Annotated in this window: 117 protein-coding genes, 3 tRNA genes and 1 pseudogene (1 of these 121 only partly in view); 76 read left to right on the top strand and 45 right to left on the bottom strand. The window is 57.9% G+C overall.

Features of this window, described 5'->3' with window-relative positions; genetic code table 11:
- Positions 1–69 precede the first annotated feature (69 nt).
- A complete protein-coding gene (locus MHX53_RS07210) occupies positions 70–987 on the bottom strand; it encodes a hypothetical protein (protein WP_239271782.1) in 918 nt (305 codons plus the stop codon).
- Between the two features lie 775 nt (positions 988–1762).
- Between MHX53_RS07210 and MHX53_RS07215 the strand changes: the two genes are divergently transcribed.
- Positions 1763–2275, top strand: coding sequence for a hypothetical protein (locus MHX53_RS07215; RefSeq protein ID WP_239271784.1), 513 nt, complete (start codon positions 1763–1765; stop codon positions 2273–2275).
- Here MHX53_RS07215 and dapD read toward each other — a convergent pair.
- Positions 2192–3124 (bottom strand): 2,3,4,5-tetrahydropyridine-2,6-dicarboxylate N-succinyltransferase, encoded by a 933-nt coding sequence (gene dapD / locus MHX53_RS07220; RefSeq protein ID WP_239271786.1) that lies wholly within the window; start codon positions 3122–3124, stop codon positions 2192–2194. The two genes, MHX53_RS07215 and dapD, sit on opposite strands and share 84 nt — an antisense overlap.
- A 51-nt stretch (positions 3125–3175) precedes the next feature.
- Here dapD and dapE point away from each other — a divergent pair, with 51 nt between their 5' ends.
- The 5 genes from dapE to MHX53_RS07245 all read left to right on the top strand — a co-directional run bounded on the left by dapE (position 3176) and on the right by MHX53_RS07245 (position 6787).
- The gene (gene dapE / locus MHX53_RS07225) at positions 3176–4267 is read left to right on the top strand and encodes a succinyl-diaminopimelate desuccinylase (protein ID WP_239271788.1); all 1092 of its coding nucleotides are present in this window, start codon (positions 3176–3178) and stop codon (positions 4265–4267) included.
- Positions 4264–5010: a TIGR00730 family Rossman fold protein gene (locus tag MHX53_RS07230; protein WP_239271790.1), complete on the top strand. Its 747-nt coding sequence runs from the start codon at positions 4264–4266 to the stop codon at positions 5008–5010. Before dapE ends, MHX53_RS07230 begins: the two co-directional genes overlap by 4 nt.
- A gap of 2 nt (positions 5011–5012) precedes the next feature.
- A complete protein-coding gene (locus MHX53_RS07235) occupies positions 5013–5369 on the top strand; it encodes a hypothetical protein (protein ID WP_239271792.1) in 357 nt (118 codons plus the stop codon).
- Complete coding sequence (locus MHX53_RS07240) at positions 5366–6532, top strand: hypothetical protein (protein ID WP_239271794.1); 1167 nt, start codon at positions 5366–5368, stop codon at positions 6530–6532. Before MHX53_RS07235 ends, MHX53_RS07240 begins: the two co-directional genes overlap by 4 nt.
- Before the next feature lie 84 nt (positions 6533–6616).
- Positions 6617–6787 (top strand): DUF3117 domain-containing protein, encoded by a 171-nt coding sequence (locus MHX53_RS07245; RefSeq protein WP_239271796.1) that lies wholly within the window; start codon positions 6617–6619, stop codon positions 6785–6787.
- A 59-nt stretch (positions 6788–6846) separates the two neighbouring features.
- Here MHX53_RS07245 and MHX53_RS07250 read toward each other — a convergent pair whose 3' ends face one another.
- Positions 6847–7479, bottom strand: a complete 633-nt coding sequence (locus tag MHX53_RS07250) for a class I SAM-dependent methyltransferase (RefSeq protein WP_239271798.1) — start codon at positions 7477–7479, stop codon at positions 6847–6849.
- A 53-nt stretch (positions 7480–7532) separates the two neighbouring features.
- Here MHX53_RS07250 and MHX53_RS07255 point away from each other — a divergent pair, with 53 nt between their 5' ends.
- On the top strand, positions 7533–7913 hold the full coding sequence (locus tag MHX53_RS07255; protein WP_239271800.1) for a twin-arginine translocase TatA/TatE family subunit: 381 nt from the start codon (positions 7533–7535) through the stop codon (positions 7911–7913).
- Here MHX53_RS07255 and MHX53_RS07260 read toward each other — a convergent pair.
- Entirely contained in the window at positions 7910–8986 is a 1077-nt protein-coding gene (locus tag MHX53_RS07260) for an Mrp/NBP35 family ATP-binding protein (RefSeq protein ID WP_239272067.1), read from the bottom strand. The genes MHX53_RS07255 and MHX53_RS07260 overlap by 4 nt on opposite strands.
- Before the next feature lie 105 nt (positions 8987–9091).
- Here MHX53_RS07260 and MHX53_RS07265 point away from each other — a divergent pair, with 105 nt between their 5' ends.
- Positions 9092–9553 (top strand): general stress protein, encoded by a 462-nt coding sequence (locus tag MHX53_RS07265; RefSeq protein WP_239271802.1) that lies wholly within the window; start codon positions 9092–9094, stop codon positions 9551–9553.
- Here the strand turns inward: MHX53_RS07265 and MHX53_RS07270 are convergent.
- Positions 9539–10603: a P1 family peptidase gene (locus tag MHX53_RS07270; RefSeq protein WP_239271804.1), complete on the bottom strand. Its 1065-nt coding sequence runs from the start codon at positions 10601–10603 to the stop codon at positions 9539–9541. The genes MHX53_RS07265 and MHX53_RS07270 overlap by 15 nt on opposite strands.
- A complete protein-coding gene (locus tag MHX53_RS07275; RefSeq protein ID WP_102237721.1) occupies positions 10587–12110 on the bottom strand; it encodes an aminopeptidase P family protein in 1524 nt (507 codons plus the stop codon). Before MHX53_RS07275 ends, MHX53_RS07270 begins: the two co-directional genes overlap by 17 nt.
- A gap of 60 nt (positions 12111–12170) precedes the next feature.
- Between MHX53_RS07275 and MHX53_RS07280 the strand changes: the two genes are divergently transcribed.
- Positions 12171–13010 carry a PHP domain-containing protein gene (locus tag MHX53_RS07280; RefSeq protein WP_239271806.1) on the top strand — a complete coding sequence of 280 codons (840 nt, stop codon included), beginning with the start codon at positions 12171–12173 and terminating at the stop codon, positions 13008–13010.
- Between the two features lie 17 nt (positions 13011–13027).
- Here MHX53_RS07280 and MHX53_RS07285 read toward each other — a convergent pair whose 3' ends face one another.
- The gene (locus tag MHX53_RS07285) at positions 13028–14428 is read right to left on the bottom strand and encodes a DEAD/DEAH box helicase (RefSeq protein ID WP_293847816.1); all 1401 of its coding nucleotides are present in this window, start codon (positions 14426–14428) and stop codon (positions 13028–13030) included.
- 44 nt (positions 14429–14472) lie between these two features.
- On the opposite strand from MHX53_RS07285, the gene MHX53_RS07290 reads away from it, so the two are divergent.
- Entirely contained in the window at positions 14473–15084 is a 612-nt protein-coding gene (locus MHX53_RS07290) for a ferritin-like fold-containing protein (RefSeq protein WP_239271810.1), read from the top strand.
- A gap of 89 nt (positions 15085–15173) precedes the next feature.
- Here the strand turns inward: MHX53_RS07290 and MHX53_RS07295 are convergent, their stop codons facing one another.
- A complete protein-coding gene (locus tag MHX53_RS07295) occupies positions 15174–15398 on the bottom strand; it encodes a DUF3107 domain-containing protein (RefSeq protein ID WP_239271850.1) in 225 nt (74 codons plus the stop codon).
- A 25-nt stretch (positions 15399–15423) separates the two neighbouring features.
- Complete coding sequence (locus tag MHX53_RS07300) at positions 15424–16059, bottom strand: TetR/AcrR family transcriptional regulator (protein ID WP_239271851.1); 636 nt, start codon at positions 16057–16059, stop codon at positions 15424–15426.
- Between the two features lie 61 nt (positions 16060–16120).
- On the opposite strand from MHX53_RS07300, the gene MHX53_RS07305 reads away from it, so the two are divergent.
- Both MHX53_RS07305 and MHX53_RS07310 read left to right on the top strand, forming a co-directional pair.
- Positions 16121–19246: a UrvD/REP family ATP-dependent DNA helicase gene (locus MHX53_RS07305; protein WP_239271852.1), complete on the top strand. Its 3126-nt coding sequence runs from the start codon at positions 16121–16123 to the stop codon at positions 19244–19246.
- Entirely contained in the window at positions 19243–22554 is a 3312-nt protein-coding gene (locus MHX53_RS07310) for an ATP-dependent DNA helicase (RefSeq protein ID WP_239271853.1), read from the top strand. Before MHX53_RS07305 ends, MHX53_RS07310 begins: the two co-directional genes overlap by 4 nt.
- A gap of 14 nt (positions 22555–22568) precedes the next feature.
- Here MHX53_RS07310 and MHX53_RS07315 read toward each other — a convergent pair whose 3' ends face one another.
- On the bottom strand, positions 22569–23711 hold the full coding sequence (locus MHX53_RS07315; protein ID WP_239271855.1) for a phosphotransferase: 1143 nt from the start codon (positions 23709–23711) through the stop codon (positions 22569–22571).
- Positions 23712–23826: 115 nt separating this feature from the next.
- Between MHX53_RS07315 and nudC the strand changes: the two genes are divergently transcribed.
- Together nudC and MHX53_RS07325 are read left to right on the top strand one after the other, a co-directional pair.
- Positions 23827–24807 carry an NAD(+) diphosphatase gene (nudC, locus tag MHX53_RS07320; protein WP_102237729.1) on the top strand — a complete coding sequence of 327 codons (981 nt, stop codon included), beginning with the start codon at positions 23827–23829 and terminating at the stop codon, positions 24805–24807.
- Positions 24804–26840, top strand: a complete 2037-nt coding sequence (locus MHX53_RS07325) for an ATP-dependent DNA helicase UvrD2 (protein ID WP_102237730.1) — start codon at positions 24804–24806, stop codon at positions 26838–26840. The genes nudC and MHX53_RS07325 overlap by 4 nt, the downstream gene beginning before the upstream one ends.
- Here the strand turns inward: MHX53_RS07325 and MHX53_RS07330 are convergent.
- Positions 26792–27697 carry a hypothetical protein gene (locus MHX53_RS07330; RefSeq protein ID WP_102237731.1) on the bottom strand — a complete coding sequence of 302 codons (906 nt, stop codon included), beginning with the start codon at positions 27695–27697 and terminating at the stop codon, positions 26792–26794. The genes MHX53_RS07325 and MHX53_RS07330 overlap by 49 nt on opposite strands.
- Before the next feature lie 518 nt (positions 27698–28215).
- Here MHX53_RS07330 and MHX53_RS07335 point away from each other — a divergent pair.
- Positions 28216–28764, top strand: a complete 549-nt coding sequence (locus tag MHX53_RS07335) for a M48 family metallopeptidase (protein WP_102237732.1) — start codon at positions 28216–28218, stop codon at positions 28762–28764.
- On the opposite strand, the gene MHX53_RS07340 is transcribed toward MHX53_RS07335, so the two are convergent.
- Both MHX53_RS07340 and MHX53_RS07345 read right to left on the bottom strand, forming a co-directional pair.
- The gene (locus MHX53_RS07340; protein WP_239271857.1) at positions 28730–29281 is read right to left on the bottom strand and encodes an NUDIX domain-containing protein; all 552 of its coding nucleotides are present in this window, start codon (positions 29279–29281) and stop codon (positions 28730–28732) included. The genes MHX53_RS07335 and MHX53_RS07340 overlap by 35 nt on opposite strands.
- Positions 29278–30588 carry a zinc-dependent metalloprotease gene (locus tag MHX53_RS07345; protein WP_239271859.1) on the bottom strand — a complete coding sequence of 437 codons (1311 nt, stop codon included), beginning with the start codon at positions 30586–30588 and terminating at the stop codon, positions 29278–29280. The genes MHX53_RS07340 and MHX53_RS07345 overlap by 4 nt, the downstream gene beginning before the upstream one ends.
- 179 nt (positions 30589–30767) lie before the next feature.
- Here MHX53_RS07345 and MHX53_RS11800 point away from each other — a divergent pair, with 179 nt between their 5' ends.
- The 5 genes from MHX53_RS11800 to MHX53_RS07370 all read left to right on the top strand — a co-directional run bounded on the left by MHX53_RS11800 (position 30768) and on the right by MHX53_RS07370 (position 37086).
- Positions 30768–31844, top strand: a complete 1077-nt coding sequence (locus tag MHX53_RS11800) for a S16 family serine protease (RefSeq protein WP_239271861.1) — start codon at positions 30768–30770, stop codon at positions 31842–31844.
- Positions 31845–31856: 12 nt separating this feature from the next.
- Positions 31857–34793, top strand: coding sequence for a UPF0182 family protein (locus tag MHX53_RS07355; protein WP_239271863.1), 2937 nt, complete (start codon positions 31857–31859; stop codon positions 34791–34793).
- A 75-nt stretch (positions 34794–34868) separates the two neighbouring features.
- Positions 34869–34945 (top strand) — tRNA-Met (locus MHX53_RS07360).
- A gap of 521 nt (positions 34946–35466) precedes the next feature.
- Positions 35467–35916 (top strand): GNAT family N-acetyltransferase, encoded by a 450-nt coding sequence (locus MHX53_RS07365; RefSeq protein ID WP_239271865.1) that lies wholly within the window; start codon positions 35467–35469, stop codon positions 35914–35916.
- 36 nt (positions 35917–35952) lie between these two features.
- On the top strand, positions 35953–37086 hold the full coding sequence (locus MHX53_RS07370) for an aminotransferase class V-fold PLP-dependent enzyme (protein WP_239271867.1): 1134 nt from the start codon (positions 35953–35955) through the stop codon (positions 37084–37086).
- 73 nt (positions 37087–37159) lie between these two features.
- Here the strand turns inward: MHX53_RS07370 and MHX53_RS07375 are convergent, their stop codons facing one another.
- The 5 genes from MHX53_RS07375 to MHX53_RS07395 are packed head-to-tail and all read right to left on the bottom strand — an operon-like array spanning position 37160 to position 41977.
- Complete coding sequence (locus MHX53_RS07375; RefSeq protein ID WP_239271869.1) at positions 37160–38386, bottom strand: aminotransferase class I/II-fold pyridoxal phosphate-dependent enzyme; 1227 nt, start codon at positions 38384–38386, stop codon at positions 37160–37162.
- A complete protein-coding gene (gene hisN, locus MHX53_RS07380) occupies positions 38383–39156 on the bottom strand; it encodes a histidinol-phosphatase (protein ID WP_239271871.1) in 774 nt (257 codons plus the stop codon). The genes MHX53_RS07375 and hisN overlap by 4 nt, the downstream gene beginning before the upstream one ends.
- 51 nt (positions 39157–39207) lie before the next feature.
- A complete protein-coding gene (gene rsgA, locus MHX53_RS07385; RefSeq protein WP_239271873.1) occupies positions 39208–40224 on the bottom strand; it encodes a ribosome small subunit-dependent GTPase A in 1017 nt (338 codons plus the stop codon).
- Positions 40221–41498, bottom strand: a complete 1278-nt coding sequence (gene aroA, locus MHX53_RS07390; protein WP_239271875.1) for a 3-phosphoshikimate 1-carboxyvinyltransferase — start codon at positions 41496–41498, stop codon at positions 40221–40223. The genes rsgA and aroA overlap by 4 nt, the downstream gene beginning before the upstream one ends.
- Positions 41499–41503: 5 nt before the next feature.
- Positions 41504–41977, bottom strand: a complete 474-nt coding sequence (locus tag MHX53_RS07395; RefSeq protein ID WP_102238325.1) for a DoxX family membrane protein — start codon at positions 41975–41977, stop codon at positions 41504–41506.
- A gap of 163 nt (positions 41978–42140) precedes the next feature.
- Here MHX53_RS07395 and MHX53_RS07400 point away from each other — a divergent pair, with 163 nt between their 5' ends.
- Both MHX53_RS07400 and rsrA read left to right on the top strand, forming a co-directional pair.
- The gene (locus tag MHX53_RS07400) at positions 42141–42770 is read left to right on the top strand and encodes a sigma-70 family RNA polymerase sigma factor (RefSeq protein WP_102237743.1); all 630 of its coding nucleotides are present in this window, start codon (positions 42141–42143) and stop codon (positions 42768–42770) included.
- Entirely contained in the window at positions 42767–43042 is a 276-nt protein-coding gene (rsrA, locus tag MHX53_RS07405; RefSeq protein ID WP_239271877.1) for a mycothiol system anti-sigma-R factor, read from the top strand. The genes MHX53_RS07400 and rsrA overlap by 4 nt, the downstream gene beginning before the upstream one ends.
- 223 nt (positions 43043–43265) lie before the next feature.
- On the opposite strand, the gene MHX53_RS07410 is transcribed toward rsrA, so the two are convergent.
- Together MHX53_RS07410 and MHX53_RS07415 are read right to left on the bottom strand one after the other, a co-directional pair.
- Entirely contained in the window at positions 43266–43874 is a 609-nt protein-coding gene (locus tag MHX53_RS07410; protein ID WP_239271879.1) for a GDSL-type esterase/lipase family protein, read from the bottom strand.
- The gene (locus MHX53_RS07415) at positions 43875–47603 is read right to left on the bottom strand and encodes a multifunctional oxoglutarate decarboxylase/oxoglutarate dehydrogenase thiamine pyrophosphate-binding subunit/dihydrolipoyllysine-residue succinyltransferase subunit (protein WP_239271881.1); all 3729 of its coding nucleotides are present in this window, start codon (positions 47601–47603) and stop codon (positions 43875–43877) included.
- A gap of 110 nt (positions 47604–47713) precedes the next feature.
- On the opposite strand from MHX53_RS07415, the gene MHX53_RS07420 reads away from it, so the two are divergent.
- The 6 genes from MHX53_RS07420 (at position 47714) to MHX53_RS07445 (ending at position 53298) form a co-directional block, all read left to right on the top strand.
- A complete protein-coding gene (locus tag MHX53_RS07420) occupies positions 47714–49159 on the top strand; it encodes a GuaB1 family IMP dehydrogenase-related protein (RefSeq protein WP_239271883.1) in 1446 nt (481 codons plus the stop codon).
- A gap of 107 nt (positions 49160–49266) precedes the next feature.
- Positions 49267–50574 carry a hemolysin family protein gene (locus MHX53_RS07425; RefSeq protein WP_239271885.1) on the top strand — a complete coding sequence of 436 codons (1308 nt, stop codon included), beginning with the start codon at positions 49267–49269 and terminating at the stop codon, positions 50572–50574.
- Complete coding sequence (locus MHX53_RS07430) at positions 50571–51629, top strand: hemolysin family protein (RefSeq protein ID WP_239271887.1); 1059 nt, start codon at positions 50571–50573, stop codon at positions 51627–51629. The genes MHX53_RS07425 and MHX53_RS07430 overlap by 4 nt, the downstream gene beginning before the upstream one ends.
- 200 nt (positions 51630–51829) lie before the next feature.
- Positions 51830–52729, top strand: a complete 900-nt coding sequence (locus MHX53_RS07435; protein ID WP_204514487.1) for a M15 family metallopeptidase — start codon at positions 51830–51832, stop codon at positions 52727–52729.
- 33 nt (positions 52730–52762) lie between these two features.
- Positions 52763–53128 carry a hypothetical protein gene (locus tag MHX53_RS07440; RefSeq protein WP_239271889.1) on the top strand — a complete coding sequence of 122 codons (366 nt, stop codon included), beginning with the start codon at positions 52763–52765 and terminating at the stop codon, positions 53126–53128.
- Positions 53129–53222: 94 nt separating this feature from the next.
- Positions 53223–53298, top strand: a tRNA-Arg gene (locus tag MHX53_RS07445).
- A gap of 78 nt (positions 53299–53376) precedes the next feature.
- On the opposite strand, the gene MHX53_RS07450 is transcribed toward MHX53_RS07445, so the two are convergent.
- Positions 53377–53673, bottom strand: a complete 297-nt coding sequence (locus MHX53_RS07450; protein ID WP_239271891.1) for a hypothetical protein — start codon at positions 53671–53673, stop codon at positions 53377–53379.
- 361 nt (positions 53674–54034) lie between these two features.
- Between MHX53_RS07450 and MHX53_RS07455 the strand changes: the two genes are divergently transcribed.
- The 5 genes from MHX53_RS07455 to MHX53_RS07475 all read left to right on the top strand — a co-directional run bounded on the left by MHX53_RS07455 (position 54035) and on the right by MHX53_RS07475 (position 56720).
- Positions 54035–54580: an antirestriction protein ArdA gene (locus MHX53_RS07455; RefSeq protein ID WP_239271892.1), complete on the top strand. Its 546-nt coding sequence runs from the start codon at positions 54035–54037 to the stop codon at positions 54578–54580.
- An 82-nt stretch (positions 54581–54662) separates the two neighbouring features.
- A complete protein-coding gene (locus tag MHX53_RS07460; protein WP_239271893.1) occupies positions 54663–55001 on the top strand; it encodes a hypothetical protein in 339 nt (112 codons plus the stop codon).
- A 90-nt stretch (positions 55002–55091) separates the two neighbouring features.
- A complete protein-coding gene (locus MHX53_RS07465; protein WP_239271894.1) occupies positions 55092–55532 on the top strand; it encodes a hypothetical protein in 441 nt (146 codons plus the stop codon).
- Positions 55469–55945 (top strand): hypothetical protein, encoded by a 477-nt coding sequence (locus MHX53_RS07470; protein WP_239271895.1) that lies wholly within the window; start codon positions 55469–55471, stop codon positions 55943–55945. Before MHX53_RS07465 ends, MHX53_RS07470 begins: the two co-directional genes overlap by 64 nt.
- A 199-nt stretch (positions 55946–56144) precedes the next feature.
- Entirely contained in the window at positions 56145–56720 is a 576-nt protein-coding gene (locus tag MHX53_RS07475; protein WP_239271896.1) for a recombinase family protein, read from the top strand.
- 78 nt (positions 56721–56798) lie between these two features.
- Here the strand turns inward: MHX53_RS07475 and MHX53_RS07480 are convergent, their stop codons facing one another.
- Both MHX53_RS07480 and MHX53_RS07485 read right to left on the bottom strand, forming a co-directional pair.
- A complete protein-coding gene (locus MHX53_RS07480; protein WP_239271897.1) occupies positions 56799–56999 on the bottom strand; it encodes a hypothetical protein in 201 nt (66 codons plus the stop codon).
- A gap of 328 nt (positions 57000–57327) precedes the next feature.
- Positions 57328–57711: a metalloregulator ArsR/SmtB family transcription factor gene (locus MHX53_RS07485; protein WP_239271899.1), complete on the bottom strand. Its 384-nt coding sequence runs from the start codon at positions 57709–57711 to the stop codon at positions 57328–57330.
- 92 nt (positions 57712–57803) lie between these two features.
- Here MHX53_RS07485 and arsM point away from each other — a divergent pair, with 92 nt between their 5' ends.
- The 8 genes from arsM to MHX53_RS07525 all read left to right on the top strand — a co-directional run bounded on the left by arsM (position 57804) and on the right by MHX53_RS07525 (position 63107).
- A complete protein-coding gene (arsM, locus tag MHX53_RS07490) occupies positions 57804–58637 on the top strand; it encodes an arsenite methyltransferase (protein ID WP_239271901.1) in 834 nt (277 codons plus the stop codon).
- 38 nt (positions 58638–58675) lie between these two features.
- Entirely contained in the window at positions 58676–59794 is a 1119-nt protein-coding gene (gene arsB / locus MHX53_RS07495) for an ACR3 family arsenite efflux transporter (protein WP_239271903.1), read from the top strand.
- On the top strand, positions 59791–60216 hold the full coding sequence (locus MHX53_RS07500; protein WP_239271905.1) for an arsenate reductase ArsC: 426 nt from the start codon (positions 59791–59793) through the stop codon (positions 60214–60216). Before arsB ends, MHX53_RS07500 begins: the two co-directional genes overlap by 4 nt.
- Complete coding sequence (locus MHX53_RS07505) at positions 60209–61279, top strand: ArsO family NAD(P)H-dependent flavin-containing monooxygenase (RefSeq protein WP_081046163.1); 1071 nt, start codon at positions 60209–60211, stop codon at positions 61277–61279. The genes MHX53_RS07500 and MHX53_RS07505 overlap by 8 nt, the downstream gene beginning before the upstream one ends.
- Positions 61280–61326: 47 nt before the next feature.
- The gene (locus MHX53_RS07510; protein ID WP_239271907.1) at positions 61327–61722 is read left to right on the top strand and encodes a metalloregulator ArsR/SmtB family transcription factor; all 396 of its coding nucleotides are present in this window, start codon (positions 61327–61329) and stop codon (positions 61720–61722) included.
- A complete protein-coding gene (locus tag MHX53_RS07515; protein ID WP_239271909.1) occupies positions 61712–62590 on the top strand; it encodes a permease in 879 nt (292 codons plus the stop codon). The genes MHX53_RS07510 and MHX53_RS07515 overlap by 11 nt, the downstream gene beginning before the upstream one ends.
- A gap of 45 nt (positions 62591–62635) precedes the next feature.
- Complete coding sequence (locus MHX53_RS07520; RefSeq protein WP_239271911.1) at positions 62636–62803, top strand: hypothetical protein; 168 nt, start codon at positions 62636–62638, stop codon at positions 62801–62803.
- A 142-nt stretch (positions 62804–62945) separates the two neighbouring features.
- Positions 62946–63107 (top strand): hypothetical protein, encoded by a 162-nt coding sequence (locus MHX53_RS07525; protein ID WP_239271913.1) that lies wholly within the window; start codon positions 62946–62948, stop codon positions 63105–63107.
- 101 nt (positions 63108–63208) lie between these two features.
- Here MHX53_RS07525 and MHX53_RS07530 read toward each other — a convergent pair whose 3' ends face one another.
- The 16 genes and pseudogenes from MHX53_RS07530 to phnG form a co-directional block, all read right to left on the bottom strand.
- Positions 63209–63349 carry a hypothetical protein gene (locus MHX53_RS07530; protein ID WP_239271915.1) on the bottom strand — a complete coding sequence of 47 codons (141 nt, stop codon included), beginning with the start codon at positions 63347–63349 and terminating at the stop codon, positions 63209–63211.
- 11 nt (positions 63350–63360) lie between these two features.
- Positions 63361–64458 carry a relaxase/mobilization nuclease domain-containing protein gene (locus MHX53_RS07535; RefSeq protein WP_239271917.1) on the bottom strand — a complete coding sequence of 366 codons (1098 nt, stop codon included), beginning with the start codon at positions 64456–64458 and terminating at the stop codon, positions 63361–63363.
- A 60-nt stretch (positions 64459–64518) separates the two neighbouring features.
- Positions 64519–64680 (bottom strand): annotated as a pseudogene (locus MHX53_RS07540) (IS481 family transposase); the annotation flags it as partial.
- Between the two features lie 237 nt (positions 64681–64917).
- On the bottom strand, positions 64918–65709 hold the full coding sequence (locus MHX53_RS07545) for a hypothetical protein (RefSeq protein WP_239271919.1): 792 nt from the start codon (positions 65707–65709) through the stop codon (positions 64918–64920).
- 103 nt (positions 65710–65812) lie between these two features.
- Complete coding sequence (gene phnE / locus MHX53_RS07550) at positions 65813–67528, bottom strand: phosphonate ABC transporter, permease protein PhnE (protein ID WP_239271921.1); 1716 nt, start codon at positions 67526–67528, stop codon at positions 65813–65815.
- Positions 67529–67544: 16 nt separating this feature from the next.
- A complete protein-coding gene (phnC, locus tag MHX53_RS07555; protein WP_293850245.1) occupies positions 67545–68369 on the bottom strand; it encodes a phosphonate ABC transporter ATP-binding protein in 825 nt (274 codons plus the stop codon).
- A 103-nt stretch (positions 68370–68472) separates the two neighbouring features.
- The gene (locus MHX53_RS07560) at positions 68473–69417 is read right to left on the bottom strand and encodes a phosphate/phosphite/phosphonate ABC transporter substrate-binding protein (protein ID WP_239271923.1); all 945 of its coding nucleotides are present in this window, start codon (positions 69415–69417) and stop codon (positions 68473–68475) included.
- 78 nt (positions 69418–69495) lie between these two features.
- Positions 69496–70074 (bottom strand): AAA family ATPase, encoded by a 579-nt coding sequence (locus MHX53_RS07565; RefSeq protein WP_239271925.1) that lies wholly within the window; start codon positions 70072–70074, stop codon positions 69496–69498.
- 2 nt (positions 70075–70076) lie between these two features.
- A complete protein-coding gene (locus MHX53_RS07570; protein ID WP_239271927.1) occupies positions 70077–71258 on the bottom strand; it encodes an alpha-D-ribose 1-methylphosphonate 5-triphosphate diphosphatase in 1182 nt (393 codons plus the stop codon).
- A gap of 5 nt (positions 71259–71263) precedes the next feature.
- Positions 71264–71965, bottom strand: a complete 702-nt coding sequence (locus MHX53_RS07575; protein ID WP_239271929.1) for a DUF1045 domain-containing protein — start codon at positions 71963–71965, stop codon at positions 71264–71266.
- Positions 71965–72684 (bottom strand): phosphonate C-P lyase system protein PhnL, encoded by a 720-nt coding sequence (gene phnL / locus MHX53_RS07580; RefSeq protein ID WP_239271931.1) that lies wholly within the window; start codon positions 72682–72684, stop codon positions 71965–71967. Before phnL ends, MHX53_RS07575 begins: the two co-directional genes overlap by 1 nt.
- Before the next feature lie 8 nt (positions 72685–72692).
- A complete protein-coding gene (phnK, locus tag MHX53_RS07585; protein WP_239271933.1) occupies positions 72693–73496 on the bottom strand; it encodes a phosphonate C-P lyase system protein PhnK in 804 nt (267 codons plus the stop codon).
- A gap of 1 nt (position 73497) precedes the next feature.
- On the bottom strand, positions 73498–74376 hold the full coding sequence (locus MHX53_RS07590; RefSeq protein ID WP_239271935.1) for an alpha-D-ribose 1-methylphosphonate 5-phosphate C-P-lyase PhnJ: 879 nt from the start codon (positions 74374–74376) through the stop codon (positions 73498–73500).
- Positions 74369–75475 (bottom strand): carbon-phosphorus lyase complex subunit PhnI, encoded by a 1107-nt coding sequence (locus MHX53_RS07595; protein WP_239271937.1) that lies wholly within the window; start codon positions 75473–75475, stop codon positions 74369–74371. Before MHX53_RS07595 ends, MHX53_RS07590 begins: the two co-directional genes overlap by 8 nt.
- A complete protein-coding gene (gene phnH, locus MHX53_RS07600) occupies positions 75475–76104 on the bottom strand; it encodes a phosphonate C-P lyase system protein PhnH (protein WP_239271939.1) in 630 nt (209 codons plus the stop codon). The genes MHX53_RS07595 and phnH overlap by 1 nt, the downstream gene beginning before the upstream one ends.
- Positions 76105–76109: 5 nt before the next feature.
- Entirely contained in the window at positions 76110–76598 is a 489-nt protein-coding gene (gene phnG / locus MHX53_RS07605; RefSeq protein ID WP_239271941.1) for a phosphonate C-P lyase system protein PhnG, read from the bottom strand.
- A 171-nt stretch (positions 76599–76769) separates the two neighbouring features.
- On the opposite strand from phnG, the gene phnF reads away from it, so the two are divergent.
- The 6 genes from phnF (at position 76770) to MHX53_RS07635 (ending at position 80077) form a co-directional block, all read left to right on the top strand.
- Positions 76770–77510 (top strand): phosphonate metabolism transcriptional regulator PhnF, encoded by a 741-nt coding sequence (phnF, locus tag MHX53_RS07610; protein ID WP_239271943.1) that lies wholly within the window; start codon positions 76770–76772, stop codon positions 77508–77510.
- Positions 77511–77593: 83 nt separating this feature from the next.
- Positions 77594–77965 (top strand): hypothetical protein, encoded by a 372-nt coding sequence (locus tag MHX53_RS07615; protein WP_239271945.1) that lies wholly within the window; start codon positions 77594–77596, stop codon positions 77963–77965.
- Positions 77966–78045: 80 nt separating this feature from the next.
- Entirely contained in the window at positions 78046–78441 is a 396-nt protein-coding gene (locus MHX53_RS07620) for an FAD-dependent oxidoreductase (RefSeq protein ID WP_239271947.1), read from the top strand.
- A 39-nt stretch (positions 78442–78480) separates the two neighbouring features.
- Complete coding sequence (locus tag MHX53_RS07625) at positions 78481–78744, top strand: hypothetical protein (protein WP_239271949.1); 264 nt, start codon at positions 78481–78483, stop codon at positions 78742–78744.
- A 5-nt stretch (positions 78745–78749) separates the two neighbouring features.
- On the top strand, positions 78750–79445 hold the full coding sequence (locus tag MHX53_RS07630; RefSeq protein WP_239271951.1) for a sodium/glutamate symporter: 696 nt from the start codon (positions 78750–78752) through the stop codon (positions 79443–79445).
- Positions 79433–80077: a hypothetical protein gene (locus MHX53_RS07635; protein WP_239271953.1), complete on the top strand. Its 645-nt coding sequence runs from the start codon at positions 79433–79435 to the stop codon at positions 80075–80077. The genes MHX53_RS07630 and MHX53_RS07635 overlap by 13 nt, the downstream gene beginning before the upstream one ends.
- Positions 80078–80153: 76 nt before the next feature.
- Here the strand turns inward: MHX53_RS07635 and MHX53_RS07640 are convergent, their stop codons facing one another.
- Positions 80154–80417 carry a S1 family peptidase gene (locus MHX53_RS07640; protein WP_239271955.1) on the bottom strand — a complete coding sequence of 88 codons (264 nt, stop codon included), beginning with the start codon at positions 80415–80417 and terminating at the stop codon, positions 80154–80156.
- A 479-nt stretch (positions 80418–80896) separates the two neighbouring features.
- On the opposite strand from MHX53_RS07640, the gene argS reads away from it, so the two are divergent.
- From argS to murA, 21 genes are all read left to right on the top strand, one after another.
- The gene (argS, locus tag MHX53_RS07645) at positions 80897–82537 is read left to right on the top strand and encodes an arginine--tRNA ligase (RefSeq protein ID WP_239271957.1); all 1641 of its coding nucleotides are present in this window, start codon (positions 80897–80899) and stop codon (positions 82535–82537) included.
- Complete coding sequence (gene lysA / locus MHX53_RS07650) at positions 82537–83976, top strand: diaminopimelate decarboxylase (RefSeq protein WP_239271959.1); 1440 nt, start codon at positions 82537–82539, stop codon at positions 83974–83976. The genes argS and lysA overlap by 1 nt, the downstream gene beginning before the upstream one ends.
- On the top strand, positions 83973–85268 hold the full coding sequence (locus MHX53_RS07655; RefSeq protein WP_239271961.1) for a homoserine dehydrogenase: 1296 nt from the start codon (positions 83973–83975) through the stop codon (positions 85266–85268). Before lysA ends, MHX53_RS07655 begins: the two co-directional genes overlap by 4 nt.
- Before the next feature lie 12 nt (positions 85269–85280).
- The gene (gene thrC / locus MHX53_RS07660) at positions 85281–86354 is read left to right on the top strand and encodes a threonine synthase (protein WP_239271963.1); all 1074 of its coding nucleotides are present in this window, start codon (positions 85281–85283) and stop codon (positions 86352–86354) included.
- A 1-nt stretch (position 86355) separates the two neighbouring features.
- Positions 86356–87279, top strand: coding sequence for a homoserine kinase (gene thrB / locus MHX53_RS07665; RefSeq protein ID WP_239271965.1), 924 nt, complete (start codon positions 86356–86358; stop codon positions 87277–87279).
- Between the two features lie 262 nt (positions 87280–87541).
- On the top strand, positions 87542–89377 hold the full coding sequence (rho, locus tag MHX53_RS07670; protein WP_239271967.1) for a transcription termination factor Rho: 1836 nt from the start codon (positions 87542–87544) through the stop codon (positions 89375–89377).
- The gene (gene prfA / locus MHX53_RS07675) at positions 89377–90456 is read left to right on the top strand and encodes a peptide chain release factor 1 (RefSeq protein ID WP_204514479.1); all 1080 of its coding nucleotides are present in this window, start codon (positions 89377–89379) and stop codon (positions 90454–90456) included. The genes rho and prfA overlap by 1 nt, the downstream gene beginning before the upstream one ends.
- Positions 90416–91351: a peptide chain release factor N(5)-glutamine methyltransferase gene (prmC, locus tag MHX53_RS07680; RefSeq protein ID WP_239271968.1), complete on the top strand. Its 936-nt coding sequence runs from the start codon at positions 90416–90418 to the stop codon at positions 91349–91351. The genes prfA and prmC overlap by 41 nt, the downstream gene beginning before the upstream one ends.
- Complete coding sequence (locus MHX53_RS07685; RefSeq protein ID WP_180965250.1) at positions 91329–91991, top strand: L-threonylcarbamoyladenylate synthase; 663 nt, start codon at positions 91329–91331, stop codon at positions 91989–91991. Before prmC ends, MHX53_RS07685 begins: the two co-directional genes overlap by 23 nt.
- Before the next feature lie 3 nt (positions 91992–91994).
- The gene (locus tag MHX53_RS07690) at positions 91995–93104 is read left to right on the top strand and encodes an MraY family glycosyltransferase (protein WP_239271969.1); all 1110 of its coding nucleotides are present in this window, start codon (positions 91995–91997) and stop codon (positions 93102–93104) included.
- Complete coding sequence (locus MHX53_RS07695; RefSeq protein WP_239271970.1) at positions 93101–93535, top strand: hypothetical protein; 435 nt, start codon at positions 93101–93103, stop codon at positions 93533–93535. Before MHX53_RS07690 ends, MHX53_RS07695 begins: the two co-directional genes overlap by 4 nt.
- A gap of 214 nt (positions 93536–93749) precedes the next feature.
- Positions 93750–94553: a F0F1 ATP synthase subunit A gene (gene atpB, locus MHX53_RS07700; protein ID WP_239271972.1), complete on the top strand. Its 804-nt coding sequence runs from the start codon at positions 93750–93752 to the stop codon at positions 94551–94553.
- 87 nt (positions 94554–94640) lie between these two features.
- Entirely contained in the window at positions 94641–94874 is a 234-nt protein-coding gene (atpE, locus tag MHX53_RS07705; RefSeq protein WP_102237779.1) for an ATP synthase F0 subunit C, read from the top strand.
- Between the two features lie 21 nt (positions 94875–94895).
- Entirely contained in the window at positions 94896–95450 is a 555-nt protein-coding gene (locus MHX53_RS07710) for a F0F1 ATP synthase subunit B (RefSeq protein ID WP_239271974.1), read from the top strand.
- Positions 95450–96256: a F0F1 ATP synthase subunit delta gene (locus MHX53_RS07715; protein ID WP_102237781.1), complete on the top strand. Its 807-nt coding sequence runs from the start codon at positions 95450–95452 to the stop codon at positions 96254–96256. Before MHX53_RS07710 ends, MHX53_RS07715 begins: the two co-directional genes overlap by 1 nt.
- A gap of 76 nt (positions 96257–96332) precedes the next feature.
- A complete protein-coding gene (gene atpA, locus MHX53_RS07720) occupies positions 96333–97967 on the top strand; it encodes a F0F1 ATP synthase subunit alpha (protein WP_239271976.1) in 1635 nt (544 codons plus the stop codon).
- A 31-nt stretch (positions 97968–97998) separates the two neighbouring features.
- Positions 97999–98934, top strand: coding sequence for a F0F1 ATP synthase subunit gamma (locus tag MHX53_RS07725; RefSeq protein ID WP_239271978.1), 936 nt, complete (start codon positions 97999–98001; stop codon positions 98932–98934).
- A 28-nt stretch (positions 98935–98962) separates the two neighbouring features.
- Complete coding sequence (gene atpD, locus MHX53_RS07730) at positions 98963–100414, top strand: F0F1 ATP synthase subunit beta (RefSeq protein ID WP_102237784.1); 1452 nt, start codon at positions 98963–98965, stop codon at positions 100412–100414.
- A 3-nt stretch (positions 100415–100417) separates the two neighbouring features.
- Positions 100418–100675 carry a F0F1 ATP synthase subunit epsilon gene (locus MHX53_RS07735; protein WP_102237785.1) on the top strand — a complete coding sequence of 86 codons (258 nt, stop codon included), beginning with the start codon at positions 100418–100420 and terminating at the stop codon, positions 100673–100675.
- Between the two features lie 21 nt (positions 100676–100696).
- Positions 100697–101164 carry a DUF2550 domain-containing protein gene (locus MHX53_RS07740; protein ID WP_102237786.1) on the top strand — a complete coding sequence of 156 codons (468 nt, stop codon included), beginning with the start codon at positions 100697–100699 and terminating at the stop codon, positions 101162–101164.
- Entirely contained in the window at positions 101164–102441 is a 1278-nt protein-coding gene (gene murA, locus MHX53_RS07745) for a UDP-N-acetylglucosamine 1-carboxyvinyltransferase (RefSeq protein WP_102237787.1), read from the top strand. The genes MHX53_RS07740 and murA overlap by 1 nt, the downstream gene beginning before the upstream one ends.
- 20 nt (positions 102442–102461) lie before the next feature.
- Here murA and nucS read toward each other — a convergent pair whose 3' ends face one another.
- Positions 102462–103157, bottom strand: coding sequence for an endonuclease NucS (nucS, locus tag MHX53_RS07750; RefSeq protein WP_239271980.1), 696 nt, complete (start codon positions 103155–103157; stop codon positions 102462–102464).
- Positions 103158–103536: 379 nt separating this feature from the next.
- On the bottom strand, positions 103537–105069 hold the full coding sequence (locus MHX53_RS07755; protein WP_239271982.1) for a cell division protein: 1533 nt from the start codon (positions 105067–105069) through the stop codon (positions 103537–103539).
- A gap of 189 nt (positions 105070–105258) precedes the next feature.
- Between MHX53_RS07755 and MHX53_RS07760 the strand changes: the two genes are divergently transcribed.
- Positions 105259–106437 (top strand): acetyl-CoA C-acetyltransferase, encoded by a 1179-nt coding sequence (locus tag MHX53_RS07760; protein ID WP_239271984.1) that lies wholly within the window; start codon positions 105259–105261, stop codon positions 106435–106437.
- On the top strand, positions 106437–106748 hold the full coding sequence (locus MHX53_RS07765; protein WP_204514466.1) for a thiamine-binding protein: 312 nt from the start codon (positions 106437–106439) through the stop codon (positions 106746–106748). The genes MHX53_RS07760 and MHX53_RS07765 overlap by 1 nt, the downstream gene beginning before the upstream one ends.
- A 77-nt stretch (positions 106749–106825) precedes the next feature.
- Here MHX53_RS07765 and MHX53_RS07770 read toward each other — a convergent pair whose 3' ends face one another.
- From MHX53_RS07770 to MHX53_RS07780, 3 genes are all read right to left on the bottom strand, one after another.
- The gene (locus MHX53_RS07770) at positions 106826–108280 is read right to left on the bottom strand and encodes an RNB domain-containing ribonuclease (RefSeq protein WP_239271986.1); all 1455 of its coding nucleotides are present in this window, start codon (positions 108278–108280) and stop codon (positions 106826–106828) included.
- A gap of 24 nt (positions 108281–108304) precedes the next feature.
- A tRNA-Arg gene (locus MHX53_RS07775) sits at positions 108305–108377 on the bottom strand.
- A 19-nt stretch (positions 108378–108396) separates the two neighbouring features.
- On the bottom strand, positions 108397–108567 hold the full coding sequence (locus tag MHX53_RS07780; protein ID WP_180965254.1) for a hypothetical protein: 171 nt from the start codon (positions 108565–108567) through the stop codon (positions 108397–108399).
- Between the two features lie 105 nt (positions 108568–108672).
- On the opposite strand from MHX53_RS07780, the gene fabG reads away from it, so the two are divergent.
- The 6 genes from fabG to ettA form a co-directional block, all read left to right on the top strand.
- Positions 108673–109437, top strand: a complete 765-nt coding sequence (gene fabG / locus MHX53_RS07785) for a 3-oxoacyl-ACP reductase FabG (protein ID WP_239271988.1) — start codon at positions 108673–108675, stop codon at positions 109435–109437.
- Between the two features lie 149 nt (positions 109438–109586).
- Positions 109587–111293 (top strand): GTPase domain-containing protein, encoded by a 1707-nt coding sequence (locus MHX53_RS07790; RefSeq protein ID WP_239271990.1) that lies wholly within the window; start codon positions 109587–109589, stop codon positions 111291–111293.
- Positions 111290–112864, top strand: a complete 1575-nt coding sequence (locus MHX53_RS07795; protein WP_239271992.1) for a GTPase — start codon at positions 111290–111292, stop codon at positions 112862–112864. Before MHX53_RS07790 ends, MHX53_RS07795 begins: the two co-directional genes overlap by 4 nt.
- Before the next feature lie 142 nt (positions 112865–113006).
- Positions 113007–113516 (top strand): single-stranded DNA-binding protein, encoded by a 510-nt coding sequence (locus MHX53_RS07800; protein WP_239271994.1) that lies wholly within the window; start codon positions 113007–113009, stop codon positions 113514–113516.
- Positions 113517–113573: 57 nt separating this feature from the next.
- Positions 113574–114308, top strand: a complete 735-nt coding sequence (locus tag MHX53_RS07805) for a hypothetical protein (protein WP_239271996.1) — start codon at positions 113574–113576, stop codon at positions 114306–114308.
- A gap of 40 nt (positions 114309–114348) precedes the next feature.
- On the top strand, positions 114349–114633 hold the 5' portion of the coding sequence (gene ettA, locus MHX53_RS07810) for an energy-dependent translational throttle protein EttA (protein WP_239271998.1). 1398 nt of this gene lie beyond the right edge of the window; 285 of the gene's 1683 nt are visible here — the first part of the coding sequence; it begins with the start codon at positions 114349–114351; its stop codon lies beyond the right edge, outside the window.

Raw genomic sequence — 114633 nt, forward strand, 5'->3', positions numbered from 1 at the left:
CAGAAGCCTTCAACTGCTCAACAAGCTCAGCAGCAGACTCAGAATTCCCACGTGTATCAGTCACAGTCACTATGATGTCCTTTCATCACTAACCCTGTACACAAACCATTTGACACCCCCCCCGTTGTTGTCGGTAATAAACAGGGCTTTTTGTTCATCGGTCAACGTGGCAGTAAAGGGTTCTATGTGGTTCGACAGGATCGCTCTGGCAGTCCCGCGTACACGCTGATAAAACGCTTCCATCTCCAACACCGGCCCAGTCAGGCTCAACGTGGCTGTCCCGTTATCGTTGACCCAGTAGGACACTGACCGGTTACGCCTAGCCGTTTCACTACGGCTTTCTGGGGTAGTGAGCATGGCAAGCACTTCAGCCACGTGCCGTTTAAAGGTTTTCCATGACACGTCTACACGCTTACTGGTGAGCATTTCATCAAACACCGGGATACACACCCCAGCACGACCAACCCTGCCAACGGTGTACAACACCCTGTCGAACCCGATCACGCCCTGCTTCGCTAACGACCAGAGTTTGGGCATGAGCACCACAGCCGTCATGATCTTCCGCACCAGGGTCACCACCTGGGCACGCGTACAATCCAAAACCTTCGCCAACACCCCTTCAGTCGGGGCAGGCAACTCATCCGGTACACGTTCCACACTGCCCACTGTGGCCACTTCACCCGAAGGCAGGGCCACACACGCCACCACATCATCCACACCAACAGAAGTCTGAACACCAGAGCTTTGCCCTGCTTCCCCGCTAGTGACCAGTGGTCCAGTTCCGGGGTTGGAGGTAAACACTGCGTGTAGACCATGAGTGAAGTCATCCAACGGCGTCACGTGGGCGCTAATCAACGCAACGACTGCTTCTGCTTGTTTCACCCGGGCTTCATCCATGAGTCGTGTGGTGGTTTTGACTGTTTCGAATAGTTCAACAGCCGGCCCGTCGTACATGTCGTTGTGCTGGTCGTGGATTGTTGTGGTCACGCGGTTTCACCTCCTTCACATACCCCTATTCTATTTGTGTTCGAATGTAAGAGTCAAGGGTTTTGTTCGTTTTGTTTCGATTTATGTTCGAACGAGTGTTCAGTCAAAGAAGCCACACGCGTTCAGTTGGGTACCCAAAGGCATCCAGCTGAAGACACCACAAACGCTCAGTTATGGAAACGACAAGCACTCAGTTGTGGGGACGAACGGCGGTGAGCTGCGGAGATGGCAAACGCTCAGGTATGGGCACGGCGAACGCTCGACTGCGGGCGCGAAAAGCACTCAGTGAAACGCATTCAGCTGTTGAGATGCCAACGAAGCTCGTTGGGGACGTTAGCTCGAAGCTCGCTAGTGAGAGTCACGGCCCCGACTACTGCTTTAGGGGGAGTGAGGCAGGCTAGTTCGAACTTCTAGCCGTTCGCACCACACCAGAAGAAACCGCGCAAACCGAGCATGACGGCGCAAAGCGAACGAAACTGCGCAATATAACGCGCGTTTCGCTCGCTTTGCGCCTTCTGCTCATGAAAGATGAACCAAGAACGCAAGCCCCCGTCAACGAGCCCCTGTCAGTGAGCTCCCGTCAACGAGGCGCCCCGGCCGCGAGAAACCCCCAGCAACCCGGCCACCCAGCAACCCAGCACCCTGCAACCCACCCGCCGCACATAGCGTGACCTAACCCGTGTGGCTGAACAAGCACACATCTAACACCTTCTGACACTCCAGAAGTGAGAGCGTAAAAACAACGAACTCTTCACGAAGCGGAGTACAAACAAAAATGAAAACATCCAAGTGGGTTGCAATCGGCTGTCTGCTCGTATCCATCGCAGCCGGAATAATTGCATGCACGTTTCATCTAGCAGTCTGGACGGGACCGCAAGGCACCCCACTGCGTCTGCTTGACGACATCAACGCGCTTACGGTCCTGATCCTTATCGCCCTCTTTGTTCTCCCTGCTATCGGGACCCTCGTAGCGCTCACCTATAAAAAGCCCCTTATTCCAGCCATTCTCGCTGCAGCAAGCACTCTGCTCTTGCTAGTAGTCACACTTACTTTGGCAGAGGTGGTGACCAACGGAATCTTGATGTGGGACGGCCAAACACCCGACGGCACACCAATCGGTGGCATGGAAACAACACGGCCAGCTACAGGGTACTTCGCGCTGGTGTGCGCGAGTATCCTCCAGCTGGCCGCGACTGTGTTCTTCTTAGTGCAGGTCAGGGTTGAGAGAAACTCCCGAGGTGCGAGGAAGGGCCTCGACGACACCGGACTCGGAGTTTCGGCGCAGTAGCATATCGCTCTGTCCAGACAGCTCCGACGCCTTGACGACGGTTCCGTCCTCCAGAGTGACGCGGGTACCAGCAGTCACGTACAAGCCGGCTTCGACAACACAGTTGTCGCCAAGCGAGATCCCAATACCTGCGTTAGCACCCAAAAGACACTTGGTACCAATTGTGATCTTGGACTTTCCGCCACCGGACAGGGTTCCCATGATGGAAGCCCCACCACCGATATCAGACCCATCGCCCACGACGACGCCCTGCGAAATGCGTCCCTCAACCATCGCAGCACCCAGAGTGCCCGCGTTGAAGTTGATGAAACCTTCGTGCATGACAGTCGTTCCGGGGGAGAGGTACGCGCCCATACGCACACGGTCGGCGTCGGCGATGCGCACACCAGACGGCACCACAAAGTCGGTCATACGAGGGAACTTGTCGATCCCATACACCGCAACCGGTCCAGTTGCCTGCAAACGCACCCGCGTAGCCTCGAAATTCTCAGGCGAGCAGGCACCTCGGGACGTCCACACAACGTTCTCCAACTGCCCGAAAATGCCATCCACATTCACCGCATTAGGGCGAACCAGCCGGTGCGACAGCGCGTGCAGACGCAAGTACGCGTCCTCGGCGCCTTGCGGAGCCTCATCCACCGCAACGGTGAGGGTCACGATCTCGGAAGACACACCTCGGACGGGGTCCGTTCCAGTCAAAGGACTCAAGTCCAAATCTTGAACGGCAACCTCCGCGGCGCTCTGGGCTTTTTCTTCCGTGTCTTCAAGCACGGGAGCCGGGTACCACACAGCAAGCGTCGTGTCCTGATACTTGGTCGCCACACCTGTGGCAGAAATATACGAACTCATAACACCAACCTTAACGGTCACGCGAAAGTCAGGCAGGTAGGCTTAACAAACATGACTGATGTTTCACGGCTCATCCCACACCTGGCAGACCCAGTAGCCCTGACGCGCGAACTCATTGACATCGAATCCGTGTCGGGCAACGAAAAACCAATCGCCGATTCTGTTTACGCGGCTGTCGAACGCATCAGCGACACAGGTGTTGAACTAGAGCTCCTGCGCGACGGAGATACGATCGTCGCTCGCACACACCAGAACCTGGGGCAGCGGATCGTCATCGCCGGACACCTGGACACCGTACCCATTGAAAACAACGTGCCGTCCACCCAAAGTGACGACATCATCTACGGTCGCGGGGCCTGCGACATGAAGTCAGGCGTCGCTATGCAACTGTGCGTGGCCGCCGCTCTCCGCCAGCCCGCGTACGACATCACCTGGGTGTTTTATGACCACGAAGAAGTCGACGCCTCACTCAACGGGCTGGGGCGGGTCGCGCGCAATCACCCAGACTGGGTCCACGGCGACTTCGCCATCCTGGGCGAACCGTCAAACGCCGGAATCGAAGGCGGCTGCAACGGTACCATCCGTGTGGAAGTGCGCTCCACAGGTGTGCGCGCCCACTCAGCGCGCGCGTTCGTGGGAGTCAACGCGATCCACGGGATCGCCCCAGCGCTGGCTCAACTCGCCGACTTCGAAGCGCCCACCATCACCGTGGACGGGCTGGACTACCGCGAGTCCCTCTCGGCTGTGGGCATCACCGGTGGTGTCGCGACCAACGTCATTCCCGAGGAATGTGTTCTCACCGTCAACTACCGCTTCGCACCGTCGAAAACTGTGGACGACGCGGAACAGTTCCTGCGTCACTTCTTCGACGGTTACGACGTCACCGTCACAGACGTGTCGCCGGGCGCACGCCCCGGTCTGAACCAGGACATGGCCGCTGAGTTCGTGAAGACCGTCGGGCAAGAGCCCAAACCCAAACTGGGCTGGACCGATGTTGCGCGCTTTTCGGAACTGGGCATTCCAGCCGTGAACTACGGCCCCGGCGACCCGCTGTACGCTCACCGTGCCGACGAACAGGTGCCGGTTTCCGATATCATCACGGCTGTTGAGAAACTCCACGCATTTCTTGAGGCTGACTCGTGACCGACCAGAATGTTTACCGCAAAGGGCCCATGTACTTCAAAGGGCGCCACGTCCCAACCACCACAACAGATCAGCGACTCCTGGCTCCGCAATCCGAGGTGTCATGGCTCCACGAAGACCCATGGCGCGTGCTCCGCATCCAAGCGGAGTTCGTCGAAGGTTTTAGCTCATTAGCCGAGCTGGGTCCGGCTATCTCGCTGTTTGGGTCCGCCCGCCTGCGTGAGGGCACGCCGGAGTATCAGTGCGCACGCGACGTGGCCGCCGGAATTGCGGAGGCCGGGTACGCGGTCATCACGGGTGGCGGCCCCGGACTCATGGAGGCCGGTAACCGTGGGGCGACCGAGGTGGGAGGCACCTCGGTGGGGCTGGGTATTGAGTTGCCGTTCGAGCAGGGCATGAACCAGTACGTGGAAATCGGCATGAACTTCCGGTATTTCTTTGTCCGCAAGACCGTGTTCTTGAAGTACTCGCACGGCTTTGTGGTACTTCCCGGTGGGTTCGGAACGCTCGATGAGCTGTTTGAAGCCCTCACCATGGTGCAGACCAAGAAAATGTTGGCCTTCCCGATCGTGCTCGTGGGCAAGTCGTACTGGTCGGGGCTCATCGAGTGGATCCGTGAACAGCTGCTGGCGAACCAAACGATTTCCGCCAACGACCTCGATTACGTGACGGTGGTGGACACTGCTGAAGAAGCCGTCGCCGCGGTGACGAGCGGGATTGGCCCGCACTCAAAGGTGAACTAATCATGTGGATACTTCTGGGAATCATCGCCGCGCTTGCCGTGCTAGCCGTAGCTGTCGCAGGTTCAACGGGACTGTTCGACTCACCCATGACCCAGAACACCGACCAGCTGTCGGAGCTTGATGAAACGGATGACAACCCCCGTTTCGCCCCCGCGATGTTCGGGTACAGCCGTAACGACGTCGACGCCTATGTCACGCGGCTGCAGGACCGTATTCGTGACCTCGAAGGGGAGTCCGGGGCAGCCGGCGAGCCCAGCACCTCGGGTGAGCCAGAGGAGTCGAAGAAAGGTTCCGCCGAGGTGTCAACGAGTTCTCGCGCAACGTCCGCCAGCGTGAAGAAAGCGGCCCGTGACAAGTGACACGTGACGCTGTGGCCACCCGCCTGATGCGAACCCCCGTGTGGGTTCAGGCGCTTGTCGTCTATGCCTTGTCGAGGCTGCTCACGCTCACGATTGTGGCCAGCGCGGCACAACACCAAGGCGAAACTCCGTGGAATGGCCCCGACGGGCCCAGCGTCATCGAGTACCTCAACTTCTGGGACGCTGGCTGGTACGAACGGATATGGAAAGACGGGTACCCGACCCCACTCCCGCTTAGAGAAGACGGCTCCGTGGCACAAAACGCATGGGCGTTCTATCCGCTGTACCCCTGGCTGGTAGGCGCCTTGAGCTCTATAACCGGACTGGAGTTTAAGACTCTGGCGGTCATCACCTCGGTGGTGTGCGCGGGGGCCGCATCCGTGGTCATTCTGTACCTGTTCCGGAAGTTCGCTGACCCTGCTCAAGCGCTCACTGGGCTCGCATTCTTCCTGGCGTTCCCCGCGACCGCAACTCTCATGGCAGGCTATGCGGAAGCCATGGCGATTCTCTTCCTTGCCACGGCCCTGTGGCTCATCGCCCAGCGGCGTTATCTGCTGGCCATTCCTGCGGTTGTGCTCATGGACGTGACACGGCCCATCGGTGTGGGTTTTTCCTTCTTTATGCTTATCCACCTGCTGTGGCGCTGGCTGGGCTCGGAACCGTACCCAAAACGTGAAGTCGTCACGTCGTGGACCCTGGGTGTGCTCGGCTGCGTAGCCGCCCTGCTACACCCTGCGTTCGCGTGGTGGAAAACTGGCCAGTTTGACGCGTACACATCGACGGAATCCGCCTGGACCGGTCACTCTGACCTGTTCGTGCAGTGGATTGATCGGGCGGACCGCATGGCCGGGCCCCTGGGCATCGTCCTGTTCCTAGCGCTGCTTGCCGTGGCCGGAGTGATCCTGTTTACCTCACCCGGAAAAGCGATGGGGCACGAGAACCGCCAGTTCGTCCTGGGCTACTCCGTGTACCTCTTGCTGTTTTTCACACCTCAGACGTCGACGTTTAGGCTTCTGCTTCCGCTGTTCCCACTGGCTCTCGTGATTGCGCGGCCATCGTCGTGGACTCTGCGGTGGGTCGTTGTAGTGGCGTCGGCGCTCTTGCAAATCTGGTGGGTGACCGCGCTGTGGAGCTTAGGTGGCTCGTTCAATTCGCCGCCGTAAAAGCGCGTTCGTGACATCGTGTATGCACAAGCATGCCCGATGGTGGATAATTAAAAGCACAACACGTGATTGAAAGGATTCTTCATGGCAGCTCAGAAGCCACGCACCGGTGACGGCCCCCTCGAAGTGACGAAAGAAGGCCGTGGCCTGGTTCTCCGTCTCCCCATTGAAGGTGGCGGACGTCTGGTCATTGAGGTCAGTCAGGAAGAAGCACAGGATCTGGCTCAAACCTTGAATGAAGCTCTCGGGCAGTAACCGTCAGGCTTGTACGGGCAGAATTTCCCGCGGTTCTCCGCGGGATTTTTTGTGCCCGCTCAGTCCGCACGGATGAGCGCCAACAATCCTGCGTCCACAGGTAACAGGACACGTTCGGTGTCGGGCACCTCGGACACGTACGTGAGCATCCTGCGGGTCGCCGAGGTCGTCGCTGAGCGGTCTGCAGGGTTGGCTACCGCGCCGGCGGCCATCGCGTTGTTGACCACGATCACCCCACCTGCGCGGAGTTTGCTTAGCGCCATAGGAAAGATCTCGAGGTGGTTTACCGGGTCGGTGTCCAAGAACACCAAGTCATAGGACTTTTCAGCCAAGCGGGAGAGCACGTTCTGCGACTGTCCCGTGATCATTCGGGCGCGGTGCCGGGAAATCCCGGCCACGTCGAAAAGTTCAGGAACAACTGCTTGCCGTTGCGGGTCGGTGTCGATCGTGGTGAGGACTCCGCCGGGCGGCATCGCGGAAAGAATAGTGACCGCTGAAACTCCCGTTCCCGTTCCCACATCAATGGCCGAGGCGGGCCTGGCTAGCCGTGTGAGCATCGACAGAACGTGAGTGGACGTGGCTCCCAGCGGAGCACAGTGAAACTCGGAAGCGAGCGAGCGTGCCGCGTCGATTACTGCGTCACTTTGGTGAAAACGATCCGCAAACTGTGCAGCGGCTGGCAGATTGCGCACGCATCCCTCCTGTTCTTTTCCGGATAAGTCTAACGGTAGATAGAATGGACGGCATGTTTGGCATCAACGGAACAGAGATGATCATCTTGATCATCCTGGCCCTTGTGGTTGTAGGGCCGTCGCGGATGCCAGAGTACGCAAAAAAGCTCGGCGAATTCGCCAAGACGTTCCGTCGCAAAGCCATGGATGCGCGCCGTGCGGTTCGCGAAGACTTCGGCGACGAATTCGACGTGGACTGGCAGAAGCTCGACCCGCGTCAGTATGACCCCCGGCGAATTGTCCGTGAAGCGTTGGCTGAAGAAGATGGGCAACCGACTCAAAAGGAAACGCCCACCCAGACCGCAGTGGGTATCAGCCCAGTCGAGCGTTACATGGAACAAGCCAAGAAACGCGACCGCACCAAACCGGCCCCCTTCGACACTGAAGCCACTTAAGACGGGGTGACACCCAAGGAACGGCCGGAAAGACCTCGGGAGCGGTGGGACAGCTCATGTGCCATCTGGCTGAACACTTTCGACGCGGCCGATTCCGGGTGCGCAATGACTGCGGGCGTTCCGTCGTCGCCACCTTCGCGTACCGGAGGGTCCAGCGGCACCTGACCCAGAACGCGCACCGGGTAGTCCAATGTGTCCGTGAGGTTTTGTGCGACGTCCTCGCCGCCTCCTGAACCAAAGACGTCGAAGGCTGAACCGTCGGGCATGGTCATGTATGACATGTTTTCAATCACGCCAGCTACTTTTTGAGACGTCTGCACGGCGATCGAACCGGCGCGCTGCGCCACCTGCGCTGCAGCATGCTGAGGCGTGGTGACCACGAGGAGTTCGGACTGGGGGAGGAGCTGGGCCACCGAGATCGCAATGTCCCCAGTGCCGGGTGGCAGGTCAAGGAACAGGACGTCCAGGTCACCCCAGTGGACATCGGTGAGGAACTGTTCCAGCGCGCGGTGTAGCATGGGTCCACGCCACACGATCGCCTGATTACCGCCAATGAACATGCCAATACTCATGACCTTTACCCCGTGTGCAACGCGGGGCAGAATCATGTCGTCAACGCGGGTGGGTTGCCCGGTGATCCCAAACATGCCAGGAATCGAAAAGCCGTAAATGTCAGCGTCGATCACACCGACTTTGAGGCCCTGTTTCGCCATGGATGCGGCCAAGTTAGCAGTCACGGACGATTTGCCCACGCCACCTTTCCCAGACGCAACGGCGTAAATGCGCGTCAGACTGTCCTTAAACGGGTTGGAACGCTTGAGCTTGTTGCGAAGTTCGGCACGCTGTTCGGGGGTCATCGTACCCAAGTGGACCGTCACCTCGGCGACCCCTTCGACTGCCAAAACCGCTTCTTCAGTATCACGGGTAATCGTGTCTTTAAGCGGGCATCCGGCAATCGTGAGAAGAACGGTCACCTCAACGTGACCGGCGTCGACAGTGATATCGTCCACCATCCCCAGCGTGACGATATCGACGCGCAGTTCGGGATCTATGACGGTACTCAGGGCCTTCATCACCGCATCGCGGTCAACCACATCAATCTCCTCATAGGTCTTTTCAACTGTATCGCCTGGCTACGGGTGATTTAATCTGCTCAGCAGAACCACCATAATGGGGGTATGAGCATGCAACGTAACGCGATGCCCACGGGCGAAGTACTAGGTACCTATCGTAGCCGCGAAGAAACCCAGGCCACGATCTCGTATCTTGCTGAAAACGGCTTTAACGTGCGTGCGCTGTCGATCGTGGGATCAGATGTCCGGATCGTCGAAACCGTTATGGGAATCACCTCATGGGCACAAGCCGCCGGACGTGGTGCGATCACCGGTGCGTGGCTAGGTCTGCTTTTCGGCTTGCTCATGTCGTTCTTTTCAGGTGAAGACTCGCTCAGCTCTGGTGCCCTGTTGCCCGGTGTCATTATCGGTATTGGACTGGGAATGCTGTGGGGAATCGTGAGTCGCGCAATCATGGGGCGCAAGAACAAGGTCATCGCCCGCCCACAAGTCGTGGCAAACGAATTTCAACTGCTCTGCGACCCCATGAAAGCAAACGAAGCACGGGCGCTCTTAAGCAAACGCTAGTCTGGCCGACTCCCACGCGGACACCGTGTCAGGCGCGAACTGACGCACCGCGGGGATAGCCATTGGACCCCACTCTTCTTGCGCATCCGCACTCAACACCGCGTCAATACACGCCAACGCCATCGCATCGGCCGCAGCGGCACCCAACCATGTCAAAGCAGGTGACGTGTAGTCGTTGAGTGCCGAAGCGTCCGCGTTAGCTGCAGGCACGGAAGCGGCGAAAATAGTGTCACCATCAAACAACGTGTGCGACGGGTAGATCGCACGTGACAGCCCCGCATGCGCACTGGCGGCGACACGTGTGACTTGCGCATCCGTCAAAGGCGCGTCCGTGACCAGACACGCAATCGTGGTGTTGGTGTCTGAAACGTTGAGTGCCTGTGCGCGCTCGATCTGCTCACCAAGCGCCTCCGCTGGGACGGGTGGAACCTCAATGCCATAACCCGCCAAAACCCCAGCGACGTAGAGCTGGCCACGGGAGTCAAAAATCGACCCCATGGGGTTGGCTGTCACAACGGCTGTCACCCGCCACCCCTCAGAGGTGGACACGGACGCAACGCCGGTGCCGCCTCGGGCGAATCCCCGGCCGGTCCACGCACCCACACCGGCACCTACCGAACCGCGGCACGCCCCGTCACTGCCGTGCGCCGCCTGCGTGGCTGCCGCGCCAGTGTCCGCGTCAGGGGCCTGGGAAGCACCTCGGCCGAGGTCGAAAACAGCGGCCGCAGGAACGATAGGCACGCGGATCCCGGGGAGGGGCTCACAGCCAATGGAGGAGGTGGCAAGTGTGTCTTGGACACCTCGGGCCGCGCTGAGCCCCAACGCAGAACCGCCGGTGAGAACCACAGCGTCAGCCCCATAGCCCAAGGTGCCGGGCGCCAAAATGTTCGTTTCGTGCGTGGCCGGGCCACCACCTCGGGAATCAACACCCACCGTGGACCCGGGTGGCAACAGCAACACCGAGGTTCCTGACAGACCACCAGGAACCTCCGCGCACCCCATCCGCACGCCAGCGGGCAGGGTGAGCGAAAAGTCAGCCGCGAGCCCCACGGATCCACTCCTCGATTTCAGCGCGCGTACGTGGGAAGTTCGCTGAGAGGTTCTCGACACCGACTTCTGTCACCAGAATGTCGTCCTCAATGCGCACACCAATTCCGCGGAACTCTTCAGGGACCAACAAATCTTCATTCTTGAAGTACAAACCGGGTTCAATCGTAAACACCATGCCCGGTTCCAGGTGCGCGTCAGTGTACATTTCCGCGCGCGCCTGGGCGCAGTCGTGCACGTCGAGACCCAAGTGGTGGCTAGTCCCGTGAACCATCCAACGGCGGTGCTGCTGACCCTCCGGGCTCAACGCCTCCTCAGCCGAAACCGGCAACAGGCCGAACTCTTCGAGCTTGTGGGCAATGACGTACATGGCAGCGTCGTGGACCTCAGAGAACTTCACCGGGTGCTGGGCGTGCTCGCCAGCTTTAGCGAACGCAGCCTCACACGCTTCAAGGACAGCGTCATAAATCTTGGCCTGAACCTCGGTGAACGTTCCATTAGCTGGCAACGTGCGAGTGATGTCAGCTGTGTACAGCGTGTCCACTTCAGCGCCCGCGTCCACGAGCACCAGGTCGCCGTCACGCACCTGGCCGGTGTTCTTGATCCAGTGAAGCGTACACGCGTGGTTGCCGGACGCAGCGATCGTGTCGTAGCCGACCCCGTTGCCGTCGGTGCGGGCAGCCAGCTCGAACGCCGTTTCGATCACACGTTCACCGCGCTCATGTTCGATAGCCCGGGGGAGGGACTTCACGACATGGTCGAAACCGTCGCGGGTCACGTCGACAGCGTGGCGAATCTGGCCGATCTCGAATTCGTCCTTGATGAGGCGCATTTCCGAAAGCGTCTGAGCCAGCTCGTCGTCACCGGCCGCGGACACGTCAGAGTCGGCGCCAACTTGTGCCCTGGCCTGGTCGATCTGCGCATCGACTGTCGTGTCCGCGCCACGGACCACACGCACCGAGATCGCGCCCAAGTCCTTGGTGAACGCATCGGATGCAACTGCGATGTTGTCACACGCAATACCGGTTTTAGTTGCCATGGTTTCAAGGTCCTCGCGTGGACCCACCCAGAACTCGCCGTAACGGGAATCTGCGAAGAACTCCTCCGTGTCTGCGCCAGCGCGGGGACGGAAGTAGAACGTAACGTCGTGACCGGTCTCCGTAGGTTCAAAAACCAGAACAGAGTCGGGTTCGGAATCCATTTCCAGACCGGTCATGTGGACGAACGCGGAGTGCGCGCGGAATTGGTAGTCAGTGTCGTTGGAACGAACCTTCAAACCACCTGCTGGAATTACCAGGCGCTCGCCTGGGAAAGCCTGCGACAGGGCCTCACGCCGTTCACGTGCGAACGGGGCAACCTCCATGGGCTGTGCCGGCATGGGCGTGCGGTCCCATCCGCTTGCAACAAAATCGCGGAACGCCTTGGTCGCTGGCCTACGCGAACGGTTATTGACGCGGTCTGCCAATGGTTGGTCGTTAGATGCGGTCGAAGAAGCGGTATCTTTTGTCATACAGCCAGTCTATGCACTAAGTCCACGCCGTTGGTCTCACATGGGCACTAGACTTTGAGCATGATCGATCTGCACACTCACTCCGCTTTTTCCGACGGCACGCAGACACCCCAGGAGTTGCTTGCCCACGCATCTGCGAGTGGTGTGACGACGATAGGACTCACCGACCACGACACGGTCGCCGGATGGGACGAAGCGACGGACGCCGCGCGGACGAATGGCGTTCACTTGGTGCGTGGCATGGAAGTGTCGTGTCGCTACGAAGGTGTGAGCGTACACATGCTCAGCTACCTGCACAATCCCCAGGGCGCTCGCCTGACAGCTGAGACGGAAAAGATTCGCGCGGCCCGAGTCACCCGGACACGCAAGATCGTTGACCTGTTGAGTGCCGATTTCCCTATCACCTGGGAGCACGTGTCCCAACATGTGGGGGAGGGTGCGACTGTTGGTCGTCCACATATCGCTGACGCCCTGGTCCATCAGGGGATTGCTGGGGATCGTTCTGAAGCCTTCGCCACGCTCCTGCACCGCGACAGCCCCTACTACGTGTCCATGCCGGTGATTTCACCTATTGACGCCATCGACATGATCCATGAAGCCGGAGGTGTTGCAGTATTTGCGCACCCGGCAGCCAGTGCGCGAGGCAAAGTCGTTCCTGACTCAGGTATGCGCGCCATCATCGAAGCGGGGCTCGACGGCCTAGAAATCGACCACCGTGACAACCCTCTAGCTGAGCGCGAAAAGTTGCGTCAACGTGCGCAAGACCATGGGCTGATTGTTACCGGCTCTAGCGACTACCACGGAGCAGGAAAACCAAACAAGCTGGCCGAAAACACCACCAGTCCACACATGCTCGAGCGCATCGTAGAACGCGCGTACGGAGTAGATCTGGTGGTGTAAAGGCGGCGCTTGTGCGCTTAGTCGTCCGCTTTGGTCGCCTGGGCGTGGTCAGTCTGGGTGCGCTGGGTGGGCTTGCCACCTCGGGTCCGGCGCCGAGGTCGTTTCTGGGCGCGCGGTTTCCGCTTGGGAGCGCTGCCCCGCCCCGGACGGTCCTTAGCAGGCGATTGAGAGTTGGAACCCTTTTCGTCCGCGTCCTTGGCGCGTGGCATGCGACCCTTTGTGCCCTTGGCAATGTTGAGGTCGCTGAACAGGTGAGGTGACGTCGAATACGTTTCCACCGGGTCGTCGAAGTCAAGGCCCAGCGTGCGGTTGATGAGCTTCCACTTTGCGACGTCTTCCCAGTCGATGAGGGTGACGGCAATACCGGTGTTACCAGCGCGCCCCGTACGTCCGATCCGGTGAACGTACGTCTTGTCATCTTCTGGGCACTGGTAGTTGATAACGTGCGTGACGTCGTCGATGTCGATTCCGCGCGCAGCGACGTCGGTTGCGACGAGCACGTCGGTGGTGCCGTCACGGAACCGTTTGAGCGCCTTTTCGCGCAGGTGCTGGTTGAGGTCTCCGTGCAGCGCCTGTGCCTGGAAACCGCGGTCCTTGAGTTCGTCGGCCAGGCGGTCGGCGGTGCGCTTGGTGCGGGCGAAGATAATGGTGCGTCCGCGTCCGTCGGCCCGCAAGATACGTCCTACCAGCTCGGTCTTGTCCATGGAGTGGGCGCGGTAGACGTGCTGTTTGGTATTGACCGAGGTCGTTGAAGTGTCGGACGCCTGCGTGGCACGGATGTGGGTGGGTTGCGACATGTAACGACGTGCAAGTGCAATCACCTGACCGGGCATGGTCGCTGAAAACAGTATGGTCTGACGTCGAGCGGGGAGGGCAGCCACGATCTTTTCGACATCGGGGAGGAAGCCCAGGTCCAGCATCTCGTCGGCCTCGTCAAAGACCGCGGTAGAAATCTGCGAAAAGTTGAGTACTCGACGCCCATACAGATCCAGGAGACGTCCGGGAGTACCTACAGCGACATCGGCACCTTCTTTGAGAGCACGAATCTGCGGTTCAAAATCCTTACCACCGTAAATGGTGACAATCGATGGCGAGAAGGTCCGCGAAGCAACGCGCAGGTCATCAGCAACCTGGTGTGCCAGCTCACGGGTAGGGACAACGACCAGGGCCCGCGGCGCACGACCCTGTTCACGGGACTGGTCGCTCAAAACGCGCTGCAAAAGCGGAATACCAAAGCCCAGCGTCTTTCCAGTTCCGGTTTTCGCCTGACCAATAATGTCAGCGCCAGTCAGCGCCACGGGAAGGGTCAAGGCTTGGATGGGGAACGGGTGCGTAATGCCGGCGTTCGTCAGCGATTCGACGATAGGCGACTCAACACCCAGGTCAGCAAAGGTTTCTTGTGTCACAAAAGTCCTCATTGTCATGTGTGCCAGGGGATTTACTGTGCGGTTAGGCTAGGGGCATGCACAACGACGCCCCGACCGCGATCCTGGCCACTCTGGCTCTATATGAACTGTCCGTCTTCCAAAGCACCGCAACGGATGCGCAGTTCGCTCCTCACGTGCGAGACACAGTCGAGCTTTCTCGCGTGAGCGGTTACGCGCTCAACCACTTCGAAGCGCTCGTGGAACGCATCGGACAGGTAGGTGGCGATGCTCTGGCACTCATGGAAGAGAGGGCGCCGTCTTTAACTGCATTCAACGAACGCACGCAACCAAAGGATTGGCACGAGAGTCTCATGAAGTCCTACGTCCACGACGGACTGTTGAGGGACTATGCGAAAAGCTCTCATCTGGCACTCGATGCGGACAGTAAAAACGTCATCACCGCCGTTTTAGATGATACACGTCGCGAAGAACTGTTGCGCGAACGCCTGGGGGAGCTCATCAGCGATCAGGAGATTTTGGGTTCGCGCCTAGCCCTGTGGGGTCGCAAATTGGTGGTTGAGACGGGTAAGCGCCTCACGGACATCGTAGAACTCACAACTGACCGTCAACACCTGGATGCGAAGGCCTGGCAGAGTGCCCTCACGGGGCACTCACGCCGCATGAGCGCAATCGGTTTGGTGGCGTGACCTGACTGGGTGCCTGAACCGGTGGTTGACGTTGTGGCCAGTTCTTGCCAGTGAGTTTGAGCCTGTGCCTTCTAGTTGTCTAGCGCGGTCTAGCCGATTCCGAATCCCACACGGTGAGCCGTTTCTGAACCGGCTTCGATGTACGCAAGGGCCTGAGCGGGAACCAGGACGGTGCGGTTCTTCGAGTCCTTGAGCGTAAGCACAGTCCCCTGCGCAATAGCCTCGTTCACCTGCGCGGTGATGTCTTCGACGCTGGAGTCAACATCGACAGTGAGTTCACGGTTGGACTGGCGAATTCCGATCTTAATTTCCATGTGAGTTAGTGTAACCGGAATGGATTTAGGATGAGCGCTCGCCTGGGGCCGGCTCAGGTGTCAGCGCAAACTGTGCTTTTTCGACACCCGTCAAACCTTCGAAAGCCATTTTGGCGGTGAGGCGAGCGACTTCTTCGATGTCTACGTCGTCATAGTCGATGCACACCTGAGAGGCTTGTTCGGCCATGCCTGCAATCGCGCGACCCATGACATACGCCTGGATTTCGCCTAAATTGTTTCGCTCTTGAATAGAATCCGCGATGATCTCAACGTAGGTGTCCACAGCGCGGCTCCAGCGAGTCCGCGCATCGCTGAGTTCACTGCTGTTGCGCGACATGATGATGAAGGCATCACGGTTTTCTTTGACGAACTCAAAGTAGCCGTAAAACGTCTGGTGAACGCGGTCTTCACGGCTATCCACCGTCTCCAACGTTGTGGTGAGGCGGTGAGCCAGCTCTTCGATCGACTTGTCCATGATCGTGGTGAACAGGTCGTGCTTGGACTCGAAGTGCTGGTAAAGAATGGGCTTCGACACTCCCGCCTCGAGTGCGATGTTGTCCATCGACGTCGCGTGATAGCCCTGACGAGCGAAAACCTCAGTCGCAACACTTAGGACTTGGTTTCGGCGTTGCGCGCGGGGCATGCGTTTTTGGGAGGTCATACGCGCAAGTTTAGTTGACGCATGTGCCAACTGTGTCAGTGCCTCGTGTTGGAATGGTTACATGAAGGAATTTTTGAGCCTACGCACTGCGACTGACGCTGTCGTCGAGGGTCTGAGCCGTGGAGATTCCATAGGAGTTGTGGGAGTTCCAGGGTCAGGTAAAAGCACCGTGGTGAAGGACAGTTTCGCGCGTTTGGCAGAAAGTAGGAACGCCGACTCCGTGCTTGTGCTCACTCCCAACCGTGAACACGCAGACGGTTTGCGAGATGAGCTGAAGTCTCCTGTCCGCTCATCCGCAACTGCACGTTCGGTTCACTCGTATGCTTTTGGAATCGTCGCTGCGCACACGGCTACAACCACGGGAGTCCCGGCGTTGTTCATTTCAGGTGCAGATCAGGATGTGCGTTTAACTGAGCAGCTCCAAGGGTACTTTGACGGAACAGTCGCAGAGCCTACGTGGACCACGTCGATGACCACTGAACTCGCACACACCGATGTGTTTCGAACCCAGTTGCGTGACTCGATTTCGGAGATCATGGGCCACGACTTCTCCTATGACCACATCATTGAGCTCGCCCGCACTCACAACCGGCCCGAATGGGAAGTGCTCTCCTTTATAGGGCGCGAGTACGAAGAGCTTCTCACCTTTTGGGGAGACGGTGCGGTAGACACCTCGGCGGTGTTTACCAAGGCAAAGCACATTGTCGAAGAATCGAGCGTCGTCCCGGGAAGTACGTGGGATTTTGCGCCAGAGATACTTCCGGCATGGATCTTGTGCGACAGTGTCCAGGACTTTCCGGACTCAGCCTTAGGATTCCTGCGCGCCTTGTACCAACGCGGCGTGTGTTTCGCACTCACCTGTTCACCGGATTCGGCCACCCAGAGTTTCCGTGGTGCCAGCGGCGACGTTTTTGCAGGGCGTCATCAGCTCGGAGTCCACACGGACATAGTTTTAGACCCACGCGACTCCAACATTCGCGGAGCAGGGGCCATTACCCGCACGGTTGATTCGCTCATGCGTAGCTCAGCCGATCCCGTCCATGCGCTGGGATACATGGCACCTCAGGGAAGCGCGGATGGATCGTCCCAGGTGTTTACGTGTGAGTGTTCGTCGGGGTCGAACGCCGCGCGAAAGATCGCCGCGATGATTTACGACCGTCACCAAGACGGTGTGCCGTTTGCCGACATTGCGGTTGTGACGCGTCGCGCCTCCTCGGCTGCGCAGCTGAGCGAAGAATTGGCCGCATCTGGAATTCCTGTGCGGACACCCGCCCGTGCTTTGGGCAGCGATCCGGCCACGCTACCGCTTCTTCAAGTCTTAAGCTTGAGCCCTGATTCTGCAGACTGGCCCCAGGTCGCAACTGCCTGTGTGACTGGTGCATATGGGGGACTAGACGCACTCACCCTTCGCTCGTTGCAGCGTGAACTCGCCCAGCTTTCCGGCTTGGAAGGTCCGCTCGAGACTCTCATGGAGTGGGCACTGGAAACAACACAAGAACTCCCAGCTCCGGTTGAACGCGCCAAGCGCATGGTGGAAGCGGCAAAGAAATCAGCAGACGAACTAGCGCAGTACGCCGTGTGGGAAGTGTGGAATGCAGCAGGGGTTGCCCATGAGTGGCAGGAAAAAGCTCTACACAACCCCTCCGGCCATCATTCTGCCTACCTCGATTCCGTGATCCGGTTGCTAGCGTTAGCTGACAAGCTCAACGAAGGCGCAACGGGGCAGGTGAAAGGGCGTGACTTTGCAATGAAAGTCATGTCGCAGAAATTTGCGCAAGACTCCTTGGCGCACACGGCGCTCAACGACATCGTCACGGTCACGACACCCGCAGGCGTTGCCCACACCAGTTTCGACACGGTGATCGTGACTGACGTACAAGAAGGCGTGTGGCCAAATCCCAATGTTCGCGGAACTATCTTCAAGACCCCACAGTTGATACGGGCACTCAAAGACCCTGCGTCGCAGGAAGAACTGTCTGCGGACAACTTTTCACAACACGACTTCCTCGTCAGGCGTCGCGAAACCATTCGCGACGAAGGCAAGCTGTTTATCGCTGCTCTCAGCCGTGCGCGCACTCAAGCTGTGGTGGTTGCGATCAACGGGCATGGTGAGCTCCCCAGTCCTCTCTTTACAGCTATTCAAGGCATGGAGTGGACGTCCCAATATTGGGCAGAGAAACCAGATGTATTGCCCAGCACGTTGAGCGAAATCGCAGGTTACGCCCGCTTGCAGGTGAACCAGGCGCTTGAAGAGGGCGACGAAGACGCCGCACGACCATGGGCGCAGTTACTTCAAGCCCTGCACGGCTGCGGGGTGGGGGCAGCAGACCCCAACACGTGGTGGCTCAGCCCCAGTTCTGAGCTTCCGGCGCTTCCAGCTCACGAGCCGGTGCGCATTTCTCCGTCACAAGTAGAAACGTACGCCCAGTGTCCGCTCAAGTGGTTCTTTAACCAGAACTCGTCGCAGACCATCGACACGTACCCGCAGGCGTTCGGTAATCTCATCCACGAAATCGCACAGACGTACCCACACGGGGGACTTGCCGACATGCTGAATCTCTTCGATGAGAAGTTTCAGGAGTTCAGCTTCGATTCCGAATGGGAACGCCAACGCGAATATGCCGATGGATGCGCCACGGTTGAGAACCTGAACGAGTACCTCAAGAAACGTGAGGATAAAGGGTTTGTGGCGGCCGAGGTCGTTGTCAGGTCTGACCTCGATGTGCCGTTAGGGTCGGCGCGGGTGAGCGGGCGGATTGACCGTTTGGAAAAAACCCCGGACGGGGCCGCGTACATCGTCGACTTTAAAACTGGTAAGACAGTTCCTTCTAAAAACAGTGTTCAAGAGAATCCACAACTTGCAACGTACCAAGTTGCGATCGAATCAGGCTCAGCTACTTTCATCGATGACGGCAAGCCCATTCGAGGCATTACCCAAAGCGCAGGCGGTGAACTGGTCTACCCGCGCAAATCGGCAGGCAAAGGCAAAACTCCTTCGAATGTGCGTGAACAGAAGTCCATACGGGGTACCGACGTGTATGACACAACCGTCGAAACGATTGAGAACTTGGTTCGTTCAGCACGCACACACACGTTTGCCGCAACACCGTCGGATGAAGCGTGTCGCACATGTGCGTTTACTCAGTCCTGCCCAGCATTTGCACTGGGCGAAAGTGAGGAATCATGAAATACACTGCCGCGGATCTTGCACAGATTCTGGATTTACCCAGCCCTACCGAAGAACAACGCAGAATCATTGAGTCTGACCTCACGCCGGGAATTACCATCGCGGGGGCCGGGTCAGGCAAAACCACGGTGGTGTCTCAACGCGTGCTCTACCTGGTTGCAAATGGACTCGTGGAACCCCAACAAATTATTGGGCTCACGTTTACGAATAAAGCAGCCGGTGAGATGAGCGAAAAAATTTCGTCTCACTTCGCCAAGTTCCGCTCCAAGAACACAAACACTGCGCCAAGCACCGAGATGCCTACCATTCAGACGTACAACTCTTTTGCATCTGGTTTGACAAGTGAGTACGGAGCCACGATTGGGGTCGAACCGGATACCCAAGTCCTTGACGATGCCAGTGCTATTGAACTAGCAGATCAGGTCGTTGCAACCGCTCACCCAGACTTCATTCCGCCTGGAAAATCGCGGTCGAGCCTGGTCAAGGAACTCATCCACCTTTCCGGCCAAGCCAATGAGCATTTGTGCTCGCCTGAAGACATCATCACGTATCTGAACCGGTGTCTCTACGCATTCCTTAATAGTGAGTTTATTGACGACTGCATAGCGACAATAAAGAACAAGCGAAGCATCGGTGCACAAGAGAAAGAAGACTACAGCAGTTTCTTACGGGAACTAACAGCCTCCTACCTTGACGCGCCTGGCCAGCTCTGGCCAGAAGATGTCACAGAACAAGTTTTCACTCTCCTTGAGACCCTCGGGATCTGTCCTGCAATTGCTGATGTGCGGAACAAGAAACGACTCGCGCACCTTCTGGGCGCGTTCGCTGCGCTAAAGAAAGAGAAGCGCGCAATGCAATTCTCTGATCAAGTGTCGTTTGCATATCAAGCAATGAAGGCTGACCCAAACATCGTTCACAGCGAACGTGCTAAATGGAAAGTGGTGTTTCTTGATGAGTACCAGGACACCTCCGACAGCCAGGTCAAAATGTTGAAGACCCTGTTCGCTGGCCTTCCCATTACCGCTGTGGGCGACCCGCGCCAGTCAATCTATGCATGGCGTGGAGCATCCGAACTGAATATCGAAGGGTTCCCGCGCGACTTCGCGAGCCCTGGGCACGATACTGCGTCATACACAATGACCACCAGCTTTAGAAACTCGCAGCGAGTTCTCTCCGTTGCCAACGCGGTCGCAGGGCGGCTTCCAGAAGACTCAGAAGACACACGTCTTAAACCCATCACAGTAAACAACGAAGTCACGTCACCTCTGGGGAACATTGAAGTGAGCGTGACACAAGGGAAAGCTCACCCCACGTATGTGAGCGACCAACTGGAAAACCTGGTCGAATGGATGCGCGATCGCGAGGGTCACCGTGCCGTTCTGGTCCGCAAACGCATGCACTTTGCCCCGGTGGCTCAGGCCCTGACCGCTGCAGGATTCGATGTGCAGGTTGTGGGCGACGGTGGTGGAATGGACGATCCGTTTGTCGCCGATATCGTTGCTATCCTCAACGTCGCTTCTGATCCTCACGCTGTGGAACACCTGATGCGTCTTCTAACGGGACGAGTCTGCACATTAGGCGCCCACGACCTCCGGACATTCAACTCACTTGTAAAGAACGCAAACGCTGAAGCCCCGGCGACTCCACTGACAGCGATCGAATGCGTCGACAGCTTTGCTAACCGTGAGTATGCGGAACTATCAGAGGCAGCCAATGTGAGGTTGCGTAGCTTGGCACACAAGCTCCGCGATGTACGCAAGAACCATGGGGGAGTCATCCACATGATTCGCACGATCATCCGAGTTTTCGACATGTCCTATGAGCTAGCGTCACTGCCAACGGAACGAGCTGATTCGCACCGAGCAAACATCGATACATTCGTCTCGGCGGTATCCAGCTACGTCGCACGCAATCCCATGGCTAGCATGACTGCAGTCCTGGCTTGGCTTGAACTGGCGAACGAACACGACGCCATATCGTCGCCACCCGAGTCACTGGATCCATCAGCCGTGACCATCATGACGGTGCATGCCTCAAAAGGTTTGGAGTTCGACGCGGTGGCACTTCCGTTCCTCACAACGGGAGACCTGCCTACTAAGCCTCGGAGCTACAGGGCATGGCTTGCCCTGGGTGAACTTCCATATCCATTGCGTGGTGATGCCACGAAACTTCCACGCCTGGATTTAGCGCAGAGGGCACACACTTCAGTGTCGGATATGAAGAACCTGTTCGACGAAACTGAAGCAGACAAAGAAGACATTGAAGATTTTGTCGACGCTTCGAACGTCGGACACTCCGAGCTACCGCTGAGAGACCAGATTGCGCTTTATCACCGGCGGCAAGAAAGGCGTTTGGCATACGTAGCAGTTACACGCGCAAAACAACAACTGTGGTTGGGCGCGAGCTACTGGGGACACCGGAAGTCGGCTAATCAGCTTTCGCCCTTCTTGACTGAAGCGATTACTGTGCTCAACCAAGCAGGAGCAAGAATCGAGATCCCTGAATGCGATGCGGAAGCTCCGGAGAACACTCCAGTTGAAGTGCAATGGCCGGCCGTGATCTCTGAAACGGAGCACAAGAAGCAGAGTCGCACACGTGATTTTGTTCGCCAGCAGGTGCCACTGGACCTCAGCGCCACGCCGGACTCCGGCGATGAGGGTTTCCACCGGGTTGTCGCCCGTGTTCAGAAGATCATGAGCGACGCAAGACCACAACCACCTCGGACTCCACAGCGCATGTCCACCACCGACGTAGTAAAGTACCGTGCTGACGCAGACGCGTATATGCGTGAAATCCAGCGTCCAATGCCTCAAGAGCCCAGTGAATACGCGGCGCTGGGAACCGCTTTTCACGCATGGGTCGAACAGCACTATGGGCAGTCGGCCCTGACCGACATTCACGAAGCCCACATGCGGAAAGCTCTTCCACAGCGTGTGCGGAAACGATTCGACTCACTCGTTTCCACATTTGAAGGGTCGAACTATGCCAACCGGGTGCCGCACGCAGTTGAGTTGCCGTTTGAGCTGGAGCTGGGCGGGCGCAAGGTGCCCGGCAAGATCGACGCTGTCTTTAAGGACGGCGATCGCGTCACGGTCGTCGACTGGAAAACGGGCAAGAAACCTTCAGAAGAGATTCTTGACACCATGGCCACGCAGCTCGCGATCTACGTTCAAGCGGTACAGAAGTTACCGGAATACGCAGGTTGCGAGGTGGGTGCAGAGTTTTACTTTGTAGGAAGCGACGAGACATTCGCGCCAGATACTCTACCCAGTCTCGACATCGAGGGAATTCTCGACCAAGCACCGTAAACGCTGAAGGGTCCCTACGTGTCGATCCGGTTGGTGGGGATAGAGTCCTCGTCGTCAGGGTCGGCCGTGGGATCGACAGCGGGACGATCCGCCGGGCCCACCGACGGAACAACCGTGGGAGCGTCCGTGGAAATGTCGGTGGTGGCAACGTTTTCGGCACTGTCGCTGTCGGTGCCACTGACAGCGACTCCCGCACTTGCGGGGCGGAACTCATCTTCGTCAGCAGGGCGGTGGGTCACCTCGTCAGGGGCAACGACCTCGGCGAAATCCCGTAACATTTGCGCAGCCTCATCCACGCTTTGCGCGTCACCGCTGTCGATTGCAGTCAAAAGAAGCTCCACCATGACAAATTCGTTCATCAGGTCGATGCGCTGACGCAGACCGGGGTCGTCGACTTCCCGGTGCGTGGCGTAGTGCTCGAGGAACTCTTCAAAACTGTTGGGGGACAGGAGCGCGCCCGCAGCCGCGAGGTCGACGGCCGGGTCGCCCACGCGAAGGCGGTGAACATCGGTGAGGGCGACGATCTGCGCGCCGTCGCAACGAAGAGCGTCTACGTCGATTGCGTCGTGGACGGGGGCGGGAAGGAAGTGCCACGCCGAGGCGGTCTCCAGCACCCGCTCCCACCTTTCCAAGAGCGGGGTAGGTACCTTGCGAGTGCTTGCCGCACGGTCAAGGTTGTCCAACAGCTGTTCGCGAGTCTCCTGTGGTTCCTTCGCTACCAGCCCTGAGTCGGCAACTGCGCCAGCATCGCAACTGTGCAAAATGGCCAGGGTGCGCGCGAGCGACTCGATGAGCGAGGGTTGCTCGACAAAGTCTTGGGTCGACACGGGAATGCCGGGCAGCGGGTCCGCGACGACCAGAGTGGTGCGGGTATCTGTGAGCTCACCGGCGGAAAAAGACTGCGAAACAACGGTGCGTGGAACCGTAAACGGAGCGTCTTTGGGCAGAACCGATCGCAAAACTGCCGAAGCGACATCGCTGGCACCTGCGTCTACGGCCTGCTTTTCATCCCACAGGGACACTGTGTACGAGGTGTCACCTTGCGACATCAGCAATCGGGGTCCTCGCGGATCATCCAGAGGCATCCACTTGTCTGGAGTGAACTGCTCGAGGATCGAATGGGCCGCTGCAATCATGCGAAGGTATACCGTATCCACTCTTCCAATGTACCCGCACCTGCGAGCGATCACGCTGTGCCGAAAAGGTGTGTCAGACCCTTTCGCTAGGGTTGATCACAACAGGTACCACACCGTGGATTGAAAGGGGCGCACAATGAAGAACTCGTACACGATCACGCCTGCGAGTCTCGCGCGCTCCGATGTGTGGAGGAACCACCGTGCGCGTGGTGCAGATGGTTCGCTGACCGAGGTGCTGGCCCGGTCTCGTACCCGCATCGTGTGTTCGCACCGCGGTTATCTGCTGGTGTCCGCGGGTGGTCTCCACCGGTTCTCGGCCGCTGACGTCGAGCAGCTCGCCATGACGGGAACCCGGATCTACCTGGGAGAAACGGGTGCGGGCGACGTCGTCGGAATTGAAATTGACGATGAAACGAAGACCCGTATCGACGACCACCTCAACCGGCCGGGGGCGTCCGCTGAGGACTACTTGGACGCGCCGGCCCAGAGCATTCATGTAACGGACCCGGTGTGGTTTGACTTAAGGACCATCGCATTGGACCTTTCGGAAACAGATACCGGATTGGCCACGGCCCTCGTCGCGGTGGGTAACTGGCACCGTACCCACACTCACTCACCGCGTAATGGGAAGCCAACGACGACCTCGGCGGGGGGATGGGTACGCACCGACACCAGCACGGGCAGTGAACACTTTCCCCGGACCGACCCTGCCGTCATCATGGCGGTCATTCACACTGACCACGACGGGACCGAACGGATCTTGCTTGGCAACAATGTCATGTGGCCAAAAGGGCGGTACTCACTGCTCGCGGGATTTGTCGAACCAGGCGAAACGCTTGAAGCGGCAGTGGTAAGGGAGGTCCGTGAGGAAGCGGGTGTGATCTGTGAAGACCCAGTGTATGTGGGGTCGCAACCGTGGCCGTTTCCATGTTCGCTGATGTTGGGGTTCTTTGCCCGCGCACAGTCCCGTGACGCGTGCGCTGACTTTGATGAAATGCGGACAGTGCGCTGGTTTACTCGCGATGAGCTGCAACGGGAGATCGAAGCGGGGGCAATCTCTGTCCCCGGGCAGGTGTCGATTGCGGGGCAAATGCTGGAGAGGTGGATGAGTGCGTGAGCGAACTACTCGATAACCTCGACCCGGAACAGCGTGAAGTCGTTACCCACGAAGGTGGACCGCTCGTTGTGCTCGCTGGAGCTGGAACGGGTAAGACGCGCGCTATTACGCACCGGATTGCCTACGGTGCCCACACTGGGCAATTGCCGGCTCAGCATGTTCTTGCGCTGACGTTTACCGCGAAAGCGGCGGGTGAGATGCGTTCCCGGCTCCGTGGATTGGGTGTTCCTCAGGTACAAGCGCGCACGTTTCACTCTGCGGCGCTCAGACAGTTGCGGTACTTTTGGTCGGAATTCGCGCAAGGGCCGTTTCCTGAACTCATGGACGGCAAGTTTGGTCCGTTACGAAGGATCCTGTCAGAGCTTGGCATTGAGCCTGAACGCGAGACGATTCGCGACGTCGCCGCGGAGCTGGAGTATGCGGCCGTGAACCTTGTAGGTATAGACGACTATCCGCAGTTCGCACAGTCGCGTGAACTTCCGCCCGGGATCGATACCACGGCTATGGTCGCGATCATGCGCGCCTACGCCGACCACAAAACCACCAATCGGCTCATCGACTATCAAGATGTGCTGTTGATCCTTTCCGGTGTCATGGCGAGCACACCCCACATCGCGGCAAAGATTCACCAGCAGTACCGGCACTTCGTCGTAGACGAATTCCAAGACGTTTCGCCTATCCAGTACGAACTGTTGAAAAACTGGTTAGGAGAACGTGACAGTCTGTGCGTCGTAGGTGACCCGGCACAGACCATCTACACGTTCGCTGGAGCTCGAGACAGTTACTTGATGAACCTAGGCAACGTGTTGCCGCAAGCCCGGACTATTTCGCTAGTGCGTAACTACCGGTCCACACCGCCCATCGTTGAGGCAGCGAACAAGGTACTTGCCCACACGGGCAGGAACCGTATGGTTCTTCAGCCACAACGTAGCGGGGGAGTCGCACCCACGTTCCACGAATACCCCGACGACGCTTCCGAAGCCACAGGCGTCGCACAGCGTATTGCGGCACAGATCAGCAGTGGGGTACCCGCAAGCGATATCGCGATTCTCTTCAGAACCAACGGCCAAAGCCCCGCTTTTGAACACGCCCTCGATGAACACGGAATCCACTATTTAGTCCGTGGTGGCGAGCAGTTTTTTGCGCGACCCGAAATCCGTCAGGCCGGAGCGCTCTTACGAGCAAACATGTCGCAAGGAAAAACTGGTCAGCTCGATACGGTTGTCGCTGATCTGTTAACGACGTTGGGTTGGCAAGAAGTGGGCCCGCGCGTCCACGGTGCAGTGCGTGCGCGGTGGGAGTCACTCAACGCCTTAGTGAACCTAGCCAAACAGATGCAACAGGACAGCGACATGCCGGTTCCGCTCAGTGAGTTTGTTGCTGAGCTTGAGCAACGAGCCGAGGCTCAGCACGCGCCCAGCGTGCAAGGCGTCACCTTGGCCAGTGTCCACGCGGCAAAAGGTCTGGAGTGGCCACACGTTTATCTTGTGGGAATGTCAGAAGGACTCATGCCTATTTCGTATGCGTCAACGCCTTTGGCGGTGGCTGAAGAACGGCGACTGTTCTACGTGGCAGTGACGCGAGCACAAGACACGCTGACTGTGAGCTGGTCTCAAGCCCGTCAGGCAAGTGCGCAGTCAACCAGGAAGCCGTCTCGGTTCATCGGCGAAATGCGGGGCCATACTCCTACTCAACGTGAACGACGGCAGCAAGCCCGAGCGTCGTCGACCCGTGCATGCGGCTGTGGAAATGCGCTCGTGAGTGCGCAAGAGCGGCGAAACAGAGTGTGTCACGAATGTAGTCAGGCCGTTGACGAAAACATGGTGAATACGCTCAAGGAATGGCGTACGCAGACGGCTCGGGAACTCGACGTACCTGCATACATGGTGCTCACCACGGCAACGTTGATGTCGATTGCTCAGGCACGCCCACAATCGCTCGATGAATTGGGGCAAGTATCTGGGATTGGCCCGGTGAAGCTGGGTCAGTTTGGAGACGACATACTCGAAGCCGTGAGGTCTTCGAGCACTTGAGCCACACGGCAGTCGCACGCGGTGTGAAACTGGGCAACCGACGTAGACACGTCGCCTGCCAAATCCACACGGTGTGTGTGCGGGATCGTGAAATCTTGTAGCACATACTCACGAAGCACACGTGCGCACGTGACAAGCGACGACCATGCAAGTAACGGATCTACCCGGCGGGCAGAAGGTGCTTGCTCGCGTAAACCACGCCATCCGGTCATCCAGTCGTCGTCGACATCGATGATGTAATGCGTCAGGCACGTAATGCACGGAGTGAGACTGGGGCAGACCACGTGAGTGACAGTGGCCTGCTCCTGCTGTACACAGACGCTCACATGTTGCGTCCCTGAGTCGTGTAATGAGCGGGCTCCCATGAGATCCGGAACCCACACCGACGTAAGAACCACAATCGACCCGTCTCGCACCTTCGCCTGGAGTAAAGATGTGGCAGATGTGACGTTGAACCCACACGCAGACAGAAGCTTGGAAAGTTCAGGCGCCAACGGTCCTACGCACACGACTTTCTGCTTCTTCAGCGCCACCATAAACTCGCTGGGGTTCGCTCGGCGTGAGTGTGCAACGGCATCGACCTGATACGTGACGGGAGTGGTGTGTAACTGTACACGGGGAACCAAAGCTTGGGACTCTTCTAACAAGTTCAACAGTGACGCTGTTCGTTCATGGGTGAGACCCACATGCGATGCTTTGTCGGCTAAAACTTCCGGTGATATCCCCATTTTGATGAGCTCGATAAGCTCCCGGTCAGCCGTGCTCAAACCATCAATGAGCACAGGATCGTCAATGCCGATTTGTAAACATGAGGACGACCGCCACACCAGTGGCACCGATCTGTTGAACATCAACATTCGTCTCACCTCCTCTTTCAGCGTATGGAGGGGCAGAGGCGAAAAGAAGTGGCTTATGAAAAATGTGGATAACTTGTTGATATTTTTTCCAAACATGCGAACGAGGAGACGTTCAGACTGGGTTTTCCACAGGGAAATTCCCAGGCGAACAGTCTCCTCGTCCGTTGAGTCTCGCAGCCGCGCGCGGACTTCATAGACCTTCCCCTTGCCATGAAGTCCGGGTTTTCCGCGAGTCTGAGATAAAAACCTAAACCTTTCTTTGCCCGTGATCAATTTCGTTATCCACAGATCGTGTGGAATTTTCAAATACAGCTGTGTACGCATGTGCATTATCTGTGGACAACAGTGTGTGCAAAAGAAAAATCCTGTGCCTTCAACGTATGGCCAGCGGCATATAAATCCCCGCTTATCAGCCGAAACGCGCCGTGAAAACCTACTTTCCACACTCGCTCAACTATGTGGATGAAAAAACTTTTGAGCGTCGGCGTGTTGAATGCCATCTGCTACAACTAGTTGCTATGAAGAACAGCTTCACTGCCCAAGATGTAGCGCGCATGATCGAGTCAGGTGAACTGCACGTTAAGCACTCGGCACGTCGCAAGAAAACCGTGACGCTCAAACGAAGTGGCGGACGGTGGGAACTGGCGGCGCCCATGCACTATGACGTGCGCATGGACCTCGCGCAGATCGCCCAGCTCTTAACGCGCCTGAGTGCAAAAAGTGGCACAGAGGCGTCTGATGAGGACCTCCTCGCGCGTGCCCGAACCCTCAACTCCGCATACTTCAAGGACGACATCGAGCCACAGTCGGTGAAATGGGTCGAAAACCAGAACTCCCGCTGGGCCTCGTGCTCAGCGGTATCGAACTCCATTCGCGTGTCCCACAGGCTTCAAGCCGTGCCCGACTGGGTGCTCGACGCGGTGCTGGTCCACGAGCTCGCGCACTTACGCGAAAGCGACCACGGGCCACGCTTCCGTGAGCTCACGGAGCGGTATCCGCGATCGCGCGATGCAGATATCTTCCTCGAAGGCTTCAGCCGAGGTATTGACTACGAGTCGCCTCAATGAGGCCTGGAAGGCGCTGAGGCAGGTCATCGACGATTGTGTCAGGCAGGTCGTCGACGGGGAACCACTTCACGTCCAGCGACTCATCTGAAACCTGGGTGTGGGCGTCCGGGCTCAACACCGCCCCATACACAACGTCGTGATGTGTGGCGCAGGCGCCAAACGCCCCGGGCAGATCATGGGAGTGGACGTCAACGGGCTGAGGTGACAACCAAGGAAAGTCCTGCACACCGGACTCTTCACGTGCTTCGCGCAGTGCTGCATCGCGCACGGTGGCATCCCCTGGTTCCACATGGCCACCGAACTGCACCCAGAACCGTCCTTTTGCGTGATGGGTCAGGAGCACGCGCGTGAAGTCGGGGGAGAAGACCACGCAACTTGCCGTCACGTGAGCGGGTCCGCCGGAACGGTCCAGCGGGCGGGAGTTGCTGGACACGAATTCGGTGACGGACATCGCCGAGGTGGTTACCACCTCGGCGAGGGTGCGCACCGTGTGCGCGATGCGCGGGTCAGCCGTCACGATTCTTCTTCGAGGAGCCGACGCAGGGCTTCGTCCATGTCGTCCTCGGTTTGTGCCTGCTCTGAGTGGCGCTCGGAGTAGCCCAGTGGGTCGTCGAGGTCGGCGTTCGTGGGCAGCGCGTCAGGGTGAGAGAACACGGCGTCTCGTGCTTGCGCGCCTTCCGAGGACTCAAGGTACGTGAACAGAGCCGCAGCGTCGCGCAGTCGCGTAGGAGTAAGGTCAAGGCCAATCAGCTGGCTCAACGCGTTCTCTGAGTCGGATGTCATGGTGGTACGGCGCCTGAGTGCCTCACGGATTTCGTCGCGCTGTTCCAGGGCTTCGCACGCGTTGTACGCCACGACATCGGCCCACCCGGCGACCGTGGACACAATGCGGGTGAGCGACTCTTTCGCCTGCTCGCCTTCCTCGGTGGAGACCGGCTTGAACATGCCGTTGCGAAGCTCTTCGGTGGCTTCGTGCATGTTCTGTGGGTTGATGTTGCCCATCATGTCGTGGATGTTGGAGGAATCGACTTCGACGTTCGACGCGTACTTGGCAAACGCGGTCCGGATGTGGCCGGCCAACCACGGAGTTGAGGCAAACAGTGCACGCTTGGCTAGCTCCACACATGCCACAAAAATGCGCAACTGCGTGTGATCGAGGTCGAGCTCTGCCGAGGCTCCAGATATGTTGGATTCGATCAGTGCTGGAGCGTCAAGAATGGGCAGATTGTAATCCGTGCCTGTGAGAACGCTTCCGGACAGCGTGCCCAGGGCCTCGCCAATCTGTGCCCCAAAGAGCGACGCTGACATGTTCGTCATCATCGACGACATTGACGACATGAATGGGCGCATTTCTTCAGGAATCTGGTCGGACATCGATTCGGTGAACGTGCGTGACATGTTCGCCTGAATAGGTTGGGCGATTTCCACCCATCCTTCGACCGACTGCGTAGCCCAATCCTTGCGTGTCAGGCTCTGAGCTTCGTTAGTCGTGGTGAACTCGGTGACCCGTTCGAGCCACAGTTCAGCCAAACGGAACGCGTCGTGGGTAGCGCGCGAGACTTCGTCTGTCACGCTGGGGTCCGGGGTGGGAACCTTGCTGGCTGCAGTCTGCCGTGCGACATCGCCGGCGCCGCCCGACTGGCCCATGAGTCCCTGAATCTGGCCGAGGATAGACGACAGCATGTTTCCGTCGATCGGAATTCCCCCTGCAGGGAACTGACCCTGGGCGCCTCCCTGAGCACCGCCTGCGCCAAACAGCATGCCGAACAGGTTGTTCAGTGGGTCATCGCCCGATGAATCTTTGTCGCGATCCTTGTCGCTCATCGTTTCTCCCTTAGTTTGCTTGTTTAAAAGCGTAACGATCGAACTTGAAAAAGCCTTCCATGCTGAAGGCGCGTTCGACCGTTTTTCGTTGTGAGCGAACGTACAGCCGGCGCTCTTCGATGTCTAGAGTTTCCTGCGAATCGGCTAGACTAGTTGTGCTTTAACGAAAGGAACGTTGCGTGACTACGAGTGCCCAGGCAAAAACGCCTAAAAAGCGACTTCACGTAACAACTCTTTCCACTCTCGTGACGTACGGGCTCGTTATCATCGCGGCCCTCATTCCTGTCCCGTACTTGGTTGAAATGCCCGGCCCGGTTTTCAACACGCTGGGTGAGCATGAAGGGACCGAGGTCGTTACTATCTCGGGCGCGAAAACTTACCCCACCTCGGGCACCTTGGATATGCTCACCGTCGCCGTGGCCGGTGGTCCCGGCAGGCAGGTATACCCATCGCAAGCCCTGTGGTCGGTCGTAAAGAAGAAGGACACGGTCGTTCCCAGCGAGGCCTACTACCCGCTGACCACAACGCGCGACCAAGTCACGCAGGAAAACAACGCTCAGATGGCAAGCTCGCAAGACTATGCGGTGGCGGCCGCTCTGAACCACCTCGGCAAGAAATACGAAACACAACTGGGTGTGGGAAGCGTGGCGCAAGGCGCGGCAGTTGAAGGGGCTGTGGAACCTGGCGACATTATTACTGCGCTCAACGGTGAGAAGATTTCGGGCAGCGCTGAAGACATCGCCCGTATGCAGGACACGGTTGCCATGGGTGACCCAGTTGAACTGGACATCCAGCGCGGCGGCAAGAAGCTTCACGAAAAGATCACGCCTAAGGACACGACCGACGGGCCCAAGCTGGGCGTGGTTCTGGCTCCGAAATATGACTTTCCCATCGAGGTGAAGTTCAACCTTGAAGACGTGGGCGGACCCAGCGCTGGGTTGGTGTTTGCTCTGACCATCATCGACAAGCTGGAACCCGGCGACATGACGAATGGGAAACGCATCGCGGGTACCGGCCAGATCACCGAAGACGGAACGGTGCGCCCGATTGGTGGAGCCAGGCAGAAAGTCGTGGCAGCCAACGAAGCGGGAAACGATTACTTTTTGAGCCCAGCGGACAACTGTGCTGAAGCAGCTAAGGCCGCGAAGGGGCTCGACATGAAAGTGATTCGCGTCGACACACTAGATACGGCAGTCGACGCCATTGACGCGATCACACACGATGACATCGGCACAGTCACCATGTGCTCTGGTTAGCGAGGAGAACGGTTGAGTACACCAAGCCAAAAAACGAAGAAGCCTTCACCGCTTTTGCTCACTCTTGGAGCAGTAGCTGTACTTCTGGTTTTGTTCGTGGTGTTCGCGCAAGTTTTCACCGAAGCCCTGTGGTTCCAGCAACTTGGATTCCTGCAGGTCTTCACCACGGAGTGGATCGCTAAGATCATTCTCTTTTTTGTTGGTGTGATCATCATGGGAGGAGCCATTTGGTTCCCGTTGATGCTTGCGCACAAGAAACGCCCGGTGTACGCCCCAACGTCTCCGCGCCAAGAGAACCTTGACAGGTACAGGGAAGCAATCGAGCCGCTGCGCCGGGTGGTCACGATCGTGGTTCCAGCCGTTATTGGTGTCATGGGTGGAGTAGCGCTGTCAGCTGCGTGGCAACAGGCCCTTCTTTTTGTCAACGCGAGTGAGTTTGGGCAAAAAGATCCTCAGTTCAACATGGACCTGGGCTTCTACGTGTTCCACTTCCCGTTGCTCCGCACGGTCGCAGACTACGTTGCCATGGCATTGTTGCTGTCCCTCATCGCAGCCGTTATCGCGCACTACCTCATGGGAGGAATCCGCCCAGGCGACGACTCCAAACTGACCGTGTCGAAAACAGCGCGCTACCACCTCGCGATTTCAGCTGGTCTGCTCATCCTGGTGCAGGGTGTTCGCATGTTCCTCCAGCGGTACTCCGTCCTGACATCGACGGGCGGTCTGATGACGGGTGCGTCGTACAAAGACGTGAACATTACGCTTCCGGCGATGTTGATCGTAGCGATCGCAGCAGTCGTGGTTGCGGTGATCATGGCGGCTAACGCGTTCCGAAACGTGTGGAAACTGTCGATCGTGTCTGTTCTGATGTTGCTGATTCTGGGCGCGGTGTCGATCATTGCGCTTCCCGCAACGGTGCAGCAGTTGCAGGTGCAACCGTCAGAACAGAGCTTGGAAAAGGAATACCTTCAGCGCAATATCGACGCCACACGTCACGCATATGGGATCGATGATGTGGAAGTGATTCCGTACTCACCGTCCACCGATGGTAAATCGGGTGCTTTGCGTGAGGACGCTCAAACAGCGGCGTCGATTCGTCTGTTGGACCCGAATCTGGTGTCGGATACCTTCCGTCAGATCCAGCAGCAACGCCCGTTCTATTCGTTCCCTGAACAGCTCGACGTTGACCGCTACAACATCAACGATGAAATGCAGGACACGGTGATCGCGGTCCGTGAACTCAACCCTGCGTCGCAAGCCGATTCGTCGTGGCTGAACCAGGCCGTTGTCTATACACACGGCTTTGGTGTAGTTGCCGCATACGGTAACCGTCAGGGTGGCGATGGACAGCCCGCGTTCTTGGAAGCGAACATTCCACCTACCGGTGAGCTGGGGGAGTACGAACCACGTATTTACTTTGGTGAGCGGTCACCTCGGTACTCGATTGTCGGTGCCCCTGAAGGTGCAGACCCACGCGAAATTGACTACCCCGCTGACAACGAAGACGGTGGCGCCCAGGTGTACAACACCTTCAAGGGTGACGGCGGGCCCAGTGTGGGCAACTTCTTTAACCGCTTGCTGTTTGCCATTAAGTTCCAAGACGAACAGATTGTTCTGTCGGATGCGCTGAACTCGGAGTCACAGATTCTGTTTAACCGCTCGCCTCGTGAGCGTGCGCAAAAGGCTGCGCCATTCTTGCAGATCGACGGTGACCCGTACCCCGCGGTTGTCGACGGCCGTGTGCAGTGGATTATGGATGGGTACACCACGTCCAAGGAATACCCATACTCCACGCCACAGGTACTGCAGGACGCAACGCAGGACTCGAACACGCAGCGTTCAGGCACTACGGCGGCCTTGCCTCCGCAGCAGGTGAACTACATCCGTAACTCGGTGAAGGTCACTGTTGACGCGTATGACGGATCAGTCAACCTGTACAAGTGGGATGACGAAGATCCAGTGCTGAAAACATGGTCCAAGATCTTCCCTGACATGGTGAAGCCAATGTCAGAGATGAGCGGGGATCTCATGAGCCACGTGCGGTACCCAGAAGACATGTTTAAGGTGCAGCGTTCCTTGCTGACGCGCTACCACGTAGACGATGCCAACTCGTTCTACACGGGGCAGGACTTCTGGACAACACCAACCGACCCCACGGTGAATCAAGAGTCGCGTCTGATGCAGCCGCCGTTCTACTTGACGTTGCAGATGCCGAATCAGGACGCGCCAGCGTTCTCACTGACGTCGTCCTTCATTCCACGACCCACTGAGGGTCAGACGCGTAACAACCTGACTGGGTTCTTGGCTGCTAATGCGGACGCGGGTAATGAGAAGGGTGTTAAGCACGACGACTATGGAAAGCTGCGTCTGCTTCAGCTTCCGCGTAACACGACGTTCCCTGGTCCAGGTCAGGCACAGAACAACTTCAACACTGAGCCCAATGTTCAGTCGAGTTTGAACCTTCTGCGCCAAGGTGAGTCAAAGGTGCAGAACGGTAACTTGCTGACACTGCCGGTTGCGGGTGGTCTGTTGTACATCCAGCCGGTGTATGTGCGTTCGGCTGGTGAAACTTCGTACCCAGTGCTCCAGCGTGTGTTGGTGGCGTTCGGTGAACAGATCGGATTCGCGCCGACTCTTGACGAAGCTCTTGACCAGGTATTCGGGGGAGACTCCGGTGCGCGTGCTGGTGACGCGGACTCTTCTGGTGAAGCCAGCGAAGGTGAGAAGGGTGGTGCCGACGCCGGCGAAGAGAAGGGTAAGCCTGCGCGCGAACCAAACCTTCAGAAGGCACTTGAGGACGCCCGTAACGCCATGAAGGAAGCTGACCAGGCCCTCAAGGACGGTGACTGGAAGAAGTACGGTGAAGCGCAAGAACGTTTGCGTAAGGCGCTCGACGAAGCCGGAAAACTCCAAGACCAGCAGGCTGGTGGTGGCCAGGGTGAAGGCTAGTGATCGTCGAGTGGCGAGGATCACGTGCTGTTTGTTTGGTGGTTACGCGTTCTTAACGTATAGTTGTATGTGCGCCGCGGGGTGGAGCAGCTAGGTAGCTCGCCGGGCTCATAACCCGGAGGTCGGAGGTTCGAATCCTTCCCCCGCCACCAAGTCAAAGCCCGCTTTACGAGATCTGGTAAAGCGGGCTTTGCGTGCCCCTGCGAAGAGCTGTGACTAGTGTCGTCTGTGATCCCGCAGAACGATTAGAGCGCCACAGATAACTAACGGGACCAAAGCTACGGCACTGATAACAAATGCGGCGGAGTTGGCCCCACTGCTAAATGCGACCGCCGTGATAGTTACCCACAGGATCAAGAAAGAAGTTAGAACAGCCCATATGCTTACTCGCGATGGCGCTTTTGGGCTTTCATGAGTAGATTCTCCTTTGATTTCTCTCATAATGCGACGATACTCCTCCAGTATTCGATGGTGCAACCATGCGTGAACCACCTCGGTGCGTGTGTACGTTGGTGAATGCAGTGTGTTTAGATCTGAGTACCGTGCATTGCTGTTCCTGCCTCGCCGTGCAGGAAGTAATCACGTTAAGCTTCGGGAGCTCAACGAAGACTCAAGACGCACACATCGAGAATCCCTGGGGGTTAGAATGGCTCAAACCCACTCCATAGTCCGCATGACACCGGATGATTGGTCCCGCGTGCGTGCAATTCGCCTCGCATCGCTCAAAGACGCCCCCGCTGCGTTTAGCGGACCATACGAGCGAGAATCTCAGGTAGACGAAGCAAAATGGCGGGAACGTCTCGAAACGCTCACCATCTTCATGTGTGTAAAGCAGGGCCACGACATCGGGTTCGCAACGTTTGCGGTCAGAGACGGTCACGCCGACCTCGGCGGCACATGGGTACACCCTGCGCACCGTGGCCACGGTGCCGTAGACGCACTAACGAACGCGGTCTTCACAGAAGCCCAGCGCGCGGGATACACGGAAATCCAACTTCGAGTTTTTGAAGAAAACCAGCGGGCAATTGGCGCATACCTCCGGTCAGGCTTCCGCATGACCGGCGAAATCGACCGCCTGCCCGACGGTCGTGAAGCCGCGTACATGGTCCGGAAGTTCGCCTAAATTCCTTTACTGAAATAAACGACTATTGTGAATGTCATGACTGCTAATGAACTGCCTCGCCCAGACGTCGACCCCGGTGGCCTTCTCGAATACTCGGTGGTATTTACCGACCGGTCGCTAAACCACATGTCCAAACGTTTTGTGAACGTCATGCAGGAAACCCTGCAGATCCTGCGTTCCACGTACAACGCTCACACGGCGACTGTGGTACCTGGCGGTGGTTCATATGCCATGGAATCCGTCGCCCGCCAGTTTGCCAACGACAAAAACGTTCTGGTTGTGCGCAACGGGCTCTTTTCCTACCGCTGGTCACAAATCTTTGACGCCGGCAAGATCCCTGCGGGTCATGATGTTCTCAAAGCCCAGCACGTGGGCAACCACCAGTTCGCGCCAGCACCCATCGACCAGGTAGTAGCTCACATCAAGGACAACAAACCAGACCTGGTATTCGCACCCCACGTGGAAACCGCCGCAGGTATGGTCCTGCCTGATGACTACGTGCGTGCCCTGGCCGATGCAACGCACAGCGTAGGCGGATTGTTTGTCCTCGACTGCGTGGCCTCCGGTCCGCTGTGGGTCAACATGGAAGAAGCTGGCGTAGACATCCTGGTCAGCGCACCCCAAAAAGGTTGGAGTGGCTCACCAGCATGCGGATACGTGATGTTCTCAGAAACCGCACGCGAACGCCTCGACTCCACGGAAACCTCTAGCTTCTCACTGGATCTGAAGAAGTGGACCAACATCTGTGACGGCTATGTCACCGGAGCACACGGCTACCACGCCACCATGCCCACCGACACCATCCAGCACAACCTGGGCCTCATGAAAGAAGCCCTCGATACCGGACTTGACGTTCTACGCGAACGCCAGAACGACCTCGGGACGCGGATCCGTGAAGCACTTACCGAACGCGGTTTCACTTCCGTTGCCGCGCCTGGCTTTGAATCCCCAACGGTCGTTGTCGTCAACACTGAACGTGACGACATCGTGCCTGCTTTTGCACGCGCTGGTGTTCAGGTCGCCGGGGGAGTGCCATTCCAGGTGGACGAACCAGCAGACATGAAGACGTTCCGCATTGGGCTGTTCGGTCTAGATAAGTGGGCCGACGTCGACACGGCGGTAGAACGCTTCACCACAGCACTCGACGCTGTGTTTGCAGAAAACCAGTAACCACAACGAAAGCGGGGGGGCGGCGCTGGCTTCAACCGGGGTTATACCCCCAACCAGGGCCAGCCTCGGCAACCTACTTCAACGCGTCCATGTTCTGCGCGAGGCGGTCAATCCGAGTGGCCACTTCGCGCATTTCGTCTTCCGTTTTACAAAACGACAGACGAAGCGCGTGTGCCAAACGCTTGGCCACCGGGGAACCGGCCCGGCATAAACGGTTCACCGGAATGCCCGTGAACCCAAACTCGGTGGTGAGAAGCTCATTCAACGCGTGCGAATCATGCGCGGTGACCTCAGCAAAATCCACCACAGTGAAATAACCGGCAGCCGGAAGATTGAACGTAATCCCGGGCACGCGCTCCAAAGAATCCATGAGCACATCCCGGCACCTCTTCAATGCGTCACGGTTCTGCTCAGCGAAATCCTCATGCTCGTTGAGCGCTTGGGCAATTGCTGGCTGAAGCGGGGTGCCTGACGTGTATGAAAAGAACTGCTTAAGCGCCTGAATCTGCTGACGAACCTGCGGGTGCGCCACGAGCCAGCCGATCTTCCACCCAGTCACATTGAACGTTTTACCGGCAGACGACACCGTGACAATCCGGTGCGAATCCGGGAACAGCGCCGCGACTGACACGTGCTCAGCTGGGTCAAACACCAGGTATTCGTACACCTCGTCGGTAATGAGCCACGCGTCTGCGTCCTCGCACGCCTGAAAGATCCGGACTACGTCGTCCCGGCCCAACACCATTCCCGTGGGATTGTGTGGCGTGTTAAGCAAGACCGCGTCGGCAGAGCTCACCGTAGCCTCAAACGCGTCCCAGTCCGGCTGCCACACCCCGTTGTCAAAGACCAGCGGGACGGTCACCAACCGTGCCCCCGCCATTTCAGTGGCCGCCGCGTAAGAGTCGTAGAACGGTTCAAAGGTCAGTAAGACTCCGCCCTCGGGCACCAGGGCCATAATCGCCGAGGTGAGAGCCTCCGTGGCTCCCACTGTCACCAATACATGGTCCCGGGTGACAGCGTGGTTGTACCGGCGGAAACGCTGAGCCACGATTGCGTCGAGCAGTTGCGGCACCCCGGTTGGCGGTGCGTACTGGTTCATGCCGGCTCGCATGAAGTGCGAAACAGCGTCGATGAGGAAATCAGGGGTAGGGCTCGAAGGTGCCCCTTGCCCCACATTGATCGCACCGTGCTGTGTGGCTAACGCGCTCATTTCACCAAACACGGTGCCACGGATATTGCCGCTGGCGTCCACAAGACCCGCCGCTTCACTCACCCGGTAGGGAAGTGCCTGTTCGTTCACGAAAGCAACTCCAGTGCGCTACTGTGTACGAGCCCATTGGAGGCGAGCGCATTGCCGTCGAACGGGCCGTTTGTGCCGTTAAGGCTGGTGAACGTGCCACCGGCTTCGGTCACGATGGGAACCAGTGCGCCCATGTCGTAGATTTCGAGTTCCGGTTCAGCTGCGATGTCCACCGCGCCTTCGGCGACCAACATATACGACCAGAAATCACCGTAAGCGCGTGTTCGCCACACTGTGTCACACAGTTCAAGAAGGGCCTCACGTTTACCGAGGTCCTTCCACCCGCCCAAGGACGCATATGAAAATGACGCGTCTTCAAGGCTCGACACTTGCGAGACGTGAATCTGCACGGGGGCTGGGTCGTGTGCCATGGTGGTCCACGCGCCTTCGCCCTTACTGGCCCACCACCGGCGGTTCATCGCAGGGGCGCTCACGACCCCGAGCAGGGGAGTTTCACCGTCGTAAAGCGAAATCAAGGTCGCGTAAACGGGCACGCCACGCACGTAGTTTTTTGTCCCGTCGATGGGGTCAATGATCCACTGCCTGGTGCCCGACCCAGTGGTGGGTTCGAACTCTTCTCCCACAATCGCGTCCTCAGGTGCGTGCAGTGAGAGCAACTCACGGAGTTTCTCTTCAACCGCGCGGTCCACCGTGGTTACCGGCGTCATGTCAGGTTTGGTTTCCACCGTGAAGTCGCGCTTATAAAACGAGTCAAGCGTCAGGTGATCAGCCGCGTCGGCAAGAGCGATCGCTAGATCTAGGTCTTTCACGGTTCCTCCACGTGGTGCAGTGGCTCCATCCCGGGCCAGTCCTGTGATACCTCAGTACTGCGGTGTAGATGCCAGGTTTGTCAGTAGCCGCCTGAGCGAGTTGAGACGGTCAGGGCCGGCGACCCCAGCTTTACCATTTGTAACCCATGCGTCGAGCGCGCAACCGGGGGAGTCCTCAGTGTGAGAACAGCCGCGGGGACATTCGGCGGTCGCCGGGACCAGTTCTTCGAACGCGCTGAGAACGGTTTCCGGCGTCACGTGTGCGAGCCCAAAACTCCGCACACCAGGCGTATCAATGAGCCAACCCCCGTCAGGAAGTTCGACACCCAGCGCCGATGAGGACGTATGTCGCCCCCGCCCAGTCACCTCGTTCACCGAGCCGGTTGCGCGACTTACTTGTGGGATCAGCGCGTTCATCAACGTGGACTTGCCCACCCCAGAGTGTCCCACCAGCACGCTGACGTGACCGTCCAAAAGCCCACGCAACTGCTTAACGCGCGGATGCCCCTGATCGTCGAACCCACACTCAATAATCTGCACACCACTGTGCGCAAACCGCTCCCGCAACGCATCAGCCGGCTTCAAATCGAGTTTCGTAATAGCCAAAATCGGCGTGATTCCAGCGTCAAACGCGGCAATGAGCGTGCGGTCGATGAGCCCCTCGGACGGATCCGGGTCCGCAGTCGCCGTCACGATCACCAGTTGGTCGGCGTTGGCCACTAGGACTCGCTCGGTGGGGTCGGTGTCGTCGGCGGTACGTCGCAAAACAGTAGAGCGGGGCTCAATGTCCACAATTCGCGCTAAGGTTCCTTCCGTTCCCGAGGTGTCACCCACCACCCGTACCCGGTCACCGGGGACTATGGGCCGGCGTCGGAGATGCGAGGCTCGCACTCCCGTCAAGCGGGTGCCATCGGGCAAGGCAAGCCGGTAACGACCTCGGTCAACAGAAAACACAAACCCAACCAGGGCGTCCGAATAATCTGGGCGGTCCTTTGTGCGTGGCCTGGATCCACGCCGGTTGGGGCGCGGCCGGTAGTCCTCTTCTGTGAAGTGAGAGTACCGACTCACGCGTTCACCACACGTTCGAACATGTCAGTGAATTGGGGCAGGGTCTTCGCCACAGTGTCGGGATCCTCAATCGTGACATCCTGAGTCAGCCCTACCAGTGCTCCTGCCATGACCATGCGGTGGTCGGCGTAACTGTTCCATGTACATCCCGTGGATACCGGCGAGCTGATAGTGAGGTAGTCCGCGCCTTCTTCAACCTGAGCTCCGGCCTTGGCGAGTTCGGTAGCTAGGGCTGTGAGGCGGTCGGTTTCGTGCCCGCGCAGGTGCCCGATTCCACGCAGGTGCGACGTGCCGCGCGCATGTGCAGCGATGGCTGCGACCACGGGGGTAAGTTCACCCACCTGGGAAAGGTCAAGATCAACCGGCTTTACTGTGCCGGTACCTGTGACCGTGAGGCCCGCTGGAGTCAGTTCGGCTGTTCCGCCAAACGCGCGCGCAATGTCCACGAACGCGTGTCCGGCCTGGTCAGTGTGTGTGGGCCAGTGCGGAACCGTGACAGAACCGCCGGCAATGAGTGGCACGCCCAGGAACGTCGACGCATTCGACAGGTCTGGTTCGACCGTGACATCGATCGCGTGAACAGGGCCGGGCTTGACCGCCCACGTTGTGGGGTCCGGCTGTGTGACCTCTACGCCGTACTGCTTGAGCGTGGCGATGGTCATGTCAATGTGCGGTTTGGAAGGGACAGTCTCGCCGAGGTGTTTCACCGTAAGTCCTAGCGGGAACCTTGCCGCGGAAAGCAACAGCCCGGAAACGAACTGGGAAGACTGGGACGCGTCAATCGTGACGGTATGGCCCACGTGCTCACCGGTCGCAATAGAAAACGGAAGGTAACCGTTTTCGGATTCCACCTTGGCACCCAGATCGGAGAGCGCGTCGAGGATCGTCTGCATGGGGCGCACGCGCGCTTGAGGATCGCCATCAAAATGAGCGCGGGCACCCGTTGCCAACGCAACCGGAGGTACAAAACGCATGACGGTACCTGCAAGACCGCAGTCGATAGCCACCTCGGCGCCATTCGTATCAGAGCACATGATGGGGTCAACGCTCATGTCGTTGCCATGAGGTGTGAACGTCGCTCCCAGCGCGTCAAGCGCGCGCATCATGAGTTCGGTGTCACGCGAAACCAGCGGTGAGCGCACAATCGACGGAGCATCAGCAAGGGCCGCAAGCACAAAGTAACGGTTCGTCAGCGACTTGGACCCAGGTACATCGCAGGTGGCCCGCACCGGTGCAGTTGCACGCGGAACGGGCCAGTGAGTGCGGTTTACCACCGCTATCAGTTAGGGGAAACTGCGTCGACAGCCTTCGCCGAGGTGCGTTCGACTTCGCGCCACAGGTCTTCCGCCGCGTGCTGTGCGCGCCATGCGAGACCAGGCTTACCTGCGGTGTCGACCGATGCGAGGAGCGCACCGCCAAGGATCGCGGTCTTTGCCAATAGGCCGTCGGTGGAACGAGTTTCTTTGTTCAACTGCTGGCCTACGACCTCAAGCAGGTACGTGGTGACCAGAATGCTCGAGGACAGGCGAGGCATCTTGCCAATAGCGAGAAGAGAACCTGCGGTCACCTGTGCGACTCCAGTCGCGCGAGCAATGAGCGCGGGGTCAATCTCGACGTCGAACTTTTTCTTTGCCATCTTCGAAATGGGCTCAACGGAACTTGCGGCAACGTCAGGATTCTTGACGCGGACGACTCCGTTAGCGATGTATGCGGAAGCCAGCATTGGGCGAGCAATCAACCTTACAAGTGACACAGAAACAACCTTTCCGATTGGATTCGCTAGTTTCAGCATAGCGCGGGGAATAACCGAGGTGGCAAAACGGTTGTAACTGACACGCACAGAGCGTCGGACAACCCCAAGCGGGGAGTACCCAAGCGAGGTGAAAGTGACGGCGACGTTAGTAGACTGGGAGCTGATGGAGAAAAATACTGCAACCGCTCCCAGCGACCACGACATAGATCTGAGTACAGAGACAGAAGACGAACGTCGTGCGCGTTTTGAAAACGAAGCACTCGAATACGTCAACCAGCTGTACGCGGCCGCTTTGCGCATGACGCGCAACCCAGCAGATGCTGAAGATCTAGTGCAGGAAGCGTATCTCAAGGCGTATGCCGCGTTTCATCAGTACCAGCCGGGAACAAATCTCAAGGCATGGCTCTACCGCATTCTGACGAATACCTTCATCAATTCGTATCGCAAGAAACAGCGCCAGCCACAAGAAACGGGTGGCGACACAATCGAAGACTGGCAGATTGCCCGTGCCGCCAACCACACGTCGTCCGACGGAAAATCAGCGGAGATCGAAGCACTTGAGCGGATCCCAGACTCTGACATCAAAAAAGCTTTGCAAGCACTTCCCGACGACTTCCGCATGGTCGTGTACTACGCAGACGTCGAAGGTCTCCCATACAAGGAGATCTCGCAAATTATGGACACACCCATGGGAACCGTGATGTCGCGCCTGCACCGAGGTCGTCGCCAGTTGCGGGAAATGTTGGCTGACTACGCTGCCGAACGAGGATTTGGAGAGGGGGCAAGTTCATGACAGACGGAAAGTCCTGGTCGCAAAGCAGGCTAGAGTCACTCGAACGGATCTACGCGTTTCTCGATGGTGAGGCGAATGACGATGCGATTCGTGCCATTGAAGAACACCTACAGTGTTGTCCCGAATGCGAACACGAATACAAGATCGAGGCACTCATGAAAGAGCTTGTGCGTCGCTCATGTTGCCACGACCAAGCACCACAGGGGCTTGTCGAACGGATTCGTGCGCGTATCACCGTTGAACACACGCACATCACGTACTACCGCGAGTGACCAGCGAACGCGCTTAGACAAAAAGAAGCGGGGCAGGTGATCACCTGCCCCGCTTCTTTTGCTTATGCGTTTGGACGCTTGCCGTGGTTCGCCTTGTTGCGCTTACGGTCGCGACGCTTGCGTGCACGCTTGCTCATCTATCTCTCCTTTAACTAGACCACCCTATTTTTCCATAGTGGGCACACCACTTCAACAGTGCAGGGTGGAGGGTCGGTTGTGTGGGCTAGCCTTCCATCACGTTTTGTACACCCAGCCAGTCGTACCAGCCGCGGTTGAGGACAAGCCAGGCGATGAGACCGTAACCTTCTTGCGCCGGTAGCTCGCGTGAACTGGACGCAAGATCGCGTTGCCACACGGGGTGGGACTTCAATGGCGAAAAACAGTCCACGTACGGAACTGCGCGGCGATGCGCGACATCAGCGAAACCCGCCGACAACTGCGCAACCTTTTCATTCCGGCTCTCACTGCGGCCAGGGGTGGGACCTACGACGAACGTCGACACCTCGGCGGCAAGAGCTTCATCTAGCACATTGGCAAGATTCAAGCGCGACCGGGCCGTCGACAGCCCTGCATCCACATCACGTGACCCAGGGGCTAAGACCAAACGATTGATCCCGCTGTCGCTAAATCGAAGCTGAGCCTCAGCAAACGCACGCTGGGCGAAAGCGCCCGTGTCTTCTTGCGGAACTGACAGCGTGTAGAACTCCGCATTGGCCAAGGACGGGTGCGTGCGCACAGCGACGCGTCCGGCCCATCCTAGACTCCGAGCATCGCCGTGGCCGGCGACAAGTTCGTCACCGGCCACGACAATAGTAGTTTTCTTCAGTGTCACTTACTCGAAAACCCGTTCGATGACTTCAGCCTGTTCAACGTCGTGTTGCTTCTTCAGACCAGTTGCAGGCGATGCAGATGCGCTACGGCACACAACGTCGACCTTGCGGTCTGGCAGCAGCTGCGAGAACTTGTAGTGCATGAACGGCCATGCTCCCTGGTTCTCAGGCTCTTCCTGAGCCCACACCAGCTGAGTGTCTTCAGGGTACATACCCAGCACCTCGTTGAGCGTGTCAACCTCAAGTGGGTACAGCTGTTCGACGCGGACCAGAGCAGTGGTGTTGTCGTCCAGCTTCTGGCGCTGTGCCAGCAGATCCCAGTACAGCTTTCCAGCGACCAGCACGACGCGCTTGACGTTCTTCGCATCGACCGAGGTGTCCGGAATCATTGGTTCGAAGCTTCCAGAGGTGAACTGCTCAACATCGGTGGCTGCAGCCTTGAGGCGCAACATCGACTTAGGTGTGAACACAACAAGCGGACGCTTGACCTCCGCGTGTGCGTGGCGACGCAACAGGTGGAAGTAGGACGCACCGTTTGATGGGTAGGCCACCGTCATGTTGGCTTCAGCGCACAGCTGCAAGTAGCGCTCAATGCGGGCCGACGAGTGGTCAGGTCCCTGGCCTTCGAAACCGTGGGGGAGCAGCAGGACAATACCCGAGTTTTGTCCCCACTTCTGTTCGGAGCTTGAAACGAACTCGTCAATGACCGACTGCGCACCCTGCGCAAAGTCACCGAACTGTCCTTCCCACAGGACCAGAGCATCAGTGCGTTCCACAGCGTATCCGTATTCGAAGCCCATGGCTGCGTATTCGGACAGGAGCGAGTTGAACACCCAGAACTTGGCCTGGTTGTCGGTGAGGTTAGCCAGCGGGGTCCACTCGTTGTCGTTTTCGTGGTCGATAAGAACCGACTGACGCTGGGTAAAGGTTCCGCGACGGGAGTCCTGACCAGCCAAACGAACCGGAACATCTTCCATGAGCAACGAACCGAATGCCAGCAGTTCTGCAAAGCCCCAGTCGATGCCACCCGAACGTGACATTTCCTTGCGCTTCTCCAGCAGGCTACGCAGCTTCTTGTGAACGTTGAAGCCTTCAGGAATTTCAGTGTGAACGTCACCGATGCGTTCAATCACTGACGCTGGAACAGCGGTGTCGAACTTGGAGTCGGATTCGAGGTCGTCTGGGCGTTCCCACGGTTTGGTGACGCCGAGGTTCTCGGAGCTTTCCTTCTCTGCGTCCTTGGTCTCGGCGAACGCTGCCTCGAGCTTGTTCTGGTAGTCCTTAACGACCTCGGCGGCTTCTTCCTTGGAGATGCAGCCACGACCCACCAGCGAGTCGGTGTAAAGCTTACGTACCGACATCTTCTTTTCGATGAGCGAGTACATGACTGGCTGCGTCATCGATGGGTCGTCACCTTCGTTGTGACCGCGGCGACGGTAGCACACGAGGTCGATCACGATGTCGCGGTTGAATTCCTGACGGTAGTCGAACGCGAGCTGTGCTGCGTGGTAAACCGCTTCAGGGTCATCACCGTTGACGTGGATGACAGGTGCCGAAATCGCCTTGGCAACGTCGGTGCAGTAGTACGACGAACGCGACGAAGCTGGGGGCGTGGTGAATCCAACCTGGTTGTTGATAACCACGTGGATGGTTCCGCCCGTGGTGTATCCGCGGAGTTCGGACAGGTTGAGGGTTTCGTACACAACACCCTGACCTGCAAACGCGGCGTCACCGTGAACCAGCACAGGCAGGATCGAGAAGTCCTGAGTGTCACCAGAGGCCACGTCCTGCTTAGCGCGGGTTATTCCTTCAAGAACCGGGTTGACGGTCTCGAGGTGGCTTGGGTTAGCGGCAACCGACACCTTGGTGGTGTTGCCGTCTGGCGAGGTGAAGGAACCTTCCATACCGAGGTGGTACTTCACGTCACCGGAGCCCTGGAAGGAGTCAGGTGACTGGGTTCCGTCGAATTCGCGGAAGATCTGCGTGTAGCTCTTACCAGCGATGTTGGTCAGCACGTTCAGACGACCACGGTGGGCCATACCGATCGTGACTTCTTGCATGCCGGAGTCGGCTGCACGGTTCAGAACTTCGTCAAGTAGCACGATGGTGGATTCTCCACCTTCGAGCGAGAAGCGCTTCTGACCGATGTACTTGGTTTGCAGGAACGTTTCGAACGCTTCTGAAGCGTTGAGGCGACCCAGAATGTGTCCCTGCTCAGCGCGGCTGAGTTCCTGCAATGGAACTTCGAGCCTCGATTGGAACCAGCGACGCTGTTCGGGGTCAGCGATGTGCATGTATTCGTAACCGGTGGTACGGCAGTACGAGTCACGCAGGATACCCAGAATGTCACGTAGACGCAGCTGCGAACCGTCGCCCAGACCGCCAGTGGAGAACTTGCGTTCGAGGTCCCACAGGGTCAGGCCGTGGTTGTTGATGTCGAGGTCTGGGTGGCTGCGCTGGCGGTACACCAGTGGGTCGGTGTTTGCCATGAGGTGACCGCGGGTCCGGTAAGCGTCGATGAGTTCGATGACGCGTGAAGCCTTCGATACATCGTCCTGGTCGCCCGTGTGAACGTCAGGCTGCCAGCGAACTGGTTCGTAAGGCAGGCGCAGTGACTCGAATACTTCGTCGTAGAAGCCGTCGGCTCCCAAGAGGTATTCATGAACGAGCTTGAGGAACTCACCGGAACCAGCACCCTGGATGACACGGTGGTCGTAGGTGGAGGTGAGGTGCATGACCTTGGAAACACCCAAACGGTCGATGGTTTCTTGGCTCGCACCCTGGAACTCTGCTGGGTACGTCATTGCACCAACACCAATGATGCAACCCTGTCCCTTGGTCAGACGTGGGACCGAGTGAACGGTTCCAATTCCGCCTGGGTTGGTCAGCGAAATCGTGGTGCCGGCGAAATCGTCGGCGGTGAGCTTGCCCGAACGTGCACGGTTCACCAGGTCGTCATATGCGTCGACGAACTGCTTGAACGTCAGAGTTTCAGCCTTCTTGACGTTTGGCACCAGGAGGGAGCGAGTGCCGTCCTTCTTAGGAATGTCAATGGCCAGACCAAAGTTCACGTGCGCTGGCTGCACCATGACTGGCTTGCCGTCACGGATTTCGTAGTACACGTTCTGGCTTGGGAAAGCCTTGAGTGCACGGATAACTGCGAATCCGATGAGGTGAGTGAACGACACCTTTCCACCGCGTGTGCGGCGCAGGTGGGAGTTGATGACAATACGGTTGTCAATGAGTGCCTTGGCAGGAAGCGAACGTACCGAGGTGGCGGTAGGCACTTCGAGGGAGGCGTCCATGTTTTCCGCGATGAGCTTAGCTGGCCCGCGCAGTTTGGTGACAACGTCCTCGGCGGTGTCGTCGCTGGCCTTAGGCGCTGACTGGGTGGGGGAGGACTTCTTCTGAGAAGCAACCTTCGATTCGGCCTTGGTAGTTTCAGCTTCGTTGACCGATGGTTCAACGCCCTTGGTTTTCGCTTCGGCCTTCGGCTTTGACTCCGAGTCGGCGTTCTTGTCGGCCTTCTTGTCTGCAGAGGTCTGAGAAGCCGGCTTCGAGGTGGAATTCGTGGAGCTTTTCACCGGTGCGCCCTCGTACTTCTCAAAGAAGGGCCACCATTCCTTGTCAACTGAGTTTTTATCGTTCTTGTACTTTTCGTACAGTTCTTCAACCAACCATTCGTTGGAACCAAAATCCCCAGCGAGATCAGTAGGTGTTGTTTCGGACACGGCGCGAATCGCCCTCTTCCTCAACTCGTAGCAATGTTCAATCAGAGCAATTTTAAGCCTACACGGCAAACCTCTTTGTTGTTTGAGGATACCTTGTAGACAATGGTCACATGCGCTTCATTTCTGAACCCGAGTCTCACGACTTAACATACTCCGACGTTTTTATGGTGCCGAACCGCTCGGCTGTCGCGTCTCGGTTCGATGTTGACTTACGTTCAGTAGATGGAACAGGTACAACAATCCCGGTTATCGCTTCGAACATGACGGCCGTTTCGGGGCGTCGAATGGCAGAAACTCTCGCACGTCGTGGTGGCATGGCAATTCTTCCTCAGGACATCCCGGTTCCAGTCATGGCGCAGACGATCGAGTGGGTCAAAGATCGCCATCCAGTTGTTGAGACTCCGCTGAAACTTTCTGTGACTGACACGGTGTTGCAGGCAATCCACCTCATGCCCAGGCGCGTTCACGGTTGTGCGGTGTTACTTGAGGATGGCAAGTTCGCAGGAATCGTGTCGCAGGAAAGTCTCCAAGGGGTTGACCAGTTCACCTCGCTCGCGGACGTCATGGAACAGCCCCAGGTGACGTTTGATATTTCGGAGTTCGACGACGCGACCAACCGTCGTGCGCTCTTTGACAAGCTTGTTGATGCAAGATTGGACTACGCTCCGGTGCTTTCGGGTGCCGAGGTCGTTGGTTGCGTGACGCGCGCGTCAATTCTGCGGTCCACCATCTATTCGCCTGCCGTAGACGCGGACGGAAGGTTGCGCTTAGGTGCGGCGTTGGGTGTCAACGGCGACGTTGTCGCTCGCGCGCAAGCGCTCGCTGAGGCCGGCGCCGATGTGCTCGTCCTGGACACGGCGCACGGGCATCAAGAAAAAATGATCGAGGCATTGCAAGCCGTTAAGGCTTTGGACTTAGGGCTTCCACTAGTCGCTGGAAACGTGGTGACCGGTAACGGTGCGAGGGACCTTATTGAAGCTGGGGCCGACATCGTGAAGGTGGGTGTTGGACCGGGAGCCATGTGTACGACCCGCATGATGACAGCAGTGGGGCGCCCACAGTTCTCTGCCGTGCTGGAATGCGCTCAGGTTGCCACCGAACTGGGAAAGCATGTGTGGGCCGACGGTGGCGTGAAGTACCCACGCGACGTGGCCCTGGCCCTGGCCGCTGGTGCGAGCCAGGTCATGATTGGTTCGTGGTTCGCTGGCACTCACGAAAGCCCAGGCGACATGCTTGTAGACGAAAAGGGACAGCGTTATAAGGAAAGCTTTGGGATGGCGTCAGCGCGAGCAGTTGCCAACCGCACTCGTGATGAGTCGCCGTTTGACCGTGCGCGCAAAGCCCTGTTTGAAGAAGGCATCTCTTCCGGGCGCATGTTCGTGGACCCGCAGAGCCCTGGGGTCGAAGACCTGATTGACTCGATCACGTCGGGTGTGCGCTCTTCGTGTACGTACGCTGGCGCGCGCACGCTTACTGAGTTTGCTGAACGCGCAGTCGTGGGCATCCAGTCAGCGGCGGGATACGACGAGGGCCGGCCCCGCTTACAGAGCTGGTAAACTCTGAGGTTATGACGAGTGACAGTCTCGGCCGGCGTGAGGCCGGCATCCCAGTATTTAGGCGTATCGCCCAGTTTTCCTTTCTCCAACCCGGATCTGTGCAGTAAATGGAGTGGCTCTATCTTGCCTTAGCGCTCCTCCTGATCGCAGGCACAGGAGTTTTTGTTGCTGCTGAGTTTTCGCTTCTGACGCTTGACAAACACACAGTTGAAGAAGCGGTCCGTAACGGTGAACCCGGGTCGAAGTACTTAGAAAAAGGTCTCCACCACCTATCGACACAGCTTTCTGCTGCGCAAGTGGGGATCACCATTACGACTCTGCTCACGGGTTATCTCATGCAGCCGTCGCTCGGTGCGCTCCTGATTCCATTAGTGGAACAGTTGGGTGCTAGCGAAACCGTCTCGCGTGCTGTGTCCTTGGTCGTTGCGCTTATCGTCTCGACATTTTTGTCCATGGTTGTGGGCGAGCTTGTTCCGAAGAACCTCGCAATTTCTGCGCCAACGAAAGCCGGAAGTGTTGCGGTTCCTCTGCAGTACATGTTTTCCGTGGTATTCCGCCCGGTCATTGCGCTCCTCAACGGAACCGCCAACAAAGCCCTCGTAGCCATGGGAATCGAACCGCAAGAAGAAAGCTCCGCGGGCCGGTCGGCAGATGAGCTGACAAGCCTCGTCCGACACTCGGCAGACGAAGGAACCATGGACGTTCAAACTGCCGACCTCTTGGCCCGTACCCTCAGTATTTCTGAGCGGACAGCGGAAGACGTCATGACACCTCGGACGCGGATGGCCACAGTGGAACGGGACACCACAGCGGCCGAGATCACTGAACTGTCCCGCCAGACCGGTTACTCCCGATTCCCCGTGGTGGGGGACTCGCGGGATGACATCGTGGGGGTCGTACACGTCAAGCAGGCCGTTGCGGTTCCGCTGGCCAACCGTGAGGATGCATACGCAGCGGGGCTGATGACGGACGTCTCCGAGGTGCCCGAAACCATGCCTGTCGACCACCTTCTGGTGGTGTTGCGCAGTCGCGGTAACCAGATGGTGCTAGTGATCGATGAGTACGGTGGAACGGCTGGCGTAGCGACGCTTGAAGATGTCGTTGAAGAGCTTGTGGGTGAGGTGGTCGACGAACACGACCGTTTGAGCGTGCAGGTACGGCCCGCTCGCGATGGGACATGGCTGGTTCCCGGGAGTTTGCGTCCTGACAAGGTGACCGAGGCGTCAGGGATTGAGATTCCCGAAGACGTGGACTACGAAACAATGGCTGGTTTTGTCATGTTTGCTTTAGGCAAGATCCCAGACGTAGGGGATTCGGTGCGCGTGAAAGATGCTTCACTGGTGGTTGAACGGATGCACGGTCACCGGATCGAACGCCTCCGGTTGGTTCCCGATTACCTGGGAGGTGTCGCGTGAACGACTGGATGGGTCTGATCTGGCTGGTATTCCTCTTAGGTGGCAATGCGTTCTTCGTTGCAGCGGAGTTCGCTGTCGTGTCAGCTAAGCGTGCTCAGATTGAACCACTGGCTGAAGAAGGTCGTAAATCGGCCAAAACCACGCTGTACGCTATGGAGCACGTGTCTGCGATGCTGGCGATCTGTCAGTTGGGGATTACGGTGTGCTCCCTGCTTATCGGTAACATTTCGGAACCGGCGATCCACCACCTGCTTGCAGGGCCGTTGCACTATCTGTCGATCCCGGCAGAGGCCTCGGGGGTCATTAGTTTTGTGCTTGCGCTGGGGATCGTGACGTACCTCCACGTGGTGGTTGGCGAAATGATTCCTAAGAACATTGCCTTGGCGACCTCACGCACGGCTGCGCTGTTACTCGCACCACCGCTAGTGTTCTTGGCCAAGATCTTTGGTTTTGTGATTCGCCCTCTGAACTGGTTTGCCAACTTCTTGTTGCGGTTGGTGGGTGTGACGCCACGTAACGACGTGAACGCCGCGTATACGGTCGAAGAAGTGCAACAGATTGTTGCCGAGTCGAAGCGTGAGGGATTACTCAACGACGAAACCGACCTGTTGAAGGGTGCGCTCGAGTTTTCCGACAAGACTGTAGGCGACGTCATGGTGGCTCTGAGCTCCGTCGTGACGATCGATGCCGATGTCACTCCCGAATACATTGAGCACTTAGTGGGACGCACGGGGTATTCGCGTTACATCCTCATCGACAGTGACGGAAGGCCCGACAGTTACATCCACGTTAAGGATGTGCTGTACGCAGATACTCCAGAGACCTACACGGAACCAGTTCCATCCAAGCGATTCCGTTCCATGGTGACTGTTGCTGTTACAGACGAGATTGAAGAAGCACTCGCCACCATGCAACACGCAGGCCACCACGTGGGTCGTGTGGTCGATGGGCAAGGAAAGGTCGTCGGCGTGCTGTTCTTGGAGGACGTACTGGAGGAGTTGGTGGGTGAAGTACATGACGCGATGCAACGAAATCAGCCTCGAGCGACGCGCTAAATTGCAATGTGTAACACGCGTGTCGAATGTGTAAACGTTCGGATTTCGGTCCTGACCTGCATTTTTGAATGAATCTGTGAGGTGTGGCACAATAACTGAAGCTTGAATGTCACAAAGTTATGACTTATCGTTACATTTCGTTACTATGTTGTGACATGGGCGGAACGCCACATGTGTAGTCAAGACGTGAGGAGAAGTTGGTGGAAAACGAAACCACGCAACCTGCTGTACGGCGACGGGATCTTCGCCGGGCACGCAAAGCGCAGTCTCGCAAGTTCCCCACCTTTGCCAAACTCACTTCTCGTTCCGCTACGCCTCAAACCACCTCGGCGGCCCCAGCAGTGCGCGGGTCGAACGGTGCAGCTTTGCGAGCACTGCGTCGCAAGCGCAACGTGACTCTTTCCGCAGTTGGAACTTTTGCAGTTGCAGGTGCAGCCATGACCGCAACGCTCCTTTCAGGTGTAGGTGCGAGCTCCACCGGCGAGGTATCCACAGACGTTTCCGCAAGCTCGCGTGCAGCGTCAAGCGAAAGCGTTTCTGGTGGATCGAACGGTGAAAAAGACGTTTTGGCCGGACAGAACGGTGCGGTCGGCGGTGTTAAAGCCGACGCAAAGGGAGATCCACACGCATCCTCGCTGTCGGTGAAGCGCACGGCTCTGCCTGGCTGTGAAGGTAAGGTTCCAGAAGGCGAAGCGTCTAACGGGCAGTTGCCGGAAGAGTGGTTGTGCAACTTGGGTATCGGTGACCACAAGTTGCGTCAGGATGCCGCTGTTGCGTTTGCAAAGATGAACGCAGCCTACAAGGCTGAAACTGGAAAAGACTTCGAACTCACTGACACATACCGCACTCTGGATTCACAGGTGAGCGTTGCGGGTCGCAAGCCAGGTTTGGCGGCTAAGCCGGGAACGTCCCTCCACGGTATGGGTCTGGCAATCGACTTTGGTGGCGGTGCTGCACAAGCGAGTGGACCGTTGTACGATTGGCTGGTAAAGCACGGTCACGAATACGGCTGGGAAAACCCAGACTGGGCTAAGTCGTCGAAGTACGAACCATGGCACTGGGAATATGTGCCTGGGCGTAAGGACGTTAAAGGCTACTGAGCTGAATCGTTCGGTTTAACGAGGGGCGTAACAGTGAAAGATTTTGTCGTCGAAACGCTTGAGAAGCACGCAAATACGGACGCGTACGAACCTGTTGAACCTGGTATCTACCGAAACCTGTCTCAGGATGACTATTCTGTTGCCCTGACTTTCACTACGGAGGAAGGTGAGGACCAGTACCCGCTCGAAGACCTGCTTGACAAGTTCTTCGTACACGTATCTGACTTCATCACTGACCCTGAGAAGCTTGAAGAAGCTGGAAACCGCATTACGCTTGAGTTCAGCGGTGACCTTGATGACGTGCAGAAAGTTGCGCAATTGGTGGGCAAAACCGTGCGTAATGAGGAAGCTGAGGTCGACGGTAACGCAGTTGTGCGTCTGGTGATTGACGACGCATAAGCACAATTTGTGGCGGGGTAGGGGCATTGCGCGGTTCCAAGCGTGTATGACCCTCCGTGTCTGAACCTCCAGTGGTACACTTGTCGAGGTTCCCGCCCGCGTAGCTCAGTGGATAGAGCGTCTGCCTCCGGAGCAGAAGGTCGTAGGTTCGAATCCTGTCGCGGGCACCATGTGATCAGTCGGGACATAGTTGACATTGTCAGTCGCGACATGGTTGACACTTTACGCCGCAGGGTTAGAGCGTTGTTCTAGCTTTGTGGCGTTTGTGTTTGGGTGGGGTGGGTGTTCTTGATCAGGTTGGGTTGGTAACGACGGCCTGTGTCGATGTTGTGTTCGGCGATGATTTCTCCGGTTTCTGTGTTGGTTGTTAGTGCGTGGTTGCCGGTGATGACGGTGAGTGTGCCTGTGCCTGTGTGGGCGCGGCCGATGCCGAGGTATTTCATTTGTCCGGCGAATCGAAGTGTGATGCGGGCTGCTTGGCTAACGCTCATGTGTTGTTCGGTCACGGCTTTAACGATGGCGAGGTTGGGGTTGTTGTAGCTCATGGCTCATTGTCGCTGGCTGGATGTGTCAACGATGTCGCGACTGATGTGTCAACTATCACCACTGGTGCGGGAGTGGGGTGGAAGTGTCAACGATGTCCTGACTGATGTGTCAACTGTCTTGGACAAAACCGCTGGGTGTTGGTGTCAACTATGTCCTGACGCAGGACACTGTCGCGGGCACCAGATACGGCTCCTGGTCAGCGGAAACGCCGATCAGGGGCCTTCTTCACGCCTGCATAGAGTGGGCATGTACGCACTGAGGTACGCAATACGCGACACGTCGCGCCCGCCACGCGAGGCGTGGCCGGGAGACCTCCTGAGGAGTAGGTGATCAGCCTGCTCGTGAACGAAGAAGACTGGCATGACCACAAGCGCCCGCATCATCCGCCACACCGAGCCCCGCGCGTGGCTTGGCTGCCTCACGTGTTATTCGGAAGCCGATCTCGTCGGCAGGTGGTACGACGCCGAGGACTGCGACGAGGTCACCCCTGCCCAGCTGCACGGTCACGCGACCGACCACGAGGAACTCTGGGTGATGGACCACGAGGGCATCCCTGTCGCCGGCGAGATGGACCCCATGACCGCGGCCCAGTGGGGCCGCGTCCTCACCTCGGTGCCGGAGCACCAGCAGGAGGCCCTCTTCGCCTGGGTTCGCTCCGGCAGCTACCTCGCCGAGGGCGAGGGCGGTTTCCCGTCGCTCGAGGCGTTCGAGGACCGCTACGAGGGCGAGTGGTGCTCATGGCGCGAGTACGCCGACCACATGCTCGAGGAGGGCGGCCTGCTCGAGGGCGTCTCCGACAAGGTCCGCCGCTACATCGACTACGACCAGTGGGCGCGTGACCTGCTGATGGACTACACGGTCGAGGACGCCGAGGACGGCGGCGTCATCGTCTTCCGCAACCTCTGAGCTATAGGCGCGTATACTGCACTGTCACGTAAGCGCGCCTATAGCATGTCTGACAGATTCCTTCCTCCCATAGGAGCCCACCATGCGACGCCACCTGATTACCGCCACCACGCTCGCCATCGCCGCCACCGCCCTGCTCACCGGCTGCAGCGGCAACAACCTCGAGGGCACCTACCTCGACGCCAAGGAGGGGCGCTACATGTTGATCCTCGGCGAGGACGGCACCTGCGGCCACCAGGAGCGGACCAACCCGCAGGCCGAGATCGACGCCGACTGCTCTTGGAGTCGCAACGGCGACGAGCTGACCTTCGTCGGCCTGATGAGCTACAACGTCTACGGCACGGTCAACGACGACGGCTCGATCACCATCCCGCACCAGAACCACGTCACCTCGAAGCTGCTACAGAAGCAGGAGAGCTGAGCGCGATCACGAGACCCCCGGGGAGCATCCGCTCCTCGGGGGTTCTTTTTCTTGACCTCCGTGAATGCGACGGCCAGAGGATAATGAAGCATGCGCATCAAAGACTTCTTCGAGGAGCCAACGGAGACTGGCAACCCCTGGGACTCATCGGAGCCGGTTCTCAACGCCGGCCTGATCACCCAGCTCGCACAGGGCACCGCCCACGACCCGAACCCACTGGAGACAGCGCTCGAGCTCACCAGGCTCGTCCGAGCAGAGTACGAGTCCTACGGCACCGAGAAGTCGCACCTGCGGACCGACGAGGACGAGGCGAGGGCCGCGCTCAAGGCGCTCCGCATGCTCCTCAAACGGCGGGGCATCGTCTTCGACCCCCATGGCGTGACTTCTCCGAGTTCCAGAGCCACTGGACGGCTGAAGGTGCCCGGGGTAGCGGTAGCTGGCAAGCCCGCCGCGACATCATCGAGAAGGTGTTTCGGCCGATCCAAAACCAGCTTGAGGAGGCCGAAGCGCGGCAGTTCCTTGGCGAACTGACCGAAGGCATCTCGCCGCACGGCGATCTCGGCTGGACCGATGTCGACGATCACATCTCACAGCTACGGCAGCGCTTCAGGTCAGCCTCCACGCCTGTCGACTACAAGGACGTGGGCAACCGTTGTGTCGATGTCCTCGCGGCGCTCAGCGCCCACGTCTACGACCCTGAGGCGCACTGCCCACCGGGACTCTCAGAGCCTCCGGTCGACAAGACCGACATCCGCATCGGCGCGCACATCGACCACCGTCTGCCCGGCAAGTCCAATGAGGAGCTGCGGGGGCTGACCAAGAAGGCATCGGCTCTCGCCCACAAGCTGAAGCACTCGCCGAAGGCCGACCGGACCACGACCGGCATCACCGCGGATGCCGTGATTCTGTTGGCGAACATCTTGCGTCGACTCGAGGACGGCTGAGGGCCTCCACTCAGACCATGGCGCCCGTCGATCCTCCTGCGTCGGATCACCGGGCATTGGGAGGTGTGGTCACCTACCAGCTGAGTACCTGTCCAGCTAGGTGTACCCGTTGAACACGGGGCGGGTCCCTGCCTACGCGCTGTTCACCTGGGTCCCATGTTGATAAGATGGACACATCTGCACAGGGGGTCTAGACGATATGAACACCACAGGCAAGCTCGTCGGCTACGCGCGGGTCAGCTCAGCCGACCAGAACCTCGACCGGCAGCTCGAGGTGCTCAGCCGGGCCGACAAGATCTTCACGGAGAAGATCTCCGGCAGCAGCCGGGAGCGGCCCGAGCTGACCCGGATGCTCGAGTACGTCCGCGAGGGCGACACCGTGCTCGTCAAGAGCCCCGACCGCCTCGCCCGGTCGACCACCGACCTGCTCGCCCTCGTCGAGCAGCTGCGCGCCAAGGACGTCCAGATCGAGTTCATCGACAATCCTGCGCTGAACACCGATACGCCGCAGGGGGAGTTCATGCTCACCGTGCTGGCAGCGATGGCACAGCTCGAGAGGGCGACCATCCGGGAGCGCCAGGCCGAGGGCATCGCCATCGCCAAGAAGAAGGGCGTGTACGCCCGCACCAAGCGCCTGACCCCCGAGCAGATCACCGAGGCCCGCGAGCGGGTCGAGGCGGGTGTCGCCCATGCTCGGGTGGCCAGGGAGCTGAGCGTGTCCCGCACGACCCTGTACGCCGCCCTGAACGGCTCCGGGGCCTACGCGACCACCTGAGCCCCCCACGACACACAGAAGCGCCCCGGACATCTCGTCCGGGGCGCTTGCCGTGTGGGAGGTAACGGAGTGCGGGTCTCACGCAGACTGCCTCCAGTCGCTGTCGTCCTCAGGGACCTCAGGGATGAACCCGGCCTCGTCGGCCGGCGACGACTTCATGCCCTCGTCCCGGCGCACATGCTCGACATCGCGGTCGCTCTTGTCCTTCGTGACCTTCACGCCCGTCTTGGAGCCGACCCCCTTGATGAGGTTGCTGATGAGCGTCGGGGCGACGATCACCGAGGCGACGAGCGCCGAGATGCCGCCTGCGATCCAGACGTTCTGGAAGATCCCCCATCGCCTGCGTCAGCAGCAGCCGCACGACCATGAAGCCGACCGTGTACAGCACGGCCATGAGCGCGAGCCGCCAGATGGGCGAGCGGGCCCGGAACGCCTGGAACTCCCGCCATGCCGTGCGCAGCGCACCCTTCGTCTCGCGGGAGTCGGGGCCGTCATCCTCCGGCAGCACCAGCAGCGCTGCCTTGAGCATGGGGCCGACGAACCGGAACCCTCGCGGGAGCATCGTGGCACCGCTACGCCGCCCTGCGCCGCTGAACCCCGAATCTCCTCAGCAGGAGCCCGCGGGAGTGTCAGTGCTCAGTGTCTGCGGGTCGAGCGCGGCCGAGAGCATCCCCAGGATCTCGGGAACGACCGCGTAGTAGGCCCACTTGCCACGCTGCTCACGCGTGACCAGGCCGGCGTCGACGAGCTGCTTCATGTGATGCGAGACCGTGGGCTGGGAGAGGCCGACAGGCTCGGTCAGATCGCACACACACGCCTCCCCGCCGGACTGCGCAGCCATCATCGACAACAGCCGCACACGGGTCGGATCACCGAGCGCCTTGAACATCCGTGCCAACTGCTGCGCATCCTCGACCGCGAGCACCCCACCCGTGACGGGGGCGCAACATCCTCCCGTGTCGGTCGCGACCAGCGGCAGTGAGATCGGCATGCCCTCGACCCTACGCCATGCATTGACAAATGTCGATGTATCGATGAACATCAATATGTAGTAGGGGCACCCCGCGGGAAATGGAGCACGCAATGAGCGAGAACGAGAACACCGAGCTGCGCGAACAAGTCCGCGCCCGCTACGCCCAGGCCGCGACCGCGGTCACCACCGGCACCCGCAACGCTGACCTCCTGGTCGAAGAGACGTCTGTCTCTTCGTGCTGTTCCAGCACCTCCGCTACAGAGGGATCGAATGAGGCGGCCGACGACTCGTGCTGCGCTCCGACCAAGCGGAGCTTCGGCGCGGGTCTCTACGACGAGGCGACCGCCGCCGGACTCCCATTGGAGGCGGTCGAGGCCAGCTTGGGCTGTGGCAATCCCACGGCGGTCGCTGAGCTGCACGAGGGTGAGACGGTGCTCGACCTCGGCTCCGGTGGCGGCATCGATGTGCTGCTCTCCGCACGCCGTGTGGGACCGACCGGGTTCGCCTACGGCGTGGACATGACCGACGAAATGCTCGCCCTGGCCGAGAAGAACAAGATCGAGGCCGGGGCGGAGAACGTCGAGTTCCTCAAGGGCACCATCGAGGACATACCGCTTTCGGACGGGTCGGTGGAAGTGGTGATCTCCAACTGCGTCATCAATCTCTCCACCGACAAGCCCGCCGTCCTTGCTGAGATGTTCCGCGTCCTCGCGCCGGGTGGCCGTATCGGGCTCTCCGATGTCGTCGCCGAAGACCGCCTCACCCCCGAAGAGCGTGCTGACCGCGGTTCCTACGTTGGGTGCATCGCCGGAGCCCTGTCGAAGACCGAGTACCTCGACGGCCTCGCCAAGGCGGGGTTCAAGGGTGCGAGCGTGGAGTTCACGCACGAGGCCGCGGACGGGATGCACGCCGCGATCATCCGCGCCACTAAGCCTACGAACTAACCGCATACCCCGAGCTAACGAGGAGACTGAGCAGCACGATGCCCGCACCCCCGAACACCACGAGCACGAACACCCCAGCGCCTGCGCCTGCGGCGAGGCGGCAGTTGTCGACGTTGGATAAGTGGCTGCCGGTCTGGATCGGGCTGGCTATGATCGCAGGCCTCCTCCTGGGCCGCTTCATCCCCGCCCTGGCTGACGTGCTCACGAGGATGGAGGTCGCGGGCATCTCGGTGCCGATCGGACTGGGCCTGCTGGTGATGATGTACCCGGTGCTCGCGAAAGTCCGCTACGACAAGATCGCCGCCGTCACCGGCGACAAGAAACTCCTGGTGTCCTCGCTGGTGCTGAACTGGCTGCTCGGCCCCGCGGTCATGTTCGCCCTCGCCTGGCTGTTCTTGCCCGATCTACCGGAGTACCGCACCGGCCTCATCATCGTCGGCCTGGCCCGTTGCATCGCGATGGTCGTGATCTGGAACGACCTCGCCTGCGGTGACCGCGAAGCCACCGCCGTGCTGGTGGCGATCAACTCGATCTTCCAGGTCATCGCGTTCTCGTTCCTCGGCTGGTTCTACCTCACGACCCTCCCCGGCTGGCTCGGCCTCGACACCCAGGGTCTGGACGTCTCGGTCGGGCAGATCGCCCTCAACGTGCTCGTCTTCCTCGGCGTACCGCTGGTCGCGGGGTTCGCGACCCGCTGGATCGGTGAGAAACGCAAGGGCCGCGCCTGGTACGAGGAGAAGTTCATCCCGCGCGTCGGGCCGTGGGCGCTCTACGGGCTGCTGTTCACGATCGTGCTGCTCTTCGCCCTCCAAGGCGAAGCCATCACGCATAATCCCCTCGATGTCGCGAGGATCGCGTTGCCGTTGCTTGTCTACTTCGCGTTCATGTGGTTCGCAGGCCTCCTGCTCGGCAAGGGCATCGGCCTCGGCTACGCCCGATCCACCACGCTGGCGTTCACCGCGGCGGGCAACAACTTCGAGCTCGCCATCGCCGTCGCCATCGGCACCTTCGGCGCAACCAGTGGGCAGGCCCTGGCCGGGGTGGTCGGCCCGTTAATCGAGGTGCCTGTCCTCGTCGCTCTCGTCTACGTCTCCCTGTGGGCTGCACGCCGCTGGTTCCGCACCGACCCCTACCAGAACGAAGCGAGCCCCCGATGACCACCGATACCACTCCGACGGTGTTGTTTGTCTGCGTCCACAACGCCGGGCGCTCCCAGATGGCCGCCGCCTTCCTAACCCACCACGCCGCGGGCCGCATCGCGGTCCGCTCCGCTGGGTCGGAGCCCACCCACCAGCTCAACCTGGCCGTGGTCGAGGCCATGCGCGAGGTCGGCATCGACATCACGGCCGAGCGTCCGAAGCTGCTGACCCCCGACGCGGTGCAGACCGCTGATGTGGTCATCACGATGGGGTGCGGCGATACCTGCCCGTTTCTCCCCGGCAAGCGCTACGAGGACTGGCAGCTCGACGACCCCGCAGGGCTTGGGCTCCAGGAAGTGCGCACTATCCGGAACGAGATCGAGACCCGCGTCCGCATCCTCATCGCCGAACTGCTCGGTCCTCAGGAGACCGATGAGTGAGCATGCCGACGTCGTTGTGATCGGCGGTGGCCAAGCGGGCCTGGCCGCCGGCTACTATCTGCGCCGGGCGGGGCTGAACTTCGTGATCCTCGACCGGCAGGACCGTGCAGGCGGCGCCTGGCGTCATGGCTGGGACTCGCTGCGACTGTTCTCCCCGGCCGAGTACAGCCCGCTGCCGGGCTGGCCGATGCCGCGCCAGCGGGGCGAGAGGTTCCCCACCGCCGGTCACGTCGTCGAGTACCTGCACGACTACGAACAGCGCTACGAGCTGCCCGTGCACCGGCCCGTCCAGGTCAGCGACGTCCGCGCCCACAGCCGCGGGCTCAGCGTTGAGACCGACCGGGGCACCTGGCACGCCGCGTTTGTCATCAGTGCTACCGGCACCTGGGAAACCCCCTTCATGCCCGCCTATCCGGGCATGGCCGAGTTCGCGGGCGAGCAGCTACACACGGTCGACTACTCCGTCCCGGAGCGATTCCGCGGCCAGCGGGTGCTGGTCGTCGGTGCCGGCAATTCCGCCGCGCAGATCGTCGCCGAGGTCTCCACCATCGCGGAGACGACCTGGGCGACCCGACACCCGCCCCGGTTCATGCCCGATGATGTCGATGGCCGCGTGCTCTTCGACACCGCCACCCGAGAAGAAGCCGCCCGGAAGGCGGGAACACATGCCGATGGCGTCTCCGGTCTAGGCGACATCGTCATGGTCCCCAGTGTCCGTGCTGCCCGCGACCGCGGCGTGCTGCGTCCCCGCCCCCTGTTCGACCGGCTCACCGCCGAGGGAGCGGCCTGGAGCGACGGCACCATGGATCCCTACGACGCGATCATCTGGTGCACCGGTTTCCGTCCCGCCCTGAACCATCTCGCCTCCCTGGGCCTGAGGCGCGAGAACGGCGTGCCCAAGACCATCGGCACACGCTCCGCCGACGAGCCCCGCCTGCATCTGCTCGGGTACGGGGATTGGACCGGCTTCGCCTCAGCCACCCTGATCGGGACGGGCAGGACGGCCAAGGACGCAGTCCATGACATCACCAGCCATCTCCCCGCGGCGTCACCCCCACAATAGATAAGCCGTCGCTTGTGTCATAAGCAGTCGCTTGTTAGTGTGGGGGCATGTCTTCACCGATACAAATTCCGGCCGTGGCCTCGGACCTCTCGGCCAAAGAACGCGCCACCTACCTGGCCCCCACCCTCTCGGCTCTGGCCGACGAGAACCGTCTGACAATCGTGCTGTGCCTCGCCGATGGCGCCAAGACGAACAAGCAGCTGCAGGAGGCCACCGGCCTCAGCCAGGCACTGGTCAGCCACCACGTCTCCGCCCTGCTCAAAGCGGAACTGATCGAAGTGGCCCCGCAGGGCCGGTCGAACCTCATCTCGATCTGCTGCGAACAGTTGGCCGCCCCAGTTCAATGGCTGGCCCACCTTGCCACCCTGACTCCCGCCGGACAGCGAGCCTGCTGCACCGAGGCCGAGATCCCGGCGCGCAGTGTGGTGACCGATGCTGACTGACACGCTCGGCACCTTCGCACTGCTGCTGGGCGAGCTGCTGGCCCTGTTCCTCGTCGTCTCGACCGCCGTCGCGCTGATCAACCGGCGATTCGGCCCGGAGAAGATGCGCGACTGGATGAGCAGCGGGAAAGTCCCCGGACCCATCAAGGGACTACTTTTGGGGGCGGTGACTCCATTCTGCTCCTGCTCGACACTGCCGATGCTGGTCGGAATGCTCAACGCCGGGGTCGCCTTCCAGACAGCGATGACATACCTCATCGCCTCACCGCTGCTCAACCCGATCATCGTCGGCAGCATCGGAATCATCTTCGGGTGGACGACCGCCATCGTCTTCACGCTCTTCACCCTGGCCGTCTCACTGCTCGCCCCGTGGGTATGGCGCGGCCTGGGCCTGGAGAAGGCGCTCAAGCGCGTGCGCGTGCAGGGCGAGAAGACGCCCGAGCCGTGGAAAGGAATGCGCGGCGAGATGCCCGGAGCGCTCCGCCAAGCCTGGACCGATCTGCGCCCCCTGCTTGTGCCCATGCTCATCGGCGTGGCGATCGGAGCCGCGATCTACGAGTTCGTCCCCGAGGATCAGCTGACCGCCTTCGCCGGAGCCAACATCTGGTGGGCGGTGCCCCTCGCGGCGATCATCGGCATCCCACTTTACATCCGCTTGGAGACCATGCTCCCGATCGGGCTGGCCCTCCAGTCCGTCGGTGTGGCCCTCGGCCCGATCTTCGCCCTGATGATCGGCGGGGCCGGGGCCTCCCCGCCAGAGGTCTCGATGCTCACGGCGGTCTTCAAGCCACGGCTTCTCGTGACATTCGTCGTCACCATCCTGGCCGTCGCGATCGCCGGCGGCTACATCCTCACGATCACAGCCTGATCCCGACAACTGTCCCTGTAAACCCACCACAGGAAAGGAACCACCATGGGACTGAAGGACCTGTTCACCGGACGCTCGAAGAACGAGCAGTCGGACTGCTGCAACGTCGAGATCATCCCGGCCGACGAAGCCGATAAGCAGCAGAACACCAACACTGAAGCACCTCAGCAGACAGGCATGAGCTGCTGCCAGGACGCCAACACAGAAGGCTGATCCTTCCCACGGAACTTCGAAGCTGTGTCATAGGAACAGCCACGAGGGCCCCGCCACTGGCGAGGCCCTCGCCGTGTGCGCAATCCAACCCTTCGACCATGCCACGCTGCTCGCCACCGATACCGCGCAGACCTCAGCTGCAGTGAGCACGACGAGATGTGACGACACCTGCCCGATCTTCCCCGGCAAACGCTACGAGGACTGGCAGGTGAACAACCCCGCAGGACTTGGGCTCGACGCTGTGCACCCCATCCATAACGAGATCGGATCCCGCATCCGCGACCTCATCACCGAACTCACCTGACCCAAGATCACGAACGGCCCAGCGCACCTGCCGAGCATGGATCTCTCCCTCTTCACCGATAGCCCCGGCCGGCCCTGGCCGGGGCTATTCCGTCGTCTCCATCATCGGACCCTGCCGGTGATCCTGCGCGCCTCGTCCTCATGACGACGCGCCTCGGCCTCGGCATCATCGGCCTCGTGCAGCACCTGACGGGCGCGATCGCGCATGTCGGCGATCTCGATCGGACCCAGTGCCATGTCCATCACCCCCTCTCCTAGTCGCCCAGCCCGTAGCCACGATCGTGGTAACGGGAGATCTCGATGGTCTGTTCACGGGCCTGCATGTCGAGCTTGGCCCGGCGCGACCGGGACAAGAGCCCCTGCTCGCGCGCCTCGCGCTGCGCCTCGGCCTGCTGACGCATCGTGTCCTGCATGACCGGCTCGAGCTTCGACTTGCCGAAGCGGCTCGGCAGCCACGGGCCCCGCTTCTCGTTGTAGGTGACATCTGCGACCACACCGGAGACACGATCGCCCTTGATGTCGACGTAGTTGTCGCCAGCGGCCTGCTCGAGCTCGGCAACCTTCTGTCGACTGATCTGGATGAAGCCGTGCTTCTTGCCCGACGGACTCGTTGCCTGGTGGAGGCTGAGGCCGTGCTGGCCGTAGGCCGCATGGGTGCCTGCCCGCAGCTGGAAGTCCACCATCGAGGGCTGCTTCGCTCTCTGCCGCGCGATGAGCTCGAGGCCCGTCTTGTCGATCCCGTAGAAACCGTCGATCTTCTTGTGCTCGAGGGGCTCCTGGGCCGTCTGCGGGGACTGCACGGGCCCCGTGACCGTCGGGGCCGTCTCGTCGCGGTCACGGTCCTCGTCGGTCGTCGCCCGGCGCCGACGGCGCGGTGCGACCTCGAGGTCCTCGTCCTCGACCTGAGCCCCCTGCGCTGCGGGAGACTTCGGCTCCCACAGCATGACATCATCAAGCGCAGCCTCATGCGCCGGCGCGTCGGCCATGATCGCGTCCAGCCGGGACGCGACCGGGTCGACCGGCAACTCGCGCTCGGGCACCTTGGGAGCCTTGGCGCGCTGCTTCTCGGCCTCGATGTTGCGCTCGATCGCAGCCTCGATCGCGGTCTTCTCGAAGTCACGCCCGAGCTTGGAGGCCCGGCGCTTGTCCGACGTCGCGATGGGCATGTAGTCCGCCCCGTCGAAACCGAGACGGAGCATCGCATAGCTGACACCCTTGCCGCGCTCCTCGGCGTCCACACCGTTGGCCCGCGCCGCCCGAGCAAAGGACTCGAAGTCAGTGAAGTCGTCCTGCTCGAGCGTCGCGCTGATGCGGTCCTTGAGCACCGCCACGGATGTGATCAGTCGGGACATAGTTGACATTGTCAGTCGCGACATGGTTGACACTTTACGCCGCAGGGTTAGAGCGTTGTTCTAGCTTTGTGGCGTTTGTGTTTGGGTGGGGTGGGTGTTCTTGCTTGTGTCGATGTTGTGTTCGGCGATGATTTCTCCGGTTTCTGTGTTGGTTGTTAGTGCGTGGTTGCCGGTGATGACGGTGAGTGCGCGTGTGCCTGTGTGGGCGCGGCCGATGGCGAGGTTGGGGTTGTTGTAGCTCATGGCTCATTGTCGCTGGCTGGATGTGTCAACGATGTCGCGACTGATGTGTCAACTATCACCACTGGTGCGGGAGTGGGGTGGAAGTGTCAACGATGTCCTGACTGATGTGTCAACTGTCTTGGACAAAACCGCTGGGTGTTGGTGTCAACTATGTCCTGACGCAGGACACTGTCGCGGGCACCATTGAATCCACGCACGTTGATCGTGGAAAAGACACTAGCTGTACTTCGTTAAGTCGATATCGAAGTATGTGATCAGAGCTATTGCCCACGTGCCAATCAAGGTAAAGAAACCCAAGAACCGCAAGTGCCCAACGATCGATTTGTTGTGGGACCCCTTGCGTTTTGCCCGGGCGGCCAGAACCCACGCTGTGACAGCGCCTCCAACGGAGAACATCACAGTGGCCAATGCGACACACATGCGTGGCAACATCAAAATCGGCTGCGCCCACAGCACGCCGACCGCAATCACGACGACGAAGAACAGGACCCACCCAAAAATGCTGAGGATAGGGCGCGCGAGCGTCCAGCGGGCTGGAGCAGCAAGTATGACAGCAAAGAACGTGGCAAACGCTGCAATAGTCAGCAAAAAACCTGCTGTCAGCGGGGTTGACTCAGTGCCCTCACGGAACATCAGCCCGGTGAGTGCGCCAGTCCAGAAACCCAGCAACAACACAAACACCAAGGCGATTCCACCGAGGTGAACGGGATTACCAATGCGCTTTCCCAAAGACATGACTGACTCATTTTTGAGCGCTTCACTTTCCGAAGCGGTAAAGACAGCTTCAGGATTCCTCGTGACCACGTCGGCAAAGCGGTAGGGGTCGCCCAGAGTCTGTGACAGGGGAGCGCGTCCTGACGACCCGACGACGTAGTGAAGGTACTCCACGGTTCGGTTCACAGTGAGGTGATCCACCCCGTTGTGATTGAGCCGGTGAACAACTGACCACGCCCACTGAGCGTCTACTCCTTGAAGGTTTCCAATAGGGCGGTGTGGTGGATGTGACATAGTGTAAGGGTAGCGAAACGCGAGCATGTGTTGAACACCCGCTTTATCACTGCGTCGAGCCTGGAATAATCAGTCCCAGGCTCGACGTGTAGCCAATAGTTCTTCAACGTATCGTTCGCCGAATCCAGACAGAGATAAGTTCTAGGACCAGCACCGTGACCAATATGATGATCACGATGTAGCTGACAACATCAAACTGCAACACTCGGTTCGCTTCAAGCAGGTAGTAACCAATCCCGCCCGCGCCCACGATCCCTAAAAGGGTTGCAGATCGGATGTTGTGGTCAAGCTGGTAAAGAATGTGAGCAACAAAGGCTGGCATAGCCTGGCGAAATGCAGACGCTACATATATTTGAAACTCTCCGGCCCCACAGGCTCTTGTAGCATTTTGCACACGTGTGTCGGTTTCTTCCAGCGAATCGGCCACCAACTTGCCCAGGAGACCTACAGAGCCGATACCAAGAGCGATAGTTCCTGGAACCGGGCCAAGACCCATCATGACGATAAGCACGATCGCGAGAATCAACTCGGGAAGGGCTCTAATAATCACAATCAGTGTGCGGAAAATTGCTGCGATCTGCGGACTGGGGCTGGTGTTTTGGGCGGCCAACGACCCGATCGGGATAGCTAAGGCCACACCAATCAGCGTGGACGCAAGCCCGATCTGAACTGTAACAAGCATCGCTTCGGCGAAAGTCTCACCAATTCCTCCGTCCGAAGGTGGGAAGAAATGGCCGGCCGTATTCGGGATGTTTAAGAGACCTTCAACCACTCGCGACGGAGTCGCCTCAACATAGGTCCACGACCCTACAACTATCAGGAGGACGAGGACCACAGATAGAAAGCGCGAGATTCTCGCGCTGTCCCACCTGGGCGAGACACGAATTCGACCTGAAGATAGCACCTGTGGCGAGTGCGAGTCGTGATTGTTCTTTGTCGTGTCCGACCGTTTAGCGAAAATCTTTTGCAAGCCTTTAGGCAGTTCTTGTCGCCCGAGCAGTGCAAGGCGAATTGACCCCGAAATAAGCTCGATAACGAGACACAGAACTAAGACGACTAGGGCCAGGGCCATGCCACGCTGATAGGTCATTGTTGAAAGAGCTTCAGAAAGGGCGTAGCCCAATCCGCCAACGCCTACGAAACCCAGAAGAACTGAGGCTCTAATATTGATGTCAAACCGGTGTAGCGCAGTAGCAACGACCTGTGGCATCAGCTGCGGTAATACTCCTGCAATTACTTGCTGATAGCGCTGGGCTCCTGTAGAACGCAAAGATGTCAGCGGCCCTTGGTCTAGGTCTTCAATTGAATCTGCGTACAACTTGCCGATCATTCCGATCGAGTGCAAGCCCATGGCCAGTACGCCAGGGAGGGAACCGAGGCCAAAAATACGGAAGAAGACAATGGCAAAGACAAGATCTGGAATTGCCCGCATCAGCACAATAAATCCACGAGCCAGTAATGAGCTTGTCTCGCCGAGCGCCGTAGTCTTAGCTGAAAGAAAAGCTACCGGAAGACTAATGATTACCGCGAGAACAGTTGCTGCGGCAGCGTATGCGAGAGTCTGAACGGTGAGCGCAAAGATTTCCCCCACGGGTGGAAAGTCCAGAGGGAACATTCGCTTGACGAAATCTACTGATTTCTCAAAACCGGTGAAAAGCTTTGATGGTGTAAAACCTAAATCAACGAGCGACCACACCGCGGCGACTGCGAGTAGAACCAAGACTGTCTTAGCCACATATTCGTTGACTTTCGTAAGACTGATGCGCCGCCGGTTCACAGAGACAGTAGGTTGATTTACAAGAACAGAGCTTTGTGCCATTGTGTTGCCGCCTACACTAATTCGACCGTGTGCGTTGTGCGCCTGATCCCTGGTAAACACTGAGTAAGTCTTCACGAGAGATCGATGAGCAATTTTCGTTCATGACGATCCGGCCGGAATTTAACCCAAAAATGTGGTCTCCGTACTCTTTCGCTAGATCTATTTGGTGCAAACTACATACAAGGGTGATTCCGTATTCTTCACATATTCCGCGTAGGAGTTCCATGACTTCTACTGAGGAAATCGGGTCGAGTGAGGCTACCGGCTCATCGGCCAAAAGAATAGTGGGTTGCTGGATAAGTGATCTTGCGATTGCAACCCGTTGCTGTTGTCCACCTGATAACTTGTCTGCTCGTTGGAATGCCTTATCAGCCAGACCAACGCGTGCTAGACGATGCATAGCATCCTCTTTAACTGCGCGGGGGTAACTAAACAAGCCCAACCGCGGTCCTCGTAGGGACGCGAGCGCCCCGGTACAGACGTTTTCGAGAACACTCATCGATCCGACCAAATGAAAGTGCTGGAAAATCATGCCCACGCTAGAGCGCAACTCTCTAAGGCAGCGGCGAGATGCGTCTTTGACAGATACGCCTAGCGTTTGGACAGAACCAGAGGTGGGCTTCTGGAATCCGTTGATATGTTGTAGGAGCGTGGATTTTCCTGATCCTGAAAGGCCCAGCAAGACATTCATTTCGCCAGGTAAGAATTCCACTGAAACGTTGTCGAGGGCAGTCACGTCACCCCACTTTTTGGTGACATGATCGAAGCGAACTAGAACAGAATTGCTCTCGCTGCGAGGATGATCAGCAGACGCAGTGTGGGTGGCAGAATGACGTGGCACGGTCTCACCTTTCGGCTATGTTTACCTGAGGGTTTTACGAGTCAAAGCTAGATATATGTTCCCACCGCAAAGCGGTGGGAACATATGAGACGGTAGTTAACCGCTATTTAACACAACTTTCAGACTGGGTGATGTCGCACACCTTGCGGATTCCGTCATACAAGTTGTCTTCAACCGGCACATATCCGTAAGCGCCTTCTTCAGGCAACACACAGTTTTCCTCTGAGTCACAGATGCCATCTTCCACCATGGCTGGTTTATTGATCTTTTCACGGAATACACGGGTGACTTCTTCTTGCAAGTCATCCGGCAACTGCGTACTTACGACCACGGGAGATCCGGGAATTTCTTCTGAAGTCCATACAGTCTTAACTGCATTCTTATCGATCTGACCCTTTTCAATGAGCGTCTTCATTGTCGGGTCGGAAACGAACCCGGCGTTGCAAGTTCCGTCGGCAACCGACAATGCAGATGAATCGTGTCCACCAGCCATCACTTTTGTAATGTCCTTAGAGTCCGGGTCAATGCCTTCTTGTAACAAGCCTGCGGATGGGAAGAGGAATCCAGACGTTGAGGTTGGGTCAACGAAGCAGATCTTCTTGCCTTTGAAGTCTTTCAACGAGGCGATCTGGCTGTCTGCCTTTGTAATTCCGAGTGAGGTGTAGCTAGGCTTGGCATCGGGCGATTCCGCAACTGCCCCAACGGGTTTGACTCCCGCGTCACCGTCTGCAGCTACCACATACGAAAACGGTCCAAGAGCCCCAATTCCGACTTGGCCGGCGCGGAGAGCTTCGATAACCGCCGCATAGCTTGTTACTTCCTGAACCTCGACTTTGAGACCGAGCTCTTTTTCAAGCATTTTGACCGTGGTCTCGAAACTCTTGGCCAGTGTGGTTGACGACTCTGAAGGAATAGAAGCAAAGGTAATCGTGTCAGGCCACTCAGGGTTCTTCTTTTCGTTCGATGAGCCACCGCACGCTGCGAGAGTCAGTGCTAGCGTGGCCCCGATTACGGAAAGGATTACTTTCTTGATGGTGGAAAGAAACATGAAGGGCTCCTTCAACATGAGGAAAACTCTGATGCTGTGCTTTAAGTGGATCTAGTTGGGGGTGGTGCTGATAGGGGGTCAGTGTGATTCGTCTATATCGAGGAGAAACCTGGACATCGTGCTAATCGCATCATCAAGCGAACCATTATTTTCAATCACGAGGTCTGTGTCGGCTTCCGGGGCTGGGTCGTCCCTGCCAAGGCGCTTGCGAACGTCGTCAGCCTCTTCACGCCCTCTCTTCAAGAGACGCTCGAGGCGGACGCTTTCATCGGTAGTGACTTTGACCGTTAATGAGTTCCCAAACACGTCCGGCAGTTCTTTCAAAACCCCACGAGAGATATTGGCTACTACGATTTTTCCGTGTTTCACGTAGTCGATAAGTTCACAGGGAAGCGCATAGGACAGGCCGTGGGCCTCCCACGTAAGTGAAAACTTTCCGTCTTTTTTCTTCTGTAAATAGTCGTCGTGAGATATTTCTACGTGATCTTCTCCGTTTCCTTTAGGACGAGTTATATATCGGCGGGTAAAGATAAAGTCATCGGCGATTTCTGCGTGGGTCGACGCCAGTACGCGTTGAACACCATCAATGATGGAGTCCTTTCCAGTGCCTGAAGGTCCGACGACTGCGACGAAAACGCCTGTGCGTGAACGTGTCATAGCTATACGACTCGCTTTCCGGAACGCCACACACTTCGCACCACCGGAATAGGCAGGTGCGCAGGTTGGTGCGTCTCTGGGGTACCGGTGTGGACATGGACACGAACGACATCTGCTCGGTACCCCGGCGCGATTACACCTCTGTCTTCGAGGCCGACGGCACGCGCGGGATTACTACTCACCAGTGCTGAGGCTTCAGACACTGACAGATGTCCCTGTGCAACAAGCGCAAACATTGCCTGGAGCGGGCTGGCGGGTACATAGTCGCTCGACAAAATGTTGAGGAGTCCTTCGTGTAGAAGATCAATCGCAGCCACATTTCCCGAGTGCGAGCCACCACGGACAATGTTCGGTGCGCCCATCAGAACCTGTTGTCCGTGACCTCGGGCAGCGTGTGCAGCTTCGACAGTGGTGGGAAACTCTGATATTGCAACGTTGAGACTGGCAGACTCGTCTGCATGTGCCGAGGTGGCATCGTCATGTGCTGCCTTTGTGAGATTCTTCGCGTTGGCGCGCTCCGCAAGTAGCTTGCGATTGAGGTCGGAGTACTTTTCGGCCAGCGCGTAGAGCTTTTGGACATGCTCATCGAACTCGCCCTCGGTCAGACGGCCTTTGCCCAGCATGTATGTTTTGAACGCTTCGATGTTTTCGTATTGGCGTTGACCAGGTGTGTGGTCCATGAGAGAAACCAAACGAATCAGCTCGTGATCAGCAAGCTGATCGAACATATCAACGACGTCTGCTGTTGACACTTCGCACCTAAGGTGGATGAAGTGCTCAGCTCTCAACAAGTCCGCACCCGCAGCGTGCTCTACGGCTTCAATAAGTTTGTGAGCGCTACGAGCCATTGAGTTGCCGTCAGTGGGGCCGGTACCTATCCGAATAGCATCAAATACTGTTGTTATGCCTGAGGCCGCCATTTGTGCATCGTGGGCTAGGACTGCAGGAATTGGGTCCCAGAATCGTTTTGGACGTGGCTGGTAGTGCGTTTCAATTTGGTCTGTGTGCAGTTCAACCAGCCCGGGGATGAGGTAATCGCCGTTGAAATCGTGGTGTTCAAAACCCGTGACGTTGAGGCGCGGGTCTTCTGAAATATCCGCGATAGCGCCGTTTTCGACGGTTACTGACCCAGTAATGTCACCGGTGGGAAGCGCAATCTGAGCGTTATTGAGTACGAGAGACATGGTTGCTACCTGTTCATTTGCTTGTTGAGAGCGTTGCCAGATGAGAGCGAGTGAATCGACGAAACGCGAAAGGGTTCTCTAGGTACCGGTTCCACACACACAGCGAGTGTGCGAAGCTCAATGTCTGAACCTTGAAAGCACGAAAACCGTTGAGCAACTTCTCGTTTCAGTGCGTTGCTATGTGTTTCGGACACGGAGTCGGTGAGTGTGAAATGCAGTTTGAACTGGTCAAATACCCAGGGATAGCCCCATTCGTTCAAGAGATACTTCTGGTGATCAGTTAGTTCGTTGGGTTTACGTTTGAGCCATTCGTCATGTCTGAGCGGAGCTCGGAACTTATCGAATGTTTTGACCACTCGAGCAGCAAAATCATTGACCTCGCCTATCCGGTTGGGGTCCCCGGGAACGAGCGCATAGAACTTCTCCGTACGTCCAATCGTTGCGAGCGAAAGCTGAGGAATCACCACTGGCTGAGTGGTCTTGCAGAACGAATCCACTTCGTCTAAGAGTTGCGCTTCGTCCACATTTTCTGCGAGCCGGAACGGAGCTTTCAAAGTTGCGTGAAATCCGTATCGTGCGGCCTTTTGAACGAAAGGTTCGAACTGTGGATCAGCAAACCACGCGGAAGCCGTTTCGAAAAGACGTCGAGCGTCTTGCGAATCGTTTTCCGGCGAGGCGCCAGGAACTGCGTAGATTGCGTAACGCATTACTGGTACTCCCGGGGCGCGTTAGCTGAGAAAGCTGAAACATCCAAAGTGAAATCCGCTACGGCATCACGAACATATTGGTCGTGGAAGATCCCCAGGATTGCGGTACCGGTCTCTTGACGCTCCCGGATCATTTCGACGACGACATCTCGATTTTTCGCGTCGAGGGATGCCGTTGGTTCGTCCAAGAGGAGGAGTGGACGCTGAGAAGCGAAGCCACGCGCGATGTTCACACGCTGTTGTTCGCCACCCGAAAACGTTGCTGGAGGAATAGACAACATACGTTCAGGCACTGACAACCGTGAAAGCAGCTCCCGAGCGGTGTCGTGGGCCACCTCAGGTTCGTGTCCCTCAGTAATGAGCGGTTCAGCAACGATGTCCAAGGTTGATACACGGGGAACAACTCGCAGAAACTGGCTGACATATCCCATGAAGTTGCGTCGCACGGACAAAATGGTGCGCGCTGATGCTTGAACGAGGTCCACAGTATCTTCGTCACTGTGCACACGAATCGAGCCAGAATCAGCTTTGTAGCTGCCATATACCATTTTCATTACTGAGCTCTTGCCTGCCCCGGAATCTCCACCGAGCACGACACATGTTCCTTGATCAACGGAAAAGTTAACGTCTTTCAACACAGGAAGCTCAAGCGAGCCTTGCAAATGAAGCGTAAACGTCTTGCTGACGTCGTTGACGCTCAATACAGTGGTGTCTTTCATGGTGCGAATCAACCTTGCAGAATAGAGGATACGAGGAGCTGTGTGTACGGAGCTTGCGGGTCTTCGAGGACCCTGTCGGTCAAGCCAGATTCGATGACCTGTCCGTCTTTCATGACGATTGTCCGGTGCGAAATGAGCCGGGCCACAGCGAGATCGTGCGTGACGAGCAGCATCGCGACGTTGAGTTCGGCCACCAGTTGCCTGATGAGGTCCAAGAGGCGGGCTTGCACCGAGACGTCAAGACCACTCGTGGGTTCGTCCATAAAAACCAGCCGAGGTTGATAGACAAGGTTTCTGGCGATCTGTAGTCGCTGCCGCATTCCCCCTGAAAAAATATCTGGTGAGTCGCAGATCCGCGATTGAGGAATTTCTACTTTTTTAAGCCATTCGCTGGCTGCGCTGTTAACAACGGAAAATCGACGCTCGCCATTGGACATCAAGGGTTCGCCAATGTTTGCTCCCGCACTTACATACATCCGGAGACCGTTAGTCGCGTCTTGATGGACAAACCCCCATTCGGTTCGCCACAAGCGTCGAATATCTTTTTCGGAGAGTTCGCTGAGGTCGAGCTCGTGGTCCTTGTCCAGCGAACCCCGTGTGCGGTAAAGGATTGATCCCTCGTCGATAGAAAGTTTCTGGCTCAGCATCCCCAAGAGCGTGGACTTTCCCGAACCTGACTCACCAACAATCGAGACAATTTCTCCCGGCCACAGATCAAAACTGACGTTGCGACAACCGTAGTGAGAACCGTACAGGTGGCTTGCACTCTTTACTTCGAGCAGAGGCTTCGCGTCTGTGTCTTGTAATTTCATTTCAGTGGTCTCCCGATGTTGAGTCAGGCGAGTTGCCGGTGGACGCTGCTACTACGGATTCGCAGTAATCGGTGTCCGAGCAGGCATACATAACCGTTCCGTCGTTGTCCGTGACAATTTCGTCGAGATACACACCGGTGGAGCGGCACACTTCACATGGAGTATCAAAGGTCTGAGGCTCAAATGGATAGTCTTCAAACCCCAAGCTCTCTACATCTGTGTAGGGTGGCACGGCGTAAATGCGCTTTTCGCGACCGGCACCAAAGAGGTGTAGTGCTGAACTCTGATGAAGCTTGGGATTATCGAAGCTTGGGATCGGCGAGGGAGCCATTACATAGCGACTGTTGACCAGAACCGGGTAGTCATAAGTTGTCGAAAAATGACCGTACCGCTGAATGTCTTCATACAGTTTGACGTACATCAGCCCATATTCTTCCAGTGCGTGGAGTCGTTTTGTCTCCGTTTCCCGTGGTTCCAGAAAGCGGAGAGGTTCGGGGATCGGAACTTGATACACCATGATTTGCCCTTTGACTAAGGGCTTTTCAGGAATCCTGTGGCGGGTTTGGATGATGCTGGCTTCTTCGGTGTGAGTCGTTGTGGACGCGTCGGCAACCTTTTCAAAGAACTGCCGAATCGAAACTGCGTTGGTTGTGTCATCGGCTCCTTGGTCAATAACCTTGAGGGTGTCAGCTGAGCCGATGATCGCGGCCGTAACCTGTACACCACCTGTTCCCCAGCCACGTGGCATGGGGACTTCACGCGATGCAAAAGGAACTTGAAATCCTGGAATCGCGACTCCTTTGAGTAGGGATCTGCGCACGACTCGTTTTGTCTGCTCATCCAGATATCCAGTGTTGTAGTGAATCCGTGTTTCAACCATTGATGTCAGTTCCTTGGTTTGTGGTGTCTGAAGAACTATCTGCGTCGCTGTTTTTACTCTGTTTCCGCAACGCCCGAAGGAGGCCGAGTTCGGCCTGGAAGTCCACATAGTGGGGGAGCTTGAGGTGCTCGACAAACCCAGTAGCTTGGACGTTGTCGGCGTGACTGATGACGAACTCTTCATCTTGCGCTGGTGATACGCGGCGTTCTCCAAATTCGTCTGCACGAAGTGCACGGTCGATAAGCGACATTGACATCGCTTTGCGCTCAGATCGGCCAAACACCAAGCCGTAGCCACGAGTAAACTGCGGTGGGGTGTTGTCATCACCGACAAACTGGTTTACCATCTGGCACTCGGTCACTTCGAGGCGACCGATAGGTAGTGGAAAGCCGATTTCCGGCGCTTCGAATTCGACCTCGACTTCGCCCACGCGTATTTCACCCGCAAACGGGTGCGTTCGGCCGAAACCGCGCTGTGTTGAATAACCGAGGCTTAACAGAAATCCCTCATCTCCACGGGTCAGCGCCTGAAGCCGTTCGGGCCGCGTCATAGGGAAAACAGTTGGTTCACGTGTCAAGTCGGCGGGGTCCGGGTCGCTCCAGTCTTCTGGTACCTCCGGTTCGATCAGCGAATCAGTACCCAAGATGTCTGTGATGCGTGGGTATTCGCGTTCTACGTAGACACGTTCGGGGGCTTCCGCAGAGCCAAGATCTTCTCGCAGAAGACGGTGCGTATAGTCGAACGTCGCACCTAGTTGCTGACCTCCAGGCAAGTCCTTAAATGTTGCCGAAACACGTCGTTCAGGTGGCAACTGGTCAGTTTCGATTGCTATGGAGTTGCCATAGCGCGGAAGAGTGGTGCGGTAAGAACGAATGAGTGTGACTGCTTCGAGAACATCTCCTTGTGCTTGAAGTAGCGCCATTGAGGCGAGATCTTCATCGTAGAGGGAGCCCTCTGCCATTACACGAGATACGAGGTGAGACAGTTGTTCTTTGATTTGTTCCGTGGCAACAGGGGTGGATAGTCCCTGGGACCTCATGTCCAAGAGCGCGTGTGCATTCGCTATTGCGCGCTCGCCACCTTTAACAGCAACGTACATTAGGTTTTACTCCGATCGCGGTTGTCTGCAAGCGTGAGGGCAGTAGTTCGTGGCAATCCCTGAATGGTGGATTCGCCGGCGAGGAGAATGTCTACACCTCGCGGAAATTGCGACATAAGTGAAGCGCGGTCTTCGATGATGTGATCCCGCACTGTGTTGTTATCCCACAGAAAATCACCATTCACTCCTGGACCGCTCACCGTGTAGAAGGCCGTGGGGCAGTTGTTCTCGACATGGAGGAGGAGCGTCGCGGACTTGTGTGGTTCCTCGTCACTGCCTAGTTTGCACGCCGATAACCCAGGAAAGGAGTTTTGGTCGAAAACAACAACGAAGTCAGCATCCTCGAGGCGGTCAGTTACTGGTGCTCCAGTTTGGATCGTCAGCCACTGTGACACGGACGCCGAGAGCTGGCTGTCAAGCCACACCGGCGTGTTCTCGTCGCAGAGAGTAAGAAGTGAGGCGCACATCGTTGGCGATAATTCTGCAGGTGGAATGATCTGGCTTATCAGTTCATCGGAAAGCTGCTGAACCAGCAGAGGCCTCGACATCGCTTCAAGAATGATGCGGAATATACTTTGGCTGTTCTGTACTGCACGGGCGAACCCAGGCACGTATGCTTGTGTATCCATGTTCATTAGTCCTCTTCGTCCTCAAACTGGCTTTCGCGTGCCACAGTGAAGAACTCCACTAAGGTGCTTTGAGCTGTTGCGTGTTTTTCTGCGTTTTTCTTGGCGAGGTCCCTTTCGAGAGGTTCAACGACCTCACTGAGCACGCGGTGCTGACCTTCGCCAACGAGCAAAGCGTTGAAGATCGCGATGAGCTCTGCATGACGTACATCACTGCCTAGGACGTACGCGTTCCCCACTGTCTTGCTGTGACCGTCAAGAGCTACGGCGACCGTAGCGCGGGAAACGGTAGCTTCTCCTAAATTGAAGCGATCGCCCACACCACCTGCACGACCTTGAACCATCACCATGCCCACTTCGGGGCTACGGAGCTGTTCCACCTCGCAACGAGATTCCCACGCGCTCCAATGCTTCTCGATCGTGGAAACTTCTGTATTTGCTAGTACACGAGAGGATCTGCGCCATAACTCGCCGTATTCGTTAGGGGACCGGTTCATTGATTCTCCTGAACTCGTCTACTTGTCTATACAAGTAAAGGTTCAGGTGGGTAAGTGAACACTGAGTGAAACCGACGGTGGCATTTCTACCAATAGACGGTAAACACTTGGCGGTGGTGTGAAATAGGGGTAGACCATACATGTGGGCGGAGCGCGTAAGGGGTGAACACAATGGCGAGTGCTTCTTCATCAATGTCAGCTGCTGGATACGCCGTTTGGCGGTTGATAGCAGAAGAGTTGCGTTCAGAAATTTTGAGCGGAGTTTATTCCGAGGGGGAGCGACTTCCGTCTGAGAACGCTTTGGTGGCTCGGTTTGGGGTTAACCGGCATACAGTTCGACGTGCCTTGGGTGCCTTAGCAGATGAGGGGTTGGTTGAGTCGCGTCAGGGAGTTGGGGTCTTCGTTGCCGATCAGGCGGTTTATACGCACCGTATTGGTCTGCGTACTCGTTTTAGTGCGAGTGTTGGGCGCCGTACAACTTCGAAGAGCCATGTGCTCAGTAGCTGTAAAGAGGATGCGACAACTGCGGTGTCTCGGCAGCTTGATATTGAAGAGGGTTCACCGACCTTGCGGGTGGAAACAGTTAATTATGTGGATGGTTCTCCGTTTTCGCTTAGTGATCGATGGTTTGACCATGCAAGCTTTCCAAATTTTGTCGCGACCCTTCAGAAGACTGGTTCAGTTACTCAATCTCTTCGAGCTTTAGGGGTTCATGACTACTTAAGGAGCCATACCACCATCTCTGCGCGGCATGCTACGGAGAGTGAATCTCGGGAGCTTTCGTTGCCGTACGGATCGATTGTGTTGGTGGCAGAAGCTCTTGATGTTCAGATCGATGGGAAACCGCTTCAGTACCTCATTACAAAATTTGCTGCTCAGAGAGTTCGGCTCAGTGTTGACAGTCCCACGTGACGCTCTTTAAGTAACCGCCTGCGTCAGTTGCGCCACTATTGTGGGATTTTTCAATAGTGACATGGATCACTATTGAGGGGGGCGTGACAGCAATGGCAACCTTCTGCGATTTCACGGTGATCGACCTTGGGGCTGTGGGCGCAAACATCGTGGCTGGATTAGCGCGCTCTGGTTACTCTGTCGTGGGCATCGAACAAAACGCTGCAGTCAACGCCTCGGCTGGTTACGCCGGTGAGAGCAGACTTTTTCGCGTTGCGTACCACGAAGGCCCCGAATACATCGACGCTCTCATGTACTCCCGCGAGGCGTGGTTGCGGATGAACCGCACCTCGCACTCACCGGTTTTTCTGTCCACCGGTGTAGTCTCACTTGGACGCAGCGACAGTCTGCAGATGGAACGGGTGGCCGAGGCGGTCGATCAGTTCCGGATTCCACACACAAAGTTGGAGGAGTGACGAGCTGATTTCTGTGCTCCCGCAGTTCCGCAATGTCGACGGAGATGTTGCCATCATTGACGATTTTTTTTGGGGGGGGAGTGCTCCGCTCAGAACGAATCGTTCAGCTTTTTCTGCACGAAGCCACATCCCACGGTGCGACGATAACCGACCATACTCGCGTCACAGACATCGACGAAACGACCTCGGCTGTGCGAATCCATACAGACCAGGGTGAGGTAACTGCAGGAAAGGTAATCATCGCAACCGGTGTGTGGGCCCAGGAGCTTCTACCGTGGCTCGCTCCCATCGTGCGTATCGACACGATCCCGCTGTTGTGGTTCTTAACGAATCCGGGTACTGACTTCTCCCCATCTCGCTTACCAGGGTTCATCCGCGACAAAGGCTCGCAACACATTTACGGATTCCCAACACTGGACGGCGCCACCGTCAAAGTGGGTGCCGTGGTCGACCGTAAACCTCTGTCGGTGCCATAAGAACTACCGCACCACGTGCCGGCGGACAAGCTTGCCACCATGCGAAATGTCATCACGTCGCTACTAGTCGGGATCGAATCTGAACCACTCAGAAGCTCAATTCACATGGATGCCTTTACGCCAGACAGACGCCCCATTATCGATGCAATCGGTGACCGCACCGTGATCGCAACTGGATTTTCTGGCCACGGCTTTAAATTAACGCAGGCGTGGGCGCAGATTGCCATGGATCTCACGCTCGAAACGAAGCCGCTCTTTGACGCGACACCGTACCGAGCCAGTCGGTTCAACACAGAAAAATAACGCCTATGGAAGTCACACCCGGGACACTACTTCTTGACGCTGGAATTATCGGCGCTCTCCTGGTTATCAGCGCCGGTCTACGAGCGTGGGTAAGTCTGTTGCGCGCGCTCATGGTGCCGTCATCGGTTATCGGCGGTTTCATTGGGCTGGCTTTAGGGCCGTCCGGTTTGGGTATTCTGCCGTTCTCTAAGTTGTTCGGTGACTATCCGTCGGTTCTGGTGGTCATCGTGTTTATGTGCCTCGCGATGACAGCGGACCTTAAACTTGAAAAATTCGGGAGCCCGCTCGGACAATTTTTCGGGTACACGATATTGATGTACTCGGTCCAGATCTTCATTGGACTTTTGTTAACACTGGTGCTCTTAGGCCCAGTGTTCGGTACACCTGATGCATTCGGAGTGGTCCTGTTTGCCGGATGGGCCGGCGGTTTCGGTACCGTGGCAGCATTCGGACAAGTATTTGGCGAGGCGGGTCAACAAGAAATTGCAGACCTCGCATTTACATTGGCAACGGTTGGGCTTCTCGCCGGAATCGTGGGCGGGCTGATCACCGCCAAGATTGGCGCCGAGCGCGGACACGCAAAAGTGTTTGCCAGGCTCTCCAGCATTCCCGAGGACGTGCGCACCGGTGTGTTGAAAAAGACAGCGAACGCCCCGTTATTGGCCACTACGTCTTCTCCGGATCGAGTGTGGAATCGCTAGCATTCCAAGGCGGAATCGTGGTGGCGATTTCAGCGGTGGCGTACCTGGCCCAGCTCTGGTTTAAGGCGACCTTCCCAAGTGTGACGGTGCCGATGTTCTCGCTTGCCTCTATTTTTGGGCTCTTGGTGAACTTCCTGTTTCAGAAAATGAAGGGCGCGATGCTCATTGATAAGCCGTCGATGAACAGCATCTCGGGTGCCGTCACTGACGTTTTGATTCTGTGCGGAATTGCGTCGGTAAAACCGTCCGTAGTTCTTGACCACCTGGTCCCACTCCTCATTCTTTTCGCGGTCGGTCTGGCGGTCGTGCTCTTTGTCGGCCTCGTTATTGCACCACGAGTTCTGCAAGAAAACTGGTTTGAAAAGCAAATCTTCTCGTTCGGGTGGGCAACCGGCGCGGTCCCACAGGATATCGCCCTACTTCGCATTGTCGACCCCAAATTGGAATCAAACACGCTCGAACCATACGCGCTACAGGGCATTGCCAATCAAAACGAGATTCTTGCCGTTACGTTCGTGCCGGCCTTGGTCATTGGTGGGCTTGCGTGGGCAGCAACCGGGATCTGGGGTGCTGTAACGGTCCTCGGCTTCGTAATCGCGTTCGCACTGTCGCGCAAACCCGTCAAAGCGTGACGCACATAGCTGAGGAGCTTCTCGTGTGAGAAGCTCCTCAGCGCTGGGGGTGTGTCTATTTCGCTACGAACTCCGCCTATCCAAAGGTCAGGCCGTAGTAGTTCAGCGCGTCGGTGACGGGCTGGAAGTACGACTGACCGTCAACATATCCACCGTTGAAACCACAGCGCTGTGCTGCCGGTCCACCGGAAGTCATACCTACGGCGTAACCTCCTGAGGTGTAAGCGCCACCGGAGTCGCCGGAGGCTGTGCATACGGTTGAGGTTCCCAGTCCAGAAACCTGAGCGACGGATTGTCCATACTCATCGGAGTAGGTCACGGATGCGTTGTATCCAGTCACCTGTCCACATGTGACACCCGAGGTTGCTCCGGTTCGGCATAGGTCTGTTCCTACGGGTGCTTTCCAGTCACCTCGGGACGAGTCCGAAATGCCCGCGTTCGAACCGTATGTGTTGACGTCAGTGGACAGATCGGAGCCTTGCGCCAGAACTACGTAACCGATGTCGTAATCTGGTTGGCCATCATAGGACTTGAATGCAGTGTCGCCGTGAGTCGCGAAATGGCCTCCTTGTGTGTCGAGGACAGTCCAACTACGAAATCGGGCGGTTCTTAGGCATCAGTGAAGGCACGGTCAAAGTCCACATCACTTCAATCATGAAAAAGGCCCATGTGCGTTCGCGCTTAGAGCTCGTCGTTCATGCATTTAATTCGTGAGCCGTGCAACCCGTGAGCCCTGACCGGTGTCGCTGAGTGCAAACCTTGTTCATAAAACGGCATCCAGTTGCATGCGCGTGACATCCACCGATTAGGCTAGGGGATGTGACACCCGAAGAACTCAAACTCGTTATTGAACAGGCCATCTCCGCGTACAACGAAACGCACGGAACGAACGTGGAGGTACCTGCCAAACTTGTCGTGGAGCGCCCCAAGAGTCGTGACCACGGTGACTGGGCAACCAATGTGGCTCTGCAGACGGCAAAGAAGGCTGGACTGCAGCCACGTGAACTGGCAACCGACCTGGCTCAGATCTTGAGTGGAGTGGACGGGATTGACAAGGCCGAGGTCGCCGGCCCTGGCTTCTTGAATATCACCTTGGCTGCGGACGCGGCCGGGAAGCTTGCCGCCGACATCGTTTCGGCTGGTCGCGAGTATGGCCGCGGAGAATCGCTCAAAAACTCCACCATCAACTTGGAGTTCGTATCGGCTAACCCAACTGGGCCACTGCACATTGGGCACACACGTTGGGCGGCTCTAGGAGACGCTATCGGTCGCGTTCTCAAGGCCGCCGGTGCCACGGTGACCACCGAGTACTACATCAACGACGCCGGTTCCCAGATGGACACGTTCGCCAATTCAGTACTTGCGCGCATGCGTGGAAAGGATGTACCCGAAGGCGGTTACCCCGGTCAGTACATTGCCGACATCGCCCGTGAACTGCTCAGCCGCCACCCGGAGTGGAACGACGCAAAAGACGACGAGATCTTTGACCATGTCAAAGACGAAGCGTACAAAGTGCAGCTGAAAGATATTTCGGACACCTTGGAGTCCTTTGGCGTGCATTTCGACACGTGGTTCTCCGAACGCACGCTACACGACACCGGCGCCATTGCCGAGGCGGTAGAACGTCTGCGCGAACAGGGTCACGTTTTCGAAAACGAGGGTGCCATTTGGCTCCGGACCACAGACTTCGGTGATGACAAGGACCGTGTTCTGGTGCGGTCCGACGGGGTGCCTACCTACTTCGCCGCTGACGCCGCGTACTACCTCAACAAGCGCGACCGTGGCTTTGACGAAAAGATCTACCTTCTGGGAGCCGACCACCACGGTTACGTGGGACGCCTCAAAGCTTTGGCCGCAACCGCCGGCGATGACCCCGACCGCAATATCGAAATTCTCATCGGGCAACTCATTTCCGTGAACGGTGCGCGCCTTTCAAAGCGTGCCGGCAACATTATTGAGCTCCGCGACTTGGTGGAATGGCTCGGATCGGACGCAGTCCGCTACTCACTGGCGCGCACCCCAGCCGACTCGCCACTGGCACTTGACCCTGAAGTACTCAAGTCCGCCAGCAACGACAACCCCGTCTACTACGTCCAGTACGCACACGCTCGCGCAAAGAGCGTAGAACGGAAAGCCACCTCGGCGGGAGTATCCACGGACTCCTTCGACCCGGCAACCCTGCAAGACCCCACCGAGGCGGCACTTTTGTCTGCGCTCGCAGACTACCCGCGCGTAGTGGCTCAGGCTGCACAGTTGCGTGAGCCTCACCGCGTGGCCCGGTACCTGGAGTCGCTGGCGGGACTGTTCCACAAGTGGTACGACGCATGTCGCGTGACCCCTCTGGGCGATGACCCGGTTGAGCCCGTTCACGCATCTCGCCTCATGTTGGATCGAGCGACCGCAACCGTCCTGTCCAACGGTCTTGACCTCATGGGTGTTTCCGCACCTGAAAGGATGTAATGCCTGCTCACCCCTCCGGTGTGTTGCACGCCGGTCCGTCTCCTGTCTGGTTGCCTGAACCAGACGACGTCAATGAACTCATGCCGTCGCTGTGGTCGAAGAACACGGTTAAGAAGGACGGTGTTCTCACAGTGTGCGGTCATTCGGTTCTTGACCTGGCGCGCACGTGGGGATCGCCCATGTTCGTGTTTGACGTGGATGACTTCCAAACGCGGGCACGTGATTTCGCCCAGTCGTTTGCCCAGGAATTCGCCGCGAACGGGATGACTGCAAGCGGATACTACGCAGGAAAAGCGTTCCTGTGTACCGCCGTAGCCCGCTGGGCGGTTGAGGCTGGACTGGGCGTAGACACATGCACGTTAGGTGAGTTGCTGACTGCACGCGCGGCAGGTGTCGACCCACAAAAGGTTGGTCTCCACGGCAACAACAAATCGGACGCTGAACTGGAAATGGCAGTGTCGTGGGGGATCGGACGGATCGTGGTGGACTCGTTGGACGAGATCCCTCGAATTGAACGAGTCGCGGAACGATTCGGCGTGACAGCGCCTGTCATGGTGCGAGTGACTGTGGGCGTCGAAGCACACACGCACGATTTCATCGCTACGGCGCACGAAGACCAGAAATTCGGCCTGTCTCTGTCCAGTGGCCAGGCTCTCGAGGCGTGTAAGAACGTGTTGAAGAGCCCTCACCTGGACCTGGTTGGCTTGCACTCACACATCGGTTCGCAGATTTTTGACGCTGAGGGCTTCATCTTGGCGGCAACGCGCGTGCTTCGCTTGCGTGCCGCCTTGCAGCGGGATTTTGGGGCTCCTGTCGCCGAGGTGGATCTGGGTGGCGGTTTTGGTATCCGGTATACGTCGCAGGACACTCCGAGTTCTTTTGCTGACATGGCTCGCAAACTTGCGCGCGCTGTTGTCCGTGCGTGTGAAGACGAGGACACGGATCTTCCACATGTGTCCTTTGAACCTGGGCGTGCAATCGTGGGGCCCTCGGCCTTTACGTTGTACCAGGTGGGTACCACCAAGCCCGTGTACACGGATCAGGGCGTGCGCACGTATGTGTCTGTCGACGGTGGAATGAGCGACAACGCGCGGACCGCACTGTACGACGCAGACTATTCGTGTACTTTGGCTTCCCGACACTCCGACGCTGAACCCACCGTGGTGCGTGTGGTTGGAAAACACTGCGAATCCGGTGACATCGTGGTGCGCGACGAGTACCTCCCGTCCGATGTCACGACGGGTGACTTGATTGCTGTTCCCGATACGGGCGCGTACTGCAAACCGCTCTCGTCGAACTACAACCTGGTTCCACGGCCCGGTGTTTTAGCTGTAGAAGAAGGTCGCGATCCGTACTGGATCGTGGAGCCGGAAACCTACTCCGATTTATTTGCAACCGATCCTGGATTCGATCCAGCTCTACTCAAAGGAGACTCATGACCCTCAAGGTCGCACTGTTGGGTGCGGGCACCGTTGGTGTGGAAGTCGCTCGTCGCATTCTGGAACGTCCAGATGAACTCCGTGATCGGATTGGCGATGACCTGGAGCTGACCGGCGTCGTCGTTCGCGATACGTCAAAGGAACGTCCAGGTATCCCAGCAGACCTGATTACCACGAACGCGAACGATGCGATTCAAGGCGCGGACATCGTCGTTGAGCTGATGGGTGGGATCGACCCAGCCCACGAACTGATCCTGAGTGCCCTCAACTCTGGTGCCTCAGTGGTCACGGCAAACAAAGCACTTTTGGCTAAGCACTTTGCAGAATTGTTCGAAGCCGCTGACCGAGCTCAAGTACGTCTCGAACACGAAGCTGCTGTAGCAGGCGCGATTCCGATCATTCGACCCGTCGGTGACTCACTCGCCGGTGACCGTATCACCCGTGTCATGGGAATCATGAACGGAACCACCAACTACATCTTGGACAAGATGGAGACAGAAGGGTGGAGCTTTGACGAAGCGTTGAAGACGGCCCAGGAACTAGGGTACGCGGAAGCCGACCCAACCGCAGACGTTGAAGGTTTTGACGCAGCAGCCAAGGTTGCCATTTTAGCTTCGCTTGCCTTTCACACTCCGGTCACCATTGACGACGTGTACGTTGAAGGTATTACATCCGTGACCGCTGAAATGGTGGAGACTGCGCGTTCACAAGGTTTCACGATCAAACTTCTGGGCATCTGCGAAAAACTTGATGACGTGGGCAAGGTTTCAGCTCGTGTCTACCCAGCGCTTCTACCGAACTCACACCCGCTGGCGTCAGTGGGTGGTGCATTCAACGCGGTGTTCGTTGAAGCTGAAGCGGCAGGTGAACTCATGTTCTACGGGCAGGGGGCAGGAGGTGCTCCAACAGCATCGGCTGTTTTGGGGGACATTGTTTCCGTTGCTCGTCGCAAAGTTCTGGGCGGACGCGGACAGTACGAACGTCGTACACGTACCACGTTGCCGGTTGCGTCGCTGGGCGAAATCACCACGCGTTATCAGATCACCTTGGACGTGGTTGACCGGTCGGGTGTGTTGCAAGCTGTGACTGAAGTATTCGCTAACCAGGACGTCTCTATCGAACTGGTACAGCAGACTCAGTACGATGACCAGGGTGACGGCGACTCACGCGCCAAACTTGTCATTGCAACACACTCAGCAACTGACAGTGCGTTAGCCCAAACGGTGAAGCACCTCAACGAGCTCGACGTAGTGCGCGAAATCCAGTCAGTTCTGCGCATCGAAGGCCAATAAGGAGAAGCACTCATGGCACACCAGTGGCAGGGAGTTATCAACGAATACCGCGAATACCTCGACATTGACGCAGACACTCCTGTGGTCAGTCTGGGCGAAGGCGGAACGCCTCTGATTTTCGCTGAACACCTTTCGGACCGTGCAGGTGCAAACGTGTACGTGAAGTTCGAAGGAATGAACCCTACGGGGTCGTTCAAAGACCGCGGAATGACCATGGCAATCACCAAGGCCCGAGCGCAAGGAGCGCAAGCGGTCATTTGCGCGTCAACCGGGAACACCTCGGCGTCCGCTGCCGCGTACGCAACCAAGGCTGGACTCACGTGCGCTGTTTTGGTGCCAGCCGGGAAGATCGCCATGGGCAAAATGAGCCAGGCGATCGCACATGGCGCAACCCTGGTCGAGGTCGACGGGAACTTCGACGACTGCCTTACCCTGTGTCGCAAGCTGTCGGAAGCGTACCCGGTTCACTTGGTGAATTCGGTGAATCCGGACCGCATCGAAGGACAGAAAACAGCGTCGTTCGAGATCGTGGATGCGTTAGGTAAAGCACCGGATGTACATATTCTTCCGGTTGGAAATGCTGGAAACATCACGGCGTACTGGAAGGGCTACAAGGAATACCAGGCGGCAGGTAAGGCTCAGTCCCAGCCACACATGTGGGGATTCCAGGCAGCCGGGGCAGCTCCTCTGGTGGCCGGTCACCCGGTCGACAACCCGGAAACCATCGCGACGGCGATCCGAATTGGTAACCCGGCGTCGTGGAAGCAGGCCGAAGCGGCGCGAGACGAATCCGGCGGGCTCATCGACTCCGTTACCGACGAGCAGATCCTCGAAGCACACCGGGTGCTCAGCTCGACTGAAGGCGTGTTCGTAGAACCAGGATCGGCTGCCTCGATTGCTGGCCTTCTCAAAATGGCTCAAGCCGGGCACATCCAAGCAGAATCCACGATCGTATGTACGGTTACCGGACACGGGCTGAAAGACCCGCAGTGGGCACTCAAAGCGGCCGGTGGGGACTCGATCGAGCCGGTCAAGGTGTCTGCCGATGTTGTTTCGGCAGCTTCTGCGCTCGGTTTGGAAGCATAACGTGCTCACGATCGAAGTTTCGGCGCCCGCAACCTCGGCCAACCTGGGGCCCGGATACGACAGCTTTGGGATGGCACTCGACCTGTCGGACAGCATTACCGCTGTCCTCCACGACGAGCCCGTAGATCTGAACAACTGCGTGAAGGTTTCAGGCGAGGGAGAAGGGCAACTGCCTACCACCTCGGACCACCTCATTCACCGCGTCACCACGACGATTCTGCGCGACCGCGGAATTGACGTGGGGGACCGGCTCACGCTCGACTGTGTCAACGCGATTCCTCAGTCGCGGGGGATGGGGTCGTCAGCGGCATCGGTGGTCGCGGGAATTTCGATTGCGGACGTGATCTCTGAACACTTCGAGCAACCCAAGCCGTCTGCACAAGACAAGTTGCGGTGGGCGATCCATTTTGAGGGTCACCCCGACAATGCGGCGCCTGCCCTTTTCGGAGGCGTGTCCGTGAGTTGGGTGGATGGCGATGGGCAACCGGTTTCGGCGTCCTTACCCGTCCATCCGTCGATCACCGCCGTGTTGATCGTGCCGGATACGCGTTTGGATACGCAGGTTGCACGGGATTTGCTTCCCGAGGTCGTTCCTCACTCGGATGCGGCCGCTAACTCAGCGTGTGCGGGGCTTTTGGTTCATGCGATCGGAAATGACCCGTCGCTGTTGTTTGAAGCAACTGTGGATCGGTTGCACCAGGAATACAGGCGTAGCGCGATGCCAGAGTCACTGGCCCGTGTTGATGCCTTACGTGACGCTGGTCTAGCCGCGGTGGTCTCAGGTGCCGGACCCACGGTCGCGGTGTTGGGGACCGAGGTGGATTTGCTTGCGCGGTGTGAGGACATTTTGTCCGGTGACGAGTCTCGGATGATCGCGGCATCGATTGCCGACTCCGGAGTTGTTGTCACGTCAACACCTCGCTGAGTGGGTTTTTGTAATTGTTTAAGGTGTGGCAGTCGTCGTGCCCACGAGTGCTGTGTGAGACACGGCGGGCGCCAGTTTTGTGTTCCAGCTGAGTGTTAGGTAGGGTGAAAGCGTTCCGCTCGGGTTATTACGCCGAGTTGTCAAGGAACATTCTCGTATCATTTCGATACTCTCTTGCAGTAGCACCTCCTGGTGCGCAGTCCGTTGCTGGGCGAATCACCATATGTCTTCGCGCCAGCCAAACGAGGGAGAAGGAACCTTCGTGTCAGAAACCACACAAACCGAACCAGTACGTTCGGGAAGCCTCACCGCCCTGCGACTTCCACAACTTCAGGAAATGGCGGCGGGACTGGGAATAAAAGGGTACCGACGTTTGCGCAAAAGCGAGCTTATTGATGCTATTCAGTCCGCGCAGTCGGGCAACTCCGCCCCCAAGACCACACAAGAACCCGCGGCTAAGCAGGCGTCGGAAAATGTAGAAGAGAAGAAGTCTCAGGGTGAAGGACGTACTCGTCGCCGTCACCGGCGCGATGACTCAAACGCGACTTCATCTGACTCCCAGAGCAGTGACAACAACCCCGGTGACAACAACCAGGACGATGAGAACAACGGTCGGTCCAGGAATGGTCGCCGTGATGGCGGTCGCGACAAGAACGGTCGCGACGGAAACCGTGACAAGAACGGTCGTGATAACCACCGCGAAAACAACCGTGACAAGAAAGACGACGACCGCAACGATGGCGGTCGTGACGGTGGCCGAGACAAGAAGAACGACGACAAGAACGGTCGCGACGGAAACAACGACGGCGGCCGGGATAACAACGGTCAGAACCGGGACGGCGATGACGACAACCACGGTCGTCGCGGAAACCGCAACCGAGGGCGCGGTCGGGACCGGAAACGTCGCGGTCGCGACGACGAGCAGGACCTCCGTCCCGACGACGTGCTGATCCCCGTGGGCGGTATTTTGGACGTCCACGACAACTACGCCTTCTTGCGCACCTCGGGCTACTTGCCTGGGCCAAACGACGTATACGTGTCAGCAAACATGGTCAAGCGCAATGGCCTGCGCAAGGGTGACGCCGTGACCGGCGCTATCCGCCAGCAACGTGAAGGTGAGCGCCCCAACAAGCGCGAAAAGTTTGACGCTCTGGTCAAGTTGGACACAGTTAACGGCCTGTCCGTTGAAGATGCCAAGCGTCGCGTTGAGTTCTCAAAGCTCACGCCTCTCTACCCGCAGGAACGACTGCGTCTCGAGACCGAAGCGAAGCAGATCTCCACGCGCATCATCGACCTGGTCTCGCCCATTGGTAAGGGCCAGCGTGGTCTGATTGTGGCACCGCCCAAGGCCGGTAAAACCACAATCATGCAGCAGATCGCCAACGCGATCCACACCAACAACCCCGACGTTCACCTCATGGTTGTGCTGGTCGACGAACGTCCTGAAGAAGTCACCGACATGCAGCGGGCAGTCAAGGGTGAAGTGATCGCGTCGACGTTCGACCGCCCTGCAGACGACCACACCACCATTTCTGAACTTGCGATCGAACGTGCAAAGCGCTTGGTCGAAATGGGTATGGACGTCGTTGTGTTGCTTGACAACATCACCCGTCTGGGACGCGCGTACAACCTGGCACAGCCAGCTTCTGGACGTATTCTGTCCGGTGGTGTCGACGCAAACGCACTGTACCCACCCAAGAAGTTCTTCGGTGCAGCTCGCAACATCGAAGGCGGCGGTTCGCTGACCATCCTGGCTACAGCACTGGTAGAAACCGGCTCCAAGATGGACGAAGTGATCTTCGAAGAGTTCAAGGGAACCGGAAACATGGAACTGCGCTTGAGTCGTCAACTGGCCGACAAGCGCATCTACCCAGCTGTTGACGTCAACGCCTCTGGAACCCGCCGTGAGGACAACCTCATGAACCCAGAAGAGACTAAGGTCATGTGGCGTCTGCGTCGCGTGCTCGCCGGTCTTGAACAACAGCAGGCAATCGAGCTGCTCATTTCCAAGCTTAAGGAAACCGGTTCCAACGCAGAGTTCTTGCTTCAGGTTCAAAAGACCACACCTCTGCCCAAGTCAGCTGCGGATGACGCTTAATGGATACGGATCTTTCATCTGTTGAAGCCAGCGTTCGCTCTCTTTTAGACGAACACGAACGGATTGAGGCTGAACTTGCCAACCCGGACGTTCACGCGAACGCCGGGTTGGCCCGCAAGCTCACGCGTCGTTACTCAGAACTGGATCAGATCGCCAAAACGTACCGCGAACTCAACCAGTGCCTCAGCGATGTTGAGGATGCAAAAGAGTTGGCCAGTGAAGATCCGGCTTTCGCTGAAGAGGCCAAGAACCTGGAAAACCGCATCGAGGTGTTGCAGGACAAGCTCCGTGAGCTCCTCATTCCTAAAGACCCCGATGACGCACGCGACGCGATCGTGGAAGTCAAAGCGGGTGAAGGAGGAGACGAGTCCGCACTGTTCGCCGGTGACCTGGTGCGTATGTACCAGCGCTGGGCAGACGACCGCGGGTGGACCACGGAAGTCCTCGACTCAACCGAAGCGAACCTGGGCGGTTACAAAGACATCACCATCGCAATTAAATCGCGTGAAGGTGGCGTCTACGGTTGGCTCAAGTTCGAAGGTGGAGTCCACCGCGTACAACGCGTTCCGGTGACGGAATCGCAGGGGCGGATTCACACCTCGGCGGCGGGAGTTTTGGTTTTCCCAGAAGTCGACGAGCCAGAAGAAATCCACCTTGACGACAACGACCTCAAAATCGACGTGTACCGGTCGTCTGGACCCGGTGGTCAGTCGGTGAACACCACCGACTCGGCGGTTCGCATTACGCACTTGCCTACCGGAATCGTTGCCAGCTGTCAGAACGAAAAGTCGCAGCTTCAGAACAAGGAAGCCGCGCTGCGTATGTTGCGCGCTCGAATTCTGGCCAAGCAAGCTGAAGAAGCTGCCGCAGAAGCCAACGACATGCGCCGGTCGCAGGTGCGAACGGTTGACCGTTCGGAACGTATCCGCACGTACAACTTCCCAGAAAACCGCATCGTGGACCACCGGACTGGCTTCAAGGCCTACAACCTGGACCAAGTCCTGGACGGACGCCTCGACGATGTCGTAGAGTCTGCTCGTGCCGCTGACCGGGCAGCCCGCCTCGACGACATTGGCTAACGCCGACCAACTGTTGCGCCAGGCCATCCAACAGCTGGCCCACGCAGGAGTCGAAAGTCCCACAGCCGACGCGAAAACACTCTTTGCGTGGGCGTGGGACATTTCCGTGTCTGAACTGGGAAGCCACGTTTTGCGCGGAACCGACGTGCCCTGCGAGGTGAGCGCGCGGTATGCCCAAGCCTGCGAGCGCCGTAGTGCGCGTGAACCCCTGCAACACATCACCGGTGTTGCGCCGTTTCGGTACCAGGAACTGCTTGTGGGGCCCGGGGTGTTCATTCCACGGCCTGAAACCGAACTCATGGTCTCGCACGCGGTTGAGTACTTGGCCGGTCTTCCTGGGGACAGCCACACGGCAGTCGATTTGTGTACAGGCTCAGGTGCGATAGCCATTGCACTTGCAACCGAAGTCCCCAGAACACACGTCCATGCGGTTGAACTCAGTCCGGAAGCTGCCCGCTTTACCGAACACAACATCGACCGGTACCGGCCCGCTTTCGAAGCCCACGGAAGTGCAGTAACCCTGCACATAGGCGACGCGACAGAATTTCTGGGAACGACCTCGGCCCAGGTCATCACCTGCAACCCGCCCTACGTGGCACGCACAGTCGAACACGCGCCCGAAGTTGCCAGTGACCCGGACCTTGCGCTCTATGGCGGGGGAGCGGACGGCGCGGAACTTCCGCAAGAAATCATCGCCCGCGCGCCCAGAATCTTGGCACCCGGCGGCCTGCTCATCTGCGAACACGCCGAATACAACGCGTACACCATTGAGAACGCATTCCACCGGGCGGGTTTCACATCAGTTGAGACCGTGGGCGACTACACTGGCAGAGACCGATTTACACGCGGATATTCTGCACATTCAGGAGAGGATGATCGTGTCTCGCACATTTGATCTTGCCAATGAACAGGTGCGGGACCTCATTTTGGAGGAATGTACTCGAGTGGTCCGCGACGACGGTCTCCTGGTCATTCCCACGGACACCGTGTACGGCATCGCGGCTGACGCGTTTTCGCCCAACGGAGTTGCCAAACTTCTCAAGGCGAAAGGACGCGGGCGCAACATGCCACCGCCGGTATTGGTGCCACGTGCGGAAACGGTGATGGGGCTCGCCGAGGCGGTCGACAGCACAGTCATGGAACTCACCGCGCGCTTTTGGCCGGGTCCGCTCACGATCATCTGTAACGCCCAACCGAGCCTGCACTGGGACTTAGGGGACACGCATGGAACCGTGGGTCTACGCATGCCCGACCACGAAGATACCCTGGCCCTGTTGTCCAAAGTTGGGCCGTTGGCGGTGTCGAGCGCCAACCTATCTGGCGAGCCTGCGGCGGTGACCGTCGAGCAGGCGGCGAACATGCTGGGCGACCGCGTCGATATCTTCCTCGACGGTGGTGAAGCGCCTGGTGGCCAGTCGTCCACGATTATCGATATGAGTGGCTCGGTCCCGCGCCTCCTGAGGGAAGGCCCCATCAGTTTTGATGAGCTGGCCCAGGTGGTTGACGGTTTGGAACCGCTAGCGCCGGAGGCATGACGCGTGCGCGCTTATCTGTTTGTCATGGTCGTAGCGGCGGTAGTCGCGTACTTGGTCACGCCCATGGTCCGGCGAATAGCCGAACGCGGCCGAATCTTTTCACCACTGCGCGCTCGCGACGTCCACTCAGTGCCCACCCCAAGGCTTGGGGGAGTGGCGATGTTCAGCGGAGTTCTCGCCGGTGTAGTGTGCGCGTACAACACACCGTTCTTGAAAGATCTGTTTCAAGAACCGGATCCCGTGATTGGGATCCTGGGAGCGGGGACGATTCTGTGTCTGTTGGGTGTCATCGACGATGTTTGGGATATCAACTGGGTGGCCAAACTTGCAGGTCAAACACTTGCGGCGGGTTTTATGGCGCTTAAAGGTGTAGCGCTCTTGTCGATTCCTTTCGACACCGTAATCATCGGTTCGCAACGCCTGTCGCTCATTCTGACGGTGTTGGTTGTTTTGGTGACGATTAACGCTGTGAACTTTGTCGACGGGCTTGATGGCCTGGCTGCAGGAGTCGTCACGATTGGTGGCGTGGCGTTTTTTGTATACACGTATCAACTGGCGATCGACACGTCTCCTACCAGCTACGCGAACCTTGCATCGCTCATTACGTCCCTTCTGGTGGGTGCGTGCTTGGGGTTCCTGCCTCACAACTTCAACCCGGCCCGGATCTTCATGGGGGACTCGGGGTCAATGTTGATAGGGCTTTTGCTGGCTGCGAGCACAATTCGAGTGACCGGCCAGGTCGATCCTGCCCTCTTGTCAACTGAACGCGTATTGTCCACGTACCTTCCGATTCTTTTGCCGATAGCGGTGATGGTGTTGCCTCTTGTGGACCTCATGCTCGCCGTTGTTCGTCGAATGGCCGCCGGGAAGTCGCCATTTTCTGCCGATGCAAAGCACTTACATCACCGTATGCTTGCCCTCGGCCACTCGCACGCGCGCGCCGTTCTGCTGCTGTACATGTGGACAGCAATTTTCGCGTTTGGCACAGTTGCGCTCTTGAAATTCGATACGTTGATGGTTTTGTCGGTGCTTGCTGTTGCTGTAGCAGTGACACTGATCTTAACGTTCTACCCGCTCTACTCGCGTCTGTCTGCTCGAAAGGAACTGACATGAAAAACTCGCCCATTCGCAACCTGATGCTTCGCATCATTGTGTGGGGGTTGATCGCATCAGTTGTGCTTGCAGTAGTTGCGGGAGCGGTTGGCTACTTCGCAGTGGGGACACCGGGGCTATTTGCTGCACTGATCGGTGCAGCCGTGTCCTTCACGTTCTTTTCGATCACCGCACTGGTGCTTCTTTTTACTGCCGACCTTGACCCGACCGTGATGGCCGCCGGTGTACTTGGAGGATTTCTTATCAAGATCGCTGGGTTCTTAGGCGTCATCGCGTTGTTAGGCGATAAAGAGTTTTACGATCGTCTGACGCTCTTCCTCACGTTGGTCGTGGGAGCGGTTGTCTCACTTGCCATCGATGTTGTTGCGGTGAGGGGTGCTCGAATCCCGTATACGCACGCTTCTGACGACAACACGCACGCCAAACAGTAGTACCGGAGTTTTGTTCGGGTCTCTACAGTTGATAAAGTAATTTAGGAATCATTCGAGAACCCTGTGCAAAAGTCGTGAGAGCGACAAGGGTCTCAAATATTTCACGTGTCGTGCATAAGCACATGGACACAGATAGACAATCCATACCGGCTACACGCGTGCGCGCGTGCCAGCCCCGAGCTGTCAGGAGTTTGCCCTGTTTACTCCCTCCGCTTTGTCGACGACAGTGCTCCTTGCCGCAGGCGGGGGAGCGGAATTCCACGCACCGGGTCTTGAAGAATTCAAGCCTCCAGCAATTCTTTTCGCAGGTACTCCGTTTGAGCTCAACCGCATCATGCTCATTCGCTTGGGTGTCACGGTTGTCCTGGTACTCGCATTCTGGCTGATGCTCCGTGGTGGTCGCCTGGTTCCTACTCGCGCGCAGTCGATTGCGGAAATCGTTCTCGATTTCTGCCGCACCGGTATCGCCCACGACATGTTGGGTAAGAAGGACGGCGAACGTTTCTTCCCACTCATTGCGACCATCTTCCTGACGGTCTTCGCGATGAACATTACAGGTATCATTCCGTTCCTGAACATTTCGCCTAACTCCAACATCGGAATGCCACTGTTTATGGCCCTCGTGACCTACGTGTTCATGATCGGGGCCGGAATCAAAGCTCAAGGGGGAGCGCGCTATCTCAAAAGCCAGCTCTTCCCTGCTGGCGTTCCCCCGCTGATGTACATCATCGTGACGCCTATCGAAATCGTTTCGACCTTTATCGCTCGCCCGGTTTCACTCACCTTGCGTCTGACCTTCAACATGATCGTTGGTCACCTCCTCCTGGTGCTGTGCTTCGCAGCCACCCAGTTCTTCTTCACCAGTGGTTCAGCCGCCCTATTCGGTATCGGTGGCCTCACGCTGGTCGGAGGATTCGTGTTTACCCTCTTTGAGATTTTGGTAGCAGTTCTTCAGGCTTACGTCTTTGCTCTGCTAACCGCCGCGTACATTCAGCTGAGCGTTTCCCACGATCACTGATAGTTCGCACCCAATAGACCTGTCATAAAAGACAAGGAAAAAGCCAGTTAAACGACTGGCTCAATACATCGGAAGGAAATATTGCACGTGGACACCTCCATTCTTGCTGAAGTCTCCGGCAACATCGCAACCGTCGGTTACGGTCTGTCCGCTATCGGTCCAGGTATTGGTATCGGTATTCTTGTGGGTAAGACCGTTGAAGGTACTGCGCGCCAGCCAGAAGTAGCCGGCCGTCTGCAAACCACCATGTTCCTTGGTATTGCATTCGTCGAGCTCCTTGCATTCTTGGGAATTGCAGCATACTTCATCTTCGGTGCCTAATCCGGAAGCGAGTGAATACTCTTGACCCCGATTAACGTTCTGGCAGCTGGAGGGAACAACCCTCTTATTCCTGCCGTATATGACATTGTCTGGTCGGCGGTCTGCTTCATCATCATCCTGGTCGTTTTCTGGACGAAGATTCTGCCCAAGTTCAAGAAGACTCTTGACGAGCGTGCAGAACGTATCCAGGGCGGAATTGAAAAGGCTGAAAAGGTTCAGGCGGAAGCAGACGCCGCATTGGCCGAATATCAGAAGCAGCTCGCAGACGGTCGCGCTGAAGCAGCACGACTGCGTGCCGAAGCTCAAGAAGAAGGTGCGCAGATTTTGGCTGAAACCAAACAGCGCGCCACTGAAGAGGCCGATCGGATCATCAGCGCCGCTAAGGCACAGATCGAAGCTGAACGCCAGCAAGCGATGAACTCGTTGCGCACGGAAGTTGGTTCACTCGCAACCGACCTTGCCTCGCGCATCGTGGGCGAATCGCTTCAGGACGACGCTCGTTCTGCGTCTGTTGTTGACCGCTTTATTGCCGATCTGGAAACCCAGACACCGGCACAGACCGTCAAGGAATCGTGATGCTGCAGTCGAGCAGGAACTCACTGGCCCTCGTTCTCGAGGATGTGAATAACACTCTCAACACCGCTAGCCCAAAAGTTATCGGTGACGGCCTGTTGGGCGTCTCGGGAGTGCTCGCCGAAAACGTCAACTTGCGGAAAACGCTTGTCGATGTGGCGGTCGCCCCAGAAACCAAACAGTCAACGCTGAACGCAGTCTTTGGCACCCGCGTGGATGACGCGGCGTTGCAGATTGTTGTTCGAGCAGCGAACCGTCGCTTTGCTCGCGCACAGGACTTCGTCACTGCCGTTGAAACAGCTGGTGTCACGGCTATCGCTGCTGCCGCCCAGGCCGAAGGCACTTTGGGACAGGTAGAGGAGGAAATTTTCCGTTTCACTCGCCTGCTCGTCTCAGACCACGAACTTGATGGAGCCTTCGAATCCCCCGCACCCACAACGGCGAAGCGCGAACTTGTTTCGACGCTTCTGGCTTCGCGGGTGTCGGAATACACCCTCACTCTCATTCACTACGCTGTGAGCCACCCTCGCGGCAAGAGGGTGAGCGAAACGCTTGAAAACTTCTCTCAGGTGTTGGCATTCCGCCAGCAGCGTGCAGTTGCCGATGTCACGGTAGCGCACCCCCTGACACAGGAGCAGGAAGAGCGTTTGGCGCGTGCACTGTCCGCTAGCTACGGTCGTGAACTCGTTCTCAACGTTCACATCGATCCCAACGTGGTAGGTGGCGTCCGTGTTCAGGTGGGCGACGAAGTCACGAGCTCAACGATTGCTGATCGTATTGCCGACGTTCGTCGTCGGTTGGCAAGCTGATTCGCCCATACACGGGCACTGAAGACTCGCGGTCCGTACGGGTCGCATAGGAAGTGAAGGAAGCAGGGAAACCGCGATGGCGGAACTGACAATTCGCCCGGACGAAATCCGGGAAGCACTGGGGAAGTTCGTAGAGTCCTACACTCCTGGCAGTGCAGACAAGACAGAAGTAGGTAAGGTTGTCACCGCCGGTGACGGCATTGCGCAGGTTTCAGGCCTCCCTGGAACCATGGCAAACGAACTCTTGCGTTTCGAAGACGGAACCCTGGGATTGGCCCAGAACCTCGACGAGCGCGAGATCGGTGTCGTTATCCTGGGTGAGTTTGCAGGAATTGCCGAAGAGCAGAGCGTGTACCGCACGGGTGAAGTTCTTTCGATCCCCGTCGGTGACGGATACCTCGGACGTGTCGTCGACCCTCTGGGTAACCCAGTCGACGGGCTGGGCGAGATCGAGTCCGAAGGACGCCGTGAGCTCGAGCTTCAGGCCGCCGGTGTTATGGACCGTAAGGAAGTGAAAGAACCACTCCAGACTGGTCTGAAGGCTATTGACGCTATGATCCCAATCGGTCGTGGTCAGCGTCAGCTCATCATTGGTGACCGTAAGACCGGTAAGACGGCCTTGGCTCTGGACACCATCATTAACCAGCGCGCTAACTGGGAGTCTGGTGACCCCAAGAAGCAGGTCCGCTGCATCTACGTCGCTTGTGGTCAGAAGGGTTCGACGATTGCTTCGGTGCGTCGTTCGCTCGAAGAAAACGGTGCCCTCGAATACACCACAATCGTTTCGTCACCTGCTTCTGACCCTGCTGGCTTTAAGTATTTGGCTCCGTATGCCGGATCGGCGATCGGACAGCACTGGATGTACCAGGGCAAGCACGTTCTTATCGTGTTTGATGACCTGTCGAAGCAGGCCGAAGCCTACCGTGCGATTTCGTTGCTTCTGCGTCGCCCACCGGGTCGTGAAGCATACCCGGGTGACGTGTTCTACCTCCACTCGCGTCTGCTCGAACGTTGCGCCAAGCTTTCCGATGAGCTCGGCGGAGGTTCGATGACTGGTCTTCCTATCATCGAGACCAAGGCAAACGACGTGGGTGCGTTCATTCCTACGAACGTTATTTCGATTACCGACGGACAGATCTTCTTGCAGTCCGACCTGTTCAACGCGAACCAGCGTCCAGCTGTTGACGTAGGTATTTCTGTTTCGCGTGTGGGTGGTTCCGCACAGACGAAGCCACTCCGCGGTGTCTCCGGTACGCTGAAGATTTCCTTGGCTCAGTACCGTTCACTCGAAGCATTCGCAATGTTCGCTTCAGACCTCGATGCTGCAACTAAGCGTCAGCTTGACCGTGGTGCACGATTGACCGAGCTTCTCAAGCAGGGTCAGTTCGAGCCAATGAGCGCCGAAAAGCAGACCGTTTCGATCTGGGCAGGTTCGGAAGGCTACCTGGATGAGGTTCCAGTGAGCGACGTTCTGCGCTTCGAATCTGAGTTCCACGCATACCTCGAGCGTAAGACCGACATTCTGGAAACGATCGCTGGTATGAAGGACAAGCTCAAGGGTGAAATCGTGGAGCAGCTTGAAACCGCAATTGCGGACTTCAAGGCTGGTTTCCAGACCACCGAAGACGGCGTTCACGTCGGTACTGAATCCTTCGACTCCGCTGAGGCCGAAGAGGTCTCGCAGGAACAGATCGTCAAGGCTAAGCGCTGAGACTGACCGCTGGTAACGAAAGGAAGTACTGATGGGAGCGCAGCAGAGGGTCTTCAAAGCGAAGATCAACTCCACCAAGTCCTTGAGAAAGATCTTCAAGGCCATGGAGCTTATTGCGGCTTCCCGGATTCAGAAGGCCATTGGTCGAGTGAAGGCGGCGAGCCCATACGCTAACGCCATCACTCGGGCAGTGTCCGCAGTGGCAACGTATGCAGACGTTGAACACACACTGACAAAGGAGCCGGACAACATTCGTCGCGCAGCTGTCGTGGTGATGGGTCCGGACCGCGGTTTTGCCGGTGCATATTCCTCCAACGTCATTCGTGAAGCAGAAGAGCTCATCACGATGCTGAAGGAGGACGGCAAAGAGGTTGACCTGTACGTGGTCGGCCGGAAGCCCGAAACTTATTACACGTTCCGTGAACGCGCGATCCAACGTGCCTGGACCGGAATCTCCGAAAGCCCAACAGTTGAAGCAGCCCGGGAAATTGGAGACGCTTTGGTGTCTTCGTTCCACACTGACTACGAAGCTGGTGGGATTGACGAGATCTTCTTGGTCTACACGAAGTTCGTCAACAGCGTGACGCAAACACCTGAATACCGACGACTCATTCCGCTGGAAGTGATCGAAGCCGATGAGGTTCCGGTCGACGCGCCAGCCAGTGTCGCCTCGGCTAAGGACGCAGCGTACCCGCTGTACGAATTCGAACCGAGTGAAGAAGCGGTTCTTGACGCGCTTCTTCCCAAGTACATTGAGTCGCGCATTCTTGCGGCGTTGTTAAACGCATCCGCTAGCGAACAGGCGGCACGTCAGCAGGCAATGAAGACCGCTACTGACAATGCCGACGATTTGATTCGAACCTACACGCGCCTTGCCAACTCGGCGCGTCAGGCAGAAATTACGCAGGAAATTTCAGAAATCGTCGGTGGTGCAGACGCACTTGCCGGTGCCGGCGGCAACGACTGACGGATAGAGAGCAGAAGAGAAAGAAAACATGAGCACAGCTACGGATACACCACAGGTCCAAGGGACCGTCGGTCGGATCTCACGTGTCATTGGCCCCGTGGTCGACATTGAGTTCCCACTCGATGCTGTTCCCGCTATTTACAACGCATTGACCACTACGGTTGAGCTGTCCGAAGGTACCCGTAAGATCACTTTCGAGGTTGAACTGCAGTTGGGTAACGGAATCGTTCGTGCGGTTTCGATGCAGCCTACCGACGGTCTGGTTCGCGGACAGGAAGTCATTGACACTGGCGCACCAATTTCCGTGCCAGTTGGTGACGTCACCAAGGGTAAGGTTTTTAACGTTACCGGTGACGTTCTCAACGACTCCATGATTGACGAGCCATACGAAATCACCGAGCGCTGGCCAATTCACCGCACCGCTCCTAACTTCGACCAGCTCGAGTCCAAGACTCAGATGTTCGAAACCGGTATTAAGGTGATCGACCTTCTCACCCCATACGTTCTGGGTGGAAAGATTGGTCTGTTCGGTGGTGCTGGTGTTGGTAAGACCGTTCTGATCCAGGAAATGATTACCCGTGTTGCACAGGACCACGGTGGTGTGTCCGTGTTCGCGGGTGTGGGTGAGCGTACTCGTGAAGGTAACGACCTGATCCACGAAATGGATGAATCTGGAGTTCTCGACAAGACCGCACTGGTGTTCGGTCAGATGGACGAGCCTCCAGGCACGCGTCTGCGTATTGCACTGACTGGACTGACCATGGCGGAATACTTCCGTGACGTTCAGAACCAGGACGTGCTTCTGTTCATTGACAACATCTTCCGTTTCACCCAGGCAGGTTCCGAGGTGTCAACCCTTCTTGGGCGTATGCCTTCGGCCGTTGGTTACCAGCCAACCCTTGCTGACGAAATGGGTGTTCTGCAGGAACGTATTACCTCGACCCGTGGTCACTCGATTACGTCGATGCAGGCAATTTACGTGCCAGCTGACGACTACACCGACCCTGCTCCTGCAACGACCTTCGCGCACTTGGACGCAACGACGGAACTCTCGCGTGACATTGCGTCACGTGGTCTGTACCCAGCCGTTGACCCGCTGGCTTCGTCGTCACGTATTCTTGACCCGCTGTACGTGGGCCAGGACCACTACGACACCGCAGTACGCGTGAAGCAGATCCTGCAGAAGAACAAGGAACTCCAGGACATCATCGCGATTCTGGGTGTCGACGAACTGTCCGAAGAAGACAAGCTTACGGTTCACCGTGCTCGTCGTATCGAGCAGTTCCTGTCGCAGAACACCTACACCGCGCTCCAGTTCACCGGTGTCGAAGGTTCGACCGTTTCCATCAAGGACACCATCGAAGGCTTCAAGGGCATCTGCGACGGTGAGTTCGACCACATCCCAGAACAGGCATTCTTTAACGTTGGTCCAATCGAGGATGTTCTGCGCAACTACGACGAACTCCAGAAGGAGAACTAATCCATGAGTCTCAACGTCACCGTTGTGGCCGCCGACCGCTCCGTGTGGTCCGGCGATGCCGAACGTGTGGTTGCGCGGACCGTGGAAGGTGAAATCGGAATTCTCACCGGTCACGAACCTGTTTTGGCAATCGTGGCCGGCGGGAATGTCCGCATCACCCCGACATCGGGTGAGACGATCAATGTTTCGGCCGATGGAGGCTTCTTGTCAGTTGCTGACGACGTTGTACACGTCGTTGCCGACCAGGCAAAGCTTGTCTAAGCGATCACTTAGAATGGCACCGTGAATCCATCGACCCTGCTGATTATTCTGCTCTCGTTAGTAGGGCTGGCTGTTGTCACGGTGACCTTGATTCTTGCTCGCCGTCGCGCGATTTCGCGACTGACCGGCGCGTTTGATTGCTCTATCCTCGTGGGCGACGTATCTGCACGTCGCCCACGTTGGCGTTTAGGGCTCGCAGTTCTGACTGTCCGAAGCCTCGACTGGTACCCGGTCTTTGGTGTTGGATGGCGCCCAGTCAAACAGTACCCTCGGACCGATATGACGATCGGTGAACGACTGACACCCAGCGGGGATGAACAGTACGCACTGTTGCCCGACGCGAAGGTTGCTGTGTGTCAGTACGGTCAGTACACTAACCGCCCGGGCGAGGTGCGGTTGGCTATGGACGAAGAAGCTCTTGCCGCATTTTCATCGTGGTTGGAATCCCCACCACCCGGCGCTAATCATTCTGTGGGACGGTTTACGTAATGGAAGTTTTGCGTGTTCATGGTCCGTGTACATTACGCGGAACGGTAGATGTGCGTGGCGCAAAAAACAGCGTCCTCAAACTCATGGCCGCAACTCTCTTAGCGCCCGGAACCTCAGTCATTGAGAACGTTCCTGCCATTCTGGACGTCAAAATCATGGTGAAGCTCCTCATGTCGCTGGGGTGCTCTGTCGATTACGACGCAGACGCTGGCGTTGTGACTATTACCGTTCCTGAAAAGCCATCAGTGCGTGCAGATTACAAGCTCGTCCGTGCTATGCGTGCGTCCATTTCAGTTTTGGGCTCATTGATGGGACGAGTGAACGAAGCACACGTGGCACTTCCGGGCGGAGACGCCATTGGTTCGCGTGGACTTGACCTGCATGAAGCCGGCCTTCGCGCCATGGGAGCCCAGGTCAGTCTGGATCACGGATATTTCATTGCGCGTGCTCCCCAAGGGCTCCACGGTGCTGACATCCGCTTAGCGTTTCCGTCGGTTGGCGCAACTGAGAATCTGGTCATGGCCGCCACCTTGGCTAACGGAGTGACCACGATCGATAACGCTGCCCGGGAACCTGAAATCGTCGACATTTGTTCGATGCTTGTCGAGATGGGCGCAAACATCGAAGGTATCGGAACTTCGACCTTGACGGTCACGGGAGTTTCGTCCCTTCAGCCTGTTCGCCATGTGTGTGTTGGTGACCGTATTGTGGCTGGCACATGGGCGTTTGCAGCCGCCATCACCGGGGGAGACATCGAGGTTAAAGGCGTGAACGGGGATCTTCTGCCCGTCGTCCTCGATAAGCTTCGTTCCGCTGGCGCCCAGGTGACCGAATTCGACGGTGGCATGCGCGTCGTGGGGCCGGAACGACCTCGGCCGGTACGAATTTCAACGCTTCCGTTCCCCGGGTTTCCCACCGACCTTCAGCCGTTTGCCATCACGCTAAACGCGATCTCTGATGGGCAAGGGTTGCTAACCGAGAACCTGTTTGAAGCTCGCTGGCGATTTGTGCGCGAGTTGGCGCGTTTGGGTGCTCAGGTTGAGCTGGACGGTAACCACGCGCTTATCAACGGTGTCGAGTCCCTGTCTGGTGCCGAGGTGGAAGCAAGTGACATTCGCGCCGGCGCCGGGGCAGTGTTGGCCGGCTTGGTAGCAGACGGTGTTACCGAGGTGGCTGGCGTGTCCCACATTGACCGTGGGTACGAGCACTTCGAAGAGAAGCTGCGGTCTTTGGGCGCCCAGATTGAGCGCATCGAGCGCGACGACGTTGAGCTGTAGTGGCGCGCCTTAAGCTGGGCCTAGAAGAGTCGGCTTTCTGGGTCGTCCATGCCCCGTAGCGCGTCGTAGTCGAGGGTGACGCAGCGGATTCCCCGGTCGGTTGCCAGGGTACGTGCCTGTGGCCGGATTTCTTGGGCCGCAAACACGCCCTTCACGGGTGCAATGAGTGGGTCCCGGTTGAGGAGCTCTAGGTAGCGGGTGAGTTGTTCGACGCCGTCGACACCACCTCGGCGCTTAATTTCTACTGCGACGGAGGCGCCGTTTTCGTCGCGGGCCAGAATGTCGACAGGGCCGATTGGCGTTTGGTACTCGCGACGCACCGTGGTGTAGCCGTCGCCCAGGGTGTCGATGTGTTCGGCGAGTAACTCTTGCAAGTGCGCTTCGACACCGTCTTTGAGGAGTCCTGGGTCTTCGCCCAAGTCGTGTTCGATGTCGCGGTGGATTGTTTGAATCGCGATTTCTAAGCGGTCTCCCGTCTTGGTCTGGTTGACGTTCCACACTTCGGTAATGCCGGCTTGAGCTTGTTCGTCGCTGGGCTCGTCGACCGTGAAGGCGGCCGGGGGAGTCATCCAGTTGAGCGGCTTATAGGAACCGCCGTCGGAGTGGACCAGAACGGAACCGTCGGCCTTGAGCATGAGGAGCCGTTGGGCCATGGGCAGGTGGGCTGTCAGGCGTCCTGCATAGTTCACACTGCACGTCGCTATTACTAATCGCACGCAATTACTTTACGTGACACAATTGCACCATGCCACGTAGTAACTCTTCTCGACGCAGTAACAAGTGGCAACGGCCCTTTCGGGAGCTGTCTGCTGCCAGCACTGTGCGCACTACTCAGACAGGTCCGGATGGCACGTGGATTGTGCAGCACACGCAAGGAAATTCGTCCGGGAAGACCTATGTGTGCCCGGGGTGTTCGCAGGATCTGCCTGCGTCTCTTGCTCACACGGTTGCGTGGCGAACCGATGACGAATTTGGCATTGGTGTGGGAGTCGAAACGCGGAGGCATTGGCACACGTCCTGCTTCAATACGCGACATCGCCGCCACTAGTTGCGACGGCGATGCTTCGCTGAACCTGTGCAGTTGTTCCCGTGAACCTACTTCGTGGAGTCGGGTGAGTTTGGGGCGTTCGACGGGGTATTTCCGCCAGGTTTTTCCGTGCCCGAGGTGTTCCCCGGCTTGGTTGCCTGCTTGTCGGCGGAGCTGCTACCCAGTTTGACGTTTGGTTTGTCGCCCTGTTCGCCTTCAGGTTTGTCGGCGGACTTGCTGTCCTGCTTGTCGCCTGGTTTGTCTGCCTGCTTGCCAGCCTCCGCGGTGTTCGCCGAGGTGTCCTCAGGTTTCTTGGTAGCTACGCTCTTGCGAAGTTCCTCAAGTTCTTCCTCCGAACCGATCTTTTCGGTAGGAGCTGCGGCGGCTTTCACTTTGTCCGACTTGTCGTCGGTCAGGTCAAGTCCGTCGAAAAGACCAGGTGCTGCGAACATGGACTGCAACTGCTGGAGCTGTGCCGTAATGGTGCGACGTTGCTTGGTGAGCAGGTCCACCTGGGACTGTGCAGCTGACACGTTGCGCTTGGCTTCTGCAGCCGACTCTTCGATTGTCGCTTCAGCGGTCTGCCGAGCCTCAGAGATGAGCGACTGGGCACGCTGACGGCCGTCAGCGATGATCTTGTCGGCCTTTTCAATTGCCTCTTTCCGAGTGGCCTCAGCACGTTCTGCCGCCTCGCGGGCTTCCGTGTCGGCTTTCTTGGCGCGTGCTTGCGCTTCTTCGAGCGTCTTCTTGCTGTCGGCCTGGGTCTTTTCAAACAGGGCCTTCTGGTCTTGTTCGTGCTTCTGACGCTGGTTAGCGAGCTCAAGTTTCAAGTCGTCCGACGACTTCTTGGCCTCGTCCTTGAGCTTCTGCGCTTCAGCGCGAACCGTTTGCGCTTCTGTGCGCGCTTCGCTGAGGAGCTTCTCGGCTGACTGGCGTGCGTCGGCTACCAGCTTGTGGGCTTCCTTCTTTGCGGCGTCCAGCGTGCTGGCCGCTTCTTTTTGTGCGTCGGCGCGTCCGGTCGAAATCTCGTGCTTGAGCGACTCGCGCTGATCGTTCGCCGCGGCCTGTGCGTCACCCTGAATAGTGTCGGCTTCGCGCTGTGCAGTCTGCGTGAGCTCCTGCGCGCGCTTCTCGGCCGCCTCCACGGTTTCGCTTGCGCGGAGTTCCGCCGCCTGCATGATTGAGTCGGCTTCAGAGCGAGCGTTAGACAGGGTGTCATTGGATTCCGTGTGCATACGTGCGCGCTGGCTTGCCGCGTCGGCGCGTGCCTTGTTCCGGATTGTTTCGGCGTCAGCGGTTGCCTGTGCCAAGGTTTCGCGCGCCTGTGATTCCGCGATTTTCAAGAGGTGGTCGATCCGGCTGCCAGGTGCAGTCTGCGCCTGCGACTGATCGTCGGTGGCTTTCTTGAGCTGTTCCTTCACCTCGGAGAGTTCGCCCGCAATCTGCAGTTTCGCTCGGTCCGCTGTAATGACTTGGCTGCGGGCGTCTTGCAGTGCCTTACGCAGAGAGTCAATTTCGCTCTTCAGCTGGCGAATGCGCGCTTCAACTTCGCTCTTTTCAAAGCCACGCATGGCTGTGCGGAACTCTTCAGGAGGCGTCACGTCTCAATCTCCTTTGAATCTGGTCAATGGTGCTCCCTCCTACTCTAATGCTTCTCTGCTGGAAGCCAGCTGACAGTCGAACGCGGTGCGTCAACCACCTCGGGAAGTACCACCTCGGGCCCGGTGTGCGGGGAGCCCGCCACCTGGTCTAACCTTGTGATGAAGACCACGTTGGTAACAGGAGGAAAAATGGCTGAAGCCGTAATCGTTGCAGGTGCCCGTACGCCACTAGGCAAGATGTCTGGATCGCTCGCATCCTTGAGCTCAGTGGACTTGGGAGGTCACGCGATCAAAGCCGCTCTTGAGCGTGCCGGCGTTGCACCTGAGAAAGTCGAATACGTTCTGATGGGGCAGGTCCTTCAGGCAGGCGTTGGCCAGGGTGCCGCACGTCAGGCAGCGGTGAAGGCTGGAATCCCTATGACCGTGCCTGCAGTGACGCTGAACAAGCTGTGCTTGTCGGGTATCAACACCATTACGCACGCGGCCATGCTGGTGCGTTCCGGTGAGTACGACGTGGTGGTTGCCGGTGGGCAGGAGTCGATGACTAACGCTCCGCACATGCTTGAGAAGTCCCGTGCCGGCTACAAGTACGGCAACGTGACCGTGCGCGACCACATGGACTACGACGGTCTGTGGGACGCTTTCACCGACCAGGCGATGGGTGGACTGACCGAATCGGCGAATGAAGGCGACACCGAATTCAGCCGTGAAGAACAGGACGCTTTCGCAGCACAGTCGCACCAGCGTGCAGCTGCGGCAAAGGACAAGCTCGCCGAGGAAATCGCGCCCATCACCATCAGCAGCCGCAAGGGCGACACGGTTGTTGACGCGGATGAAGGTGTGCGTGGCGACTCAACTGCTGAGTCCCTGTCGAAGCTGCGTCCGGCATTCCGCAAGGAAGGCGCTATCACTGCTGGAAATGCTTCGCAGATTTCTGACGGCGCGGCAGCCGTTGTCGTCATGAACAAGGACAAGGCCGTTGAAGCTGGGCTTCCGATTCTGGCTGAAATCCGTTCCCACGCATGGACTGCCGGCCCCGACTCGACTCTGCAGCACCAGCCTTCGCAGGCCATCAAGGCGGCAGCTGAGCGCGAAGGCGTGGCGGCTGACTCCTTTGACCTGTACGAAATTAACGAGGCATTCGCTGCTGTTTCCTTGGCCAGCATGAAGGACCTGGGAATTGATGACTCAAAGGTCAACGTTAACGGTGGTGCCGTGTCCCTGGGTCACCCAATTGGGGCTTCAGGTGCGCGCATTGTGTTGACCTTGGCTTTGGAGCTCCAGCGCCGAGGTGGTGGCCTGGGTGTCGCTGCTCTGTGCGGCGGTGGCGGTCAGGGTGACGCGCTGATCGTGAAGGTCGGCGAGTAATGCTCGTTGCGTTTTCTGTTGCGCCGTCCGGGGGTCCTGACCCGGACGGCGACGGGGGAGTACACGACGCGGTTGCCGAGGCCGTGAAGGTTGTGCGGGCTTCTGGGCTCCCGCACCGCACGGACGCCATGTTCACCACGATCGAAGGTGAATGGGATGAGGTGTTTGCGGTTGTGAAAGAAGCGACCGAGGCGGTGGCCCGGTTCGGTCCGCGTGTTTCGTTGGTGCTGAAAGCCGATATTCGAGACGGCCGTACTGGGGAGCTCGACGGTAAGTTGGAGCGCCTGGAGAAGGCGATCGACGAGTCGTAAAACTATCCCGAGTTTACAAGCAGCCACGCAGCAAAGACCTTCCACGTGTCTTATCTGCGTGGCTGTTTTATGCGTCTTTATAGGTCGTGATCTGCAATCGTGAAGACCGGCGTGTTGTCCTGAACCGATTCCAACCGGATACGCACCTCTTGGCCAACGGGAGCCTCGCCTTTCACATCGACGACCACTGCAGGATCAGGGACGTGGACGTTGAGAACAGGCGAGTCGTCGCGTTTCTTATGACCCACAACAACGCCGGTGAACTCGTCTCCCACGCGGTCAGACAACAGAACAGCTTCTGTTGTCTCAATCGCCTCTTTGTCGATCCGGGACGCAACGCTTCCGGTTGATTTCATGATCGAGATGATGTCCTCTAGCCCATCGTCACTGGGGGTGGGAGCGTTGTGGGCGGCCGCCTCGGCGATGGGCAGAACAAAACGGTCAACCAACCGGCGCAGCGGAGCGGTGGCGTGCGCATACGGCGCGCCCACTGCCGCCTGAACTGGGTCCGGGTCCGTGCCCACCAGGGTGTATCCGGCGCCTCGGAACAGCATGGGGGATGCGTAGTGGACTGCGAGCGCGCGTGGGTCGTCCCCGAGGTGGTCGATGGACCGCAGGGTCTCTTGGTACGTGTCGCGGGGCTCGAAGCCCAAGGTGCGCACGATTGCGTGGAACTTTTCGACTGTTTCTTCGTCTGGGTAGTTAAGCGTGCGGAGGACGCCTGCCCCGGCTTTGATCTGGAGTTCAGCCGCAATGCGCCCGGCGAGCAGGCTGATCTGTGCGTTGAAGTCCTCAATGCCTCCCCGAGGTCGGTATTGCAGGGTGAAGGTGTCGGTGACCTCTTGATCTGGGATCGCCAAGTCGATTGCGCCACGGGCACGAGCGTCAGCGAGAAGCGCTTCACCAACCCGAGGGAGAAGCGCGATGGACGGGTGCAGGTCCTGTCCCTGTTCCCACTGGTGCTGGACGGTGGCGTAGTCGAGTTGTGTCCGTGAACGCACCACTGCGCGTTCCAGCGTGTAGTCGGTGAGCTTCCCGTCGTCGGCGACATGCGCCGTGAAGACATAGGCGCTCCGGGTCTGTTCCGGAAGTAGCGAGGCCGCGTCTTCGCTCAGTTCCTTTGGGTGCAGGGGGATTTTGCGGTCTGGAAGGTAAATGGTTTGACCACGTGTGCGCGTCTCCTGATCGAGTTGGCCACCAGGTTCGATGAACCGACCAACATCGGCGATTGCGTACATGACTGTGAACGTTCCGGTCTCCGCGGAGTCCTGGGACAGGTGCATCGCTTGGTCAAGATCGCGAGCCCCGGGTGGGTCAATAGTGACGAACGGGATGTGCGTGTAGTCCTGCTTGGGAGTGTCCAGGCCGTCGCGTCCGGTCGAAAAGGGGTCTGCGAGGTCTTCGATTGCTGACCGTGTTTCTTCGAGAACCGGTGCGGGGAAATCGTGGGGGAGATCGGATGCGAGTTCGTCATACGCGGATTGAAGGCGTTGAGCGGCCGAGCGTTGGATGCGGAAGCGACGCTGAAACATGCCTCCAGCATATAAAAGCGCAAGCGCCCCCAGCAGGATTCGAACCTGCAACCTACGGATTAGAAGGCCGTTGCTCTATCCATTGAGCTATGGGGGCAGATTGTTCGGAGCAGAGTCTACTGCTCCTCGAGCTTATTTGCTATCCGGGTTAACTGGTGTGCTTGCTCCATCATGGTCAAAACCCTGGCCTCGCGAATCAGATTGCGGTGCTCTTCTGGGTCGCTGGTTTTACGTGCGGCTTTGAGAATCTCACGCGCTTCTTCGATTGCAGACTGTTTGGGTGTCACACCTGTCCTTTCGCCAGAAATATCCTAACCGGTTTGGGTCTCGATGTGACCCTTTCAACATATGGTGGTGAGTGACACCGTTACACGCCCGCATGTGGAGGGATCATGGCACTGCTCGAAGGTCGGACCGCACTGGTGACAGGCGGAACTCTAGGAATTGGTTTTGGTATCGCACAAACCTTGAAAGCGCACGGTGCTCAGGTTGCCGTTACCGGTGTGACAGAGGAAGAATGCGCACAGGCTCGCGAAGCTGGTTTTGACACATACGTGTTGGACGTACGCGACCGGGAAGCGTGTTCTTCCGTGGTCGCCGAGGTCGTAGAAACGTTCGGCGGACTCTCACTTCTGGCATCCAATGCGGGAGTCTACCCACAGGCCCCCATTACTGACATGACGGATGAAGACATCGACACGATCTTCGACATCAACGTCAAAGGAACCGTACACATCGTGCAGGCTGCCATCCCAGCACTCACCGAATCAGGTCGCGGGCGCGTCGTTGTCACTAGCTCCATCACCGGTAACTACACGGGATTCCCTGGATGGTCGCACTACGGTGCCACAAAAGCCGCGCAAATGGGATTCGTGCGCTCCGCAGCGATTGAACTGGCACCACACAAGATCACGGTCAACGCTGTTCTCCCAGGTAACGTACTCACACCCGGTCTAAAGGAACTGGGCCAGACCTACCTGGATCAGATGGCCCGCTCAGTACCACTGGGATTCTTGGGTGACCCAACCGATATTGGCGAAGCTGTAGCGTTCCTGGGATCCGACGGCGCACGTTACATCACCGGTCAAGACATCGTGGTCGACGGCGGCCAGATCTTGCCAGAAACACCCGAAGCCCTGGAAGGCATCAACTCGTAACGACTTAACTCATAACGACCGCAGTCACAGACGAACCTGTCACGCACATACCCGAGGTCGGTCCACATAGGTGGGCCGACCTCGGCGTTTTCTCAGGAACACCGGCGTGGTGAGTGGCTAAGCCTGCCGAAAATCGACAAAGTGGAACCGTGACTGACAGTAACCGCACACTTAACCCAGCCATTCACCAGACGCTGGGTGAACTTGTCACGCGCGTGGGCAACGTCCAGTTCCCGTTGACTGTCGAAACCACCACGCCGGGTAAAGCCCTGCAAACCCAGCTGAACAACCAGCTCACTGATTACCTCATGCCACGCGTGGCCGACACGGAAGCGCCGCTGCTCATTGTGTTCGGAGGCTCCACAGGGGCCGGAAAATCCACGCTCATCAACTCGATCATTGGTGAGGACGTGTCAAGCGCAAGCGTGCTGCGCCCAACCACGCGGTGGCCCGTCCTGGTGTGCAACCCGGCCGACCGTAAACACTTCACATCCAAGCGAATCCTGCCCAGCTTGGAACGTGTCAGCCAAGAAGCAACCGACACGCAAGCGCCTCAAGTGCGGATCGTCGACCATCCGTCGATTCCCCCAGGAGTGGCCGTGCTGGACTCGCCGGACATTGACTCGGTCATGGACTCGAACCGGCAGCTTGCTCGCCAGCTCCTGGCAGCCGCCGACCTGTGGGTATTCGTGACAACAGCTGCCCGTTACGCTGACGCCGTTCCATGGGAACTGCTCAAACAGTCCGTCGACAACGGAACCGCTGTGGCCATGGTGCTCGACCGCGTGCCACCGAATGCCAACCGCGAAGTCCGCCACCACCTGTCGTCCCTTCTCAAAGAAGCGCGCCTGGGGACTGCCCCGATCTTCACCGTCCCCGAACTCACCCTGGAAGACGGTCGCCTCCCGCAATCCGCGATCTTCCCGCTGCGCTCTTGGATCTCGAACTTGTCGTCCAACCCTCGCGCACGCAACGCGGTCGTCCAGCGCACCCTCCACGGCGCCCTGGCTGCAGTGCCCGGGAAGGTGGATGCTCTCGCTGAGCACGCCCAGGCGCAGGTGGACTCGCATGAACGGCTCGCCGAGGTCGTTGACACTGAGTTTGCGCACGCCCGCCAGCGTTTGGGGGAGGCTTTGGTGTCGGGGCATGTGCTCCGCGGTGAAGTTCTGGCCCGCTGGCAAGACTTTGTAGGGACCGGCCAACTTTTCCGAGGCCTCGAACCGACCGTTGCGCGAATCCGTGACCGCATCACCGCAGCCGTCACAGGAAAACGCGACACTGCAGAGCCATTGGGACAAGCCATCGAATCCTCAGCCGCGCTACTCGTCCGAGAGCAGGCAGTCGCCGCGCTGGGAGGCGTGACCGACGCGTGGCACGAGACGACCTCGGGCAAAACACTCCTGGAGAACGACCCTCAACTAGGGAAACTGCCTGCCGATATGGACACCACGATCAGGCGGACGATCTCCGACTGGTCCGACAAGGTCAACGACCTGGTGCGCGAAGTAGGGCAGTCGAAGCGAGCACGCGCACGCATCCTGTCCTTTGGGGTCAACGGGGTGGGCGCGGTGCTCATGTTGGCAGTGTTCGCAGGAACCGGAGGACTTACTGGAGCCGAAGCTGGTATCGCAGGCGGAACAGCAGTCGTCACAGGCAAACTTCTGGACACCATTTTCGGTGACCAAGTGACACGCGACCTCGCGTCCCAAGCCCGCCAGATGCTCTTGGAAGCGACCGGCGAACTGCTCACGAGTTTTAGGAAACCATTCGACTCCGCGCTCGACGACGTCGCAGTCAACCCAGAGCAGGCGGCCGAACTCCGCACCATCAACGAGCGACTGAAAGGAATGCTGTGAAAGCCGCAGAAGAAATCAGCCGACTTCGTGATGGGATTAAACGCGCACTCGAACTCGAATCCGGGAGAATCGATACACAGACGATCACCGATGCGCTGGAACTGCTGAATAAAACGGAAGCCCGCTTAGACCTCGGGCTGGACCGTACTGTTGTTGCGTTTGCAGGTTCAACTGGATCCGGGAAGTCCTCGCTGTTCAACGCGGTGTCAGGGCTAGAAATTGCGCAGGTGGGCGTGCGCCGTCCCACCACGTCAAAACCCACCGCATGCGTGTGGGGTGACGGTGGCGAAGAGTTTCTCACCTGGCTCGGCGTTCCGATCGACAACCGCACGTGGCGCGAAAGTGCGCTCGACGGGAAAGACGAAGAGCCGTTGCGAGGGCTCATTCTTCTTGATCTTCCCGACCACGACTCGACAGCGGCGAGCCACCGTCACGAAGCCGACCGCCTGGTGGGCATGGTGGACATGGTTGTGTGGGTCGTTGACCCGCAAAAGTACGCGGACTTCTCGATCCACTCACGCTATCTGCGGAAGCTCGCGAAGTACGCAAACAATATGCTTGTGGTGCTCAACCAGGTTGACCGCTTGAATCCTGAACAGCAGAAGGCAACGGGTGAGCACCTGGAAAGCCTTCTCGAAGCAGACGGAATAGAGAACGCAGAAGTCAAGCTCGTGTCGGCGGTGACACGTCAGGGTGTTCCTGAACTGCGCCAAGAACTGGTGAAAGTTATCAAATCTAACCAGGCGAGCGTGCAGCGTCTCTACACCGACATGCGACACATGGCTGACCGCATTCAAAAGCAATTGGGCACGCCGGTCGAAAGCCCTAATGATCTGGCCGGTACGGAACGTCTGTTGGATGCAATGACCGATGCTGCCGGTGTTGAGGCGGTCGCGCAGACGGTTCATGACGATTACATGCGTCGTGCATACCGGGCCACGGGCTACCCGTTGCTTGCCTGGGCTCAGCGCGACAAGGCTGACCCGCTTGGAGCTAAGCACGGTGGGGACCGCGACGACCTGATTCGTGCAGCCCGCCCTGAGACCACCCGCACGCAAAATGCGCGCGTGAACCTTGCCGCTCACGAGGTGGTTGCTGAGGCGACGTCCAGCTTGCCTCATTCGTGGCGACAGGCGATTGGTCGGGCAGAAAAGCAGAGTACCTCTGAACTCACGCACACCTTGGACGAGGCTGTGACAAGCGTAGGCATCGAAGTGGTGAGCCCAGGATGGTGGAAGGTTGCCAAGTTCTTCCAGACGCTGTTCTTCGTTCTCACCGTTGTGGGGCTCGCGTGGCTGATTGTGAACGCTGTTTTGCTGGCGATGTCGCTTGATCCAGGTGGCATTCTGATGTGGATAATTCCTGGTGGGTTGTTGCTTGTGGGGGTCATCGGCTCAGCTATTACCTCGAGTTCAGCGGCAGGGGCACGTCGCAAGGGTGCCCGTGCCCAAGCGGATAAGGTTCGTGCTGACCTTATTTCCGCAGTTCGTAAGGCTGCCGAAGGCTCGTATCTGGAACCGATTAGCTCAGTTTTGCGTGAGCACAAAGAGGTTTACGACGCACTTACTTAATGTCGGAACACTGTGGAAACAGTTGGCGACAGCGTTGCTTGAGCGCTGTGGATAGTAACTCGTTTTCCACAGACTTCGCTATAGCTCTTTATTGCGCTTCCTTTCTCAGTCACGGTGGTGATTCACCTACGAAAGGACAGCAATGAAGCAACTCAACTATTTTGTGGGAACAATCGGATCGGAAATCCGAAGCGGAACAACCCAGGAAAACAATCCATGGACAAGTTTTCGCGTCGCAGTGAACTATGACAGGTATGACCGTGAGAGTCGCGAATACAAGAACGTCGATACCAACTGGTATGAAGTGATGTGTTACAGCGCGCTTGCGTCAAATGTGCGCGCCAGTGTGAACTGTGGCGACTCGGTCATTGTGATTGGACGGCTACGGGAACGAACATGGACCACCGAAGACGGACAACAAGGGTCAACCATGCAGATCCTTGCTGATGCTGTTGGACACAACCTTCAGTTCCACGGAGCGCGGTCCTTGCGCCCCAAGAAGGTCGTTCAAAGCGACACTGAGGAGGAGACTTCCGGGTGGGAAGAAATCACGCGAAAGGAACCGGCACTTGTGGGTGCCGGAGCCGATGAAGGTGGATCAGTGGGTGAAGCGCCTGCGAACAACTCAGAGAACAACGACCCTCCTTTCTAAAAGCCACGCACGGTGGAAACCTGAAGAAGCATCGGCGACCGGCTATTCTTATGTGTTGTGAAACAGGAATCAGCTTCTTCAGGTTTCCGCGTGCGACAGCGCTTTGTGGCCGCGTGCGTGGGCGTGGTGACCGTGACCGCACTGTCCGGATGTGGCTTGTTCATGAAAGAGTCCACTCCGGGGCCACCCAAAAAGCAAACCAAGGAAAAAGAAGCGGTTGTCACAAAGGTCCTTAAGGACGTTCAGCCACTGACCGAGATCGACGGGGTTCCGACCAGTAAACAGTTTTTTGAGCACATGCTCGAAACGGGTTATAAGCCCGAGGACCTCGAAGCTACTATTGACCGGTCGCCACTAGACCACGACGTTCCTTCGAAAATGTTTGGCATTAAGGTCAAAGAAGGGTGCGTCATTGGTGAAGTGCGGCAAGGCTCGGTCTCGGGAAGCCTCGTGGAGCCCAACGAGTCGAACAAGTCGTGTCTCTACGGAAATGTAGACCGCCCCGAAGGGGTAGAACCACCTAAGGGCGAAGAACGGGCCGACGCAGATAAAGACAACGGAGTAGGCCACCTGCCCGGTGACGACATGCACGAACGCAAAGACGGTGAATCGTCAGAGGGCTCAAACGACAACGCGTCCGAAGACTCAGGTCAGGACACATCAGAAGAGCAAGAGACTCCTAAGCCAAAGAAAAAGAAGAAGAAAAAACAGTCTGACTCAGAGTCGAACGATAGAAGCGAATCTGGGACAGGCGAAGGCTCTGACAGTGGATCGGCAAACTCGATTGGGTAACTAGCTTTTCGCGAAGTTCCCGCGGTAGCCTTGAAGCACTATGGCAGAGTTCATTTACACCATGCATAAGGCGCGTAAAGCGCACGGTGACAAGGTTATTCTCGACGACGTATCAATGTCGTTCTACCCAGGGGCAAAGATCGGTATGGTCGGCCCCAACGGTGCGGGTAAATCGACAATTCTGAAGATCATGGCGGGCCTGGACCAGCCTTCGAACGGTGAAGCTCGCTTAAGCCCCGGGTACACGGTGGGCATTCTCCTGCAGGAACCGCCGCTCAATGAGGAAAAGACGGTTCGTGAGAACGTCGAAGAGGGCGTCGGAAGC

The sequence above is a fragment of the Brevibacterium sp. ACRRH genome, assembly GCF_022346365.1.
Lineage (GTDB): Bacteria > Actinomycetota > Actinomycetes > Actinomycetales > Brevibacteriaceae > Brevibacterium > Brevibacterium paucivorans.

Excerpts from the sequence above, each read along its gene's own strand:
- MHX53_RS07215 (WP_239271784.1), top strand. The coding sequence starts at position 1,763 with ATGAAAACATCCAAGTGGGTTGCAATCGGCTGTCTGCTCGTATCCATC.
- dapD (WP_239271786.1), bottom strand. The coding sequence starts at position 3,124 with ATGAGTTCGTATATTTCTGCCACAGGTGTGGCGACCAAGTATCAGGAC.
- dapE (WP_239271788.1), top strand. The coding sequence starts at position 3,176 with ATGACTGATGTTTCACGGCTCATCCCACACCTGGCAGACCCAGTAGCC.
- MHX53_RS07235 (WP_239271792.1), top strand. The coding sequence starts at position 5,013 with ATGTGGATACTTCTGGGAATCATCGCCGCGCTTGCCGTGCTAGCCGTA.
- MHX53_RS07245 (WP_239271796.1), top strand. The coding sequence starts at position 6,617 with ATGGCAGCTCAGAAGCCACGCACCGGTGACGGCCCCCTCGAAGTGACG.
- MHX53_RS07255 (WP_239271800.1), top strand. The coding sequence starts at position 7,533 with ATGTTTGGCATCAACGGAACAGAGATGATCATCTTGATCATCCTGGCC.
- MHX53_RS07260 (WP_239272067.1), bottom strand. The coding sequence starts at position 8,986 with ATGAAGGCCCTGAGTACCGTCATAGATCCCGAACTGCGCGTCGATATC.
- MHX53_RS07265 (WP_239271802.1), top strand. The coding sequence starts at position 9,092 with ATGAGCATGCAACGTAACGCGATGCCCACGGGCGAAGTACTAGGTACC.
- MHX53_RS07275 (WP_102237721.1), bottom strand. The coding sequence starts at position 12,110 with ATGACAAAAGATACCGCTTCTTCGACCGCATCTAACGACCAACCATTG.
- MHX53_RS07280 (WP_239271806.1), top strand. The coding sequence starts at position 12,171 with ATGATCGATCTGCACACTCACTCCGCTTTTTCCGACGGCACGCAGACA.
- MHX53_RS07285 (WP_293847816.1), bottom strand. The coding sequence starts at position 14,428 with ATGAGGACTTTTGTGACACAAGAAACCTTTGCTGACCTGGGTGTTGAG.
- MHX53_RS07290 (WP_239271810.1), top strand. The coding sequence starts at position 14,473 with ATGCACAACGACGCCCCGACCGCGATCCTGGCCACTCTGGCTCTATAT.
- MHX53_RS07295 (WP_239271850.1), bottom strand. The coding sequence starts at position 15,398 with ATGGAAATTAAGATCGGAATTCGCCAGTCCAACCGTGAACTCACTGTC.
- MHX53_RS07300 (WP_239271851.1), bottom strand. The coding sequence starts at position 16,059 with ATGACCTCCCAAAAACGCATGCCCCGCGCGCAACGCCGAAACCAAGTC.
- MHX53_RS07305 (WP_239271852.1), top strand. The coding sequence starts at position 16,121 with ATGAAGGAATTTTTGAGCCTACGCACTGCGACTGACGCTGTCGTCGAG.
- MHX53_RS07310 (WP_239271853.1), top strand. The coding sequence starts at position 19,243 with ATGAAATACACTGCCGCGGATCTTGCACAGATTCTGGATTTACCCAGC.
- nudC (WP_102237729.1), top strand. The coding sequence starts at position 23,827 with ATGAAGAACTCGTACACGATCACGCCTGCGAGTCTCGCGCGCTCCGAT.
- MHX53_RS07330 (WP_102237731.1), bottom strand. The coding sequence starts at position 27,697 with ATGTTGATGTTCAACAGATCGGTGCCACTGGTGTGGCGGTCGTCCTCA.
- MHX53_RS07335 (WP_102237732.1), top strand. The coding sequence starts at position 28,216 with ATGAAGAACAGCTTCACTGCCCAAGATGTAGCGCGCATGATCGAGTCA.
- MHX53_RS07345 (WP_239271859.1), bottom strand. The coding sequence starts at position 30,588 with ATGAGCGACAAGGATCGCGACAAAGATTCATCGGGCGATGACCCACTG.
- MHX53_RS07365 (WP_239271865.1), top strand. The coding sequence starts at position 35,467 with ATGACACCGGATGATTGGTCCCGCGTGCGTGCAATTCGCCTCGCATCG.
- MHX53_RS07370 (WP_239271867.1), top strand. The coding sequence starts at position 35,953 with ATGACTGCTAATGAACTGCCTCGCCCAGACGTCGACCCCGGTGGCCTT.
- MHX53_RS07400 (WP_102237743.1), top strand. The coding sequence starts at position 42,141 with ATGGAGAAAAATACTGCAACCGCTCCCAGCGACCACGACATAGATCTG.
- rsrA (WP_239271877.1), top strand. The coding sequence starts at position 42,767 with ATGACAGACGGAAAGTCCTGGTCGCAAAGCAGGCTAGAGTCACTCGAA.
- MHX53_RS07420 (WP_239271883.1), top strand. The coding sequence starts at position 47,714 with ATGCGCTTCATTTCTGAACCCGAGTCTCACGACTTAACATACTCCGAC.
- MHX53_RS07425 (WP_239271885.1), top strand. The coding sequence starts at position 49,267 with ATGGAGTGGCTCTATCTTGCCTTAGCGCTCCTCCTGATCGCAGGCACA.
- MHX53_RS07450 (WP_239271891.1), bottom strand. The coding sequence starts at position 53,673 with ATGAGCTACAACAACCCCAACCTCGCCATCGTTAAAGCCGTGACCGAA.
- MHX53_RS07455 (WP_239271892.1), top strand. The coding sequence starts at position 54,035 with ATGACCACAAGCGCCCGCATCATCCGCCACACCGAGCCCCGCGCGTGG.
- MHX53_RS07460 (WP_239271893.1), top strand. The coding sequence starts at position 54,663 with ATGCGACGCCACCTGATTACCGCCACCACGCTCGCCATCGCCGCCACC.
- MHX53_RS07465 (WP_239271894.1), top strand. The coding sequence starts at position 55,092 with ATGCGCATCAAAGACTTCTTCGAGGAGCCAACGGAGACTGGCAACCCC.
- MHX53_RS07475 (WP_239271896.1), top strand. The coding sequence starts at position 56,145 with ATGAACACCACAGGCAAGCTCGTCGGCTACGCGCGGGTCAGCTCAGCC.
- MHX53_RS07485 (WP_239271899.1), bottom strand. The coding sequence starts at position 57,711 with ATGCCGATCTCACTGCCGCTGGTCGCGACCGACACGGGAGGATGTTGC.
- arsM (WP_239271901.1), top strand. The coding sequence starts at position 57,804 with ATGAGCGAGAACGAGAACACCGAGCTGCGCGAACAAGTCCGCGCCCGC.
- arsB (WP_239271903.1), top strand. The coding sequence starts at position 58,676 with ATGCCCGCACCCCCGAACACCACGAGCACGAACACCCCAGCGCCTGCG.
- MHX53_RS07500 (WP_239271905.1), top strand. The coding sequence starts at position 59,791 with ATGACCACCGATACCACTCCGACGGTGTTGTTTGTCTGCGTCCACAAC.
- MHX53_RS07505 (WP_081046163.1), top strand. The coding sequence starts at position 60,209 with ATGAGTGAGCATGCCGACGTCGTTGTGATCGGCGGTGGCCAAGCGGGC.
- MHX53_RS07510 (WP_239271907.1), top strand. The coding sequence starts at position 61,327 with ATGTCTTCACCGATACAAATTCCGGCCGTGGCCTCGGACCTCTCGGCC.
- MHX53_RS07515 (WP_239271909.1), top strand. The coding sequence starts at position 61,712 with ATGCTGACTGACACGCTCGGCACCTTCGCACTGCTGCTGGGCGAGCTG.
- MHX53_RS07520 (WP_239271911.1), top strand. The coding sequence starts at position 62,636 with ATGGGACTGAAGGACCTGTTCACCGGACGCTCGAAGAACGAGCAGTCG.
- MHX53_RS07530 (WP_239271915.1), bottom strand. The coding sequence starts at position 63,349 with ATGGACATGGCACTGGGTCCGATCGAGATCGCCGACATGCGCGATCGC.
- MHX53_RS07535 (WP_239271917.1), bottom strand. The coding sequence starts at position 64,458 with ATGTCCCGACTGATCACATCCGTGGCGGTGCTCAAGGACCGCATCAGC.
- MHX53_RS07545 (WP_239271919.1), bottom strand. The coding sequence starts at position 65,709 with ATGTCACATCCACCACACCGCCCTATTGGAAACCTTCAAGGAGTAGAC.
- phnE (WP_239271921.1), bottom strand. The coding sequence starts at position 67,528 with ATGGCACAAAGCTCTGTTCTTGTAAATCAACCTACTGTCTCTGTGAAC.
- MHX53_RS07560 (WP_239271923.1), bottom strand. The coding sequence starts at position 69,417 with ATGTTTCTTTCCACCATCAAGAAAGTAATCCTTTCCGTAATCGGGGCC.
- MHX53_RS07565 (WP_239271925.1), bottom strand. The coding sequence starts at position 70,074 with ATGACACGTTCACGCACAGGCGTTTTCGTCGCAGTCGTCGGACCTTCA.
- MHX53_RS07570 (WP_239271927.1), bottom strand. The coding sequence starts at position 71,258 with ATGTCTCTCGTACTCAATAACGCTCAGATTGCGCTTCCCACCGGTGAC.
- MHX53_RS07575 (WP_239271929.1), bottom strand. The coding sequence starts at position 71,965 with ATGCGTTACGCAATCTACGCAGTTCCTGGCGCCTCGCCGGAAAACGAT.
- phnL (WP_239271931.1), bottom strand. The coding sequence starts at position 72,684 with ATGAAAGACACCACTGTATTGAGCGTCAACGACGTCAGCAAGACGTTT.
- phnK (WP_239271933.1), bottom strand. The coding sequence starts at position 73,496 with ATGAAATTACAAGACACAGACGCGAAGCCTCTGCTCGAAGTAAAGAGT.
- MHX53_RS07590 (WP_239271935.1), bottom strand. The coding sequence starts at position 74,376 with ATGGTTGAAACACGGATTCACTACAACACTGGATATCTGGATGAGCAG.
- MHX53_RS07595 (WP_239271937.1), bottom strand. The coding sequence starts at position 75,475 with ATGTACGTTGCTGTTAAAGGTGGCGAGCGCGCAATAGCGAATGCACAC.
- phnH (WP_239271939.1), bottom strand. The coding sequence starts at position 76,104 with ATGGATACACAAGCATACGTGCCTGGGTTCGCCCGTGCAGTACAGAAC.
- phnG (WP_239271941.1), bottom strand. The coding sequence starts at position 76,598 with ATGAACCGGTCCCCTAACGAATACGGCGAGTTATGGCGCAGATCCTCT.
- phnF (WP_239271943.1), top strand. The coding sequence starts at position 76,770 with ATGGCGAGTGCTTCTTCATCAATGTCAGCTGCTGGATACGCCGTTTGG.
- MHX53_RS07625 (WP_239271949.1), top strand. The coding sequence starts at position 78,481 with ATGCGAAATGTCATCACGTCGCTACTAGTCGGGATCGAATCTGAACCA.
- MHX53_RS07630 (WP_239271951.1), top strand. The coding sequence starts at position 78,750 with ATGGAAGTCACACCCGGGACACTACTTCTTGACGCTGGAATTATCGGC.
- lysA (WP_239271959.1), top strand. The coding sequence starts at position 82,537 with ATGCCTGCTCACCCCTCCGGTGTGTTGCACGCCGGTCCGTCTCCTGTC.
- MHX53_RS07655 (WP_239271961.1), top strand. The coding sequence starts at position 83,973 with ATGACCCTCAAGGTCGCACTGTTGGGTGCGGGCACCGTTGGTGTGGAA.
- thrC (WP_239271963.1), top strand. The coding sequence starts at position 85,281 with ATGGCACACCAGTGGCAGGGAGTTATCAACGAATACCGCGAATACCTC.
- prfA (WP_204514479.1), top strand. The coding sequence starts at position 89,377 with ATGGATACGGATCTTTCATCTGTTGAAGCCAGCGTTCGCTCTCTTTTA.
- MHX53_RS07685 (WP_180965250.1), top strand. The coding sequence starts at position 91,329 with ATGATCGTGTCTCGCACATTTGATCTTGCCAATGAACAGGTGCGGGAC.
- MHX53_RS07695 (WP_239271970.1), top strand. The coding sequence starts at position 93,101 with ATGAAAAACTCGCCCATTCGCAACCTGATGCTTCGCATCATTGTGTGG.
- MHX53_RS07715 (WP_102237781.1), top strand. The coding sequence starts at position 95,450 with ATGCTGCAGTCGAGCAGGAACTCACTGGCCCTCGTTCTCGAGGATGTG.
- atpA (WP_239271976.1), top strand. The coding sequence starts at position 96,333 with ATGGCGGAACTGACAATTCGCCCGGACGAAATCCGGGAAGCACTGGGG.
- MHX53_RS07725 (WP_239271978.1), top strand. The coding sequence starts at position 97,999 with ATGGGAGCGCAGCAGAGGGTCTTCAAAGCGAAGATCAACTCCACCAAG.
- atpD (WP_102237784.1), top strand. The coding sequence starts at position 98,963 with ATGAGCACAGCTACGGATACACCACAGGTCCAAGGGACCGTCGGTCGG.
- MHX53_RS07735 (WP_102237785.1), top strand. The coding sequence starts at position 100,418 with ATGAGTCTCAACGTCACCGTTGTGGCCGCCGACCGCTCCGTGTGGTCC.
- murA (WP_102237787.1), top strand. The coding sequence starts at position 101,164 with ATGGAAGTTTTGCGTGTTCATGGTCCGTGTACATTACGCGGAACGGTA.
- MHX53_RS07760 (WP_239271984.1), top strand. The coding sequence starts at position 105,259 with ATGGCTGAAGCCGTAATCGTTGCAGGTGCCCGTACGCCACTAGGCAAG.
- MHX53_RS07765 (WP_204514466.1), top strand. The coding sequence starts at position 106,437 with ATGCTCGTTGCGTTTTCTGTTGCGCCGTCCGGGGGTCCTGACCCGGAC.
- MHX53_RS07770 (WP_239271986.1), bottom strand. The coding sequence starts at position 108,280 with ATGTTTCAGCGTCGCTTCCGCATCCAACGCTCGGCCGCTCAACGCCTT.
- fabG (WP_239271988.1), top strand. The coding sequence starts at position 108,673 with ATGGCACTGCTCGAAGGTCGGACCGCACTGGTGACAGGCGGAACTCTA.
- MHX53_RS07800 (WP_239271994.1), top strand. The coding sequence starts at position 113,007 with ATGAAGCAACTCAACTATTTTGTGGGAACAATCGGATCGGAAATCCGA.